The organism is Brevundimonas sp. (assembly GCF_013912065.1).
Lineage (GTDB): Bacteria > Pseudomonadota > Alphaproteobacteria > Caulobacterales > Caulobacteraceae > Brevundimonas.
Genome location: NZ_JACESA010000005.1, coordinates 110936 through 219655 on the forward strand (window position 1 = coordinate 110936; position 108720 = coordinate 219655).

A 108720-nucleotide genomic window follows, 5' to 3' on the forward strand; every position below is an offset into this window, starting at 1 on the left:
ATGCGCCGCACCTGCCCGTCCAGATCTTCGACCACGTCCTCGTACTGCACCCTCAACACCCGCCCCGGCAGCACCATATCCCAGTGCCGCATCATCCCCAGATAGGCGCGGTAGTAGCGGGCCATGTGGTCGACGTCATAGACGAACTCCTGATTGGTCGTCCCGAACAACTGCTTCAGATTGCTGAAGCAACAGGCGACGGGCTCGCGTTTCACATCGATGATCCGCGCCTTCGGCAGGATCAGATGAATCAGGCCGATGTGCCAGAAATTGTTCGGCATCTTGTCGATGAAGAAGGGCCGACCGTCGCGGCGATAGATGCGGGTCTCGGCCAGAAAACGCTCGCCCACGGCGCGGACCTCCGCCGCCGACAGCCGATGGGCCGCCTCGGGCTGAACAGGCAGGCCGCACGCCGGATCGCGCCCGAACAGTTCGCCGGCGTAACGGCCGATCTCGGTCAGCTCCTGCGTCCCCTCCACCTGGGAATGCGAGGCCAGGATTTGTTCGATCAGGGTCGAACCCGAACGCGGCAGCCCCAGGACGAAGATCGGATCGGCCTCCGCCAAGCCCCATCCCTCGCGCGCGGCGAAGAAGTCGGCGGTGAAGGCCTGGACGGTCGCCAGGGCGCAGGCCTCCGCCGCCTCGGGACTGTGCCGACTGGCCCGACGCCGCACCCCGTTGCCCTGCTCGTACCAGCGCCAGGAGGCCTCGTATTCGGCGCGGTCCTCCATCGCCTTGCCCAGGGCGAAGGCCAGATAGACCCGGTCCATCTCCTGCAGATCCGGCCTTGCCGCCGCGGCCTTCATCCGCCCGATGTCGTCGTCGGTGAAACCATGGGTCTTCAGATTGGCCAGGCTGAACCAGGCCACGCCATAGTCGGGCCGGGCGGCCAGGGCGGCGCGATAATCGGCCACCGCCTCCTCGGTCCGCCCCGTGATCTTCAGGGCGTTGGCGCGCCACAGCCGCAGTTCGGCGACCTCAGTCGCCGACGACGTCGGGCCGTCCAGCAAGCGCTGATACAGGTCGATCACCGGCTCATGGTCGCCCAGGGCGACACAGGCCGCGCCATAGAGTTTAAGATCGTCGCGATTGACCGGCGCATGGGCCAGCAGCCGTTCGGCCTGCTCCCGCGCCTGCCGGGGCTTCTGCCGCTGCAGCAAGACCATGGCGTAGTCCCGGCGGGCGGCGTGATAGTCGGGGGAGCGATCCAGCACGCCTTCCAGCAGGGTCTCAGCCTCGTCCAGCGCGCCGGCCGCCATGCGGATACGGGCCAGCAGACGCAGGGCGCCCGTATTGTCTTCGTGCCGCTGCAGGAAGTCGCGGATCACCGCCTCGGCCGGCGCCAGATCGCCGTCGGCGAACAGACTGTCGGCCATCACCACCTCAGGAGGCAGCGACCGCAGCGTGGCCAGCCTCTGGGCCGCCAGCCCCGCCCGGTCGCCGTCGCCCCCCATCCGGTACAGCTGCTCCAGCATGTCCCAACTGGCGGGCAGGCTCGGGTTCAACCGAACGGCCTCATGCAGGGCCTCGACCGCAGCGGGCGCGTTCCCGAGCAGAACCTGGCAATGGCCGCGCTCCTGATGAAGCCGGCTGAAGCGCGGATGCTCGGCCTGCACGCGCGCCAGAACCGCCAGGGCCGCCGGAACACGTCCCGCCGCCCGGTGCGCCCTCGCCTCCTGCATCAGGCGGTCGCGCTCGGTCGAGACGGCGTCGATCCCGGCCGGCGCGTTCATCGGGCCGCACCGGCCGTCAGCAGCGGCGCCAGCCAGCCCGGTTCGGGCTGATCCGCGTCGTAATACTCGAAGATCAGATGGATACGGTCCGTGTCGCCGCCATTGCGCACCCAATGGGGCCCCAGGTTGTTGACCTCGACCGCCTCGCCCGCCGGGAAATGGTGCGTCTGCTCGCCGAAGAAGGACGTCACCTGCGGGTTGGTCGTGATCGGCACATGGATCTTGTGCGGCCATTTGGCCGCCGGATTGGCGTCGATGTGCGGGTGGATCACGCCGCCGGCCGGCATCCGGGCCAGCATCACCCGGGGAAAGACGCCGCGCGCATACCCATACTCCCGCACCGCCTGGGTCAGCACCGGCTCGACCAGACCGCGCCATTCCGCCCAGGCCGGCCGATCATGCGATCCCCGCCAGTCGCGCGGACTGTCGATGAAGCGGAACACGACATGTCGGGTCTGGCCCAGAGCCTCGAACTTGTTCGGCTTGCTCCTGTTTTCAGTATCCCAGACGGCCTCGGGCATGGCCAGCACGGCGGCGCTCAGAGCGCCGATATCGACCGGGCCCAGCTGGCGAACCGTTGCGGTCTTGCGCGGATTGCCCACTGGCGCAACGTTCATGGGATCACCGCACCCCTTCGAAGGTGTAGCCGAACAGTTCGATGTCCTGAGCATAGCGCGCGGCGACGCCGTCGATCAGGTCCTGTTCGTAATAGGCGCGATAATCGTCGCGTCGGCTGCTGTTCACCCGGTCCAGCGGGCGCGAGGGAATGCCGATCCGGGCGCAGATATCGTCGTAAGAGGCCTGCATCTCCTCGACCCGCCCGAAGGCGTCGGTCAGCAGCGTCTTGCCATCCTCGTCCACCAGCAGCGAGGCCTGGGGCTGAAACAGGATGTGGTGCTCCGGCGGCTGCTGGAACAGGAAGTGGCGCATCACGTCACGCGGCCGTTGCTGGAACACGTCGCCGTCGCGGAGCATGAAGGCGCAGTAGGAGACGAAACGGTCGAACGGGTTCCGCACGAACGCGAACTTGAAATAGCCGGCAAAGGCCTCCTCGCCGACATAGGGCCGGACCTGCTGCAGAGACAGGTGGCCATGGCGGATCGCCGCCAGATCCTCCCAGGGGAAGCGCTTGTCGATGAACAGTCCCACCTGTTCGACGTCTTCATCGCCCAGCTGTTCGCGCAGAGCCTGCCGAACCGAATGGGTTCCGGTCTTGGGCACGGCGGCGAATATGAACCGGTGACGATGGGAAACGATCATACTTCCGGACATCCAGAAAAGGGCGCCCCACTCCTCGAAAGGAACGGGGCGCCCAGCCTAGTCTAAGCTTGGTCTCAGAACTTGTAGGTCAGTCCGGCCATATAGGTCGTGCCGCTCTGGTTCTGATTGTACAGGTACTCGTTCTGACCCCAGAACTGGGTGTCCTTCTCGTTCGTCAGATTGACGGCGTCCAGCGTGAGCTGCAACTCGTCAGTGATGTTGAAGAAGGCTGCGGCGTCGATATAGGTGCCGCCCTCGAAGCCGCGCGTGCTGGCGCTCATGAGGCTGTCACTGCGACCGCTATACCATTTGTCACGGTGGTTCAGCGAGGCGCGCGCGCCCCAACGGTTCGTCTCGTAATAGACTGTGGCGTTGTAGCTGGTCTCGGATATCCCGGTCAGGACGTCGTCCGCATCGACATAGGTGTAGTTGGCCACTACGCCCAGGTTGTCGAACGGCGCCGGCAAGAAGGAGAGCTGGCTTTGCGCCGCCAGTTCCAGACCCGTCAGCTGGTGGTTGCCTTCGACGTTGATCGGCATCGAGAACTCGGTGACGATCGTGGAAGCCGTCGCGCCCGGTATCGTGGAGAAGGGCACGCCGGTCTCGCTGAAGGGAATGTTTTCCAGCGTCTGTGAGCCGATGAAGTTCTTGATGTCCTTGTGGAACACGCTGGCGGACATCAGTCCGACGTCGCCGAAATAGTACTCGACAGCGAAGTCCAAGGTCGTGTCCTTGTAAGGCTCCAGATTGGGGTTGCCGCGCGACGCGGTGATCTCGCCGGTGTCCGGATCCTGGAAGGCGCTGCCTTCGGCCGCCATCGAGCCGAGGCCCGGACGGTTCAGGTTTTGCGTCGCCGAGAAGCGGACCAGGACGTCCGGCGTGACTTCCAGCACCGAGTTCATCGCCGGCAGAACGCCATCATAGCCGCCCTCGACGTCGGTCGTGCCGAGATAGGCGTAGCTGTCGCCCTGGATCCAGCCGGTGCTGTGGGTGTCGGTGCTATAGCCGCGCAGACCGATGTTGCCGCGGAAACGCCGGCCGCCGAGGTCGCTGTCCCAATCCGCCTGGATGAAGCCGGACAGGGTCTCTTCGGTGGTTTCGTAAACGTTCTCGATATCCTGCAGCGCGCCGCCGGTTCCGTCCTTGTTGGTCTCCAGCCGGTGGTATTCGTTGTATTTGGCGAAGGCCTTGTCGTAGTCCCCCACCAACCATGATCCGAAGGCGTTGGTGAAGACCGAGGTCACATCATTTACAGCCGTCCCGCGCATCTTCGACCGGGTGCCGTTGACGTTGTCGTCGTAGAAGAGGTCGATGCCTTCCTGACGGAACTTGTGATAGGCGACGCCGGCGCGCAGGGTCCAGACATCGGTCATCTCGAACCGCGCGTTCAGTTCGCCCTCGTGCAGCTCGGATTCGTTGCTGAAGGCGCGATAGTAGAACGAGTCCATCGCATAGTTGGCGGGGTTGGTCGGATCCCAGTTCGGATATTCGAACGAAACCGAGCGGCCGTCCGCGCCGTAGTCGGCGACCAGATTTCCCTTGGCGCGCATGTACAGCTTGTCGTCGTAGGGTGTGTCGTAGGTCGACTTTTCCCAACCGACGTGACCGTCGATCTTCAGGCGATCCGACATCTCCCATTCACCGGTCAGCACGACCTGATTGAACTCGTTCTCGTTCAGCGACCGGCGATGTTCGCTGCCGAAGGTCGTGCCGGTGACATCGGTCATGGTGACGTAGTTGTCGCTGTCCCAGGCGATGTCGTTGATCACCGACGGCGACTGGAATATCGCCGGCCAGACGCTGCTCGCAGCCGTGTCGAAGGCGACAGAGCCGGTCGAGGACAGCGGACGCGTGGCGAGATGGTATTCATTGCGGCGCGTCGTGAACTCGCCGTGCAGAACGTCGAGGGTCAGTTCCATGCCATCCATCGGACGCCACTGAGCCGCCGCCGTGAGGCCCAGCCGTTCCTGTTCGGCGTTCCACGACGAGATACGGTTGCCGTCGGCGAAATACAGATCGCCGGACAGGAACTTGGCCTGCTGGGCGGACGACAGGTTCGAGATGTCCAGGCCACGGCCGACCAGGGTCTGAAGCGTGGAGGCGCTAGGCTTGGAGTAGTTGTAGGTGTTGTGGCCCTGCTCCGTCGTCTCGCGCTTACTGTAGGCGGCCGAGAAGGAGACGCCGAAGACGTTGTCCCAGTTCTGGGTGAACAGGGCGGCGACGCGCGGCTGGGTGTCTTCAGTATATTCGTTGGTGCCGACCTTGACCGAAATGGCGCCGTCGGCGCCGACGCCATAGTCGAACGGCTTGCCGGTGAACAGGCCGACGGTGCCGGCCATGCCCCCTTCCTTCTGCGCGGCTTCGAAGGTCTTCTCGACCTCGACCCGTGAGAACAGTTCAGACGCGAAGATGTTGAAATCGAAGGCGCGGTCACGCGAGCGCTGACCCCGGCTGTCCTGGGCGGAGTCGACATTGCCCAGCACTTCCATGCCGTTCAGCTGAACGCGGGCGAAGTCCGGGCCCAGGCCGCGCAGCGAGATGCGACGACCTTCGCCGGCTTCACGGTTGATCTGCACGCCGGGCAGGCGCTGCAGCGATTCAGCGAGGTTGAGGTCCGGGAACTTGGCCATGTCCTCGGCGACGATGGCGTCGACCTGGATGACCGAGTCCTGCTTGATCGCGCGCGCGTCGCTCAGCGACTTGCGGAAACCGGTGACGATGACCTCATCCACCTCGGCGGAGGGCGCCTCCTGGGCGAAGGCGCCCGTCGCGCCGGCGCCGGCGACGACCGCCGACACCGAGACCAGAAGAAACTTCTTGAGGTTCGGACCCATGACCCGAACGGGATATCGCTTCGACATTCTATGTCCCCCGACAAACTGGTGTGAACCAAGTTGCGCGATCCGGCGCACGACATCCGTGACACCGCCATCAACAGCGACACTCAGTAGGGTCGCCGGATTGCAATCGTGTGACGGTTTGAGGGATTTATGTTGAATTTTGTGGTTATGTGTGGGAATCCCACATAGGCGATGGCTCGGCAGTACCTATGAATTATTAGAGCCTTACCGAGGAAACTCTCCTTCTGGACCGATATAAGCGGATATCGGATGATTTTCAGGCTCATTCCTAAACTGTGGGATATGAAGCAGTTAGGTGTCTATATGTGGTTGTGTGTGGGATTTGGCTTTGATAGGGAGCAATCATGAACCGCCCCAGCGCCAAAGAATCGAGAAGCATGAGCCAGGGCGCTCGTCTGGCGGAGATCCTCCAACTGCTCGAGGACAAGCTGTTCTGGACCGTGGGCGAGCTCGCCGAACGCTTCGACGTCTCGGAGGAGACGATCCGGCGAGACGCGCGTCAGCTCGAGCGCAGCGGCGTCGTTCAGAAGGTGCACGGCGGTCTCTCGGCGACCAATAATCTGATCGAAGCCCCTTATCGTATCCGCCTGCGCGAGAATGCGGAGGCGAAGCAGAAGATCGCCCAGAAGGCGGCGTCCCTGGTCAGCGAAGGCATGACCCTTCTGCTCGATTCGGGCACGACCTGCCACTGGCTCGCGCGCAGTCTCGCCTCCGTCCGCAACCTCACAATCGTGACCAACAGCGTGGAAATCGCTCACGAAGTGCTGGGCAATCCCGGTCAGCGGCTGCTGCTCGCCGGCGGCCAGATCAACACCGTCCACCACGCCGCCTTCGGGCCGGAAGCCAAGTCCTTCTGCCGGCGCTTCGCCCCCGACCTGACCATTCTCTCGATGGGCGCCGTGGACGCGGATCGGGGATTCCTCGATTTCGACGCCGACGAGGCGTCGTTCAAGCAAAGCCTGCTCGAGCAGGCGCGGCGCGTCGTCGTGCTGGCGGATCACACGAAATTCGCCAAGTCTGGCTTTATCCAGGTCGCCGCCTTCCGCGACGTCCAGGACCTAGTGACGGACCTGCCGCCCCCCAACACGACACTCAGGGCAGCCGCCCAGTGGGAAACCAGGCTCCATGTCGTGGAAAGCACGGCCGGCGCGCCCTATAGAAACGGCGCAGACCGGGCGGTCTAGGCGGCCTCAGCGGACACGAGTGTCGACGCTGATCCGAACCGCATCGTGACGCCAATATTCCTGATCGAACTCGACGACACGGCCCTGGCCGTCATGACTGGTGCGCTGGACCGACAGGCCCGGCAGACCGGTCTTCACCCGTAAGGCCTCGGCCTCGTATCCCGTCAGGGCGCAGGGCTGCATGGTGACCTGGTTGCGCGCCACCGAGAGCCCGTAGGCGCTCTTCAATATGTCGGTCAGCGACTGATCGAACGAAAATCGCAGCAGGTCCGGGGTCAGGGCGGCGTCCACGATGATCCGTTCGACGAGGACGGCGCGACCGTCCACGTAGCGCCGCCGCAAGATTTTGTGCAGCGGAGCGCCCGTCGGTCGCCCGAAGACCTCGGCCAGCAGAGGATCGGCCAGAATGGTTTCGGCCGAGATCGTCTCGGTCGCCGGAACCCGTCCCTGCGCCTCCACATAGGAGATGAACCCCTCCCATCGCGTCGGATCATAGACCACGGGAGGGGGCGAGACATACCAGCCGCTGCGATCGCGCCGATAGATCAGCCCCTCGGCTTCCAGCTGAAACAGACCCTCGCGGATCGTGCCGCGCGCGACCCCCAGTTCCCCCTGCAGCCGGCGTTCGGACGGCAGTTTGTCGCCGGCCCTCAGTTCGCCCGAGGCGATGCGACCGGCCATATGGTCGCGCATGCCCAGATAATGCAGGCCCTCCAGCTTCTGGTCGGGAGTGGGGTTCGCCATTCAAATCCTGAGGTTAGCCGGACGCCTTGATCCGACTCCGGCCGGGCCGCGTCAAGCCGCGACCGACCGTGCCCTCTTTTCACGAAAGCTTCGCCAAAGCCTGTATCAGATTTGGTATGTACCAGATCGATTTGTACGAGGCCCATCCTCGCCCTGCCGCCCGCTGAGCGCCTGCCCGTCCGACGGACGAACCGCCTTCGCCCTCTTCATCCTGGGAGCCTTCCATGAACACCCCCATTCGGCGCATGACCCTGCTGGCCGCAGCGCTCGCCGTTCTCGCCGCCCCGAACGGCGCCGTCGCCGAAACGGCCCGCAAGGCCGGCCATGTGATCATCATCGGCGTGGACGGCATGAGCCCCGACGGGGTGAGGAACGCCGAGACGCCGATCATGCATGACATGATGGCGCGCGGCAGCTGGAGCCTGCACGCTCGCGGCGTGATGCCGACCACCAGCGGCGCCAACTGGGCTTCGATCATCGATGGCGCGGGCCCCGAACAGCACGGCGTAACCAGCAATGACTGGCAGGTGGGCGAGTTCAACTTCCCAACCTCGGTGACGGGCTCGGGCGGCTATTTTCCTTCCATCTTCCAGGTGCTGACCGATCAGCATCCCGAGTGGGAGATCGGCTCGATCTATCACTGGGAGGGCTTCGGCAACCTCTACGACCACCGCTTTGTCGACTACGACATCCACGGCCCGACGGAAGACGAGACCGCCGCCCTGGCCGAGGCCTATATCAAGGCGAAGAAGCCCCAGTTTCTGTTCGTGCATCTCGATCTCGTCGACCATGCCGGGCACGAATACGGATGGGGCACGCCGCAGTACAATCAGGCGGTGGCCAAGGCCGACACCCTGATCGGCCAGATCCGACAGGCGACCGTCGAGGCCGGCATCGCCGATGACACCGTCATCCTGATCACCTCCGATCACGGCGGCGTCGGCAAGGGGCACGGCGGCGAAACCATGGCCGAGCTGGAAATCCCCTGGATCGTCTCCGGCAAGGCCATCAAGCCTGGCGTCGAGCTGGATTTGCCGATCAATACCTTCGACACCGCCGCCACGGCGGCCTGGCTGCTGGGCGCCGACATCCCCTACGCCTGGATCGGCCGGCCGGTGCGCCCGATCGAACGCGGCGAGGCGATGCCGGTGCAGGCCTATCGCTCCAGCAGCTTCTACGCCTCGCCCGTGATCCTGCCGGAAGGCGACGGCAATGCGCCCTCGGGAGGTCTGTTCATCGATCGGACCGCGCAGATGAGCATCCGCAACCCCAACGATGTGGGCGAGGTTCGCTACACCCTCGACAGCAGCGTCCCGACCGCCCAGTCGCCGCTGTTCACCGCTCCGGTCGCGATCACGCGCAACACCATCGTCCGCGCCAGCCTGTTTATCGACGGCGTGGCGGCCAGCCCGCCGGCGACCGGCCAGTTCCGTATCGTCGACACCCATGGCCAGGCGCGGGGCGTGCGCTACAGCGTCTATCTGCTGCCGGAATCGCCGGTGCGTCTGCCCGACTTCGCCCGGATCGAGCCGGCGGCCACGGGGACGACCTATGAGATGGCCCTCGACGGCGTGACCTTGCCGCGCGAGGACGCCGTCGCCGTGGTGTTCGAAGGCGAGCTGGAGATCACCACCGCCGGCGCCTACACCTTCTCCCTCGCTTCGGACGACGGCAGCAAGCTGTACGTCGACGGCAAGACAGTGGTGGACAACGACGGCGACCACGGCGTGATCACCAAGGCAGGGAGCGTCGAACTGCAACCCGGCAAGCACCCCATCCGCGTCGAATGGTTCAACGGCGGCGGCGGCGCCTGGCTGGGCGCCTATTACGAAGGCCCTGGCGTTCCGCGCCAGTTCATCGACCCGAACCGTCTGTCGCCGCGTTGAGATCGAGACCGGCCGGACGGAGGCTCCGTCCGGTCGAACATGCCTGTACGGCCAGTAGCGACATCTGGTATAGTCCAGATAGTCGCTAATGGAGACGCTCATGACCCGCCCCCAATCCGCCGAAGATTTCGTAGCCACCATCTTCGACCTGTTCGATCGCATGGGCGGGGACCACTACGGCGAGGCGGTGACCCAGCTGGATCACGCGCTGCAGACGGCCCATCACGCCCGCGAAGCCGGCGAACCGGATGCTCTGGTGGCCGCCGCCCTGCTGCATGACATTGGCCATCTGCTGCAGAAACACGGCGAGGACGCCGCCGATCGCGGTATCGACACCCTGCACGAACGGATCGGCGCCGCCTGGCTGGCCCAGGCCTTCGGCCCTGACGTCTCGGAACCGGTGCGGCTGCATGTGGAGGCCAAACGCTATCTGGCCACCCGTGCTCCAGGCTATGTCGAGGGCCTCAGCGCCGCCTCTCTCCAAAGCCTGCAATTGCAGGGCGGCCCAATGGGCGAAGCCGAAGCGGCGGCGTTCGAGACCGTCGCCCATTTCGACCCGGCCGTACGCCTGCGTCGCTATGACGAACTGGGCAAGGCGGAGAAGGTCCAGATCGCCCCCCTCGCCGCCTATCGCGACCTGCTGACCGCACTTGCCCGCCAAAACGCCGCGACCTGAACTGGCCCGGCGATCAGCCCCGTCGAGCGGCCTCGGCTTTCAGGCCCGGCATCAGATCGGCGACCGTGTCGATGACGAGGTCGGCGCCGGCCGCATACAGCCGCTCGGCGGCCTGCGCCAGCAGATCCGCGCGCTCGCCAGGGTCCAGATCGTTCAGGGCCTGGGCCGTCAGGCCGACCATATTGCCTGACGCGGCGACACCTACGGTGAAACAGCCGGCGTTGCGGCCTTCCGCCATCCCGACCTCGGCGTCATCGACCTTGACCACCCGCGACAGCGGCCAGACGTCCAGATCCAGACAGGCCTTGTAGATCATCTGCGGCGACGGCCGCCCCTGCGGCGTCTCGTGGGCGCAGATCACCGTGTCGGGCGCATAATCCTGGTCCGCAGCACGGGGCAGGACGGCCTGCATCATCTCGCGCGTATAGCCGGTGCAGGAGGCGATCTTCAGACCCTCGGCCCGGAGTTCCGCGACCACTTCGGCCGCCCCCGGTATCAGGGTGGCGGTTTCCCGCGCCAGCCGGATCATCGGCGCCTGAAGGGCCGCCATGACCCGGTCGACGGCGGCCTGATCGGGATCGGCGCCCTGGGCCTTACGCCAGGCCAGGGCGACCGCCGGCTGTTCGAACAGGGCGCGGACATGGTCGGCCTTGGCCCGGCCCATGTCGCGGCGCGCCTCCGCCTCGTCGACCGTAACGCCGAGGGCCGCGAAGGCCTCGACCAGGGCCAGGACCGGAGCCCGGCTGCCGAAGTCGATCATGGTGCCGGCCCAGTCGAACACCACCATGTCGAAACAGTCGTTAATTCGGGTCATGGTTCGATAGTCTCCTCGAAAAGATCGGCGATCACTTCCTCGCCGAAGGCGAAGGCGGTGGAGGCGCCATTGCCGGCGGTGACGAGCGCCAGACGGACGCGGGGGTGGGGCGCGGCGATCACACTGCCCTCCGCCCCCTTGGCGTAGGTTCCGACCCAACGATCGACGACCGGGGGCGCGTCCCGCCCGGTGGCGGCGCGCCATTCGTCCAGGATCAGACGTTCGACGGCCGCGCTGGCGAAGGGATTCGGAGTGGCGGCGTCGTGGTGGCTGTCGCCGACCACCAGGGCGCCGTCGACGTCCTGCACCGCGATCAGGTGAACCCCGTTGGCCAGGGCCTCGCCCTGCTCAGCCTCCAACCGTGCCCGCAGGGCGGCCGCCTGGGGCAGGTCGGCATAGCCGCCGTAGCGGACGAGGCCGAGGTCCGACATCACCGGAGCGGCCAGAACGAACCCGGGCGACGCCAGCCGCATCATCTGCAACTTGCAACGGGTCAGACCCGCGTCGGCCAGATGTTCGGGATAGAGGCCGTTCAGGTCGTCGCCCGGACAGACCACCACCGCCTCCGCCTCCACCACGCCGCGCCCGGTGACGACGCGCGGCGGCTCGATCGTATGGACGGCGCTCTGCCGGTGAAAGACGACGCCGAACTTGTCGGTCAGCCAGGTCGCCAGACGCGGTATGGCGCTGCGTGAATCGACCCTCAGCTCGTGCGGGCTCCACAGGGCGGCGACGGTTTCGGGACCGGTGACCTCCGGCGCCCGCGCCCACGCCTCGTCTGCGGACAGAAGTCGGCATCCCTCGGCCATCTCGGTCGCCATGAAAGCGTCAAGCACAGCCTCGGCCTCCGGGCGTCGCACCGGCAGCCACAACCCACGTTGCAGGACCGCGATCCCGGCTTCGGCGGCGACCTCTTCCCAGACCTCGCGGCTGCGACGGGCGCGGCGCCAGATCGCCCCTCGGGGCTGGCCCGTGATGGTGACAAAGCCGAAATTGCGGATCGAGGCGCCGTTGGCCTGGGCGTCGCGGTCGATCACCACCACCGAAAGGCCACGCCGGGCGGCGGCCAGGGCGGCGGCCAGGCCGACGATCCCCGCCCCAACGACCGCCACGTCATATCGCGCCTTCATGCCTCGCCGTCCCGTCATTCATCTGTCGCAGCACTGGTCTAGACCACGATGACGCAACAGGAGCAAGACAGTGATCGAACGCCTCCGTCTCTGGCTGGCGCGGGCCAATCCCGTGGCCTTCGTCCTGTTCGCCGGTCTCGCCGGCTTCTGCGCCTATTTCTCGATGTACGCCTTCCGCAAGCCCTTCACGGCGGCGACCTTCGATCTCGTGCCGGGCTGGGATTTCGCGCTCGATTACAAGGTGGCCCTGGTCATCGCCCAGGTCGCCGGCTACGCCTTGTCGAAACTGGCGGGCGTCAAGCTGATCGCCGAAATGCAGCCCGAAAGGCGCGCGGCGGCCATCGTGGTGCTGATCGGTTTTTCCTGGATCGCCCTGGTGTTGTTCGCCGTCGTCCCGGCGCCCTGGAACGTCGCCGCCCTGTTCCTGAACGGCCTGCCGCTGGGCCTGATCTGGGGCCTGGTCTTCGGCTTCATGGAGGGACGGCGCACCAGCGAGGTGCTGGGCGCGATCCTGTGCGCCAGCTTCATCCTGTCTTCCGGCGTGGTGAAATCGGTCGGCAAGGCGCTGATGGATTCAGCCCAGGTCAGTGCCTTCTGGATGCCCGCCGCGACCGGGGTCATCTTCATGCCCCTGCTGGCGATCTCGGTGCTGGCCCTCGCCGCCCTGCCCCCGCCCAGTCCCGCCGATGAGGCCGAACGGGTGGCGCGTCGACCGATGATGGCCAAGGAAAGATCCGCCTTCCTGTCCGCCCACTGGCCGGCCCTGCTGCTGCTGGTCGCCGCCTATGTGCTGCTGACCGCCTTCCGCGACCTGCGCGATAATTTCGCCGCCGAAATCTGGCGCGCCCTGGGCTATGGCGACGCCGCCGCCGTCTTCACCGCCAGCGAAGGGCCGGTGGCGGCCCTGTCGCTGGTGTCGATGGGCGTGCTGATCTTGGTCAAGAACAACGGCCGGGCCCTGTTGCTGATGCACGGGGTCATACTGGCGGGCTTCGCCGTCCTGGGGCTTTCGACCCTGGCCTTCCAGAACCATCTGCTGTCGCCGATCGCCTGGATGATCGCCAGCGGCGCGGGGCTTTACCTGGCCTATACGCCGTTCAACGCCATGCTGTTCGACCGGATGATCGCCTATACGGGCACGGTGGCGACGGCGGGTTTCCTGATCTATGTCGCCGACGCCTCGGGCTATATGGGTAGCGTGGTCCTGCTGCTGGTCCGCAACTTCGCCGCCATCGACCTGCCCTGGCTGCCCTTCTTCGTCACCGCCGCCTATGGCGCCAGCCTGGCCGGCGCGGCCCTAGTGGCCGCCGCGGCGGTGCTTTTCCTGCGAGAGCGAAAGAGAACCTCCGTGCCGGCCTTGCAATAGGCCGGCACCGAGCCAACTAGGGCCGCAGCCTCAGTCTGCCTTCAACACCTCGGCCGGCAGGTTCGGGACGTAGGTTGCTATGACTTCACGTGTCTCGTTGTTGATGCCGTAGAGCACGCGGGGTTCTGTTCGGTCCCACGCCCAACCCTGCCCGGGGATGGGAACCCTGAAGGTCGCGACGTGGACGAGCATCGATCCTGCGTCCGGCAGGCGAAGAACATAAAGCTCCGGGGCGTCGTGGCCGGTCATATAGATAAGACCGTCATCGCCGAAACCGCCGCCTGACGTGGATGTCGGCGCCAGGCGCTCCAACACCGAAGCCGGAAAAGTCCAACTCTGGGTGCGCCGCCACTGATCGTCGAAGCGCACCAGTTGACTGTACGAATGATCCCGTCCCGGCTCGCCGCCGCGGCCGTCATAGTTGGCGAAGGCGGCCCACCAGGCGCCGTCCCGACGATCGACCCAGGTAAGCGACCCGATCTGTTCGCCCAGTGCGACCGAGCGGCGATGTTCTAGCGTGCGGGGATCGAAGAATTCCACCGAGCTTGTCATGGGAACATGCGGAAAGTTGGAATGGGCGCAGACCAGATCGTCTTCCAACACCAGACAGGCGTTCAAGTGGACGAACTGCGTCCGGTCTCCCTGCCATTCCGCCAGTTTGCGGCCGTCGGCCTTGGCGTAGCGGCCTATGCGCGTGTTGACGACGGCATAGAAATCATCGCCGCTCGCGGCCGCCCCCTGGCCGGCCTCGGCGGCCGGGTAACGCCGCAGTTCGATGGCCTGATAGACCGGCGCTGGGGGGGGCGCAGGGATCGGCCTCTCTTCGCGCTTAGGAAAATTACGCAGCACAGGCGGCTCAAGCGGAGCGGCTTCCTGCGCTACGGGCGTCCGTGCTCCGAGCTCGGTCGGGGCCGGCGTTTGAGCGGCGGCGGACTGAGCCGCCATGCCGATCATGGCTGCGGTGCAGAGGAGAAGGCGCTTCATGGTTGGACATCCGATCTGACGGCATCGCGTCGAGCGAGATAGGTGGAGAGAGCTTGCGGCGCATCGGTCTGGATCATGCTGGCGCCGAGGTCGATCAGTCGCCCCCAATGCGCCTCGGGCGCCGCGACGGCGTCGACATCCAGGTGACCCGCCGAGTGATTCGGGCTGAGAGTGTTGACCCAGGCCCGTCGGCCGACCGCGTGGAGAGCGCGAGCGCTGTGCGCAAAATAGGCTTCATCTCGAAAGAGCACCTCGACGGCCACGGGGGACAGGGGCTCGAAGACGGCGGCCGCCCGCATCAACTCTCCCTGAGATTCATCGATGATGGGCATGAAAAGGGCCTTGCGGAACAGCTCGGGAAAGGCGTCGCTTCCTGACGGTGCGTTCCCGGTCTTCATCAGCACATGGTCCGCGAGGTCCATACGATCGAGGAGGATCTGCACGTCCTCGAACACATCGGCCTTGGCGTCGATATTGACCAGAACACCGCCTCGCGCGGCCTCCATCGCCTCTTCCAGCGTTGGCGGGCGGCGAAGGGTCAGAGCAGCATTCGTCCCGCCGGCTCCGGCACGCAGTCTGAGGGCCTGAACCTGAGCCAGCGTCAGGTCCGCCACGGCGCCTTGGCCATCGGTGGTGCGATCCACCGTAGGATCGTGCATCAGGACGAGATAGCCGTCGCGCGTGCGGCGCACGTCGAGTTCGACCATGGCGACGCCCAGTCGCCTGCACGCGGCGATGGCGTCCAGGGAATTCTCGGAGGTCTCGGTCCAGCAGCCGCGGTGGGCGATGACCAGAACGGGTCCGTCGGGATCACGCACCTGCGCGCGCAGGGTTGAAATCCGGTCTGGGGACTGGACGGCCGGATCCCTGGTCTCGGCCAAAGCCGCGAACGGCGTAGCCAGCATGCACAGGGAAAGCGCCAGAAGGGCTGATCGCGCTGATGCGAAACGCATGGACGCCTCTATTCAAAAAATCATGGTCAGAGCGGCCGGGGCGCCCATCGGCGCCCCGGCCAGGGGATCAGAAGCGCATTGCGACGCCGGCCCAGAGCTGACGCCCATAGAAGCTGACGTCGGTAGCCAGCTCATAGTTGCGACCGCCCGACTCGACGTTGCGGTAGGTGACCTTCTCGTCATCGATCAGGTTGCGCACCTCGCCGATGATCTCGACGCGGTCATTGATGGCATAGCGCGCCTGCAGATCGACCTGATGCGACGCTTTCAGCACTCGATCGGTCGCCGGGGTTACACCGACCGACGTATAGGCGTCATCGACATAGGCGTAGCTGATCCGGCCGCGGAAACCGTCACGTTCGTAGAAGATCGCGGCATTGCCGAGGAAGTCGGACTGGCCGGGCAGGAAGTCGATGTCACGGCTCACGCCGTTGGAGCCGAGGACCGAAGTCTCGGCGTTCAGCCAGGTGGCGTTGGCGGAGACGCCGAAATCGCTGAGGATGCCCGGAAGGAAGTCCAGATTGTTGCGGATAAAGTTGAGCTCAAGCCCGCTGACCTCGGCTTCGGCGGCGTTCTGGGGCTGGGAGACATCCACCTCGGTCCCGTCGATGACTTCCCGAGTCAGCAGCGTGTAGATCTCGTTATCGATCTTCTTGTGGAAGACGCCAATCGACATCAGCCCGTTGTTGCCCGGCAGATAATACTCCAGCGACGCATCGTAGGACTTGCCGTCCCGGGCCTGCAGGTCCGCGTTGCCGCGCGAGATGCTGCCGTCGTTGTTGAGGACTTCCGCGCTCCCCAGTTGGCTGGGGTTCGGGCGGCCGACACCCTCCGAATAAGCGAGACGAAGCTTGATCGCGTCGGTGAGGTCGTAAGACAGGGTCGCCGACGGCAGGAAGTTGTCGTATTCGGCCGACGCGGAAACGGGGGTGAAGTCGGCAAGACTGGCTCCCGTGCCTTGACGCCGCATCCGGTCGATGTCCGTTTCCGTCTGCTCCCAGCGGCCGCCGAAGATGAAGCGATGCCGCTCACCGCGATGCTCGGCCAGGGCATAGAGCGCAAGCACGTCCTCCGTCACCACCCAGTCGGAGCCTATCGTATTGATATTGGTGCTGGCCTGATTGACGGTGAAGCTGGCGCGGTTGGCTTGGAAGAAGTCGTTGAAGGCGTCGAAGTCGATGATGAGCTGATTGAACGACGCATAGAGGGGCGTGTAGCTCGCGCCTGTGTCGAAGGCGTCCAGCGTCAGGGGCGTTGCGCCGGTGTAGGCGCTATAGACCGTCTGGGTGCGTTCGTTGTCACGCTCCGTCTGGCGCAGCTTGACACCGGCCTGGAAGCCCCACCCCAGGCTGTAAGCCTCACGGTTGTAGGCATAGTCCAGCTGGACCTCCGAAACCATGTCCTCGGAATCGTCGGTATAGGGCGAATAGCTCTGGAACCGGTATTGGGTCGGGTCCGTGAAGCGTGCGGAGATGTCCGTCGCGTAGGGCGTGCCGTCGCGAACCGCGACGTTGAAGGTGGGAGCGGCGCCCGTCAGGTTGAACTGAACCTGATTGGAATTTTCCAGGAAGGTCGCTTCCGAATACGACGCTCGTCCCGTGATCCGGTGCAGTTCGGCGGGGCTCCAGTCGAAGCCGGTATTGACGATGGTCAGCGGCTTTTCGAGCGGGAAGTCATTAAACCGCACGAAGCTGCTGCCGGCCGTGTTTTGCAGCTGATGCGACAGGCGCAGTTCGTTGTCGTCCTGCTGATAGTGGGAAGCTGTCAGGAAGCTGTAGAAGGAGTCACTGGGCTTGAACTCCAGCTTCAGGGTGGCGCCATAGCGATCCACGGTGTTCGGATAGCCCTGGTAGAGGAAAGCGGCGCCCGGTGCGGCGGGGGCCGGCGTCTCATTGGTCATCGTGTGGTTGGGGCTGAAACGTTCCTGGTCCCGGCGTTTGACGCTGTAGTTGGCGCTCAACAGGACGCCGAACTGATCCTGATCGCCAAAGGTCGTCGAGATCGCGCCGTCGAAGCGGTAGTTCAGACCGTCGTCGCCATCGCGATTATAGCCTTCACCCGGAACGGCCGTAGAGTTGGAGCCTCCGACGAAGGCGTTGGCGACGGCGTAGAGGCCGCGCTGGTCGAAGGCCGAACGCGTACGCAAGTTCACCGTCCCGCCGATCGCATTGCCGTCAACGTCCGGCGTCCGCGACTTGATAACATCCAGTCCGCCGACCGCCGTGGACGGAATGGCCTCCATGTTGAGCTGGCGACCGCCGCGCTCGGCCGTAGCCATGGTCGCGCCGTCGAAACTGCCCAGCGTATAGCTCGGGTTCAGACCCCGCACCGAGACGTAGCGGCCCTCGTCCTCATCGAAAACGGTCTGAACGCCTGGCACGCGGCGGAAGCTGTCGGCGATATTGTAGTCAGGCTGTTGGCCGATGTCGTCGCTGGTGAGAAATTCGGCGATGCGCGGATCTTCGCGCTTGGTCGCCACGGAGCGTTGGTTCTGAGCGCGGTAGCCGAGCACGACGATTTCGTCGATCCCGCCGGCCTGGGTCCCCACCTCCTGCGCCAGGACCGGCGAAGCCACGGCGCCTAGAACCGCGGCGCTGACAGTGGCGAGCAGATAGTTCGCCGTTTTCGATGTTGCACTAAAAGACATGACCGATCCCCATAGTTACGGTGGCCTGCCCATTAGTTATCGCTCATGAAGCTTTTACGTCTGACTCAAACATCAACCATGAATAAAAACGTCTCTGTCAATTTTATTGAAACAACACGATTTTGTCTGGATTTGTTCATACTTAAATTTACCAGCCAGCGGCATTGACACCATTAGAATATCTAGTCTTTTCTGATGATTACCACGGCAATGTGGCAGCGTTCAGCGTCAGGAGCGGAACCATGCACCCGCACAAATACTGTGCCCGTAAGGGAGCCTTCGCCCTCTCTCTCGCAGCGGCGCTACTCGTTTGCGGGTCTGCTTCGCAGGCTCTGACATCGTCCCAAACTCCCCCCTCTGCGACTGCGGCTGCGTCGATCCAGCCTGGGCCGGACCTCTCCTACCGCCCCCTTTCGAGCAACTCTCCGCTGCAGGATCTGAACTTCTACCTGCTCACCTTGCTGGAAGGGACGCCCGAGGCGCGGGCCGCGCTGCTGGTCGATCCGGACCTGCGGGCCATACGCCAGGACGCCGCCAGACGGGCCGTGGGAGCCGCCCGGGCTTGCGAGGCGGCAATCGAGGCTGCCGGACAGAACCGCGCGGCGGAAGGTTCGAACGCCTGCACGCCCGAGGCGCTACGCTGGACCGATGCGGAACGCGCGCGGGCGGCCGAGGCGATCGGACGGATTTACGACCGTTCTCCCGCCGTGCGTCGCCTCGTCGCCGAGCACATGCGGCCGTCCGGCCGTTTCCAGCGCGACGCATCGCTCGGCGATCGGGCGCTGACGATCCTGGCCTGGAGCGAAGCCCAGAACAACCTGGACCGGATAATCCGCGTCTATGCTTTGGGCGAACAACCCCGATACGCTGACATCGACTCGGTCATCTATCCGGTCGAAGGCCGATACTATCAGGGCTTTCTCGGCCAACTGATCCGCGAGGTCGCTCGCCGGGCGAATGAGGATCAGCCGGCTTATGATCTCGCCAGGGCCTTCGCGCTGGAGCTGATGGACGCCAATCGTCGGGACGACGCGGTGCGTCAGACCGCCCTACAGGAGCGCGAGAACGCCGCCACCTTGTCCAGGTTGTCCGCGATCCGCTGGAGCGATTTCCCCTACGCCGCCATTCTCGTGCCCGGATATTCACCCGAGATCGCCTATGAGCCGCTGAACCCGGCGGCGAAATTGCGCCTGCGACGTGGAGTGGATCTGTACCGGGCAGGCAAGGCTCCGGTGATAATCGTTTCAGGTGGAACGCTTCGCCCCATCGGAACGGGCTTCAACGAGTCCCTGGAGATGAAGCGCTTTCTCGTCGCCCATTACGGCGTTCCGGCAGAGGCCATACTGATTGATCCGGTGGCGCGGCATACCACGACCAATATGCGCAACGCCGCACGCCTGATTTTCCGCATCGGCGCGCCGGCCGAGATGAAGTCGCTGGTCACAGGCCAGGTGTCATACATCGGCAGCGAGGTGTTCTCCGCGCGTTGCCGACGCGACTTCGGCTATGTACCCTATGTTCTGCACGATCGACTGGATTTCGACACCTTCGAATTTACGCCGGTTCTCGCCTCGCTTCACCGCGAGGCGACGGACCCCATGGATCCGTGAATGCGCCATGACGCCAAGACGGCGCCGGACGAAGAGGTCTCGATGGATGTCGTAGAATGGCTATCCCTCGAAATCCTTCCGCATGAGGCAGAGGCGAGAACATTTATACGCGCCGCGGCGCTCAACCCTGCCGAGGAAGACGACATCGTTCAGGAGGTCTATTGTCGGCTGCTTGAAATCGGCTCGGCCGCGCGGCCTCGTGACGGACGCGGCCTCCTTCTGCAGACCGTTCAGGACGCGATCCAGGACTACCTTCATCAGAGCACGGTCGTGCGGATAGACATCTCCAGCATCGTCCACAGCGTCGCCGCCCCTGAAGCGATTAACTCGCCCGAGTTCATCGCCCACGACCGACGCCTCCTGGCCGAGGTGCGGGAGGCGATGACGGCCCTGCCCCACCGCTGCCGGGAAGTTTTCGAGTTGCGAAAACTATGGGGACTGACACAGAAGGATGTCTCCCGGCGGTTGAACCTGTCGGAAAAGACGGTTGAAAAAGAAACGACTCGTGGGCTTAGGCTCATCATGCTGGCGATGGCGGACCGAACCCCGTCGCCGCGAACGCGAAGGATAAATGGCGCAATCCCACTCCCTCGGCGTGATCGACGCGGAGGCCGCCGAATGGGCGGTCAAGGTCGACGCAGCCCCTTTAAGCTCGACTGAAGAGCTCAGGTTGGAGGCTTGGCTGGCCGCCGATCGGCGCCACCAAGGCGCCTATGCCCGCGCGCGCGCCATCTCGCGCGCGGCTGAACGCCTGTCGCCCGAAACGTCCGCCATCCGACGTCCGGTGCAGGTCGATCGCCGCGCCCTGTTCGTAGGCGGCGGCGCCGCCCTGGCCGCCTCGGTCGTCGGCGGCCTGATGGTCTGGAACGGGCGGGGCTCCATGACCATGGCGACAGGCCTTGGCGAGACCCGTCGCATCACCCTGTCCGACGGCACGACAGCGGAGTTGGACAGTGCTTCCGCAGTACGCGCGACGATGCGAGACCCTCGTCAGGTGGAACTTAGGGGCGGCGAAGCCTGGATGTCGGTCGTGGCCAATACCAGCGGCCCCTTCCTGCTCACCATTGGAGGACTCCGCGCCAGCGTGCCGGCGGCGGCGGAAATCGTGTTGCGGCTACGCGACGACCAGGCGCGGCTGACACTGCTGCAGGGCGCGGCGCACGTCTGGAGCAGCGATGCGGGAGAAACCAGTAGTCGTCTGCTGGACGCGGGGATGGAGGCCAGTCTTCCCCATTCCGGAGCACTGCGCGCGGTGCGCCTTCCGGCGGCTGTTCTTACGCGGCGCGTGGGATGGCGAGAGGGGCTTCTCATACTGGACGGAGAGACGCTCGCCGAGGCGGCGCGAGAGTTCAATCATTACAATACGCACCAGATTGAGGTCTCTGGCGCGCCCGCCGCTATCCGCGTGGTCGGCGCGTTCCGCAACACGGATCCCCAGGCGTTCGTCGAGACGGTGGGAAATTTGTTCGATGTCCGCATCCACCAATCAACAAATCTGACGCGCATAGATTGAACTTCGCGCATGTCGCGAAACGGTCGCTGAAATACATCAAGCCGAACGGCGACGCTGTCGCACAAGGGAGTTTGCGGTGAGGCGTGTGGCGGACGCTTTACAAATGCTTGCGATGGCCAACCTGGTCGTCGCGGTCTGCGCGTCCGTGGCGCTGGCCGATGCGCCCGTCGCCTCGGCCTTCAATATTCCGACCCAGCCGCTTCGCGGCGCCCTGGCCGAGTTCGCACGCCAGTCGGGGGTGCAGGTCATGGTGTCGGAAGCAGATGTCGCCGGCCGCCGGTCCCCAGGCGTCCGCGGTCGCATGACGCCGGAAACAGCCCTCGAACGCCTTCTTTCGGGATCTGGTCTTGCCGCGCGCCGTGTCAATGACCGTGCCATGGTGGTCGCTCGAGCCTCGCCTCCGCCCGTGCGAAGCGCGCCTCCTCCGTCCCCACCGGCGGCGCTCATGCCGACAGCTCGGATCGACGAGGTGGTCGTGACGGGCTATCGTGACCAGCAAACGGACGCTGTCGAGGCCAAGCGCCGGGCGATCCAACTGATCGAAGCGCGCACCAGCGACAGCATTGGCCAGCAGCCGGACTACAATGTCGCCGACAGCCTGCGCCGTCTGCCCGGGGTGCAGACCGTCTTCGACGAGGATGAAGGCCGCTACGTCTCCATTCGCGGCCTAAATCCCAACTATACGATCGGCTCGCTCGATGGAGCGGGCATGGCGACGGCGGAAAGGAACAACCGCCAACTCAATATGGAGGCCCTCCCCTCCTCCGCGGCGACCGCGCTCGAGGTGATCAAGACCCGAACGCCCGATATCGACGGCAACGCCATAGGCGGGGCCATTAATCTGCGTATTCGTTCGCCGCTTCGAGAACCGGGATTGACGGCGGTCGGCAGTTTTGTCGGCGGTCTTTCGGATTCAACCAATGGTCCGGGTCGCGGATATGGCCGTCCTTTCGACGACGGCGAAAATTTTCGTTTCGACGGTTTCGTCTCAACGACCTTTGGGACCGAAGACCAGGTGGGCCTGCTGCTCAGCGCCAACTATAGCCGTCGCAGCCGGGACCAGGAGCGGTTCAGCGCAGGCGGCCACGCGGTGACGTCGTCGGACTTCACGCCGGCTCCTCGGGGCGCCTTCATAAACTCACGGGTCTACCCAAACACCATCAACCGATATGGCGCGCTGGCGAAGATCGAAGCGCGCCTGACCGACGACGTGAAGTTGGGGTTCTTGGCGTCGCGTTTCCAACAAGACGACAACGAACTTCGACTGGGCCACAACCTCGTCAACGGCTCGCCTGGCCTGGTCCAATTCAATAGTTTTCAGATCGAAAAACCGATCACGACCCTGCAGACCAGCCTGGACTGGCGGCCGGACGGCGGTGGCCAACTTTCACTGCGGGCTTCACGGTCCCGCGCGCGCTTCTACGAGCCTTCGCCGGAACTCACCTTCTCCTCCTCCGCCACGGCCCGTTTTGATATCGCGCTTCGAAACGGCGTCACAGTGACGTCAGGCGCGGACGCCAGCCTGTTCGACCCTGCCCAATACGCTTTCAGCCGATATTCACCCTATGTTGATGACTCGCGCGAAAGCGTCGACGAGTTTCAGGCGGACTATGCCGTCAACCGAGGCGCCGGCGCCAGCGGCTGGGGCCTGCAGATCGGCGCCAAGCACCGCGATATGACACGCGAGTTCGATCGCTCGCAGACTGTCTACGTCCGTTACGCGCCGGGTCGTCTCGGTCTCACGGACTACCTCACCCCTGACCAATACAAGCCGCTGTATGCGGACTTCGAACTGCCGGTCATCGATTATGACGCATTCCTACGCTTCTTCGAGACTCACGCCGACAGCTTCGTGGTGGACGAGGCGGCAAGCGCCGCCAGCGTCGCCAGCACGGACTATAGGGTCAGCGAACGCGTCACCGCCACCTACGCCCTGGCCGAACACCGCGGCGAACGCCATGCTCTGATCCTGGGAGGGCGCTGGGAGATGACGTCGACGGGCGTGATCTCCGTGCGCTACGACGCCGGATCCACGACCGTGACCCCGGTCAGCTATGCCGCCAGCTTCACGGATTTTCTTCCGTCCGCTTCGCTTCTCTATGATTTCAGTCCGGACCTTCGCCTCCGCCTGAGCTTCTCCGAAGGCCTTGGAAGGCCCAGCCCCGGCGACCTCGGGGCGACGGAACGGATAGCCGACAATGGCGGCCTGGTGGGCGGGAACCCCGCCCTTCGCCCCCGGCGGGGCCGTAGCTACGACCTGTCGATCGAGCGCTATTTCGACAATCGCCGCAGCCTTGTGGCCGTCAACCTGTTCCACAAGACTGTGCGCGGGGAAATCTATCGCTACGCCAGCCAGGAAGTCATCGATGGGACCCCCATCACCGTGCAGCGTCCGCGAAACTCCGGCAACGCCAGCATCGACGGTGCTGAGTTCAGCATCTCCCGAAGAAGCCTCCCCCATCTTCCTGACATGGGACTGGCGGCGAACCTGACCTGGATGCGTGGACACGCCCTGGCGATCGGCGCAGATGGCGCGCCTCGTCGCCTCGACTACCTGCCGCAGCAGTCCGACTGGCTGTTCAATCTCATGCTGTTCTACGAGAAAGGCCCCGTGGGGGCCTACCTCAGTCACGCCTATGTCGGGGACGCGCGTACGGTTGTCGGCGCGACGCCCGATCTCGACGAGGTCCTGCTGGCCAGCAACCAAGTCGATCTGCAGTTCCGGTATCGTCTGCGCCCCAACCTGCGTTTGATGGGCGAAATCCGCAACCTGACCGGCCAGGACAAACGAACCATGACCGGCCCCGACGCCGTCATTCTCCGCGATCTCAACATGTACGGCCGTCAGCTCTGGTTCGGCATGAGCATAAAGCGGTGAAGCCGGATCCAGCCTCGGCGCCGCACTATCGTGTGCGCCGGATTCGGATGGGGTCTCCCATCATGACCCGTGCACGACGCAGCCGGCGGCCGACGGGCTCGGCCCCCGGAGCCCAACGGAACTCTTCATGAACTGCTGCACACTCGCGCAACATAGTCAGCGTGCGACGGCATGATACCCACGCATTGACCGATCACCTTCTCCACGTCGTGGAGGAAACGATGAATCTCTTCCTCTGGCGTCACATCGACCAGAGGATCGTAGCCTGTCGGGATGATCCCTTGCCCCAGCAGGACCTGGATCCAGCTCTCCTCGGCGAACAACTCGTCGTCCTCGCGGAAGATGCGACCGTTGGCGCGGAACAGGTCCACCTTGCGTTCCAGCGTGTCAGGCACATCCATGTCGCGGCAATACCGCCAGAACGGCGTGTCATCCCGTTCCGTCGCCTTGTAGTGCAGGATGATGAAGTCGCGGATGCGCTCGTATTCGAAATCGGTCTGGCGATTGAACTCGGCGATGGTCGCGGGATCGAAGCCGGCGTCCGGCATCATCCGCACCAGCCGGATCAAGACCGACTGGATCAGGTGAAGGCTGGTGGATTCCAGGGGCTCCAGAAAGCCGGAAGCGAGACCCGCCGCAACGCAGTTTCGGTTCCAGATCTTGCGCCGCTTGCCGGTGACGAAACGGATGCGGTTGGGCTCGGCCAGTTGTTCGCCGTCCAGGTTCGAAACCAGGATCTGTTCCGCCTCCTCGTCGTCCATGTAGCGGCTGGAATAGACGTGGCCGTTGCCCGTCCGGTGCTGCAGGGGAATACGCCACTGCCAACCGGCCGGGCGGGCGGTCGCGCGGGTATAGGGAGTGAACGGCTCCGTCCTCGCGCAAGGGACGGCCATGGCTCGATCACACGGAAGCCAGTGGGTCCAGTCCTCATAGCCGGTGTGCATCGCCTGTTCGATGATTAGGCCGCGAAAGCCCGAACAGTCGACGAACAGGTCGGCGGAAACCACCTCTCCATCCTCCAGGGTGACCGATTCGACGAAGCCGTCGTCGGGCCTCAACTGGACCGAGGCGACCTTGCCTTCGCGCCGCCGCACGCCGGCCGCCTCCGACATGGTCCGCAGGTATTTGGCGTAGAGGCCGGCATCGAAATGGAAGGCATGGGCGATGTGGCCCAGGGGCGAGGTCGGTCTCTTCGGATCCGCGCGCATGAAGCGGTTTTCGAGGGCGGCCGCCGTATTAATCGAATAGGCAGCGAGATCCGACGCCTTGCCGGCCTGACGCATCTTCAACCAGTATTGGTGACAGCGCAGCCATTCCAAGTCGCGGCCGATGACGCCGAAGCCATGGATATAGCTCGATCCGACCCTGTCCCAATCCACGAACTGGATACCCAGTTTGAAGCTGGCTTGGGTGCGCCGCATGAAGTCGTTTTCATCCAGGCCGATGAGATCGTTGAACGTCTTGATCGCCGGGATCGTCGCCTCGCCCACCCCGATCGTGCCGATTGCCTCGGACTCGATCAGGGTGATTTCATAGAGGCCCTTGAACAGTTTGGAGAAGAGGGCCGCCGCCATCCAGCCGGCGGAGCCCCCGCCGACGATCAGGATTTTCTTGAGCTGACGCAACGCCGTCGCCTCCCAGATTGTCAGTCGACAGGGTCGCAGGCGCCTGGCGTCGTCGGCAAGGGGAGATTGCCGGTGGTCGACGGTCGCGCATAGCTCAGACCGAAGCCCCGTGCGAACTGCACCACATCGCCGGCGTGTTCCCCGGTGCTGCAGGCCGATCCGGGCCAGGCGAAGGACAGCCGGCCGGTGAAGTCGTAACGGCCGCCCAGCAGCACGTCCGCCAGGCCCTCGCCCTCTGTGCCCGGCAGGAAGGCGGCGACGAAGGCGTCGGACAGGTTGATCAGGTCGTTGGCATAGGCCGGACGCCCGGAATAGAGCACCGACACGACCGGCACGCCCTTGCCCGAGACCGCATGCAGCAGGGCTAGGTCGTTGGGGCGACGGTGGCTGTACTGGATCGGGGCGGGGAAGCGGACGTCGCCGTGGTATTCGGCGTAGGGCGTCTCGCCCAGCACCACGACCACCTTGGCGAACTGGGTCACATCCACGCCTACGGCGTCGCGGGAATAGACGACATTGTCCGCGCCCAACTGCGTCTTCAGCGCCTCCAGCAGGGTGCTGCCAGTCGCGAAGTCGCCATTGACGTTCTCGGTCCCCTGCCACGTCAGCGACCAGCCGCCGGTCTGGTTGGACAGGCTGTCGGCGCTGTCGCCTACGACCAGCACCTTCTGACCCCGCGCGAGCGGCAGGGCGCCGTCGTCATTCTTCAACAGGACGACAGACTTGCGGACGGCCTCACGCGCCAGATCGGTGGCCACCACGGCGTCCGCCCGGCCATTGTAGCGGCTCTCCGACGGCGCGCGGTCGAACAGGCCCGACCGCATCTTTACACGCAGGATGCGGGTCACGGCGTCGTCGATGCGCGACATGGGAATCCGCCCGGCTTCCACATCGGCGATGGTGTTCTGAATGAAGGCCTTCCAGTCTTCGGGGACCATGATCATGTCGATCCCGGCGTTGACGGCCTGCGGGCATTGGGCCTTGGTGCAGCCCGACACCTGTTCGATGGCGTTCCAGTCGGACACCACCAGGCCGTCGAAGCCCAGACGCGCCTTCAGCACGTCCGTCAGTAACTCGCGGCTGCCGTGAATCTTGCCGTAGTCATGGCCGGCGGCGACGTCGTTCCAACTGCTGTAGGAGGCCATGACCGTCTGCACACCGGCCTCGATGGCGGTGTAGTAGCCCGCGCCGTGACGGGTGATCATCTGGGCGCGGGTCGAGCGCGTCTCGCCCTGGTCCTGGCCATTGAAGGTGCCGCCGTCGCCCATGAAATGCTTGGCCGTGGCGACCACGTCGCCGTCGCCGGTCAGATCGCCCTGAAGACCCCGCACCAGGGCCTCGCTGTATTCGGCGACCAGTCGGGAATCGCTGGAATAGCTTTCATAGGTCCGACCCCAGCGACGGTTCTCGCCGACCGCCAGCGTGGGCGCGAAGACCCAGGTGATGCCGGTGGCGCGCACCTGACGGGCCGTCGCCCGACCGATCCGCTCGATCAGTTCGGGATCGTGCGCCGCCCCCAGTCCGATATTGTGAGGAAACAGGGTCGCGCCCGACACATTATTGTGGCCGTGGACGGCGTCGGTCCCCCAGATCAACGGGATCTGCACCGCCATGTCGGTGCGCATCGCAGCGTCGTGATAGCGGTCCGACAGCGCCGCCCATTCGGCCACGTTGGCGTGCTTGTTCATGTCCGGCCAGGCGCCGCCGCCGTTCAGGACCGAGCCGATATAATACTGGGCCACCTCGTCCGCCGTGATGTAGCGCACATCCGGCTGGGTCATCTGCCCGATCTTCTGGGCCAACGTCATGCCGGCCACGATCCGAGCAATGCGGGCCTCCATGGCGGCGTCCGGTGCATACGGCTGCTGCAGGGTCGGCCAGTTCGACCCGTCCAGAGCCGCCGCCGGGGTCATCGGCGCCACGGCGCATCCGGCCAGCAGCAGCAGCGGGAGAAGCTTCGTCTTGCGGAAGGTCATGCGCCGTCTCTCGGTTACGCGTATCGATCAAAAAATAGGGCGAGACGGCGTGGCCGCCTCGCCCCAGAGGCTAAGGGCTAGGAGAGGACGCCCTAGAAGCGATAGTTGACGCCGAACAGGAACTGTCGGCCGTATTCCTCATAGGTTTCCGGCAGGGAGCCGCCGTCCGCAGTGGTCGTGCCGCCACTGTCGAGGCCAAGGCGCGTCCGATAGGGCGAGTTGGTCAGATTGTTCACCTGGAACAACACCCCAAGCCCTTCCAGAGGCCCTTGCTCGAAGGTGTAGCCGATCTGGGCGTCGATCTGCTCGTCATCGAGGATTTCAGTGTAACCGCGCGTCGCGAACAGTTGCACCACTTCGCCCTTGAAGGCTTCGCGGAACCGCTTGCTGATCCGCGCCTGGAAACCGCCGCGCTCGTAGTAGCCGGTGATGTTGTAGACGGTTCCCGAGAGACCGGCGATGCGGACCTCCTGGCCATCCGGCGCCGGATTCAGGTCCGACTCGGTGAAGGAGATGCTGCCCAGCATGCCCAATCCGTCCAGCGGAGCCCAGACCGTGCCGAAGTTCAGCGCGCCGCTGACCTCCAGCCCCTGCACCGTGCCGCCGTCGCCATTGGCCGGCAAGCTGATCTGGCCGATCGGGCTAATGGTCACGTCTGACGGGATCGACGAGGCCGTCGAAGGCAAAGGAATACCGCTGAAATCGAAGGTTCCGTTCTGGACGTAGATGTAGGTTTCCAGATCCTTGTAGAAGCCCGCGATCGACAGGTACGTGGTGGAGTCGACGTACCACTCATAGGCCAGGTCGAAGGCGTTGGCCCGCCACGGCTCCAGCTCTGGATTGCCGCCCGAGGCCGACCATGGATTGACGGTCGATCCCGGAGGACAGGGCTGGCCCGAACAGACCAGGGAGTTGAAGCCCGGCGTGACGTTCGCCCTCATCTCGTCCATGCGCGGCCGCGCCATGGTGCGCGAGGCGGCGAAGCGAAGCCGGTGACCGCCGCCCAGATCATAGATCAGATTGAGGCTGGGCAGGATGTCGAGATAATCCGCTCCTTTGGTGACCGAGATCGGATCGATGGGTGCACCCGGTTCGGTCCCGTTGATGACGACGCCGGTCGATTGCTGATCCTGGACGACGGCCTGCATGCCGACGTTGCCGCGCCAGTTTCCGCCCTCGAAGTCGAGCTTGACGAAGGCCGTGGTGACCTGTTCCTCGATGTCCCAGTTCTTGTCGAAATAGTTGGCGTCCAGGATCGGCGCACGATCGTAATAAACGTCCAGCGCGCGGCTCATGTCGACAGCCAGCACGTCGCCGAAGCCCGCCCAGGCCAACGACACCGGCGTCTCCAGATACTGCGGGTCGACATAGACCTGCTGGCGGCCGTTCTTCAGGAACAGGTCGTAGTCATCGACGCGCTTGGACTTCTCGCGCTTGGCGTGGTTCACGCCGGCGGTGAAAGTATTGAAGAAGCCGTCCATGTCGCGCTGGATCTTCAGATCCGCCGAGGTGATGCTCTCCTCCACGTCTGGGAAACGGATGGCGCCGTCGTGGCCCCAGCCGCCCCAGGGCGCGCGGTCGCCCAGCGAGACCTGCGAGGCGTCGGCATAGTCGAGGCCTTCCGAATAGGTCGGATAGCCGTCGTCGTTGACCGTGAAACCGATGACGTCAGTGGTGCGGCCGATGTTCGGCGTCCCCGGCGTCACGCCCCCCACGCCCAGCCCATAGCCTGCGTAGGTTTCCAGAATGGTCTCGCGACGCCGGTTGTTCGAATAGGACAGGTCCGCGACGATCCGCGTCCGGTCGTTGATCTCATATTCGGTATTCAGCCCAATCGAAAAGATCTCATCTTCACGAGTATTGTAGTCGTTACGCAGGATAGGCACCGCGTTGTTGATCGTGCCGCTGCGGCCGAACAGCGAACCGCCTCGTTCTTCGGTGACCACATCAGTGAAATAGGCGTCGTCGGCATAGGGATTGGAGAACCACTGCGCGCCGCGCGTAGTCTCTTCCTGTTCGAACTTGGAATAGTAAACGTCCAGGGTCGAATGAAGTTGATCGGTTGGACGCCATTCCAGGATGCCGATGACGGCGTCGCGCTGGTTCAGGCGCGATGTCGCGAACACCTCCTGGCCGTTGAGGAGCAGCGCGGTGTCGGCGCTATCGGGTTGAACAGAGTCAATAGTGCAGGTCGCGCCGGGTGCGCTCGGTTCGCACGCGCCGCCGAAAGCCTCGTAGCCATAGGCCTTGTAGTGCTTGTTCTGCGAGGGCGAATCCAGGTGGGCATAGCCCAACGCCACGCCCAATGTCCCGTCGGCCAACTGGTCGATATAGCTGATCGAGAAGCGGCCGCCGTAGTTGCGGACATCGTCGTTCAGCGCATCGTCTTCGATCATCTCGCCGCGCATGTTCACCGCCACAGCGCGGGTGCCGAACGCCAGCGGGCGGACGGTGCGCAGGTCGGCGGTGCCTGACAGACCCATGCCGGATACTTCAGCGTCCGGCGTCTTGTAGATCACCACGCCGGACAGAAGTTCAGACGGATACTGATCGAATTCGACTGCACGGTTATCGCCCGAGCTGGCCTGCTGCCGGCCGTTCAACAGCGTGGTGGTGAAGTCCGGGGCCAGACCGCGGATCGAGATCACCTGGGCCCGGCCGTTGACCCGCTGGGCGGCGAGACCGGGCAGACGTGCGATCGACTCGGCGATGGACACGTCGGGAAGCTTGCCGATGTCCTCGGCCGAGACCGCCTCGACGATCGAGGTCTCCCGGCGTTTCGTGGCGATCGAATCGGCAAGACCGCGTCGCAGGCCAGTCACGACGATTTCGTCGACCTCGGTCCCTTGACCCTCGTCCGTCACGGACGTGGTCGCGCTCTGTGCGACGGCCGCGCCCGGTATGGCCATGGCCAACACCAGGGCTGACGCCGTCAGGCGAAGACGGCTGCTGATTGGACGAATGGAATTGGACCCAGCAGATATGCTGCGCATGTGATCTCCCCTCACGTTTCCCTCGGCGTGGATCCAATAGACCGCACGTCATTATTTTGCGCGCGACACATTGGAAGCGCTTCCAACATATTATCGCCTCATCTGGTTTGCGCAACACAAGATTATCGAGGGCGGCTCCAAACGTAGGTTGCGGCGCTGTTTGAGGGCAGAATCGCCGGCGAACTGCGGCCAAATTCGCCGACTTCGAACGCGGCTTCCGAATCTGTTCCGTTCAGGACGATCACTACGCGGCTTCCGTCAGGATTGATGAAGCCGACCGCGTCCAGGCCGGACGGCGTCGTGACGGCGACACGGCGCGCGCCCTGTCGCACAAACCGGCTGGCATGACCGAAGGCGTAATATTCCTGGTTTCTTTCGACCGCGCCGGTGCGGCTGTCGATCGTCACCACTCCACGGCAGTCGCTGCATCCGCCAGCATGCGGCCCATGATTCTCATCCAGGGCGATGTTCCACATCAGCACCCCGCGCGCCTGGTTTTGGACCGCCCCGACGATTAGATTCTTCATCGTCCAGACGAAGCTGTCCTTGAAGTCAGCGGCCCACGCTCCTCCGGAGCATTCCGTGAAAAAGACGTCCTTGTCCGGATAGGCGTCATGGACTTGCGTCTGGGCGACGACGTCCCCCGCATAGCAGTGCCAGGCCACCCCGGAGACGTAGCGCCGGGCCATGGGATCGTTCAGCACGCCCAACGGTTGCTCCGGCTGATCCCAGTTGTGATCCCAGTCGAGAATTTTCGTCTGGAGCCCTTCCCGCTCCAGTCGTGGCCCCAGTTCGCGGCCAATGAAGCGCGCCCGCCCTTCCGCTCCCCAGCGCATGCCGGGATAGCTGTCCGGTTCGAAGTCCGGCTCATTTTGAATACTGATATAGTCCGTCGGCACGCCTTCAGCCGCCGCCGCCGCGATATAGAGCATCAAATAATCGGCGTAGGTCGAGTAGTACTCCGGCTTCAGCTGGCCCTGGATCATGGATCCGGTCGTCTTCATCCAGCCCGGCGCGCTCCACGGCGTGGCCATGACCTTCAGGTCGGGATTGATCGCCAAGGCCTGACGCACGGTCGGGAAGACATAGGTCTCCATCGGCGCCGTCGAGAAGGTCGAAAGCGTCGGATCTGGGGTCTCCGCAAGACTGTAGTGGCTCAGCGAAAAGTCCGACGCGCCGATCGTCACTCTTGTGAAGTCGAACCCCAGACCCTCGCCTTCCCGGCCGAACAATTCGCGGAGCAAGGCCTCGCGCTGAGCCTCGGACATCCGCGCCTGAACGAGATAGGCCGTCGCGTCCGTCACCGCGGCGCCGAAGCCGACCATGGTCTGAAGCGGCTGGTTCGGGTCAAGGATGATGGCTGGGCCTGATACGCTGACACCGTCACGCATCAGGAGCGGTTCGGATGCAAGCAACCGCGACCGGTCGCCCGTGGTGACCCATGCGCCGCCTTGAGACGAGGCGCATCCCGTCAACAGCGCCGCCAGTCCCAGAGCGAAAGTCGCCTTCCGCAAACCATTCTGCCTTGTCATCCCGGATCCTCCCTATGGACGCATCGAGGCGCCTCGTGGCTATTGGAAGCGCTTCCATCATGACGCAGTTGAGTGGGTCGTCAAGTCGTGCTGGTCGTCGTTTCCTGTGCCTGACCGGCGGATTCACGCACAACGACCGTATGGGGCAAGGTTCGGAAAAAGCATTCGCCCTGTGCTCCGCCGATCCGGCTCGACACCAACCGGACCGCCTCGCCGCCCATGGCCTTCAGGGGTTGGTGGACAGTGGTGAGAGGGGGCCAGACGATGGCGGACACCGGCGTGTCGTCGAAGCCCGCGATCGACAGGTCAGCCGGCACCTGCAGTCCGCGCGCATGCGCCACCGACAGCGCCCCCGCCGCCATGTCGTCATTGGCGCAGATCAGGGCGGTCGGCCGCGGCGACCGATCCAGCATCCGGGATGTGATCAATCCCCCGGACCGGAAGGTGAAATCCCCCCGCTCGACCACCAGCGTCTCGCCACTAAGCCCGGTTTCGCGCATGGCGCGCCTTACTCCTTCCAGCCGTCGTTCGGCGGACAGGTGCCCTGCGATGCCCCCTAGGTAGCCGATCCGACGATGCCCCAGATTCAGCAGGTGGCGCGCGATATCATGCCCCCCCGCTTCGTCATCTATGCCTACGCCGTCCACGATCCGGAGCCCGTCGCCGCCCGGAGAGATGGCCGCCAGATGAACGCCCCGCGCCCGTAGCCCCTCGATCAGTTCGGCATTGTCCGAAAAAGGCGGGGTCAGGATGGCGCCTTGGCAGCGCTGACTGGACACTGTCTCCACGATCTGCCGGATCGCAGCCGGATCATCCTGCGGCACATGGCGCGTGATCAGTTGATAGCCGGACTGAAGACACTCCCGAACGGCGCCTAGCTCCAGCGCCGAGGCGTAAAAGGAGTTGGGTTCGGCATCCAGATCCGAGGCGAGCACCAGGGCCAGGACGCGGCTCCCTCCTCCCGCCAGTGACCGCGCCTGCGGATTGACCCTGTAGTCGAGCGCCGCCACCGCAGCCAACACCTTGCGCCGCACCGGCTCTCGCACGTTCGGCCCGTCGTTGAGAACACGCGACACCGTCGTGCGGCCGACGCCCGACAGGCGCGCCACATCATCGATGGTGGGCTTCCTGGTCGACATCACCCCTCCGGCACAGACTTCATCTCTCGATGGAGCAGGACCGCGACCGCTGCAAGACCGCGTGCGGCACACGGTGTCAGCGGGGTTCGCGAGCAGCCTCAGTTTTCCACGACATCGTCGCTGCGCGTTGAACCGGGAATCTCGCCCAGCGGCAATGTTCGCCGGGGTTGGATCGTTGTAGCCGACGCTTGTTGAGCGGACAGCGATCATACGCCACGGCCTACATGATTGCGGCGCGCAACAGCCCACCCCGGAGCCAGAAAGGTTCGGAATGGGCTGTCGCCGCTTGCCCTCACCGAAGCGAATTGCCTCGGCAACGGCAAGTTTGTCGGCGGAACAGGGAGAAGCCCCGGCTCCGTCTATTCGTCTCAGTTCGGCAACGGCTCCTGCCTCGGCACGCCATCCTGCCCCTTGGAGAGACGGAATCCGTCGAGCAGACGTCCCGTGGCCGTAAACGCCCGATAGAGGATCGCGTCCTGGGACACGTCGAGCGTCTGGAAGGTCTGGGTCCGCTCGGCGGTGCGCTCCGCCCAGGTCAGTTCAGCCATCGGATACATCTTCGGTCCGGCGACCGAAACGACATAGGTCGAGCCGTGATCCGACCTGTGGCCTGGTCCCGCATTGCCCATCACGCCCTCGCCTATGGCGCCGCGCGCATAGCCGTGGTCGTGCGCCTGGAGCACCAGATCCACGCCATACTTGTCGATCAGCGGCTTAAGCGCATCGCGGACCCGCGCATTGTCCCGGTCGGGGTCGATCGAGAACAGGGGGAAATGCAGGAACAACACCGTCCAACGGTTGGGGTTTTCGGCCAGCAAACCATCGAGCCAACGGACCATTTCGCCCCGCATCGCTTCGTCGCCGTGAAACAGCGGTGCATCGATCGAGATCAGGCGCATGCCCTGATAGTCGACGGTCCAGGCGGTTTCCTTCAGGCGCTCCACGCCCGCCGGACCAGTTTCCGGCAGGGTGAACTGGCGACGCCATTGAGGGTTCAGGATCGGTCCACGACCGTATTCATGATTGCCCGGCGTGGGCATCTGCGGCGTCTGACCGTAGAGGAAGCCGCCCGAAGCGAACCATTCGCCCCATTCGTTGTCGCTGTCGTGCCGGTTGATCAGGTCGCCGGCATGGATGACGAAGGCGGCGTCGCCGGCCTTGCGGAAACCCATCCTCAGCGTACGGGACGCTTCGCTCAGGACGTTGTTCTGCATGTCCCCCATGTAGAGGAAGGTGAAGGGTTCGGGCGTCTCCGCCGCTGTCCGGAACTGCAGCCATTCCGACCAGTTCTGGCCCGACCCCACACGATAGACATAGACCGTCGCCGGTTTCAGCCCGGTTAACACCGCCGAATGATAGGCGGCCCGGAACTCGGCCGACTCGCGCACAGCCAGGGTCGCATCGTCGGTCGTCGCCGTCACGCGGACGGCCCTTGCGATGAAGTCTGGCCCGTCCTGAGCTTCCGCGAACTCCACCTGCCCACCCACGCCGGACGCCGTTCGCCAGGTGACGGCCATTTCGTGGGCCGGATTCGCCGTCAGGTTCAGGACGATCCGTTCGGGTTGCACAGTCGCCGGGGCGATCGGACGGTCGGAAGCCTGGACCGGCGCCGGCTCGGGACGCTGCTCGACCTGAGCCAAAACCTGCCCCCCGCTCAGAGCCGCGAACGCGGCTCCGAGCATCAATGCGGTCATGGACTTAGAAGACATAGGTCAGGCTCGTCGTGATCGAACGCCCATTCTTGATATAGGCGCGACTGGAGCCCGTGTTGGATCCTGCCGTGTTCCAGTAGGTATGGTTGTCGAAGAGGTTTTGCACCTGAAGCGAAGCCGTCGCGCCGCCCCACAGCTTGCGCCGCACGTTCAGGTCCACAAACTCATAGTCCTGCTCGTACGGATTGTTGCCGAAGTCCTGGATGCCTTCCAGGAATTCCGACTGATAGCTATAGGCCGCATAAGCCTCCCAGCCCGAGTACTGCCAAAACAGCTGTACGTTGGCGATCGCCTCAGGCGTCTCCATCAGCGGCAGGGTGTAGCCGTCCGGATGCCAGGAGATTCCCGTCTCGGCTTCCGATTTCTGCACCGTCAGGTTTACGCTCGTGCCCAGGCCGGACAGAGCGCCGGGCAGCCAGTGGAATATCTGCTGAGCGCTCATCTCGACGCCATACACCGTGGCCCATTTGCCGTTGTTCGGCATGGAAATGGTGACGCCGTTGGGGCTGACGTTCAGACCCGCCGTCCCGTCGCGGATGTTGCTGGACGAGGAGCGGAACAGGAAGTTCTGGATATCCTTGTAGAACAGGCCAACCGAATAGGCGCCGGTCTTTCCGTTGTAGCGTTCGATCGACAGGTCGTAGTTGATCGCCCGCATCGGCTTCAGGTCCGGGTTCCCCTGTTCAATGGCGACCAGCAGCCATTCCGAGGTGGGGTTTGTCTTACCATCGCCGTCGGGATCGACATCGTAGCTATACTCCCGCGAAGAGGACATGCGGGCGATGTCGGGGCGCGCGAAACTGGTCCAGATCGCGGCACGGATCATCGTGCTGCGATCAAGCGCATAGTTCAGATGGATCGACGGCAGGACGTTGACGAAGTCGCTCTTGTCGGTGGTGAAGCCCGCACCCTGCACCCGGTCCAGCGCATAGGCCGAGATGTCGTTGCGGGTGCTTTCGACCCGAAGGCCGCCGAGGATCTGGGCGTTGCCGAACCGCGCCGTACCCATCAGATAGGCGGCCAGGATGTCTTCCTTGAACTCGAAGCTGTCCTCGCCGTTCAACTCAGCCTGCGAAGGGTCGGTGGCGAAGCCTTCGAAGAAATCGCTGTCGCCGTTCATGGCGCGCTGCAGCTCAGCCAGCATGGCCTGATTGTCGATCACCGTGCCCAAGCGGTAGAGACCGGTGTATTCCCCATCGAACAGATCGGTGACCTCCTTGCCGAAGAAGGGCGAGAAGTCGGCCAGGGTGCCTTCGGCGTCCAGGTCCAGGAACTCGCCATTATAGGTCGAGCGTTTGGACGAATAGAATTTCGCGCCGCCCTTGACCGAGTCCAACCAGGCGGAAGCCGGCTTCCATTCGACGTTGAACTGGCCCTGCCACAGTTCTTCTTCGGCACCTCCGACCTCGCCGGACAATCCGGCGTAGTTGTATTGGGCCGGGTCCTGCACCGCCGCCATGCCGGCGTCGTTCAGAACCCATTTGGGGAAGCGGCTGTCGCCGAAGTTGACGACGTCGACGCCCTTGTTGCCTAGCCAGCCGTACTTGTCGCTGCGGAACTCCATCTCGTAGCTGTCGTCGGTATTGTCCTCGGACTTGGCGTAGGACAGGTCGTAGTCGGTCTTGAAATCTCCGAAGCGGCTGACGCCGCCGAGGTTCAGCGACATCACGGTGCCGGTCTCGCGCGAGCCTTCCCAGAAGCGACGCAGGCGGAAGCCCTGCGGGTCCCAAGTCCCGGAAGCGCCGTTCAAAGTATAGTAGGAACGGGTCGAGCGGTCGGCGTCGGTGATGATTCCGTCGCGGTCACGGTCGACGATCTGGGCGGTCGTATAGGAGTAGATATTGCCCCGGACGGGGTCAGACCCGATGATGGAGTCGTAAGGATTGGCCAAACCCGTGACGCTGGTGTCCACCTGCGACAGGCGCGCCGAGTTCCGACCGGTGTCGTTGCGGAAGTTCAGGCGGTTGCCGAATTCATCCTTGGTGTATTCGTTGTAGTTGCCGCGAAAATGGAAGTCGTGGTCGCTGCCACGATAGTCGAGACTGGCGTTCAGGCCCTTGCGTTCGACCTCGGTCTCACCGAAGCCCAGGTTCATGCCGCGTAGCACGAAGCTGTCAGTGTCCCAGCCCAGGCTTTCGCTGTTGGCGTACCAGACGGGCGGCTGGTTATCGCCATCGACGCCGTTCTGTTCGAACTGCGACTTGCGGCGCGACCAGCTCGCGGTGACGAAGACGCCCCAGTTGTCGTTGAACTGTTGGCCGAACGACCCGGAGATCTCGCCCGAGGTCTTGTCGTCGAACTTGTCGAGCATGCCGGCCGAAGCCGACAGAACGCCATAGGTCTTGTCGTGATCAAAGGCCGTCGGCGTACGGATGTCGATGGAGCCGCCCAGGGCGTCGCCGTCGCGATCTGGCGTCAGGCTCTTGATCACCGTTATGGAGTCGATGCCTTCCGGCGGCAGGAAGCTGAGGCGAACGCCGCGATAGAAGTTGTCGTTGGGCGAACCGGCGCCGCCGATACGGACGCCGTTCATGGTGTAGTTGTTCAGCTCGGTCGACAGGCCACGTATCGTGATCCGGTCCCCCTCGCCCGTCGTGTGATTGCGCACAGCATTGACGCCCGGCAGGCGTGACAGTGATTCTGCGATATTGTTGGCCGGCAGGTTCCCCATGTCGTCGGCGCTGATCACGTCGGAGATGAAGTCGGCGTCGCGCTTGGCGTCCAGCGAGCGCAGCATGCCGGCGGCGTAGCCGATCACCTCCACCTCCTCGACCACGGCGGCGCCGCTCGGGGTCGAGATATCCGCCGATTGCCGCACCAGGGTGATCACGCCACGAATCTCACGCGCCTCCACGCCTGAGCTGGCGATCATGCGACGCAGCGCTTCGCGCGGCGCCATCGACCCCGAAACCGGCCGAGAATTCAAGCCCCGGGTGACACTGGGGTCGTGGACGATCTGCAGCCCGGTCTGCCGCGAAAGGGCGCGCAGGGCCTGATCCAGGTCCTGCGCAGGCAGATTGATGCTGACCCGCGCCTCGGCGCTCGGCGTGACCTGCCAAGCTTGCGCCGGCGCCGCTGCGGATGCGAGAACGGCCGCGGCCGCTGCGGCGAGCAGCGCGGTTTTGCGATACGACATAGAAACATTCCCCCGAGGCCGAAAGTGACCGCTACAGGGGAAGACGACGCCGTCCGCGAACCTGACAGCCGTCGCAAAAACTTGCTCTTATCGTCACCTAAGCTTCTGACAGAACGTAGTGATCCGCCCCTCGACGGGTCAGCTTGTAGCCGTGTAGGCGCGCGATCGCGGCCAAGGCGTTTTCAGGCTGGCCATAGGCGAAACGCCCGCTGACCAGCGCATCTCCCATCCCGTTCCTGGCCAGTTCGACCTTGACGCCCGTGGCGCGGTGCAGATCGTCGATCACGCTAAGCAGGCTCGCTTCGTCGAGTTCCAGCCATCCCGCCGTCCAAGCGGGCAGAGCGGTTTCACTGTCGGGTTGGTCGAGTACGGCGTGCTGGACGGCGCCCTTGAGAACCCGCACCCTCTCACCGGCCTTGGCCCGTGTGACCGCCCCCTTATTCGAGACCACCTCTACGACCCCTTCGAGCACCACCACCTCGACCAGGGCGCCTTTCGGCGTATCGTGCTGCTCGACATTAAAACGCGTGCCGACGGCGGTGACACGGACGCCGCCGGCATCGACGGTGAACGGGCGACGACTGTCCGGGGCCACCTCGAAAAATCCTTCGCCCTTGAGGCGCAGGTCGCGCGCATCCCGGCGTAGATCGGCCCGAACCTCGCTGGCGCCGTTCAGGCGAACGATGGACCCATCGCCCAGGGTGATGGCCTCGACGTGGCCCCGCTCGCCACGGATCCGCTCGCCTCGCGGCATTGTGTCGATCAGCACCACACACGCCAGGCTGGCCGCGACCAGGCCCGACGCGGTCGCCCAGGGAAACATCGCCCATCGCCGAGCCGGGAGGTCGACCGCGCCCTGTCGCGACACGCGCTTGGCGGCCAGCAGCATGGCGGGATCCGCGAGCAGCAGTTCATGGCGCGCAAGCAGGGCCTGACGATCCGGTCGGCCGGCCAGCCAGGCCTCCAACTCCGCCTGTCGCGACGGCGCCAGGCCGCCACCCAGAAGTTCGTCCGCCCACAGCGCAGCCGTGCGGTCATCCGTCGGATTAGTCCGTTCAGTCGGCATGTCAGCCCTCCACCGCTTGCCGCAACATCAGCGCGGCTCGGCTGTAGTGCTTCTGGACCGCTTCGGTCGATAACTTCAGGTCTCGTGCAATGACATCATAGGCTTGCTCCTCGACCCTGCGTCGAATGAATACTTCCCGGCGAAGGCGGGGCATGGCCTCCAGCGCCGCCTGGAAGAGTTGCAGGCGCTCGGTCATGTCCAGGGCCTCCAAAGGCGTCGCGGCCGCGTCGATGGGCGTGTCCACGCCCTCCAGATCGTCCAGAGAAACCGGCGGGCGCGTTGCGCGTCCGTTGTCGATCAGGATGTTTCTCGCGGTCCGCATCGCATAGGAAAGCGGATCCGCGATAAGCGAGCCCCGCGCGCGCGACAGCACCCTGGCCATTGCTTCCTGAACGACATCTTCCGCATCGGCGGCGGAGCGCAGGCGTCGGCGCACATAGGCCAGAAGTGTTCGGTTATGCAGGACAAGCGCACGTCCGACCTCCTGCTCATGACTCGACACGCCCGCGTCCCCCCCGAAATCAACGCCCCGCTCTAGAAGCGTTGCGTTACGAGAACCGCGAACTTTCGTGTCAGTTTGAATGCGAAACTAAAAACGTCACTCGAGAGATCCTGACCAACAAGAAACCCTCGACGCCTTCGGGAAGGTCGTCCATTTCCTCATCGGCGACGTGGATCGTGTCGAACACAGGTCGATGTTCGGGCTTCGACCTTCAATATCGCAAGCCTTCACCGTGCCAAACCCGCCCAATGACACGCCTGGCGCGGCTGGATTTGGCCAAATGGCCGCAACTTACTGATTTCATTGAAAAAATGGCGGAGACGGAGGGATTCGAACCCTCGGTACCCCTTACAGGGTACGACGATTTAGCAAACCGTTGCCTTCAGCCACTCGGCCACGTCTCCAGCGAAGGGCTCGATAGCCGAGCCTGCGGCGTCGTGCAATCCGGTTCGGCGCAAAGTCCTGTTGTTAACGCGACATAGAGGCGGGGCGTGCAGGATGGCGGCCATTCTGAAATCACGGATCGCCATGCCTGATTGCGCCTCTCCCCTCGCCGCGACCGAAGTTGCGACGTCGATCGATCGCGCCGCCGGCGCGCGTGGACCGTTCCGGCCCGAAGCCTGGCTGAACGCCCGACAGCGGTCGGCGGTGCGGCTCGCCGTCTATGGGTTCCGCGCGGCGGATATCGCAGCGGTGGTCGGACTGGCTGTTCTGGCTCTGTGGTCGCTGGGCTCCGTCGATCCCAGGACGGTGACGGTGGCCGCCGTACTGCCGATGGCGGTGGGGACGGTTACAGCCCTGAGTCTTCTCCGGGGCCTGGGCCTATACCGGTTCGGCCGGGACGGAGCGCCCCTGATCCACCTCGGCTGCGTGGTCGCGACGGGCTTGCTCGCCACCGGAGCGGCGGGCGTGGTCGGACTGTTGTTTCAGGATCATGGCCTGGGCGCCGTGATACCCTGGGGTGTGGCGACGACGGCGGCCCTGATGGGATTGCACGGCCTGTGGCTGGGATTGACGACACGCTGGCGGCGACAGGGCATCCTGTCGCCCAATATCGTGATCGTCGGCGCCGGCCGCAGCGCCGAGGCCCTGATCGAGCGGGCGCTGGAACGGCGCGATCTGAATGTGCTGGGCGTATTCGATGACCGTCTGTCGCGCACGCCCGACCACCTGGCCGGGGTGCCGGTTCTGGGTCCGGCCGACGCCCTGCCGAACCACCGGATACTGCCCTATGTCGATCGGGTCGTCCTGGCCATCGACGCCGAGGCCGGACCGCGCGTTCGCGAACTGACGCGTCGGCTGGAGACCCTGCCCAATCCCTTGACCGTCCTGGTCGGGGCAGAAGCTGGTCGCGAAGCGGCCATGGCCCGTCTGGCCGAGGCGCCCCTGGCGACGATCGGCGACGGCGGAGCGGCGGACCGGCGCGCCTTTGCCAAACGGATGCAGGATCTGCTCATCGGCGGCCTGGCCCTGGTCCTCGCCGCCCCGGTCATGGCGGTCATCGCCGTGGCCATCCGACTGGACAGCCCCGGCCCGATCTTCTTCCGCCAGCGCCGCCACGGGTTCAATCAGGAGGCCGTGGTGGTGTGGAAATTCCGCTCGATGCGCCACGCCGCCGCCGACGCCACCGCCAGCCGCCAGATCACCGCCAACGACGACCGTGTCACCCGTGTCGGCCGCTTCATCCGCGCCACCAGCCTGGACGAGCTGCCCCAGATCTTCAATGTCCTGACGGGTGAGATGTCCCTGGTCGGCCCCCGCCCCCACGCCATCGGCATGAAGACCGGCGAGACGGAATCCGCCCTTCTGGTCGCCGAATACGCCCATCGCCACCGGATCAAACCGGGCATGACCGGTTGGGCCGCCATCAAGGGATCCCGCGGCCCCGTCGCGACAGAGGCGGAGGTGCGCCGCCGCGTCGCGCTCGACATCGACTATATCCAGCGCCAGTCCTTCTGGCTGGATCTGTGGATCATCCTGATCACGGTCCCCGTCCTGCTGGGCGATCGGGCGGCGGTCAGGTGAGCGAGAAACACATGTTCTGGCGGGGCGTCTGGGGCTATCTGCCGGCCCAGATCGTCCAGGGCGTGGTCGGCTTCCTGACCATCGTCGTCTTCACCCGCCTGCTCAGCCCTGAGGATTTCGGCCGCTACGCCCTGGCCTTCTCCGTGACTACCCTGGCCCACACGGCGACCTTCAGCTGGCTGGAGGCGTCGATGGCGCGCTTCTGGGCGGCCGAGCGCACTCCCGAAGGCCTGGCGACCCATTTCGCCAGCCTCTATCGCACCTCCTTCGCCCTCATCGCCGTCTTCGTCCCCGTCGCCGCCGTCGCGGTCTGGCTGCTGCCGCTGACCCCAGCCCTGAAGCTGGCGGTCGGCTTCGGCCTGGCCGGAGCGCCGATCCGCAATCTGGCCAAGCTGGCGCAGGAGCGTTATCGCGCCGCCGGCGAGGTGTCCAAAGCCGCTTGGGTGGACATGGCCGTGGCCCTGCTGGGTTTCGGCGTCGGCGCCGGATTCGCCCTGGCCGGCGGCGGCGCGGCCTCGCCGATGCTGGGCCTCATGCTCGCCCCGCTGTTCGTCCTGCCCTTCATCCTTCCCGGCGAACTGCGACGTTCGACCGGCGGTGCCTTGGATCGCCAGAGGTTGAAGGCCTATGCCGCCTATGGTTATCCGATCGCGGCCTCGCTGACCCTGGCCCTGGTCCTGGCCTCGACCGATCGCTTCCTGCTGGCGGCCTTCATGGATACGGGGGCTGTCGGCGCCTATCACGCGGCCTACACTCTGGCGAACCGAACCCTGGACATCCTGTTCATCTGGCTAGGCGCGGCCGGAGCGCCGGCCATGGTGATGGCGCTGGAGCGCGGCGGGCGCGAGGCTTTGAGAAGAGCGGCGCTGGAGCAGGGCGAGATTCTCATCCTCGTCGGCCTGCCGGCAGCGGTCGGACTGTCTCTGGTCGCTCGCCCCCTTGCCGAACTGATGATCGGCCTTGATCTGCGCGCCGCCGCGGTCATGGTGACGCCCTGGATCGCCGCCTCGGCCCTGATGTCCGGCCTGATCGCCTATTATTTCGGGCTGGGCTTCACCCTGGCCCGCAGGACAGGGCTACTCCTGGTCACCATGGCCATTCCGGCGGTCTGCAACATCTTGCTGAACCTGCTCCTGATCCCGCGGCTGGGAGTGCAGGGCGCCGCCATATCGACGGCTCTCAGCTTCCTGATCGGCTTGATCGCCTGTTTGGTGATCAGCCGTCGCGCCATCGCCCTGCCCATCCCTTGTGAGGCGCTGATCCGCTGCGGGATCGCCGCAGCCGGCATGACCGGGGTGGTGTCAGCCCTGCCGCCGCTGGGCGGGCTAATCGAACTGGCGCTGGATGCAAGCGTCGGAGGGATGGTCTATGCGGCGCTGGCCGTGACGCTTAACGCAGCCGGGGTGCGCGACCTGCTGCGCCGCCTGATCCAGGCTCGACGGAGCGCCCCGGCATGAGTTCCTCGCGCGCCGACATTCACGACAATATTGGCTGGGCCGATGCCCGGCCCGTCGTCTCCGTCCTCATCCCCTTCCTGCGCGACGACCCAGAACCCCTGTTGCGCCAACTGGATACCGAGGCCGCCGCGCTGGCGGGCCGAGTGGAACTGGTCCTGCTGGACGACGGCACGGGCGACGCCGCCCTGACCGCCCGGTTGAAGGCGGTGATCGACGCCCTGGCCCTGCCGGCCCGGCTCGTCACCCTGTCCGACAACGAAGGCCGAGCGCGAGGCCGCAACCGCCTGACCATCGCCGCACGCGGTCACGCCTGGCTGTTTCTCGACAGCGACATGAAGCCGGACGATCCCCGCTTCCTGCAGATTTGGGTCGATCTGGCTGGGCGCGACAATCCGGCCGTGGCCTTCGGCGGCTTCTCGCTGAAACAGGCGCCGCGCGACCGCCGCTTCGCCGTTCACCGCGCCCTGTCTGGCGCCAGCGAATGCGTGCGCGCCGCCCAGCGCGCCAGGACGCCCGAGAAATACGTCTACACCTCCAACCTTCTGGTCCGGCGCGACGTCTTCGGCTTCGAATCCTTCGACCCCGGCTTCACCGGCTGGGGTTGGGAGGATGTCGAATGGGCCATGCGGGTGTCGCGCCGTTTCGCCGTGGTCCATATCGACAATCCAGCCACCCACATGGGCTTGGACACGGTGACGGACCTGGCGCGCAAGTTCGACCAGGGCGCCGCCAACTTCGCCCGCGTCGTCGCCCTTCACCCCCAGATCGTCCAGACCTATCCCAGCTACAAGGCCGCCCGCGCCCTCAAACGCCTGCCCGCCCTGCCGATGGCCCGCCGCCTGATGAAGGACGCCGCCCTGTCGCCGCTGTTGCCGACGCGAGTTCGCGCCTTCGCCCTGCGAATGTATCGGGCGGCCGTCTATGCGGACGCGATCTGATGCGGGATGTGGCCGTCGTCATCCCGACCCTGCGCCGCCCGGTCATGCTGGAGCGGGCCCTGCGGTCGGTCTTCGCCCAGGTCGGGTCGCTGGACCGGGTCGCCGCCGTGGTCGTCGCCGATAACGACCCCGACGGATCGGCCGCCGCCCTGGTCGAACGGCTTCGCGCAGAGGCCCCGGTTTCCCTGATCTACGCCCCCGCCCCCGTCCCCGGCGTGGCCACGGCGCGCAACATCGGCCTCGCCGCGACGGCCGCCCCGTTGATCGCCTTCCTCGACGACGACGAAGCGGCGTCGCCGGGCTGGCTGGCGGCCCTGTTGCAAGCCCAGGCCCAGACCGGAGCCGACGTCGTGTTCGGGCCGATCCGGGGCCGCGTGCCCGACGGTACGGGCTGGACCACCGCCTATCTCGAACGCTTCTTCGGCCGCGACGGACCGGCCGAGACCGGTCTGACCGACGAGATCCACGGCTGCGGCAACAGTCTGATGGTGCGCGCGACCGCCCTGCCCGGCCCGGCCCCGTTCGACACCGCCATGAATGAGACGGGCGGCGAGGACGACCGCCTGTTCACGGCCCTGCGGGCGCGCGGCGGGCGTTTCGGCTGGGCCGCCGAGGCCTGGGTCGACGAGTTCGCGCCGCCGCACCGCGCCACCCTGAGCTACGCCCTGCTGCGCGCCTTCGCCTATGGCCAGAGCCCCAGCCAGATGGCCGCCGACCGTCGCGACTGGCTCGGGGTCGTGCGCTGGATGTTGATCGGCGCCGCACAAGCCGGGGTCTGGGGCCTGGTCTCGTTGGGTTTGACCGTCCTGCACCGCCCCGCCCGTGCGGAAACCCTGGACCGTATGGCGCGGGGCCTGGGCAAGCTGTTCTGGACCAAGGGGTTCGAGCCGAAACTCTATGGCGCGGCGATGCTCCGCAAGCAGGCTTAACCCGCCAATCGACCTAGAAAACTGGGCGGACGATAGGTCGAACGGTTCATAACCACGCCGGCTATTCGTCCGCCGACGGCCTCGATTTCATCGCGCAGGATCACCGGCTCATGCGCGGCCGTGCTGCCCGCCGCCACGACCAGGACCGTCACGTCCACGAAGGGCGCCAGGATGATGGCCATGTCGTTGCGGTCGGCCGCCGGGCTGTCGATGACGATGGTGTCCGCGTGCGGCCGCAGGGCGTCCCAGTAACGCGGCTCGCCCACCGCCTCGACCCGATGGCCGGAGCGCAGGGCCTCCATATGGAACCGCGTGGTCCATAGACGCCCGCCCAGGCAGGGTCGGGCCGTCAACAGACGCGCGGGCAGGATCGGCTTGCCGTCCTTGCCGGTCGGCGCGGGCGTGACGGCGAAGAAGCTGGAGCCGTCGGGCGAGGCCTGGGCCGGCTTGCCCAACTGACCGAAACGGTCGGGTTCGGCCGCTATGGCCTCCAGTTGCCCTTGCTGGGCCAGGTCGCCGTCGACCAGCCAGACAGGCTTGCGGGCGCGCACGGCGGCCAGACGCGAAAACTCCCGCGCGACGGTCGAAACGCCTTCGCCGGTCGCGGCGGAGGCGAACTGGACCACGCGGGCGCGATAGGCCGGCGCCGGTCCCAGCGCCGCCCAGAGGCCGGCCATTTCGGACGTCAGATCGACCATCGAATCGCTACGCGCGCTCCACCACGACCCAGCCTATCACGCGCATGGACCTAGTGCGCCTTCGCCGGGGCCACGGCCAGAACCGGCATGTCCAGCGTTCGCCGCACCGAGTCCGGCGTCGAGAAGCCGCGCCGTGTGAAAATTCGCAGCAGGCCGATGCACAGGGCGGTGAAGGCCGCGAACAGGAAGACGGCGGCCAGGGCCGGCGCCTTCAGGCTCTTGCCGGTTGACGGCGGCTGGGCCCGTTCGATGACGGTGACATTGTCGGCGCCGGCGGCCACCAGGGCGTTGTCCGCCCGGCTCTGGCTCTCGCGCTGCTGGAACTCGCGGATGTTGGCGGTCAGGACCTCGCGGTTGCCGGCCAGGGTCGCGTTCTCGGACTCAAGAGCCGTCAATCGGGCCTGTCGCGTCCGAATGTCCGTCAACTGACGATCCAGCGCCGACAGCCGTGCAGCCAGAGAATCGCGGTCCGCCTGGGTGTTGATCCGGGTGGTCTCCAGCTCGGTCCAGACGGGGTTGGGCCCGGTGCGGACCTCCTTGGCCCCGACGGCGGTGCCGGTCGAGACATAGGACTGCAGCCGCGCGATCCGCGCCTCTATGTCCTTCACCGGCTGGGCGTCGGCCTGATAGCGCGACAGCAACTGTTCGCGCTCGGTGCGGAGTTGCAGGATCTGGTCCTGGGCGGAAATGTTCAGATCTTGCTGGAGGGCCACTTCGGCGGGCGTGCCGGCCTGTTGCGCCACCAGGGTGTTCAGTCTCTGGCTGGTCTGGTTCAGCTGGCTCTGCGTCGACATCCTGTCGGTGAAGACCGTCTGATAGGTCGCCGCCAGGGTCGCCTTGGCGGCGGCGAAATCGCCGATGTCGTTGGTGGTCAGGAACTGCTCATAGGCGCGATCGGCCTCCTGCAGGTCCCCTTCAAAGGCCAGCCTCTGGGTGGCGATGGCCGGGGTCTTGTCCTGGAAGACCTCGCGGCGATAGGCCAGATACTGCTCGATCACGGTGTTCAGTATCCGCGCCGCCCGCTCGGGATCGTCCGCCTCGTAGCTCAGGCGAATGACCGCGCTGCCCGGCGCCGTCCCGACGCCCAGACTGCCGCCGATCAGCTTGCGCGCCGCCGCCTCGGCTCTCTCTTTCGAACCGCTCGGCTGTTTGCCCAGAATGGCCGCCGGTCCCAGCGCGTCCACCACCCGCTGGCGCACCTGGCCCGAGCTCAGGATCGCGGCTTCCGAATTGGCGACCTCGTCCCCCTGGGGCGCCTGCCCCCGCTCGGCCGTGCCGACCCGCGGCTGATAGACATATTCCTGTCCCACCCCGGCGAAGACCGCGCCCTGGGCCGTATAGGTCTTCTTCAGGGTGAAGGCGGCCGCCGCTCCCAGCGCGAAGATGATCAGAAACACGATGATCATCAGCACCAGTTCGCGGAATAGCAGCCCGACGACATCCAGCACGCCGTAACGCGGTCGGGTCGTGACATAGGCCGTCGAACGCATGGGCGGGGCGAATCCTGAAACTCTTGCTGGAATCCACCCTTGGCCCACCGGCGTTAACCAGCAGTTACCCATAAGGGGCGAGGCTGGCCCTCAACGCCCTTTTCGTCGGACAGACCGATTCCATGACCCCAGATCGCCGACTGTTCCTGCTGGCCCTCGGATCGGCCTCAGCCGCCCTGGCAGCGTGCGGCGGCGGCAACGCCGCCCGGATGCCGCGCCCCTCGGCCGGGGTGCAAAGGGTCGAGACGGCCGGTCGCGGCGACTTCCCGACCATCCCTTTCGCCGACTGGACGGACGAGGAGCCGGATTATCTGCTGTATCCGGGCGACGAGATCGAGGTGGCGACGCCCACGGCCACGGAACTGACGCGCACTCTGAAGGTCGGTCCCGACGGTCGCATCGCCCTGCCCCTGATCGGTCAGGTCATGGCGGCGGATCGCAGTCTGCCGGAGCTGGAGCAAGAGGTTTCCGCGGCCTACGCCTCGCAACTGGTGCGGCCGGTGGTCGAGGTGACGCTGCGCCAGGCCGGCCCCATCCGGGTCTGGGTCGACGGCGAGGTGCGCACGCCCGGCGTGATCGAGATGACCGGCGACCTCGACGCTCATCAGGCGATCGTTCAGGCGGGCGGTCTGCTGCCGTCCGGCAAGCCCGAACGCGTTGCGCTGATCCGTCGCGGTCCCGGCGGGTCGCGCATGCTTCGGGTGGTCGATCTTCGTCCGCGACGCGGCGAGGTCGTGGCCTTGCGTCGGGGCGACATCATCTTCGTGCCGCGCTCGACCTTGGGCGAACTCGCCGCCTTCTTCACCCAGGTGCGCGCCGCTCTGCCCATCGGCTTCAGCTATTCGATCAACGGATCGAACGGCAACGGCTACGCGACCTTCTGAAATCAGGCGGCCAGACGGACCACGCCCATGTCGATGTAACGACGGGCGGCCTTCTGGGCCTCGGCGATTTCTTCCCGTTCCATCTCCTGGCTCATCTCGCGGCGATAGACGCGCGCCTCGATCGAGCCCTTCATGGCGGCCAGGTTGAAGATCATATGGGCCGAGACGCGGTCCATCGGGCACCCGCCCGAGCCGGCCGAATACATCATGCCCAGCTTGAACAGGTCATCGCCCGACATGTCGGTCGTCGGCAGCGGCAGGGTCTCGGCGTCCGAGGCGGCCTGCGGGTCGTGCGCCATTTCTTGCGCGTTCATCACCGTATCTCCTGAACGGATGCCGTTCTGGCCCCGTCTCTGATACCGCATCAAATACCGCCGGTTTGAAGTTAAAGTTAACGGCGAAGCGCGTCACAAAAGTTTTCAGTAAAGCAGAAATGAATACTCCGGCGTTGATTCAGCATTCTGAAATCTCTCGGAAATCTCTTGTTTACGCCTTGAGCGCGCGCTGACCGAACAACAGCCTGCGCGCCGCCTCGGCGTCCTTGCCCGAACCGCCCGCGTTTCCTCGCCTTTCCTCCAGCAAGACGCGGCCTGCCTTGACCGCCGGGCGCGCGCCGACCCGTTCGACCCAGGCCGCCAGATGGGGGAAATCGGCGAGGTTCTGACCCTGCAGCGCCGGCAGGATCCAGGGCCAGGCGGCCATGTCCGCAATGGAATAATCGCCGGCCAGATAGTCGCGATCCTTCAGGCGGCGATCCATCACCCCATACAGCCGGTGGGTCTCGTTGGTGTAGCGCTGGACGCCATAGGCGATCTGGCGCTGGTCGCGGATCATGGCGGGCGCATACTGGCGGAAATGATGGGTCTGGCCCGCCATCGGACCCAGTCCGCCCACCTGCCAGAACAGCCACTGATCGACCTCGACCCGCGCCCGCCTGTCGCTGGGATAGAAGCGGCCCGACTTGTCGCCCAGATATTGCAGGATCGCCCCGGATTCGAAGATCGAGATGGGCTGCCCGTCCGGCCCGTCCGGATCGACGATGGCGGGCATCCGGCCGTTCGGGCTGATGGCCTGGAAAGCCGGCTCGAACTGTTCGCCTGTGCCGATGTTCACCGGTTTGACCTCATAGGCCAGGCCCATCTCCTCCAGGGCGATGGAGACCTTCCACCCGTTCGGCGTCGGCCAGTACCAGAGCTGGATCGGTGCGGTCATGGAGAAGGCTTCCTGAGCGGGACAGCCTTACATCTGGGGCCCCGTCCGCGCGACCGCAACGCCCATTTCAATCCTGACACGGTCGTTCAGGAGGCGTTCAGACGGGGAGGACGACCTTCAACGTCATTAACGGGCCAGTTCGTCGTTTCCGTCGGCGGCCCAGAATGGAGCACGCTGATGAACCGCCTCACCAAGGCCGCCGTCGTCGCCCTCGCCCTGTCCACCACGGCCGTCCCCATGCTGGCCGAGGCCCAGAGCCGCGACCGCCGGGAATACCGCCAGGACCGCCGTGACGACCGGAGGGACTATAACTCGGAACGCCGTGACGACCGTCGCGACTGGCGCGAGGCTCGTCGGGATGACCGACGCGACTATCGTGATGACCGCCGCGACGACCGACGCGATTACCGTAATGACCGCTGGGACCGCAACAATCGGGACTGGTGGCGCGGGCGGTCGGACTTCCGGGGCTATAACGGGCCGCGGTCCGGCTACTGGTATGCGCCGAACTATGGCTACTACCGGGTCGCGCCGCGCTACTCGAGCTATCGCTGGCGGACGGGCGGCTATCTGCCGGCCCAGTATCGCAGCTATTACGTGAGCGACCCCTATTTCTACGGCCTGCGTCCGGCCCCGCGCGGCTATCGATACGTCCACGCCGGTAGCGACATCGTGCTCATCGCCGTCGCCACGGGTCTGATCGCAAGCGTCCTGTCCAACGTCTATTGAAACGCCCGCCTTTGACCCAGAAGGCCCCGCGACGTGCGTTCGCGGGGCCCTACCGGAGAACTGCCAACTGAAGCCCTGTTCGCCAGGGCTCATCCTCGAGACTGAGAAAACACCCGAGCCGGCGGAGAACCGGCGTCCAGGAACAGAAGACCATGAAACGCCTCTTGATGGCTTTCACCGCCATCGCCGCCGTGGCCGGCCCGCTCTCCGCGCCGCTCTCGGCACTCGCCCAGGACCGTCGGCCCGATCGCGAACACCGCGACGCCGACCGTCCGCAACGCCCCCAGACCTCGCGCGGCGAGCGTCCGACGCCGAACCGGCCGATGCAATCCCGCCCGGAAACCTCGTCGCCGCCTGATCAATCCAGCGGACAGAGGCAGGAACGATCCAGATCAGACGATGCGCGTCCAGACCGTCCGGCGCGTTCAGAGCGTTCGGAAGGCCGCTCAAACCGCCAGGACCGTTCCGACCGGCGAGATCGCGCCGAACGCCCGGACGGCGGCTGGAATCAGCAGGATCGGCCCCGTACCGATGACAGGCGTTCGGATCGACCCCGCGACGACAGCGCTCGGCCCGGCCGTTCCGAAAACGACCGGAACCGCTCCGATCGCCGTAACAACGACCAGACGCGGTACGGAGAGTCCCACCGCTCAAACTCCGATTGGAACAGGAATCGGAACCGCGACCGCCACGACGACTTCCGTCGACGTTTCAACAGCGAACAGTGGCGGCGCGACTTCTATCGCAATCACAGGTCCGACTGGTGGCGCAACGACAGACGGTTCCGGGGTTACAGCGGCGTCCGTATCGGCTTCTACTTCGCGCCGGGCTGGGGCTACTACAGCGTCCCTCGCTCGTATTGGGGCCGCTATTGGTCCGTCGGTCAGTACCTGCCCGATACCTTCTGGCGTTATCGGTTGGACGACTGGCGGACCTATGGCCTCGGCTATCCGCCGGAAGGAACCCGCTGGGTGCTGGTCGACAACACCATCTATCTGATCGACGAACACGACGGCTATATCATCGACGTCATCCGCGACGCCTGGAACTGGTAGCCATGAGGAAGGGCCCGGAGATCGCTCTCCGGGCCCTTTGTTTCACCTAAAGCCCCAGCTTGGCCTTCAGGATGTCGTTGACCGCCGCCGGATTGGCCTTGCCGCCGGTGGCCTTCATGACCTGACCGACGAACCAGCCGAGCGCCTGGGGCTTTTCAGCCACCGCCGCCGCCTTGTCGGGGTTGGCGGCGATGATGTCGTCGACCGCCTTTTCGATGGCGCCGGTGTCGGTGACCTGTTTCAGGCCATGTTTCTCGACCACCTCGGCCGGGCTGCCCTCGCCGTTCCAGACGTGGTCGAAGACTTCCTTGGCGATCTTGGACGAGATGACATTGGTCTCGATCAGTTCAACCAGTTGCGCGACGTGCGCCGCCGGCAGCGGGTTCTCGCTGAAGTCCTTGCCGTCCGCCGCCAGGCGCGCCGAGACCTCGTTCGTGACCCAGTTGGACACCAGTTTGGCGTCGCGCCCTTTCGCGGCGGCCTCGAAATAATCGGCCTTGGCCTGTTCGGAGATCAGCACCACCGCGTCGTATTGCGACAGACCGTATTCGGCCATCAGCCGCTTGCGCTTGTCGTCCGGCAGCTCGGGCAGAGAGGCCTTGATCTCGGCGATCCAGGCTTCTTCCAGGTCCAGAGGCAGCAGGTCCGGATCGGGGAAATAGCGATAGTCCTGCGCCTCTTCCTTGGACCGCATCGAGCGGGTCTCGCCCTTGGTCGGATCGAACAGCCGCGTCTCCTGGGTGATCGAACCGCCGTCCTCCAGGATCTCTATCTGGCGGCGCGCCTCATACTGGATCGCCTGGGAAATGAAGCGGAAGCTGTTGACGTTCTTGATCTCGCAGCGGGTGCCCAGATAGCCGAAGTCGCCGGTCTCCTTGAACTTGTCGTAGTTTCCGGCGCGGCAGACCGAGACGTTCACGTCCGCCCGCAGATTGCCCTTCTCCATGTCGCCGTCGCAGGTGCCCAGATAGACCAGGATGGTGCGGATCTTCTTGACGTAGGCGACCGCCTCTTCCGGACTGCGCAGATCGGGACGCGAGACGATCTCCATCAGGGCCGTGCCCGCGCGGTTCAGATCGACATAGGATTCCGTCGGCGACAGGTCGTGGATCAGCTTGCCCGCATCCTGCTCCAGGTGCAGCCGCTCGATGCCGACGTTGAAGAAGCTGCCGTCCTCGGCCTCCACCTCGACCACGCCCTCTCCGACGATCGGATAATAGAGCTGGCTGATTTGATAGCCGGTCGGCAGGTCGGGATAGAAATAGTTCTTGCGATCGAACTGGCTGCGCCGGTTGATCTGGGCCTGCAGCCCCAGGCCGGTCTTCACCGCCTGTTCGACGCAGTGCTTGTTCAGGGTCGGCAGCATGCCGGGGAAGCCCGCGTCCACCAGCGACACCTGCTCGTTCGGCCCCGCGCCGAAGCCGACGGCGGCGCCGGAGAACAGTTTGGCTTTCGACGCCACCTGGGCGTGGATCTCCAGCCCCATGACGATTTCCCAGGCGCCGGTCCGGCCCTGGATCAGTTTCGAGTTCGTAGCGGTGTCGATCATGGCTTCGTCCTAGCGCCGTCGTCGGCGGCGAGAAAGGGGGTGTCTTGAGGCTGTCGCGAAATCGCGCTCAACATTGGTCGCCTCAATGGAGAATCCCATGTCCAAGACCCTGTTCGCCGCTGCTGCGGCTTCCCTGCTTCTGGTCGGCGCCGCCTCGGCCCAGACCGCGCCGGCTCCTGCTGAAGATCACGCCCATGACGAAAATCATGCCGAACATCCGACCATCGAGAGCCCGATCGAGGCCCTGGTGGCCGATCCGGCGACCAAGGCGGTGCTGGAGAAGCACCTGCCCGGCATGGACAAGCATCCTGCCTACGGCCAGTTCAAGGGCATGAGCCTGCGTCAGGTCGCGCCCTATTCCCAGGGGGCCATCACCGATGAGAAGCTCGCGGCGATCGAAGCCGACCTGAAAGCGCTTCCGGCGGCCTGAACAACGAGGGGCCAGCGAGATAGCGGGCCCCTCCCTCTCCCGGCGGGAAAGGGAAAGGCAGGTCAGAAGACCTTCCTGCCGCCCACCCAGGTTCCGACCACCTTGCCCTGGAGCCTGCGCCCGTCGAACGGCGAGTTCTTCGACTTCGAGTGCAGCGCATCCGCATCGACGATGATCGGGGCGCCGGGGTCGAACAGGATCAGGTCGGCGGGGGCGCCCTCGGCCAGGACGCCGGCGTCGAGGCCCAGCAGGGCGGCGGGGCCCTGGGTCAGGGGGCGCAGCACGTCCAGTAGGTCCAGACCGTCCTCATGATACAGGGTCAGGGCGGCGGGCAGCAGGGTCTCAAGCCCCACGGCCCCGGGCGCGGCCTCGGCGAAGGGACGGCGCTTGTCCTCGGCGGGGGCTGGGGCGTGGGCGGAGGTGATGACGTCGATCAGGCCTTCGCGCACGGCCTCGATCAGGGCTTGCCGGTCGGCTTCCGACCGCAACGGCGGGTCCAGCCGGTAGAAGGTGCGATAGTCGCCGATGTCCACCTCGTTGAAACACAGGTGGTTGATCGAGACGCTGACGGCGACTTCCAGCCCCTTGGCGCGGGCGCGGGCCAGGGTCTCGAGCGCGCCCTCGGTCGAGATCTGATCCACCAGGAAGCGGGCGCCGGTCTGTTCGACCAGGGCCAGGTCGCGCTCCAGCCCGATGCGTTCGGCGATGGCCGGGCTGCCGGACAGGCCCAGCCGGGTCGCCAGCTCGCCCGAGGCGGCGACCGAACCCTCGGTCAGCCAGGGGTCGGACGGACGGCAGGCGATCAGGGCGTTGAAGGCGGCGGCGTAGCTCATCACCCGCTGCAGGGTGCGGCTGTTGACGATCACCTTGTCCACATCGGTGAAATAGAGGGCGCCGGCCTCGTCCATCAGACCGATCTCGGCCATCCGCTCGCCGCCCAGGCCCTGGGTGGCGGCGCCGGCGGCGCGGACATTGACCAGGTTCAGAGCCGCGCCGCGCCGCTGGACGAAGTCGATCATCGCCGGGTCGTCGACGGCGGGATCGGTGTCGGGCTGGACGACGATGGTGGTCACGCCGCCGGCGGCGGCGGCCAGGCTGGCGGACTTCAGCGTCTCTTTCGGTTCAGCGCCCGGTTCGCCGGTCTTGACCCGAATGTCGATCAGGCCGGGCGCCAGGCACAGGCCGTCGGCGTCGATCACCTGATCGGCGTCGAGGGCCGCCGCGCCGTGGACGACGCGAACGATGCGGCCGTCTTCGATCAAGACGCCGCCCGGACCGTCATAGTCGGTCGCGGGGTCCAGCAGGCGGGCGTTGACGATGGCCAGGGTGTTCATCGGGCGTCTCCCCAGCGGGCGGAGAGGGAGGCCAGCACGGCCATGCGGGCGGCGACGCCCATCTCGACCTGATCCTGGATCAGGGAAACGTCCAGGTCGTCGGCGACGTCGGAATCAATCTCGACGCCCCGGTTCATCGGGCCGGGGTGCATGACCTTGGCGCCCGGCTTGGCCCAGGCCAGTTTCTCGCGGTCCAAGCCCCAGAAGCGGAAATACTCGCGGGTCGAGGGCACCAGGGCGCCGGCCATCCGCTCCAGCTGAAGCCGCAGCATCATCACCACGTCGCAGCCCGCCAACCCCTCGCGCATATCGTGGAAGACCTCGCAGCCCCAGCGGTCGGCGTCGCCGGGCACCAAGGTCGGCGGGCCGATCAGGCGGACGCGCGCGCCCATCATCTGCAGCAGGGCGACGTTCGATCGCGCCACCCGGCTGTGGGTGATGTCGCCGCAGATGGCGACGGTCAGGCTGGTCACGTCGCCAAACGCGCGGCGCATCGACAGCAGGTCCAGCAGGGCCTGGGTCGGGTGTTCGTGCCGGCCGTCCCCGGCGTTGACGACGGCGCAGCCGACCTTCTGGCTCAGCAGTTCCGCCGCGCCCGAGGCCGAATGGCGGATGACCAGAATGTCCGGCTTCATCGCGTTCAGCGTCACCGCCGTGTCGATCAGGGTCTCGCCCTTCTTCACCGACGACGAACCGACCGGCATGGTGACCACGTCGGCGCCGAGACGCTTGGCCGCGATCTCGAACGAGGAACTGGTGCGGGTCGAGTTCTCGAAAAACAGGTTCACGACCGTGCGGCCGTGCAGAACCTCAAGCGCCTTGGACGACTGGCGATTGAAGTCGACGAAGGCGTCGCCCAGATCCAGCAGCTGCGGGGTGACGAAGGGGTTCAGATCCGACGCGGCGAGGAAATGTTCCTTCGGAAACGGGATCAACCGCTCGAGGATGGTCTGATCGGTGACTGGCCGGGTATGGGGGGAGGGCTGGGTCATCGAGACGCGGCTATAGGCGCGGTTCACGCCAAATGGAACAGGGCCAGAAACAGGGGCATGGTTATCGCGCCGCCGACCGTGGTCAGGGCGATGACCCCGGCCATCAGGGGCGCGTCGCCGCCCATCTGCCGCGCCAGCATATAGGAGGCCGCCGCCCCGGGCGTCGCGCCGCACAACATGGCCAGGGCCTGGGCCAGCTGATCGCCGCCCAGCGCCCGACAGACGCTCCACATCAGCAGGGGCATGACCAGCAGCTTGACGATCGAGACGCCCGCGACGGTGATCCGGCGACGCGCCACCTCGGCGAAGCTGAGTCCCGCCCCGGCGACGATCAGGCCCAGCGGCAGGGCGGCCCCGCCGATCAGCGCCAGAATGCGCGACAGGACCGGAAAATCCGGGGCGCCGACGAAATTCAGCGCCAGACCGATCAGACAGGCCATCAGGATCGGGTTCTTCAGCATGGCCACAAACAGCGCGCGGGGAGAAACGCCGCGCTGATCGGCGCCCCAGCGGGCCAGCACGGCGACGCAGGCGATATTGGTCACCGGAATGATACAGGCGATCATGACGGCGGCGACGGCCAGACCCTCCGCCCCGAAGGCGGCCTGGACCACGGGCAGGAAGACGAAACTGTTCCACCGGATCACGCCCTGGAAGACGCTGGTATAGGCCGGGCCGTCGAGGCGGATCATCGGCTTGGCCGCCAGGGTCAGCAGACCGATGACGATCACCGAGATCACCGCCGCGCCCCCCGCCGGCCCGGCGCTGTCGCCCGACAGATCGGCGTGCCAGATGGCGGGGATCAGAAAGCCCGGATAGAGCAGATTGATCGACAGTTTCTCGATCGGCCGCCAGGCTTCGTCCGGCAGGAAGCCCGACTTGCGTAGCCCATAGCCGATGGCGATCAGAACAAAGACCGGCGCGATGCCGAGGACCAGCCCGCCCATCAGACCCCCGTCAAACCCAGGTCGCCTGATCCCGCACCCGGTCCAGCGCCCCTTGCAGGATCCAGGCGGCGGCGGTGCGGTCCACGACCTGGGCGCGGCGCTTGCGATTCAGGTCCAGGTCCTCGATCAGGAACCGTTCGACCGCGCTGGTCGACAGCCGCTCGTCCCAGAAGGCGATATTGATGGGCCGCAGCCGCTCCAGATTGCGGGCGAAGGCGCGGCACGACTGGGCCCGCGGCCCCTCGGTTCCGTCCATGTTCGCGGGCAGGCCGATGACCAGGGCCGAGACCTTGCGATGGGCCATCAGCTTGAACAGCTGTTCCGCTTCATGCGTAAACTTGGATTTGCGGATCAGCTCTAGCGGCGAGGCGATCAGACGCGTCGCGTCCGACACGGCGACGCCAATGGTCTTCTCGCCCAGATCCAGCCCCATCCACGGCGTGTCGGGCGGGCAGGCGGCGGGCAGGTCGAGGAGGTCGAGAACGGGCACGGCCTGCGGTTAGGACCGGCGCGGGGCGAAGTCAAAGGCGATGAGTTGAGGAAGCGGCGTCAGTCGGACCCCAAGATTGGCAGTCGCCACGTGCCAGATGCAAACGCCGATCATCAGACGCCCGCGTTAAAGCGGCGTCCTCAGACCATCAAAATTTATGTATCGCCCGCTCCATACGGCGTCTGCGCAAGGGTTTGAGGCCGATTTTGCGCCCCCAACCCATCGGTCCCTCAGGCGCGGTTATAGTGTCGGGTCGTAAACGCGGGAGGCGGGCTGTGAAGTGGATTTGGCAGGTTTGGCGCCTTTGGCGCCTTGTCACCCTGTTTTCGTGCCAACCGCCATGCGCCACCGGGGTTGAAGGCGAACACGGCCTCGTTCTTGTGAATCCCCGCCTGTGCCGCTAATCCCGCCCCCTAGACCCCATTATCGACGTGCATTGGAGGGCCGCATGGCCATCGACGCCGCGACGGTGCGCAAGGTTGCGCATCTCGCCCGCATCAAGACCCCTGAGGATCGGCTGGAGCCGCTGGCCCAGGAGCTGAACGGCATCCTGCAGTGGATCGAACAGCTGAACGAGGTCGATGTCGAAGGCGTCGAGCCCATGACCTCGAACGTCGCCCAGCCTCTGCGCCTGCGCGACGACGTGGTCACCGACGGCGGCAAGATCGACGCCGTCCTGTCCAACGCCCCGAAGTCGGCCGACGGCTTCTTCGTCGTGCCCAAGGTGGTCGAATAGTCATGAGCGACCTGACCAAACTGACCCTGAAGGGCGCCGTCGACGGCCTGAAGGCCAAGGAATTCACTTCGGCCGAAATCACCCAGGCCTTCCTGACCAATATCGAGGCCGCCAACCCGACCCTGAACGCCTATGTCGAGGTGACGGCGGACAAGGCCATGGACATGGCCCGCGCCTCCGACGCCCGCATCGCCTCGGGCGAGGGCGGGGTGCTGGAAGGCGCGCCGCTGGGGATCAAGGACCTGTTCTGCACCGAGGGCGTGCAGACCACGGCCGGCTCCAACATGCTGCGCGGCTTCGTCCCGCCGTATGAATCCACTGTCACCGCCAATCTCTGGCGTGACGGGGCTGTCATGCTGGGCAAGCTGAACATGGACGAGTTCGCCATGGGCTCGTCCAACGAGACCTCGGCCTTTGGTCCCGTCAAGAATCCGTGGAAGTCCACCGGCTCCAACGCCGATTTGACGCCGGGCGGCTCCTCGGGCGGTTCGGCCTCGGCCGTCGCCGCCGACCTGTGCCTGGCCGCCACCGCGTCCGACACCGGCGGGTCGATCCGCCAGCCCGCCGCCTTCACCGGCACGGTCGGGATCAAGCCCACCTATGGCCGCGCCAGCCGCTTCGGCATGGTGGCCTTTGCCTCCTCGCTGGATCAGGCCGGCCCGATCACCAAGACGGTCGAGGACGCGGCCCTGCTGCTGCAATCCATGTGCTCGTTCGACGCCAAGGATTCCACCAGCCTGGACGTCCCAACGCCGGACTGGACCCAGTCCGTCGGCAAGTCGGTCAAGGGGCTGCGTATCGGCGTGCCGCGCGAATATGTCGTGGACGGCATGCCGGCCGAGATCCAGGCCCTGTGGGACCAGGGCGTGGCCTGGCTGAAGGACGCCGGCTGCGAGATCGTCGACATCAGCCTGCCGCACACCAAATACGCCCTGCCCACCTATTATATCGTGGCGCCGGCCGAGGCCTCGTCGAACCTGGCCCGCTATGACGGCATGCGGTTCGGCCACCGGGCGGAAGAGTTCAAGTCGCTGGACGACCTCTACGCCACCTCGCGCGCCGAGGGCTTCGGCAAGGAGGTTCAGCGTCGCCTGACCATCGGCGCCTATGTGCTTTCGGCCGGTTTCTATGACGCCTATTACGTCCGCGCCCTGAAGGTGCGTCGCCGCATCGCGGAGGATTTCGACAATGTCTGGGGCCAGGTCGACGCCATCCTGACCCCCTCGACCCCGTCGGCCGCCTTCGCCATCGGCGACAAGCAGATCGACCCCCTGACCATGTATCTGAACGACGTCTTCACGGTCACGACCAACCTGGCCGGCCTGCCGGGCATCTCGGTCCCCGCCGGCGTCGATTCCGGCGGCCTGCCCCTGGGCCTCCAGGTCATCGGCAAGGCCCTGGACGAAGCCACCGTCTTCCAGGTCGGCGCCGCCCTCGAACGCGCGGCAGGCTTCACGGCCAAGCCCGGGCAGTGGTGGTGAGATAAAACTCCCCTCTCCCGATGGGATAAGGCTAGAACGCTAAACAACTAGAAAAACACAACATTTTTTGCTATGATATCGCTACACGATGTCTGCACGTCACGGTAGATCAATGACTTAGCGCCGCGATGTGCACGAAATCTGCACGACGATGGAGGCTGTCATGGCGTTTGTCACGGACAAGGAAGAACTGAAACCCGGACTGGTCATCTTCCGGCGTGGTGATTTGCAGACGCGGGATTGGTACTGCCGTGTGAGGCTGCCGAAGGCGACGCGCTACAAGACCATCGCCTTGAAGACGCCGGACATCACGACGGCGCGCACCCTGGCATACGACCACGAAAGCGAAATCCGCTTCTCGTTGAAGCGCAATCTGCCGGTGTTCAACCGCCCGTTTGCGACGGTAGCGAAGGACTATATCGCAGAGCAGAGACTGCGCGCGCAGCGAGGCGAGATCACTCTCGGCCGGGTCAAGCTCATCGAGTCGGTCGTGAAAAACCAACTCAACCCCTATGTCGGCAAGACCCAGATTGACCTGATCGCGCTGGATCGCTGGCAGAACTATCCGTCTTGGCGACGGTCGCTCGGTCAAGGGCGGATGACACGCCACGGTAACGTGCGCCCGATGACGGAGGTCGAACGCTCTGCCGCCAAAGAGGTGGCCGAAGGCAAGGCCAAGGAAAAGCTTCGTCGGGACGGCAAGCCGCCCGAGACGAACCCCAAGGCGGAGCAAACGGAATGGATCATCGTCAGCGACGCCACCATCCGTTTCGAGATGAAGATCTACCGCGCCATCATCAATGACGCGGTTTCAAAACAGGAGGCCCCGCCCCATCACCGCATCGAGGGGATGCCGTCGCTGGAGAAGCAGCGCCGCGATGCCTTCACGCTGGAGGAATACCGCCGCCTTCACACCTACGCCCGCACCAAATGGGTCGGGGCCGCAAAGACCAAAACCGCCCGCTGGTATCGGGAGATGGTTTATCAGTTCGTCCTCATCATGTGCAACACGGGCATGCGGCCCTCAGAGGCGCGTAACCTGCGTTGGCGCGACGTGATGGAGGCGACCGACAAGAACGGCAAGCCGGTCACGGTGTTGTCCGTGCGGGGCAAGGCCAAGTCCCGCCAACTTGTCGCTCCGAGTAGCAACGTCGGGAAATATCTGGACCGCATCCGCGCCATTGCGGTGAGCACCGCTCCAGAGACGCCAGTGTTCAGCAACGCTACCGGCAAGGAAGAACCCACCCTCTATAAGGCTTTCATCGCCGACTTGCTGGACGACGCGAACCTGCGTGTTGGCCCCTCCGGCATTCTTCGCTCGACCTATTCGTTCCGGCATACCTACGCCACCATCCGGTTGACCGAAGGCGTTAGCGAGTTGCTGCTGGCCGAGCAGATGGGAACTTCGGTGCAGATGATCCAGGAGCATTACGGCCATGTGGACACCATCAAACATGCCGACCTCGTGTTGCAGGGCATGAGCGATTGGGAGCCGCAGGAGTCGGTGGCCACGACTGAGGAAAAACAAAGCGTTCAGATCAAACGCGCCGCGCGGGCCAAGCGAACGACAGAACCGCGCAAACCCCATTGATGTCCTGCCGTCGCCGCCGAGGAGCCACGCACCGAGTTCGGTGCGCCGCTGATGGCGAAGGGCTGGTCTGAACCTCTGCCATACGTCCGATGCGCAGCCTGCGCCCTTGATCGGCCGGTTGGCGAAGCAGGCCGGTGGAGTGAGCCGTGTCGAGATCGATGCGGCCCGCAGGCCTGCGTCTTCCGCCGCTTCGTCCCGCGCGCCGTGGCGCTCTTGGAGGGGCGATAGCAAGGCCTCATACTTCGGATTACTGCTAACGTCAGTGTATTGAGGTCACTCTAAAGACGTGCTCGTGGGCCGCAAGCGCAGTAGCGGCATGCTCATCGATCTGCTCGTCCTTTGACGGTCTCCCCCGCTGATGATCGCCGGTCCACGGTTTGCGCGCGGCCTCGCGGATAGCCGGATCAGAAAACGGGCAGTCTAGGCCGCTGTAGCTCCAGCGCCGAACAGATCGTCCAGCTTGGTTTGATCAGTGTGGCCCAAGTTGGCGACAATGAGGGTATCCTGGGCTCTGGAGCAACACACATAGAATAGGTTTCGGGTCCGCCTCAGCCGGTCATTGCTCTTGTCTGCCCCAGCGAGGAGATTTCCAAAGGAGTACTGGTTCCAGTTGGCTCCAGCGTCGTCGAGTACAACCAGCACGTTTTTGAACTGGTCGCCTTTGACACCGTGCTTGGTCGAGTACGGAAGATTGGATTCCAATACGGCCCGGTAAATAGCGACCTCCTGGTAAGGGATATCCATAAGTGTCGTCAGAAGGATCTGATTTTTCGCGGCGGAGCTACCCTCCTCGACGGCTTCAAACTTTCCAGCCGCCGCGATGTCCAAGTCATCAAGCAACGGCAGTAGCTGGGCCACCTGAATGTGGCGCAGCACGTCCCCGATAGTTGCTCCGCTGTCTGCCAAAGAGACAAGCGTGTCTAGGGCCTTTTTGACCTTCGCCTTTTCGCCCTGCGAGGCGATTGGTTTCTTCCTGCTGCTGATAAATGAAATGGCCCGGCCGACCTTCCCGCCCCGCCAGGCCTCGACTACTGGATCCACATTTTTGGTCAAGAAAGCCGCGATCTGATCTTCCCCGGCTTGGAAGGCGTCCTTGGCGAAGCCGCCGCGATCGTTATAGGCCGTCCAGAGAGCCTCGTAGCCCGCCTTACGGGCAATGAGTCGGTGCGTCAGAAAAAGGACTTTGACCTCGCCCTTAGTCTCGATGCCAAGTTCGTCCTTGGCCTTCGCGAGCGCAGCGCTTGTCACGTCACTCTCGGGATCGAGGCCCACTAACCCAACGTAAACTGCAGCGCCCTCGACGTTTTCTCCCGAAGGCACCTGCTTGATGTCGGTCCGCACCTTGTTGAGAACATCAATCACCGCTTTTGAACAGCGGTAGTTTTCTTCTTTCTGGATGATTTCTAGAGCGCCCTGATGCTCAAGGGAAAGCTCGCCTACCCCGTCTGGATAGATGCTCTGAACTTTGTCTCCGAAGAACCCGATCAGAGGCGGTCTATCGGCCTTGATGAGGTGATCCATAAGGATTGAAATCACACACTCATGAGTGTCTTGGTACTCGTCCACAAAAATGAACGGAAACCCTCGTCCAAAGCGCCGACGCGCAAGGCGCCCGGCGGATGTCCTCAAGACAGCGATGCTACGTTTGCCAATCAACCTGCGGGACGTGTTCGTTCTCCATCGCTTCGGCGGCCTGAACTACGATGAGATCCGATTACATCTCGGAATGACGCCGGAAGCTGTGCAGGCGGCGCTCGCCGCCGCGCTGGCACGGCTCGTGCGGGCGGTCAGGATTACCGAGCGGTGAGAGCGGCCTACATCGGAGATGCTTGAAACAGCGAGTCATGGCCGTGGGCGATCCGCATGAAGGCGCGGCGGGCTTTAGACTTCGCCCTGAGCTTCCGGCTGCGCCGGTGATCTCAGCCCATTCGGGCGACAATCCCTATCGCAAGAACTTGGGGCCTTGCCCCTGGCGCGCTTCAAAGCGCCTTCCGCCCAGCTTCTCTTGCCTTGCTCGTTGCAGCCGGTTCCCCGCGAAGGCGCTCCTGCGCTTGCACCCCCATTCTCGCCGAAGGGCAAGGGTTCAGACGAACCCAAATCCCCGAGGAAGAGATGACCCGCGACTACACGATCAGCCGCAGCCATTGGAACGGCATTGAGATCGAAATCAGGTGGAACCCGGACTACGTCGTCTATGAGGACAAGACCCGGATGGCCCATTTGGAGGTGGAGAGCATCTCACCGAAGAGAGCGCCCCTGCCGATCACCGAGACGGGATACAGGTCACACTTCACACCCGTGTCCGCCGTCCAGATCTATGTGACGCCGGAAGATTTTGTGGAGGCGTGGCTCGATCAGGCGTCGCGGTCGTCGCAATGGCGAGCCTTCGATCAGGCGAACAGGCAGTTGTCACTGTTCTAGGCGGAGTGAACGTTCAAGCGGTTGGCGCCAACGACCGATGTCCACATCACGCCTTGGGCTGGCGCGGTTTGCGCGCTTTGGGCGCAGCTTCCACGGCGGCTTTCGCCTGACGCCCCTTCGAACCCAGACCGATGGCGCGGGCCAGTTCCGATCGCTGGGCGCTGTAGGTCGGATGGACCATCGGATAGTCGGACGGCAGACCCCATTTGGTTCGGTAGTCCTCAGGCGTCATACCGCGCGTCCCGAGGTGGCGTTTCAGGCTCTTGTATGGTTTGCCGTCCTCGAAGCTGATCAGGGCGGTGTCGCCAATCGACTTCTTGATTTCCGCCTTGGATTTACGATCCGGCGCGGGCGTTTCCGGCTCGACGACTGTCGGCGATGCATCGAGGCTCGAAAGGGTGGCGAAGGTTTCGCGGATCAGGGCCTGAAACTCTTCAGCCGTCAAACGCGTGTTGGTATTCGAGACGTAGGCGCTCACCAGTTCGATGGTGCCATCCCGCGCGTCGGATGCAGCGGTATATGTTTCATCAGCCATGAGTGGTCCTTATCCAGAGCAGACACTGCTTAGGACGGTCTTCGGCGTCTTGCCAACCTGGTCCTGTCCCACCGGTGATATGAACTGACATCTCGGAGGCATTGGACGCTGCCGCCGATTCAGGCCATCTTTTCGGGGAACGTGAAGAACAATCTACACGAGTTCTGCACGACATTTTACCGCATAGAAATCGTTTTAGTTTACAATCGGCTATGCGGACGACAGGTGCCTATCTTTCTCCCGCCGGGAGAAGGAAGAATCGATCAAGCCGTCAGCATCCGCTTCACCACGGCCTTGAACGGCGCCGTCGCCTGTCCGGCTCTCAGCGCCGCGCCGCGCGCCAGGCGCGCCGGGGGCGTCTCGTCAGTGAACAGCCGCACCAGGGCGTTGGTGCCTCGGTACAGAGGCCAGCTCGCCAGGCGGTGCTCGCGCTCATAGCGGGCGAGCAGCCGGCCCGAACAGATGTCGCCGCTTTTCGCCGACCGGATCACCTTGGCCAGGGTCTCCTGTCCGCGAAGACCCAGGTTGAAGCCGTGGGCCGTGACAGGATGCATGCCCACGGCCGCATCGCCGATCAGGGCGAACCCCTCGCCGGCGAACCGACGGCTCCAGGTCGTGGCCAGCGGATAGGCGTGGCGTGTTCCGACCAGTTCCAGCCCGGTCAGCCGGCCCTTCAACCGCCGCTCCATCTCGTCTGCAAAAGCTTGGGGCGACAGGCCCATCAGCCCGGCGATGGCCGGCGCCGCCAGGGTCAGAACCACCGACGACACCCTTTCCTCGGCGTCGGCGACCGGCAGCAGGGCGACGGTCTGGCCATGGTCGAACCATTCGGTCGCCACATGGCCGTGCGGCTGGTCGTGCCGCATCCGGCAGACCATCATCGACCGCCCCAGCCGATCCATCTCGACCCCGACGCCCAGTTGGTCGCGCACGCCTGAAAAGCGCGAATCCGCCGCCACGAGCAGCCGGGCCCGGATGGTCGTCCCGTCGTCCAGGTCCAGCCAGGCGCGTCTTTCACCCTCGCCGACGCCGCAGGCCGTCACCCGCCGCCCGGCCATCAGGGCGATACCCGCCTGACCTTGGACAGTCTCGAACAGGGCGCGCCGGATCAAATGGTTGGGAATCAGCACGCCCAGACGGTCCGCCCCGTCCGCGCCGAAGGTCAGGGCGAAGGCCGAACCGCCGTCCAGAACCCGCGCCTCGCGCAGATCCGAAATCTCGGCCGCGGGAATCCGGTCCCAGACGCCCAGGCTTTTCAGCAGCCGCATCGAATGATGGGTCAGGGCGATCTCCCGCCCGTCGAAGGCCGGGTCGCGCAGGGCGGCCTCGTGCTGCCCCTCGATCAGGGCCACGCTCAGGCCCGCACCGGCCAGGGATCGGGTGAAGGCCAGACCCGCCGGTCCGGCCCCGACAACGACCACATCGAACATCAGATCATCGCTCATGGTCGTTCCTCGCCCGATCGCGATCCCATCGCCTTGATGCAGCGCAATCCTCAGCCCGGCCGGCGGCAGGTCGCGGCCTTGGCGACCTCGGCGCCCAGCACCGATTGAACCGCCAGCGGCGTGTCGGTGGCGATAACGGTCACGCCCTGACGGAACAGGTCGCGATATTCCGACACGTCGCCGTCGGCGGCGTAGCGGTCGTCAAGGCGACGTCCTGCGGCGCCCAGGGTGCCGAACTGGACCTCGACGCCGGCCTGACGCAGGGCCGACCACATCTCCGGCCTCTCCTCGCGCGTCCCGGTCCAGGCCAGGATTTGGGCCGAGTTCAAGCCTGCCAGACCATCGACCCCGCTCAAGCCCGCCGAAATCATCATCTCCGGCGCCAGGGCCGCCACGGCGCGGGCGTCGGCGTCGTTGTAGGTGATCAGGATGACCCGGTCCGCCGCGCCTGACCGGCGCACCTGGTCGATCACAGCTCGCGCCAGGTCCACCGTCGTTCCACCCTCGGCTGGCTTCAGGTCCAGGCTGGCGATGGCGCCCACGCGTCCTGCGGCGTCCAGCGCCTCGGCCAGGGTCGGGGGCGCGGCGTCGGTCAGGGCGCCGTTGGACGCCTTCAGCCGCGCAGCCTTGACCTGGACCAGGGTCAGGTCGGCGACGCGTCCGTGGCCGGTCGTGGTCCGGTCCAGGGTCTCGTCGTGCATCAGCACCAGATGACCGTCCTTGGTCAGGACGGCGTCCAGTTCCAGGATGGCGCCCGGAATGGCCTGGCCCGTCGCCTCTATGGCGGCGATGGAATTTTCCGGCTGGTCGGGCGCCGACACGGCGCGGTGGGCCGAGATCGCCACGCCGCCATCGCGGACACAGTCGAAATAGGTCGCCATGGCGGGAGCGCCGGCCGCCGGCGCTCCCGAGGCGCCGACGGACGAGGCAGCGTCGACGCAACCGCTCGCGGAGAGCAGGACGACAAGGGCGGCGGCGGTCGTGAAGGGGCGCATCGGACTCTCCAGGAAATGGCGCGAGACCTGACGCGCCCCAATCTTCGGGTCAAGAGGTCGGATCGTCCTTGCTCCGGGCCGCGCGGCGACGCATTTTGCCGCCACAACTCGTGGGGAGCGAATCAAGGTGCAGGATCTGGCAGGCCCCGTGCTCGGGACCTTGGCGCTGGTCGCGCTGGGCGGTTATCTGCTCGGCTCGATTCCGTTCGGCGTCGTGATCACCCGCGCCGCCGGCGCCGGGGATGTGCGCAACATCGGGTCCGGCAATATCGGCGCGACCAATGTGCTGCGCACCGGACGCAAGGACCTGGCCCTGGCCACCCTGCTGCTGGACGCCGGCAAGGGCGCCGCCGCCCTGCTGATCGCCCGCGCCTTGTTCGACAGCGAGGCGGCCGGCGCCATCGCCGGCGGCGCGGCCTTCGTGGGCCACCTGTTTCCCGTCTGGCTGAAGTTCAAGGGCGGCAAGGGGGTCGCCACCTTCTACGGCCTGCTGATCGCCGCCGCCTGGCCCCTGGGCCTGATGGCCGGGGCGGTCTGGCTGATCAGCGCCTTCGTCTTCCGCTATTCGTCGCTGGCGGCCCTGATCTCCTCGGCGACCGCGCCCCTGCTGGCCCTGCTGCCGCTGGCCGCCGTCGGCCTGCCCGTGCCCATGCCGATCCTGACCCTGACCGTCTTCGCCGCCGTGCTGATCTGGATCCGGCACCACCAGAACATCGCCCGGCTGCTGAAGGGCGAGGAACCGCGTATCGGGGCCAAGAAGACGTGAGCCTGTCGGCGGACGAACGATTCGCCCGTCTGCGGCTCGCCCGCACCGACCGCATCGGTCCCGTCGCCTTTTCCCAGCTTCTGTCCCGCCACGGCTCGGCCGTTCGCGTGCTCGACATCCTGCCCGATCTGGTGCGCAAGTCCGGCGCCGCCTCCGTTCCCCCGCCCGTCGCACGGGTCGAGCGTGAACTGACCGACGGCGACCGGATCGGCGCCCGGCTGCTGGTGCTGGGCGACGCCGACTATCCCCAGATGTTGGCCGCCCTCGATCCGCCACCGCCGATTCTGTGGGTCCGAGGCCGCGCCGAACTGCTGAATGCCCCCAGCGTCGCCGTCGTCGGCGCCCGCATCGCCTCGGCGGGCGGCCAGCGGATCGCGCGCGGCCTGGCGCAGCAACTGGGCCAGGCCGGTCATGTCGTCGTCTCGGGCATGGCGCGCGGCATCGACGCCGCAGCCCACGAAGGCGCCCTGCCCACCGGCACGGTCGCGGTGCTGGGGGGCGGGGTGGACGACGTCTATCCGCCCGAACACGCCGACCTCTACGCCCGCCTGACGGACCAGGGCTGCGTCGTCTCCGAAAGCCCCGTCGGCGCCCGCGCCCAGGCGCGCGACTTTCCCCGCCGCAACCGCATCATCTCGGGCCTGTCGCGGGGCGTCGTGGTGGTCGAGGCCGAGATCAAGTCGGGCTCCCTGATCACCGCCCGCCTCGCCGCCGAACAGGGGCGCGACGTCTTCGCCGTGCCGGGCTCCCCCCTCGACCCGCGCGCCCGTGGTCCGAACGAGCTTCTGCGCCAGGGTGCGATCCTGTGCGAAGGGATCGAGGACATCGAACGCGCCTTCCATACCCTGCGCACCCTGCGCGAGCCGCCGTCCGATCCAATAGACTATGGCGACGTCGATGACGCCTTCCTGGACCGCGTCTCCGCCCTGCTCTCGCCCACTCCGACGCCTCGCGACGAGATCGCCCGCGCCCTGAACGCCCCGATGGGTCAGGTCGCGGCCGCCCTGCTGGAGCTGAGTCTGGCCGGTCGCGCCGAACTCCTGCCGGGAGGCCTCGCCTCGATATAGCGAAGTCTCTTCCGGATTCTCGCTCAATCCGTGATAGTCAGCCGCTATTCCCACCCAAGTTTACGGACGTCCGGCGGCCGGTGCATTGACACACGGCTCCGCTCCAACCACGTTCGCGCCCTTCCCGAGACCGGACACGCATGAACCTCGTCATCGTCGAGAGCCCCGCAAAGGCCAAGACCATCAATAAGTATCTAGGCTCGGACTATGAGGTCCTGGCCTCGTACGGCCACGTCCGCGACCTGCCGTCCAAGGACGGGTCGGTCCTGCCGGACGACGACTTCTCCATGCACTGGGAAGCCGACGCCAAGGGCGCCAAGCGCCTGTCCGAGATCGCAGAGGCCGCCAAGCGCGCCGACCGCGTCATTCTCGCGACCGATCCCGACCGCGAAGGCGAGGCCATCAGCTGGCACGTGCTCGAGGTGCTGAACAAGAAGAAGGCGCTGAAGGACACGCACGTCGAACGCGTCACCTTCAACGCCATCACCAAGTCCGCCGTCCTCGAGGCCATGGCCAATCCGCGCCAGCTCGACATGGAGCTGGTCGAGGCCTATCTGGCCCGCCGCGCCCTGGACTACCTCGTCGGCTTCACCCTCTCGCCGGTCCTGTGGCGCAAGCTGCCGGGCGCCCGTTCGGCCGGTCGCGTCCAGTCGGTCGCCCTGCGTATCGTCGTCGATCGCGAGATGGAGATCGAGAAGTTCAAGGCGCAGGAATACTGGTCCATCGAGGCCGACCTGAACGCAGACAGCCCGCCCTTCACCGCCCGTCTGGTCAAGCATGAGGGCAAGCGGGTCCAGCGTCTGGACATCAAGGACGAGGCGACCGCCAGCGCCGCGCGCGCGGCCATCGACGCCGGCGACTTCACCATCAACTCGGTCGAGAAGAAGCCCGTCCGCCGCAACCCGGCGCCGCCCTTCACCACCTCGACCCTTCAGCAGGAAGCCGCGCGGAAACTGGGCTTCAGCGCCCAGCGCACCATGCAGGCGGCGCAGAAACTGTATGAGGGAGTCGACGAGACCGGCGGCCTGATCACCTATATGCGGACCGACGGCGTCCAGACCACGCCCGAGGGCATCGCCCAGGCGCGCGAGGTCATCGGCAAGGAGTTTGGTCCGGCCTTCGTTCCGCAAGAGCCCCGCTATTACAAGACCAAGGCCAAGAATGCTCAGGAAGCGCACGAAGCGATCCGGCCGACCAACATCGCCCGTCATCCCGACAGCCTGCGCCTCGATTCCGATCTCCAGCGCCTGTACGAGCTGATCTGGAAACGGATGGTCGCCTCGCAGATGGAGGCCGCCCGCCTGGACCGCACCACGGTCGAGATCGAAACCCCGGACGGCCTGACCGGCCTGCGCGCCACCGGCCAGGTGGTCACCTTCGACGGCTTCCTGGCCGTCTATGAGGAAGGCCGCGACGAGAAGCAGAAGGGCGCCGAAGGCGACGACGAAGGTGACGACACCAGCCGCCTGCCCGCCCTGAAGGAGGGCGCCAAGGCTAAGGTCGACGCCATCCGCACCGACCAGCATTTCACCGAACCACCCCCGCGCTATTCGGAAGCCACCCTGGTCAAGAAGCTGGAAGAGCTCGGCATCGGCCGCCCCTCGACCTACGCCTCGACCCTGTCGACCCTGCGCGACCGCGAATACGTCCGCGTCGACAAGAACCGCTTCTATCCCGAGGACAAGGGACGGCTGGTCACGGCCTTCCTGGAGCAGTTCTTCAGGAAATGGGTCGAATACGACTTCACCGCCGCGCTGGAGACCCAGCTGGACGAGGTGTCGGCCGGTCAACTGGACTGGAAGGTGCTGCTGCGCCAGTTCTGGCAGGATTTCCACGCCGCGACCCAGGCCGCCGGCGAGCTGCGCACCACGGCCATTCTCGACGCCCTGAACGAAAGCCTCGGCGCCCATATCTTCCCGGCCAAAGAAGACGGGTCGGACCCGCGCGAATGCCCCCTGTGCCACCAGGGCCAGCTCAGCCTGAAGACCAGCCGCTTCGGCGCCTTCATCGGCTGTTCGCGCTATCCCGACTGCAAATACACCCGTCCGGTGGCCAGCCCCTCGGCCGAGGACGGATCGGCCGAGAGCGGCGACCGCGAACTGGGGATCGACCCGGCGACCGGTCAGCCGGTGCAGTTGAAGATCGGCCGTTTCGGACCCTATGTCGAAATCACGCCGCCGGAGGGCGACAAGCCCAAACGCTCGTCCCTGCCCAAGGGCTGGTCGCCCGCGTCCCTGACCCTGGACCAGGCCCTGCGCCTGTTGGCCCTGCCGCGCGAGGTCGGGGTTCACCCCGAGGACGGCAAGATGATCACGGCGGGCCTGGGCCGTTACGGACCCTTCGTCCTGCACGCCGGCACCTACGCCAATGTCTCGGACATCGACGAGGTGTTCGAGGTCGGCCTGAACCGCGCCGTAGCCCTGCTGGCCGAAAAACGCGCCGGTCGTCCGGGTCGCGGCGCCGCCACGGCCCCGCTGAAGGACTTGGGCGCCCACCCGGAAACGGGCGAGCCGATCCACGTCATGGCCGGCCGCTTCGGGCCCTACGTCAAGTCGGGCAAGATCAACGCCACCCTGCCGAAGGGCACGGCGCCGGAAGACCTGACCCTGGAAGCCGCCCTGCCCCTCCTCGCCGCCAAGGCCGGCGCCGCGCCGAAGAAGAAGGCTCCGGCCAAGAAGGCGGCCGCGCCGAAGAAGGCTGCGGCTGCGAAGAAGCCGGCCGCGAAGAAGGCTCCAGCCAAGAAGGCCAAAGCCAAGACGGAAGAATAGACCCTCTCCCGCTGGGAGAGGGCTTGAGCGCCCGAGAGCGTAGCGATCGATCTTGTGCGAAAGGGTGAGGGGCGCGGTGGTGCGAGTTGGCCCACCGCCGGTCCCTCATCCGGCCCTGCGGGCCACCTTCTCCCCATGGGAGAAGGATCAGTTGAGGGTGATCCGCCGCGCGCCCGCCGGTATCACCAGCTCATCGCCGGTCCACCGCGCCGCCCGCCCATCGATCCGCACCGTGTCCGGCCGCCCCTCACCGGCCGGCCATTGCAGCACATACCCCCCCGGCGGCGTCGCCGCTCCGCCCAGGGTTAGCACATACCCCGCCCCCTGTTTGCGATAGGCATAGGTCAGCGGGCCATAGGCCGTGCGCAGGTCGCGCACCCCTACGCCCTCAGCCGTATCCAGCCACGCCTCCGGCACGCCCGCAGCCAGAACCAGGGCGTGATCCCGGTCCCGCTCATAGGCGAATAGGTCGAGAGCCGAACGGATATAGTCGGAGCTGATCCAGGCGTGCGGCATGTCGCCGATGAAGCGCGGCTCGCGCTTGTCGCGCCCCACCACCTCGGCCCAGCCGTTCCAGGCCTCGGGCCGGCGGTCGGCCATCAGGAAGTTGAGAACCGCCAGAGCGCGGTCCTTCTGGCCCAGCCGAACATAGGCGCCGACCAGCCGCCACTCATAGGGGGTGTAGTCCTTCCACGCCGTGCGATTGTTCAACCGGTTCTGGAAGTTTTCCCAATACAGATCGAAGGTTCGCGCCAACAGCTCAGGCGGCAAATCATCCTTCTGCCCCGCCGGCGACAGGGCGATGGTGGTCGAGGTGGCGTCGAAATCGCCCCGGTCGGCGGCGCCGGCGATCCAGTCGATGTCGTGGTGGTCGGCCGTCGCGACGATGGAGGCGCGGATGTCGGCGGCGAATTGATCGCGCGCTGCAGCGAACCGGGCGGCGGCCTCGGTCTCCCCCAGAGTCTCGGCGATGAAGACCGCGTCCTTGTAGCCCAGCAGGCCCCAGAAATCGTCCCAGTAGGAATAGGCCGCCTTGTCCGAGTAACCCTCATGGCTGATCGTCGGGGGCAGCAGGCCGTACAGATGGCGCTGGTCGGCGGTTTGGAAGGCTGCGGTACGGGTCGAGGCCCGCAGGTCGTCCATATAGGCGATGGCCTTCTGCACCTGGGGCCAGACCTGACGCAGCAGGGCCTGGTCGCCGGTGTAGCGATAGGTCTCGGCGGCCAGGAAGACGAACTCCCCGTGGCTGTCGTTCTCGGGCACCGGATCGGCGCCGCGGGCGTCGACGCAACACGGGACCTTGCCGTTGTCGAACACATAGGGGGCGTACCAGCGCAGATAGTCGGCGGAATGATCGGCCATGCCCAGCCGGTTCAGCCCCTCGGCCATCATGGCCCCGTCGCGGATCCAGGAGCGGTTGTAGCTGCGGGTGCCGGGCTGGAGGATCGGGCCCTGACGCGACATCAGCATATGGGCCAGGGACGACTTCAGCGCGTCCTCGATCCGCTGGGCGGCGGGCGGCAGGGTCAGGTCCACCCGGTCCAGTTTCTCGCGCCATTCGGCGGCCAGGGCCTGCTCGGCCCGGTCCAGGGCGGCGACATCCTGCCCGGTCTGCGGCGTCTCGCCGGCCAGCGGCGACAGGAAGCCGAAGGTGCGCGTCTCGCCGGGCTGAAGCGTCACTTCATACAGCAGGGCGCCGGCCGGCAGGTCTGTGGCGTCGGACACCACGACCGGTGCGCCGGCTGGGCGTCGTGCCGACGGCAAAATCAATGATTGAGGATCCGCGCCAGAATCGAAGCTGGAGGCCGCCACGGCGTCCGGCGGGGTCAGGGCGTGGATGTGGACATCGTCGTTCAGCGTCAGGCTCGCGCCGTCCCAGGCGATCCGCTCGACCGGCGCGACGCCGCCTGGAATGGCCAGGAACTGGACCGGGCCGTTGACCTGGAATGGTCGCGCCGTCAGGGCCAGGGTCAGGCTGCGCGACCGGTTCGAAGTGTTGGTCAGGTCATAACGGCCCCACAGCCGGGCCTGGTCCGGCGTCCCGTCGGCGAAGGCCGTGATCTTCAGCGTCCAGTCGTCGGCTGTCCAGGTCACCGACGGGATCGGCAAGTCGCCGTCCTCCAGCCCCTGCTCAATATTGACGTCAGCCCAGGTGATCAGCCGGCCGTTGTCGACGACAAAGGGTTCGATGCTGGGGCCAGCGCGGCGCAGTTCGATGGCGCCGTCCTCGCCGATCAGGCCGCTCTCGCCGCCGCCGTCCACGCCGACCAGGGTCCAGTAGGGCTGTTCGCCAAAGAAGCCGCGCGGATAGAGGCCGCGCCGGTTTTCTTTCGCCACGGCCTCGACGAAGGCCGTGGCGTCCTCGCCGAAGGCCAGGGGTTCAACCTCGATCTCGTTCAGGGCGTAGGCGGTCGCCTGCCCCGCCCCCAGTCGCTGGCCGGCGCCGGAGGAGCCGACCACGTCCGAGGCGGGGACCGGCCTCAGCGGCTCCAGCCGCAGCCAGCGCGCGGTCGTCTCGGGCGTGCGCAGCCAATCGACGCCGCCGTTTCCGCCCTGCACGGACGTCAGTTCGCGCCAGTCCCGCCCGTCTATAGACGCCGAAATCCGATAGTCGGCCGCCGCGCCCCGCTCGCCCCAGCGCAGGGTCAGGCCGCCGAACTCGCGTTCGTATCCCAGGTCCAGCGTCAGGGCCGAGGCTTCGCTCACCAGCGGGGTCCAGGCGGTCTTGGGGTCCAGATCGACGGCGTTGGCGGCGGTCGTCTGCGGTCGGCTGTCGGCGGCGACCGGCTGCGGCGGCACGGCGGGATCGACCGGCAAGGCGCGCAGGCTCAGTTGGTCGATCTCGACCGCCCCCTTGCCGCCTTCCACCGCGACCACGACGAACTCGACCCGCTCGGCGCGACGCAGCACCGTCTCGGGGCTTGGCCCCCAGGCCTTGGAGACCTGGCGGCGCTTGATGACGAACTTGGTCCAGCCGTCGGGGAAGTCGTAGCGCGCCGTCTGTTTCCACCAGACGTTTTCGGCCGAGGCGTCGGTCAACTTGACCTCGAAGGTGTTGATCGGCCCGGCGCCGCGCACCCAGAAGCTGATCTCGTAATTATCGGGCAGGTCGAACGGCAGGGGCCGGCTGAGCACCGCATAGCCCGCCTTGCCGTCGAAGTCGTAGTCGAGCCGGACCGCGCGACCGTCGTGTCCCGCCACGGCGCTGACGGCGGCGTGAACGTCGGTGGAGGCGCTGGCCTGCCATCGCGCGGCGTCGTCCATGGCGTCGAGGACGCGCGTGTCCTGCGCGACGGCGGGGGCGGCCATCAGGGCGGCGCTGAGCGCGAGGGCGGAGGTCAGGATACGCATTCGGAGTACTCCAGCTAACTCCCCCAACCCGTCATCCTCGGGCTTGTCCCGAGGATCCATAGACTCCGTCGAGGACGGGACGCACGCCTTGGACACCGGGCGTATGGATCCTAGGCACAAGGCCTAGGATGACGGTTTTGGAGGGGTGGGTATGGGAACAGACATCACCCCTTCACGCTGCCCGCGAGCATGCCGCGGATGTAGTAGCGTTGCAGGGCGAGGAAGAGGATCAGCACGGGCGCGACGGTGACGACGGCGCCGGCCATCATCAGTTCGACGTCCTGCACATGTTCGCGCGACAGGGCGGCCAGGGCCACCGGCAGGGTGTAGTTCGACTGGTCCGTCAGGACGATCAACGGCCACAAGAAGTCGTTCCAGCTGCCCAGGAAGACGAACAGGCCCAGGGTGACGATGATCGGCTGCAGCGTCGGCAGGACGATACGGCGGAAGATCTGGCCCTCGCCGGCGCCGTCGATCCGGGCGGCCTCCAGCATCTCGTCGGGAATGCTCAGCGCATACTGGCGCACCAGGAACAGGCCGAAGATCGAGGCCAGCCACGGCACCAGGGCCCCGGCGTATGTGTTCACCAGCCCCATCCCCTTCAGCATCAGGAACAGCGGCAGGGTGCCGATCTGGGCCGGCACCACCAGGGCGGCGACCAGCAGCTGGAACAGCCGCTCGCGCCCGGCGAACTTCAGCTTGGCGAAGGCGTAGCCGGCCGGGACGGTGAAGCTCAGGGCCAGGATCGTCGCCAGGGTGGCCAGGGCGAAGCTGTTCCACAGATACCGCCCCATGCCCTGATTCAGGAACAGGTCGCGATAATGCTCCAGCGTCCAGCGCGACGGGACCAGGGGCGGCGGGAAGGTCGCGGCCTCGCCCGTGGGCATGAAGCTGACCAAGGTCATCCAGACCAGCGGGAACAGGACGATGAGGGCGATCAGGGCCACGGCGAGGTTGAGGAACAGGCTTTTGATTTTCATCGCCTCACCCCCGTTCCCGTCGCTGTCGCCGTGCCTGTCGTCCTGCTTCTCGCCTTCCCAATCGCCGTCATCCTAGGGCTTGTCCCTAGGATCCATACTCCCGGTCTAGGAGTGGGGGCACGATCCAGCCACCTGGCGTATGGATCCTCGCCACAAGGGCGAGGATGACGGGTGTGTAGGACACGAGAACGGGCGACCATCACTGATACGCCCCCACCCTTTTCGCCACCGCCAACTGCACCAGGGTAATCGCCAGAATGCACAGGAACAGCACGAAGGCGACCGCGCTGGCGGAGCCCAGGTTCCACCATTTGAAGCCCTCCTCGTACATGAAATACAGCACCGTCACCGTGCTCTGGGCCGGGCCGCCCTGCGTCATCACATAAGGTTCGGCGAACAGTTGGAAGAAGCTGGCGACCGAGATGATCGAGACCAGCAGCGTCGTCGGCGCGATGGCCGGCAGGGTGACATGGCGGAACTGTTTCCACGGCCCGGCGCCGTCGATGCGGGCGGCCTCGTACAGGTCGTCCGGCACGGTCTGAAGCACGGCCAGAAAGATCAGCATATTGTAGCCGAAGATCTTCCAGACCACGAACATCAGGATGGCGGGGATCGAGGTCGAGGGCTGGCCCAGCCAGTCCACCGCCGGCAGGCCGATGCTCTCAAGCCCCCAGTTGATGACGCCGTAGCGGGTGTGCAGCAGATAGCGCCACACCACGGCCGTCGCGACCAGGGTGGTGACATAGGGGGCGAAGAACATCACGCGCCAGATCGGCCGCCACTTCACCACCCGCGCATTCAGCACGACGGCGGCGGCCAGCGATGCGGCGATGGACAGGGGCACGCCCAGGACGGCGAAGGTCAGGGTGTTCTTCATCGCCCCCCAGAACAGCGGATTGGTCATCAGCCGTTCGTAATTCTGCCAGCCGACGAACCGCAAATTGTCCAGATCGGCCAGGGCGTAGATGTCAAAGTCGGTCAGGCTGAGCAGCAGGGCCGCGACGACCGGAATGGCGAAGAACAGGCCGATGGCGATCATGGCAGGGGCGACGAAAACCCAGGCCGCGCGCTCGCGGGCGCCGGGTCCGCGCGACGGCTTGGCCCGCGCCAATGTGGGATCGGCGACGGTCATACGGCCCTGCCCTGTCCCATCATCCAGCGGCGCTTCTCCAGCAACCGGTCGGCGCGGCGGTCGATCTCCGCCGCGGCGGTTTCAGGCGCATATTCGCCGCGCACCATACGCTCGGCGACGATCTGCATTTCAGTGACGATCCGCTCCCACTCCGGCACCTTGGGCACGGCCTTGGCCCGCTCCAACTGCCCGCGGAAGGGCGCCAGCATCGGGTCGCGCTCGATCGCCGCGATCTCCCACGCGCTCTTGCGGGCCGGCAGGTCGCCGACGATGGTGTTGAACCGGGCCTGGACGATGGGCTCGGACAGATAGCGGACCAGGGCCCAGGCGGCCTCCTGGTGCGGCGACGACTTGAACACCGCCAGGCTGGATCCGCCCGGCGCCGAGGCGCCCAGACCGTTCGGCCCCGGAACCCCCGCCGTGGCCCAGTTCGGCTGGAACGACGCCGGCAGACGGCTGCGGAAATCCCCCACGCTCCACGGACCGGAGAAGTAGAAGCTGAAATAGCCGCGCGCGAACTCGGTCCAGACGTTCGAGATCTGCGCCGCCGAGGCCAGGGGCGCCAGCCCCTCGGCGAACAGGCTGCGATAGAAGGCCAGGGCCGCGATGAAGCCTGGGTTGGAGAAATTGCCCCGCGTATTCTCGTCTCGCAGCAGCGGCTCGTCGCTCTGCAATCCGAAGGTCAGCAGTTGCTCGAACTCGTTCAGCGGCAGCAGGATGGCGAAATTCCCCTGCCCCGCCACCCGCTTGACCCCGTGCATGGCCCGCTTCCACTCGGCCCAGTCGCGCGGCGGCGCCTCGAAGCCGGCGCGGCGCATCAGGTCGGTGCGATAGAACAGCAGACGCGTGTCCACATACCAGGGGGTGGTCATGGCCCGGCCGGCGACCTGATTGGTCTCCAGCACCGCTTCGAACTGGTCGGTCAGCAGGTCGGCGGCGGCGGGGGGCGTCGGCGACAGGGCGCCGATGGCGGTCAGTTCCGACACCCAGGTATTGCCGATCTGGCTGACGTCCGGCAGCGACGACCCGGCATAGGCCGTCAGCAGTTTCTCGTGCGCCGCCGTCCACGGCAGGGGCTGGACCGAGACGCGGACGCCCGGATTGCGCCGTTCGAACTCGGGCATCAGTTCGCCCACCGTCCCGCCCTCGTTGCCCATGGCCCAGAAGCGCAGCACGGTCTCGCCCGCACGAGGCGGCGTGCAGGCGGCGGCGGCCCCGCCCGCAAGCAAAGCAAGAGCGCCTCGCCTATGCGGGCCTGATCTCATGCGCTCAACCAGCCGCCGGTGAAGCCGGCTGTCTCCAGCGCCTTTCGGATATGCGGTTCGTCGCGCATGTAGCGCCAGATGAAGTCCGAGCGGTGGTTCTCGGTCATGCCGACGATCGGCCCCTGGTCGATGCCCAGATAATCGTCCGCCACCCAGCCGACGCCGTCCACGATCTTGCCGTGCAGCAGCGGCCCGTCGCGGAACGTCAGGGTCGGGTTGAAGCTGTCGAGGAAGCCCCACTCGGTATAGATCCCCGCGCCGAACCGGCTCTTCATCGCCTTGACGCAGGGCACGACGATCTCGGGCGCGAAGGCGATGGAGCTGGCCGCCGCCGTCGGCGCGATGGTGCCGTCGTCGCGGTCACCGGGGCCGCGCGCGGAATAGCTGAAGAACTCGCGCTCGACGCCGTTGATGACCTGTTTGAAATCCCCCGGCCCGTCGCAGGCCGTCAGACCCCAGGTCTCGGACGAATAGCCGACCCACTGTCCCGGATTGTCGTGGCCGTACTTCTGCTGGGCGTAGACCGCGCGACGGCTGTTCTCGAAATAGTCCAGATATTCGCCCAACTGGGCCGATTGCCCTCGCATCCAGGCGTCCTGGATGCCGCGGAAATCGACGTACATATGGCTGTACTGGTGGCCGAAGATCGGCGCGAAATTCAGGTGCCAGCTGCCCCAGCGGTCGGTCCAGCTCTCGTCATAGCTGGCGGCCCATTCGTGCCAGACATTGACCGAGACCGGATGGGTCGGGCTGCCGATGGCCAGCAGCAGGATCAGCATGCCCTCGTTATAGACATGCCAGTCGGACGGGATGAAGCCGGTCTCGGGATGCCAGCCCATGGTGATCCGGTTGACGCGCACCACGGCCCAGGGCCATTCGATCCGCTCGTACAGGGCCTGGACCACGCTGCGGATCTCGACCTCTTGCGGATGGTCGCCGTTGAAATAGCGGGCGGCGAACAGCATGCCGGCGATCAGCAGGGCCGTATCGACGGTCGACAGCTCGTTGGTCCGGTACCGAAGTCCCGTCTCCATATCGAGGAAATGATAGAAGAAGCCCTTGTGTCCCGCCGTCCCGGTCGGTTCCGGCCCCTGCGGCAGGCTCTGGAAATAGCGGACGGTGATCAGGGTGCGCTCGCGCGCCTCGTCCCGGCTCATCCAGCGACGCTCGACCCCGATAGGCCAGCAGGTCAGGGCAAAGCCGACGGCGGCGATGGAGCAGAAAGACTTGCTGGGCCAGCGGTCCGGCGTCAGGCCGGTCCGCCGGTCGGTGACCTTCTCGAACCAGCGGAAGGTGCGTTCCTGAAGCTCGTCGATCTCGCGGTCCAGCCGCAACGGCCGCCGCTGGGTCCCGTTGACCGCGCCGCTGCCGCGCTGCGCCGCATCCGCCTGCTGCGCCAAACCCGTCTGCTGCGCCATGGCCTGACTCGCAATAGCGCCGCCGACCGCCATGGCCGCCGCTCCAGCTGTGGTTCGCATCAGGAAGTTTCGACGGTTCATCGTCACGCTCACTGGGTCTGTATCTAAAAAAGAAGGCCGCCTCCCGCGCAAGCGGAAGACGGCCCAGGCTCAGGGGGAGTTAGAAGGAGTAGCGCGCGCCGACCTGGAAGGTCCGGGTCGGGAACAGCACGCTGCTCGGGTTGCCGAACCTCGCCGAGGTCGTGCTGCCGTCGAAGCCGCTGTAGTTCTTGAAGTCGAAGATGTTGATGGCGTCGACATAGAGCTGCAACTCGCCCGCGCCACCCATGTCCAGATTCTTGGTCAGACGCAGATCCAGATTGCGATAGGCGAAGGCGTTCGGAATGAAGAAGTTCTCCTTCTCCGGATAGGCGCCGTACGGGCGGAAGTAGAAGGTCGATTCCGAGCCGTCGAAGACGTTGAACGGCGTGCCCGACCCCAGGGTCAGGATGCCCGACAGCTGGAAGTCCAGCGGCAGGTCGACGATGCCGTTGGCGACGATCCTGTGCCGCTCGTTGTTGGCCGAGTTCCGCATGGGCGAGCTTTCGACCGAGAAACAATCGAAGCAGAAGTTGTCGTTGCCGCCATTCTGCTGGGAATCCGACAGGGTGTAGGCGATGTTCACGCCCCAGCCGGAGTCGCGCGTGTAGGGCTTGTCCAGCTTGACGTAGAGGGCGGTGAACTCCCGCTCCTTGTTGTGATCCGACACCAGGTAGGAGCGATATGGGTTTGCGGCGCCCGGCCCGCAGAAGCCGCCGTTGTCGCCGAAGCCGTCGCCGTCGTTACCGTAGTTGGGTTCGCGGCAACGGTTCAGATACTGCCAGGTGAACTCGTTCTCGGTCTTGCCATAGGCTAGGGTGAACTCGGTCTGCCAGTCGCCGATCCGTTGACGAACGCCCAGATTGAACTGGTCGGTGCGCGGCGGCTCATAGTCGTTCTTCAGCAGGAAGGCTTCGCCCTTGGCGGGAATGGTCGCCAGCAGCGCGTCCAGGCCTTCCGTGGTCATATAGGACGGATCCCACAGGAACGGATTGGCCGAGCTGCCGTCCTGCACAGCCCCGGGCGTGGTCGTGAAGAAGGCGTTCTTGGAGTTGTCGAACGGCTTGGCGATCTCGTCGAAGGCGAAGTTGAAGTTCACCCGGTCGTAGTAGCGGCCGGCGCCGCCAAAGATCACCGTCCCGCGATCGCCGAAGACGTCGTAGGAGAAGCCGATGCGCGGCTGGAAGGCGTTGGCGAACGGATCGCGGTTGTCGCCGGTCGAGATATAATCGTCGATGTTGAACCAGCTCGGCGCATAGCCGGCCGGCTTGCCGCCGTCGGTGGAGGCGATCCACTGGTTCAGTCCGTCGACGACCGACTGGGGCGTCACATAATCCGGGTTGCTGGCGTTGTCCTCATAGTCCCAGCGGATGCCGAGGTTCAGCTCCAGCTTGTCGGTGATCTGCCAGTCGTCCTGGATGTAGACGCCATAGACCTTGTTGGTCAGATCGACGGTCGGGAATGCATTGCCCAGCTGGACCCGATACGGCACCGAGGCGTCACCGCTGGCGCCCCCGTCGATGTCATAGAAGAACTCGGGATTGCGACCGAACTCCTTCTCGACGTGATAGTCCTGGTTGGAGAACTTCACGCCCATCTTGATGGTGTGGAAGCCGTTGAATTCGATGTCGGTGAAGGTCAGGTCGTTGCGGAAGGTGACAGCCTCGTCGGTGATGTCCTGACGCGTGCTGGCGCCACCGATGTTCAGGATCGCCGCGCCGCCGAACGGGTCGTACTCGTTGTCAAACACCCGATAACTGGCGCCCGGCGTATCGAAATTGGCCGCTGTCGGATTGTAGTTGTAGTTCCGGTAGTCGATGGCGAACTCGTTCAGGAAGCCCTGACCCTGCCACTGATAACGCAGGTTGGCGCTCTTGGTCGTCTGCTGCAGCCCCGTTGCGCGTTCAGCCGTGTTGGCGCCGCCCACATTGGTGACATCGCCCTCGTCCCGATAAGTGACGCTCAGATCGATGAGATGACCTTCGGCCGGTTGGAAGCTCAGCTTTCCGAAATAGAGATCTTCTTCAAACGGCGTTGCCACGGTGCCGAGGTATTGCGCGAATTGCTGCTGATATTCCGGATCTTGACGCCCCAGGTTGACCGTCGCCGCACGGTTCTCTTCTTTGTGCTCATAGCTGCCGAAGAAGTGCAGACGATCCTGAATGATCGGTCCGCCCAAGGCTGCGCCATACTGCTTGACCGTCAGATCGGCCTTCTCCTCGTTGCGCCTGTCGGCGAACACGTCCTGGGTCACCATGCTTTCATCACGATAGGTGCCGAACACCTCGCCATGGAACTCGTTCGTGCCTGACCGGGTCACGGCCGTAATGATTGCCGAAGACGCCTGCTCGTACTCCGCTTTGAAGTTCTGGCTGACGACGCGGAACTCCTGGATCGCAGCCTGCGGGAAGGGATTGCCGCGGCTATCGTCCTGACCGGCGATGCCGCCGGCGATGATGTTGGACTTCAGACTAGCCCCGTCGATGAAGGCATTGACCGATTCGGCGCGTTGACCGCCGGCCGAAATGGTGACTTCAGTTTCGTTCTGAGAGACCCGAACGCCAGGCGCCAGGGCGGCGAAGTTCAGGAAGTTGCGGTTGATCTGCGGCAGCGTCTGAATCTGCTGGGTCGTGATATTGGTGGCGCTCTCCGGGGTGCGGACTTCCGCCAAGCGGCGCCCGACGACGACGATTTCGCCCAACTCCGACGCGCCGGCTTCGGCGGTCGTCGGCGCCGCGACAACTAGATCGAGGCTGCCGACCTGACCCACACCCACAGACACTGTGTCCGTGGCCGTATCGCCGTCCGCCGTGGTCACCGTCACCACATAGGTGCCGGGACGAAGGCCGGACAGGGTGTAGCCCCCTTGGGAGTTCACCGTCGCGCGGTTGGTGAAGCCCGAGTTGACGTCGCGCGCGACGACGACGGCTCCGGCCTCAGCCTGGCCCCCATCGGTGACGCTGCCGCGAATGGTCGAGGTCGCGACCTGCGCCGAAGCGGCGCCGGCGAAAGCCGCGGTGATGGCGAATGCGGATACGGCCGCTAGGGCCGCGCTACGGGTATTGAACTTGATCATCCTGGTGTCCCCTCCTGATGGGCCCGATCTGTGACGGCGACGCCGTTCAATCGGGGTTTGACCCGGCGGTTGAAGCCGCCGCGGTGGATTGTCGTTCGACCAGAACCGGCCGGACGATTTCGCAAGCGGCGTCGGCGTCGGCGTTGGGGCCGGCCTGGACGAGGCCGATCAGGCGTTCGACGCCCCTTCGGCCCATCTCCGCGATATTCACTCTGAGCGTGGTCAGGGTCGGCCGCACCAGGGCGGCCAGGGGCACGTCGTCGAAGCCGACGACCGCCACATCCTCCGGACAGCGCAGCCCGGCCTCCTGGAAGGCCAGCAGGGCGCCCAGGGCCATCATGTCGTTGGCGGCGAACACGGCGTCCGGCCGCGGCTCCAGCGCCATCAGCCGGGTCGCCGCCCGGTGGCCCGCCGCCTGGGAGAAGTCGCCCTCGACGATGATCGGCTCCTGGTCGACCAGGGCGCTGGCGTAACCCTCGGCGCGAATCTGGGCTTCCAGGTTGCCGGCGGCGCCCCGGATATGGGCGATGCGGCGGCGGCCGGTGGCGATCAGATGCTGGACCGCGGTTACGGCGCCGCCGTGATTGTCGACGGCGATCGACGGCCGACCGGTCTCGTCCATCCCGCCGTTCATGACCAGAACGGGCGTCCGCCCCGCGACGTCGGCGGCCAGGTTGGCGGCGCGCACATGGGGGGACAGGACGATCATCCCGTCGACCCGTCCGCGCATCGAACGCAGGGCCGCCAGGGTCTCCTCGGTGTCGCCGTGCGAGCTGGAGACGATCAGGTGTTTGCCGTGGGCGCGGGCGGCCAGGTCCATGCCGCGTATCAGTTCGGAAAAGAACTCGCCGAACAGGTCGGGCAAGATGACGCCGATGGTGTCGGTCCGGCTGGTGGACAGGCTGCGCGCCCCCACGTGCGGCACGTAGTGCAGGAAATCGACCGCATCGAGCACGCGACGGCGCGTGGTTTCCGTGATGGCGTCGGACCCGTTCAGCACGCGCGACACCGACGCCACGGACACCTGGGCCCGTTCCGCGACGTCGCGGATCGTGGCGGCCTTGGCGACCGGCGAACGTCCGTTCGCGGATGATGGGGCGACGATATCCAAGGATTCCTCTCCAAACTCATCGTACCGGCCCTCTTATCGAAGGTCCGTCGATAAATAATGTAATCGGTTACATGACACAGGAGCAATGTGCCCCGCAAGCGCCACAATGTCGCTTTGTGTCGATTTGTGGCCCGGCCGCCGCAGCGCCGGGCCACGAAACGCCCCTCTTTCGCGGCCGGTCCGAAAGAAGGGGGGCGACCTTGGGCGGGACGATTCAGCCGTTGATAACTACTACATCTGGTGGCGCGCCCCACAGGAACGCCGTAATGTAGTCGGACGCCTTCGGGGAGACGCTGGCCCATGCGCTTTCAATCCGGCTTCGTCGCCCGCGCTCGGCGGGTCATGATGGAGACCCGCGCCATCGAGCGCGCCGCCACGATCCATGAGGTTCAGGCGCCGACGGCATGGTCGGACGCGCGGATCGAATCCTGGCTCGACTGGTGCGAAACCCTGTCGCTCGCCGCCTCGCCGACCGGCGACGTACTGAACGGCGGCGTGGACGCCTGGGCCGAACGCCTGGCCGCCAAGGGTCTGGCCGAAAATGTCTTCGCCGACCCGGCCGAGGCTGAGGCTTTCGCCGCCGAACTGGCGGCGACCGTCTGGCTGGGTCTCGCGGCTCCGGCCGGATCGACCGTCTCCGCCCAGATCGTCAACCTGTCCGATCCCGCCGCCCAGACGCGGCTGGCCGAACACAGGGCCGACCGCATGACCGCGCGACTGGCGCTTCAGTCGGCCGAGACCCTGGCGGACGCCTTGCGCGCCGTCGCCGACGCCGTGGATCGCTGTGAGGGACCGCACGGCGACTGCAGCGATCCCTCGCGCAATCCCGCCCTTGGTCGCGCGGCCGCCACCGCGCGCCGGCGCGGCGCGACCGACGCCGACATCCTGCGCGCCGTCGACGGCGAACGGCCCGCCCTGGCCCTGCGTCCCTTCGACGAGGGCGCGCCCCTGGTCGCCCTCGCGTCCAGGACCCAGATCGCCGCCGGCGCGCCCGAGGCCCTGCTGGCCGCCGAGGCCGCGTTGGACGGCGGCCTGATCCTGACCTTCGATCCGCGCGACGCCGAGGTCCTGGCCGAGCCGGCCTTCAGCGGCGCCGTGCTGGATCTGTCGGCCCTCGCCGCCCTGGAGAATATCGAGGGCATCGCCGGGACCTTCGACCTTCTGCCCGATCTGGTGCGGCTCTGGATCGTGGCCCTCGATCTCCAGGGATCCGGCGCCGTCGTCGCCCTGGGTCTCGAGGGTCTGGCTCCTGCTCTGGCCCCGGCTGACGGCGACCTCAGTGCGCGCGCCGAAGCGGTCGCGGCCCTGGTCGCCGCATCGGCGGCCCAGACCTCGGTCGAACTGGCGCGGCTGCGCGGCCCCTGCGCCGAATGGGACGGCCTGAAGAGCCAGTTGGCCGATGTCGACAAGGCCCGCCGCAACCGGCTGAAGACCAATGCCGATCCCCTCTCCGTTGTCGCCGCCAAGGCGTCCGTCAAGACCGCCGCCCCTCGCCGCCACGCCGCGATCGGCCTGTTCATCGACGACGCCGAGGCGCGGTTGCGCCTGGGCCTGGGCGCTCCCTCGGTTCTGGATGTCTTCCAGACCGCCGACGGCGAGATCGGCCGACGTCTGTCTCCCTGGCTGGCGCGGGTCCTGACCGGCGCGGGTGGAGACGTCCAGGCCGCCGAGCGGCGGCTTTTCGGACGCCGCACCCTGGTCGAGGCGCCCGGCGTCGACCATGCCGCCCTGCGCGCCTTCGGCTTCACCGACATCGAACTGGCGGCGGTCGAACAGGCGCTGGCCTGGGCCGACGGCTTCGACGCCGTCTTCGCCGCCCCCGTACTCGATCCCGGCTTCATTCGCGATGTGCTGGGGCTGGAGGACGGCGACGGCCCCCTGCTGAATCTGCTGGGCGTGCCCGAGGAGGCCGAGGCCGAGGCGGCGCGCTGGGTCTTCGGCTGCGGCGACCTGAAGGACTGGCCCGAGGCGCCGCCCGCCGTCGCCGCCCTGCTGGCTGAGCCCGCCTTGCTGGAAGCCGAGTTGCGCCTTGCGCTGGAGCCGTTCAGCGACGTCCCCGACACGAGCGCCGAGATCCTGGACTGGCGCGCGACCGCCGCCCAGGCCGCCCGCCGCCTCAGCCAGGCCGCCGGCGAGGGCCGACGCGCGATCCGCCTGCGCCGCGCGGCCCCGCCGCCCGGTCCCTTGCTGACTCTGCCCAAGACGGATTCGGCGCCGCGCTTCGACACGCCTCGTTCACCAGCCGTGGCGCAACCTGTCGCGCCGCCGACCGAACGGATCGTCGAACGCGTTATCGAACGCGAACGGGCGCGGCGCAAACTGCCGGACCGGCGCAAGGGCTATATCCAGAAGGCGGCCGTCGGCGGCCACAAGGTCTATATCCACACAGGCGAATACGAGGACGGCGAGCTCGGTGAGATCTTCATCGACATGCACAAGGAAGGCGCCGCCTTCCGCAGTCTGATGAACAATTTCGCCATCGCCATCTCCATCGGCCTGCAATACGGCGTGCCGCTGGACGAGTTTGTCGACGCCTTCGTCTTCACCCGGTTCGAGCCGGCTGGACGCGTCACCGGCAATGACTCCATCCGTTCGGCGACCTCGATCCTCGACTATATCTTCCGCGAACTGGGCGTCTCCTATCTGGACCGCGACGAACTGGCCAACGCCGGGCCCGAGACCCTGAATGCAGACGGGCTGGGCGATGGGAAACCCGACGAGGGCGAGGCCGTGCCGGCCGCCCGCTTCATCTCCAAGGGGTTCGCCCGCGGTTCCGCGCCGGACAATCTGGTCGTCCTGCCCTTCGGCAAGAAGGCCGAGCCCGACGCCAAGGTCGCGGCGGCCACCGAGGCGGTCGCCTGCCCCGCCTGTGGCGACTTCAGCCTGCAGCAACGCGGTCACGCCTGGGTCTGCGACACCTGTGGAGCGTCGCCGGCGCTTCAGGGCGGGGATCAGGGCTAAGTTAACGGCTGGGGCCTAGACTGTCTCGATGCGACGCCTTCGCTGGAGCGACCCGATGTCCCGCCTGACCGCCCTTTCCTTCGCCCTCGCCGTCCTCGCGACGGCCGCCACGCCCGTCCTGGCCCAGAACGCGGGTCAGATCGCCTCTGTGAAACGCGGCGCCTCCTGCCCGGGCTGCAATCTGTTCCAAGGCGACTTCTCGGGACTTGAGGCGCGCGGACTGAACCTTTCCGGCGCCCGCCTGCGTCAGGCGGATCTGAGCCTCAGCGTCATGAACCGCACCCGGTTCTCGAACGCCGACATGCGTGATGTCGAGGCCTATGGCGGCGTCTTCTCCAGCTCGAACTTCTCGGGGGCCGACCTGACCAACGCCGGCTTCGTCGGCGCCTATCTGCAGGGCGCGGCCTTCTCGGGCGCGAACCTGACGGGGACCAACCTCTCCGGCGCCAACCTGTCGCGCGCGACCGGCCTGACGCAGCCCCAACTGAACCGGGCATGCGGAGACAGCTCGACCGTCCTGCCGGGAAACCTACGTATTTCCGCCTGCTGACGGCCTGTCTTCTTGCTTGGTTTTAATGAAATTACCTCGATTTAAGTAGGTATGGCGGGGCTTTCGGGGCATTCAGACTGGGTGAAACAGATTGCTCGCCACACACCGTTCTCTCTTAAGGTCTCCCTGATCGCTACGGCTGGACTGCTGCTTGCCGGCCCCGCCTTCGCCGGGGTGGAGATGACGCTTCAGGATCGCGATGTCGCCCGTTCGGTCTCCCTGGGCGGATCCTGCAACCGCTGCGAACTGTCGGGCCGCAATCTGTCGGGCGCCACCTTCACAGGCGCCAGCTTCATCAACGCCACCCTGGTCGGCGCCAATCTGCGCGGCGCCGAGATGGTCGGCTCCAACTTCACCGGCAGCGATTTCAGCCGCGCCAATCTGGCGGGGGTCGAGATCGTCGGCGCCAACCTGACCTCGACCAATTTCACCTCTGCCGTCCTGACGGGGGCCGAGGCCCAGGGCTCGTCGTTCGTCCGCGCCAATCTGAGCCGCGCCGACCTGTCGGGCGCCGAACTCCACGGCGTGAACTTCAACGGCGCGACCTTGGCGGGCGCCGATTTCTCGGAGAGCGAACTGTTCGGCGCCACCCTGGCCAACGTCCATGCCGTCGGCGCCAACTTCAGCGATGCGGAGATCAACGCCTCCAACCTGTCGGGCGGCGACTTCTCCGGCGCCTCGTTCCGCGACGCCAGTCTGGACGGCGCCCGCCTGACCGGCGGAACCTTCGCCCGCGCCGACTTCAATGACGCGTCGCTGCGCCGCACCGACATCCGGGGCGCGGACCTGTCCAGCGCGCGCAACCTGACGCAGGACCAGATCAGCGAGGCGTGCGGCGACGGCTCCACCCGCCTGCCAGGCCGCCTGACGGCCCACGCCTGTCGCGGATCCATCCGGGTGATCCGCACCCCGCCCGCGCCCCCTGCGCCGCCCGCCCCGCCGCGCGTCCGCAACTTCGCCAGCGCCGAACACTGATCAGCAAAAAGGGGACGCCTCGCGGCGTCCCCTTCTTCGTTGTCTTGCGACTGGCGGGCGATCAGACCTTGATCGGCGGCGCCGTGCGGATGTGCAGTTCCTTCAGCTGACGCTCCTGCACATTGGCCGGGGCGCTCATCAGCAGGTCCTCGCCCTGCTGGTTCAGCGGGAAGGCGATCACCTCGCGGATGGCCTGCTGACCGGCCAGCAGCATGACGATCCGGTCGATGCCGGGGGCCAGGCCGCCGTGCGGCGGGGCGCCGAAGCGGAAGGCGTTCAGCATGCCGCCGAACTGCTCCTCGACCACCGAGGCGTCATAGCCGGCGATCTCGAAGGCCTTCAGCATGATCTCGGCCTTGTGGTTCCGGATCGCGCCCGAGCACAGCTCATAGCCGTTGCAGACGATGTCGTACTGATAGGCGCGGATGGTCAGCGGATCCTGGTTTTCCAGCGCCTCCAGCCCGCCCTGCGGCATCGAGAAGGGGTTGTGGCTGAAGTCGACCTTCTTCTCTTCTTCAGACCATTCGAACATCGGGAAGTCGACGATCCAGCAGAATTTGAACTGGTTCTCGTCGATCAGCTTCAGCTCCGTTCCCACGCGGGTGCGGGCCAGGCCGGCGAACTTGGCGAAGACCGAGGGCAGGCCGGCGACGAAGAAGGCGGCGTCGCCCTGGCCCAGACCCAACGAGGCCATCAGCGCCTCGGTCGGTTCCTGCCCCAGGTTCTTGGCGATCGGGCCGCCCCAGGCGCCCTGGTCCTCGGACCAGAATATATAGCCCAGGCCCGGCTGGCCCTCTCCCTGCGCCCACGAGTTCATGCGGTCACAGAAGGCGCGCGATCCGCCGGTCGGCGCCGGGATCGCCCAGACGGCGTTCTTCTCGTCGGCGCCCAGGATCTTGGCGAACAGGCCGAAGCCGCCGTCGCGGAAATGGTCCGACACCACCTGCATCTTGATCGGGTTGCGCAGGTCCGGCTTGTCCGAACCGTACCAGGCCATCGACTGGGCGTAGGTCAGGCGCTCGAACCCCTTGTGCTCGAAGGTCTCGCCGAAATCGTTGGTGAAGGTGTGGACGCCGTCGATGGGCGACACAGGCTTGCCCTCGCCGAACTCCTCGAACACGCCGTGCATGACGGGCTCGATGGCGGCGAAGACGTCTTCCTGGGTCACGAAGCTCATCTCGACGTCGAGCTGGTAGAATTCCAGCGACCGGTCGGCGCGCAGGTCTTCATCGCGGAAGCAGGGCGCGATCTGGAAATAGCGGTCAAAGCCCGACACCATCAGCAGCTGTTTGAACTGCTGCGGCGCCTGCGGCAGGGCGTAGAATTTCTCGGGATGCAGGCGCGACGGCACCAGGAAGTCGCGCGCGCCTTCCGGCGACGAGGCCGTCAGGATCGGCGTCTGATATTCCAGGAAGCCCTGGGCGAACATGTGGTTGCGGATCGACTGGATCACCCGCGAACGCAGCACGATATTCTTGTGCAGGGTCTCGCGGCGCAGGTCGAGATAGCGGTGCTTGAGGCGGATTTCCTCGGGATATTCCGGCTCGCCGAAGACCGGCAGCGGCAGTTCGGCGGCTTCCGACAGAACCTCGACGCCCTGGACGCGGACTTCGATCTCGCCGGTCGGCAAGTTGGGGTTCACCACGCCGGCTTCACGGGCGACCACTTCGCCGTCGATCTTGATCACGCTCTCGGCGCGCAGACGCTCCACTGCGGCGAAGCCGGGCGTCTCGGGGTGCAGCACCAGCTGCGTCAGGCCGTAGTGATCGCGCAGGTCGATGAACAGCAGGCCGCCGTGATCGCGCTTCCGATGCACCCAGCCGGACAGGCGGACGGCGGAACCGGCGTCGGAGGCGCGCAGGGCGCCGCAGGTATGGGAGCGGTAGGCGTGCATGAAGGGACCGTCTGGAGACTTTGGCGGTGGAATCTGACGCCGTCGGCGCCCGAAATCGAAGCGGCGTAGGGCGCATCATCGCCCCGGAAAGTCAAGGTTTCAGCCGTTGCAAAGGCGTCGGCGCCGCGCGATAGCCTTGGTTGGTTGAAACCGCGAGGCCGCCCATGTTCATCGTCACCATCACCTACACCCAGCCGATCGAGGCCATCGAGGCGAAGACGGTCGAACATCGCGCCTGGCTGGACCTGCATGTCGCCAGCGGCCTGATCCTCGCCGCCGGCCCCATGGTTCCGCGCACCGGCGGCATACTGGTCGTGCGTGGCGGCGGCACGAAGGAAGAGCTGGAAGCCCTGCTGAAGGCCGACCCGTTCCAGGTTCACGGTCTGGCCGATTACAGGATCACCGAGTTCAAGGCGGGCAAGCTGAACCCCGTCCTGGCCGATTTCGCCTGATTTCATCCACAGGGCGGGTCTTCCCTCCCCGCTACCAACAGGCCCCAGCGACGCAGCTGGCCTTCGCCTCTGCTATGACGGCCTCATGCCCGCCCAGCGCGCCTTGATCCGACCGACCGCCCAGCAGCTGCGTCTGCCGCTGGAACGCCACCTCGTGGGCGAGGCCTTCGTGACCTCGGACAGCAACGCCGAGGCCGTGCGCGTCCTGGCGGGCTGGCCTGACGGCGTCGGCTCGGTTCTGGCCCTGCACGGGCCGGCGGGGTCGGGCAAGAGCCGGCTGGCCGCCGACTGGGCCGAACGCGTCGGCGCCGTGCCGCTGAACGGCGCCGAGGCCGCCTTGGTCGATCCGCTGGAGCTGGAGGGCCGCCCGGTCCTGCTGGACCGCGCGCCGGACGCCGACGACGAGAGCCTGTTTCACCTGATCAATCTGGCCAACGCGGGCGGCGGCGCCCTGCTGCTGGTGTCGCGCTCTGCGCCGCGACGCTGGTCGGTGGCCCTGCCCGATCTGCGCTCGCGTCTGGACGCTGTCCGCACGGTCGAAATCGCGGCGCCCGATGATCTTGTCCTGTCCGCCATCCTGCGCGCCCGGTTCGCCGAACGCAGCATCACCCCGGCCGAGGATGTGATCGACTATCTGGTGCGACGTCTGGATCGCTCGGCCGACACGGCCGCCACCGTGGTCGAGCGCCTGGACGCCTTGCACCGCCCCGTCACCCGTATCCTGGCCCGCCAGGCTTTGGACCAGATGGCCGACCCGACCGGCGCCGACAACGACTGACCCGTCCAGCGTGGCGAAGACGTCAGATCTTGCGCCGCGGCCCGCGCACGAACCGACGCTTCAACCGCCGAAAAATCCGCTGAGGCGTCGGCTGTCCCGCCATGTCCCAGACGATGACGGTTGCAGCTACGCCCACAACCAACGTCCCAAACACGAAGACCACGACACCCTCTGCAATCTTTACCCAACGGGAAAACAACCTTAACCATAAATCAGGCCTGACGAACAGCCGCTCAGGAAAATGTCAAACCCCCGCTTGCGGACGTCACAGTCGCGGGCGAGAACCGGCCCATGACCGACGCCGCCATCCACGACGCTACCCGGGGCGAGGAAGTTCCCGCCTCCCGCGCGCCCCAACTCGCGCTCAACGAGGAATTGATCGCCTCGCCCACGCGGTTCTTCAACCGCGAGATCTCCTGGCTGGCCTTCAACGAGCGTGTGCTGGAAGAGGCGGCCAATCCGAACCACCCGCTGCTGGAACGGCTGCGGTTCGTCTCCATCTCGGCCAATAATCTCGACGAGTTCTTCATGACCCGCGTCGCCGGCCTGAAGGGCCAGTTGCGCGAGCGTGTCCGGGTTCTCTCGGCCGACGGTCTAACCCCGGCCGAACAGCTGGAGCGGATCAATATCTCGGCCGGCGAACTGATGGCCGAACAACAGGTGCGCTGGCGCCAGTTGAAGAAGGAACTGGTCACCGCCGGCATCGAGGTCGTCGATCGGAATCGTCTGACCAAGACTGAAAGGGAACGGCTGGAGCCCGAGTTCCTGAACCACCTCTTCGCCGTCCTGACCCCTCTTGCCATCGACCCGGCCCACCCCTTCCCCTTCCTGCCCAACCTGGGCTTCTCCCTGGCGCTGAAGCTGAAACGCAAGGGCGAGACCAAGACCTTCTACGCCCTGGTGCCGGTGCCGACCCAGGTGCGGCGCTTCTGGGAACTGCCCACCGACGGCCGTTCTGCGCCGGGCCGTAAGCGGTTCATCACGCTCGAAAACGTGCTGCTGCTGTTCATCGACCACCTCTTCCCGGGCTGCGAAGTTCTGGAAAAGGGTCTGCTACGCCTGATCCGGGACAGCGACATCGAGATCGAGGAAGAGGCCGAGGATCTGGTGCTCGAGTTCGAAGAGGCGCTGAAACAGCGGCGCCTGGGTTCGGTCGTCCGGGTCAAGATCGAGGCCTCGATGCCCGCCGATCTGCGCGACTTCATCGTCGGCGAACTGGAGGCGGCGCCCCAGGACGTGGTTCTGGTCGACGGCATGCTGGGCCTGGCCCAGCTTTCGGACCTGATCCCCGGCGGCCACCCGGACCTGAAGTTCAAGGGCTACGAGCCACGATATCCCGAGCGGGTCCGCGACAACGGCGGCGACGTCTTCGCGGCGATCCGCGAGAAGGACATGCTGATCCACCATCCGTTCGAGAGCTTCGACGTGGTGGTCCAGTTCCTGCGCCAGGCCGCTCGCGACCCCAATGTCCTGGCGATCAAACAGACCCTGTATCGCACCTCCAAGGACAGCCCGATCGTCGCCGCCCTGATCGAGGCGGCCGAAAACGGCAAGAACGTCACCGCCCTGGTCGAGCTGAAGGCCCGCTTCGACGAGGAGGCCAATCTGCGCTGGGCCCGGGCGATGGAACGGGCCGGGGTCCACGTCGTCTTCGGCTTCGTCGAATACAAGACCCACGCCAAGGTCAGCGTCGTGGTGCGCCGCGAGGGCGACGGTCTGAAGACCTACTGCCACTTCGGCACCGGCAACTATCACCCGATCACGGCCAAGATCTACACCGACCTGTCGCTGTTCTCGTGCGACCCGGTGCTCGGTCGCGACGCCAGCCGGGTGTTCAACTACATCACCGGCTACGCCACGCCGGACGAGCTCGAGGCCCTGGTGGTCTCGCCGCTCAACATGAAGTCGACCCTGATCGAACTGATCGGCAAGGAGATGTCGGCCGCCGCCATGGGCAAGCCGGCCGCCATCTGGGTCAAGCTGAACTCCCTGGTCGATCCCCAGATCATCGACGCCCTGTACCGGGCCAGCCAGTGGGGCGTGCGCATCGACCTGGTCGTGCGCGGCATCTGCTGCCTGCGTCCGGGCGTGACCGGCCTGTCCGAGAACATCCGCGTGAAATCGATCGTCGGCCGTTTCCTGGAACACAGCCGCATCGTCTGTTTCGCCAACGGCAAGGACCTGCCGCACGACAAGGCCAAGGTCTTCATCTCGTCCGCCGACTGGATGACGCGCAACCTGGACCGCCGGGTCGAGTTGATGACCCCCATCCGCAACGCCACCGTCCATGACCAGGTGCTGGACCAGATCATGGTCGCCAATCTGAAGGACGATGCGCAAAGCTGGGTTCTGGACGCCGAGGGCCGCTACACCCGCGTCATCCCCGCCGATCCTGAGCGGCCCTTCTCGGCTCACCAGTATTTCATGACCAACCCCAGCCTGTCGGGCCGCGGCCGCAAGGTGAAGACCCTGCCCGCCGTTCTCCGTTACGAGCGTCCCGGCCGCTGATGCCCGACATCCCGCTTACCGGCCGCGACGTCGCGGCCATCGACATCGGCTCGAACTCGGTCCGCCTGGTGCTCTATCGGCTGGAGGGCCGGGCGATCTGGACCGTCTTCAACGAAAAGGTCCTCGCCGGCCTCGGCCGCGACCTGCCGACGACCGGCAAGCTCTCGCCTGAAGGCGTGGTCATGGCCATGACCGCCCTGCGCCGCTTCGCCGCCGTTCTGGAGGGGGTCCGGCCCGACGCCACCCTGATCGCCGCCACCGCCGCCGTGCGGGAGGCTCTGGACGGACCTGAATTCTGCCAGCGGGTCGCCGCCGAGACCGGATTGCGGATCCGCGTCCTCTCGGGCGAGGAGGAGGCGAAATACGCCGCCACGGGCGTGTTGGCCGGCGCGCCTGACGCCCACGGCGTCTCGGCCGACATGGGGGGCGCCAGTCTGGAGCTGACCCGGCTGAACGCAGACGGCGTCGAGCATGGTCTTACCCTGCCGCTGGGCCCCTTCGCCCTGGCCGACGGCAAGGGGTTCGATGCGGACCGCATCAAGACCCGCATCGACCAGAAGCTGAAGCCCGTCGCGGACCGGTTCCAGACCGACCGGCTCTACGCCGTCGGCGGCGCCTGGCGCACCCTGGCCCAGGTCCATATGGCGCTGAAATCCTATCCGCTTAAGGTCGTACATCAGTACGAGATGGGGGCGGACGAGGCGCTGGAGACGGCCCGGCTGGTCGCGCAACAATCGGTCGCCAGCCTGATCAAATTGCCGGGCGTGTCCAGGAAGCGCGCCGAGACCCTGCCCTACGCCGGCCTGGTGCTGGAGGGTCTGATCAAGCATCTGAACCTCAAGCGGATCGAGATGTCCGCCTGGGGCGTGCGCGAAGGACTGCTGTTCGATACCCTGGACGAGGTCACCCGTTCGACCGATCCGTTGTTGGCCGGCTGTACGGCCCTGGGCGGGCGGCAGGGCATCGACCCCGCCCTTCCCGGCGCCCTGAACGGCTGGATCGCCGACGTCGTGGCGGCCCTGCCCCCGGCCTTCGGAGACACCCGCGACGCGGTGCTCGCCGCCGCCGCCTGCAGCCTGTCGGACCTGGGCGCGCGCCTGCATCCCGACCACCGTCTGGAACTGGTGTTCGACCAGGTGCTGCGCGCCCCGGTCGCCGGCGTCAGTCACGCCGAACGCGCCTTCCTGGCCAGCGCCCTGAACGCCCGCTACGGCGGCGGCCCGGCCACGCCCCAGCCCGAGATCATCACCCGCCTGCTGAACGACGACGCCGCCAAACGCGCCCGCGCCCTCGGCCTCGCCATCCGCCTGGCCTGCGACCTGTCGGGCCGGTCTCCGCAATTGCTGGCCAACGCCACGGCGACGGTGAAGGGCGGCGACCTCCAACTGACGGCGACCGACGGCTACGCCGACGTGCTGCTGGGCGAACAGACCCGGAAACGCGCCAAGGCCCTGGCCGAGGCCATGGGTCTGGGCCTGTCGATCTAGACAGGCGGACGAACAGGGTTCAGCCTCTTCCAAATTCAAGGGAGGCGATCATGCCCGTGACCGGAATCGGCGGCTTCTTCTTTCGTGCACAGGACCCGCAGGGTCTGGCGGCCTGGTACCTGACCCATCTCGGCGTCGGCGCACCGGAAGGGCAGTTCCTATGGGATCAGCAGGCGGGTCCGACCGTCTTCTCGCCCTTCAAGGAGACCACCGACTATTTCGCCGCCGACAAGCGCTGGATGCTGAACCTGCGGGTCGAGGGCCTGGACGACCTGCTCGCCTCGCTCAGGGCGGCGGGCGTGGACATCATCACCAAGGACGAGTGGGACGCCACGCCCGAGGTCGGTCGCTTCGCCCGCATCCACGATCCCGAGGGCAATCCCATCGAACTCTGGGAACCGCCCGCCACGACCGCCTGACGCCTCCCCGCTCCGCGGGGAGGAGACGGATCACCCCTCGATTTCGACCACCTCGACCCGGGCGCCGCTCAGCACCAGGGCGATCTCGCCGCGCTTCAGCTTCAGCGCGTCCTCGCCGAAGATCTGACGTCGCCAGCCCTTCAGCGCATCGACGTCGGCGTCGTCGGCGACGGCGATCTTCTCCAGGTCGGCGACGGTGGCGATCAGCTTGGAGGCCACCCCGGCGTTGTCGCTCTTGGCCTTCAGCAGCACTTTCAGCAGTTCTACCACCGACGGCGGCGCCGGCTGACGGTGCGCCGGGCGCTCCATCTCGGGAGCATGGGATTCGGGATCGGCCAGAACCCGCTTCAACTCCTCGGCCAACTCCAGACCCAGGCGCGACCCGCCGAAACCCTTGGGCACAGACCGCAGACGGTTGAAGGCTTCCGGATCGGTCGGCGTCTGCTGGGCGACCTCGTCTATGCCCTCGTCCTTCAGGATGCGGCCGCGCGGCTGGTCACGTTCCTGGGCGGCGCGTTCGCGCCAGACGGCCACGGCCTTGAAGGCCGCCAGGTATTTGGCCGAGAATTTCTTGGGCTTCAGCCGCTTCCAGGCGTTCTCCGGGTCGGTGTCATAGAGGGCCGGGTCGATCAGGCTCTCCATCTCCGACATCACCCAGTCCAGACGTCCTTCCTTCTTCAGCCGGTCGCGCAGCTTCGGATAGAGGGCCGCCAGATGGGTCACATCGCCCAGGGCGTAGACCAGTTGGCTGTCCGACAGCGGCCGCCGGCCCCAGTCGGTGAACCGGCTGCCCTTGTCCAGTTCAACGCGCAGCATCTGCCGCACCAGCGAATCATAGGCGACCTGTTCGCCGAACCCGGCGGCCATGGCGGCCACCTGAGTGTCGAACATCGGCTTGGGCATGGCGCCCAGCCGCACGAAAATCTCCACGTCCTGACGACAGGCGTGGAAGACCTTGATGATGTTCGGATCGCGCAGCAGGTCCAGGAAGGGCTCCAGGTCCAGGCCTTCCGCCATCGGGTCGATGATTCCGGCGTGGTCCGCGGAGGCGGCCTGGATCAGGCACAGCCGGGGCCAGTAGGTCGTTTCCCGCATGAACTCGGTGTCGACCGTGATGAACGGGGCGGTGGCGAGGCGGGCGCAGAAATCGGCCAGCGCCTCATTGGTGGTGATCGGCGTCATTCCGATGCTATAGCCCCCCGCAACCCACCTGTGGCAAGAGCCGCGCTGCATTTCCGCCCCGATTCCAGGCCTGATCACCATGAGCGACCCCCAAAAGCCTCTCGAAAACGGCCTGACCTACGCCGACGCCGGCGTGGACATCGACGCAGGCGAGATGCTGGTCGAACACATCAAGCCCCTGGCCAGGTCGACGGCGCGCCCCGGATCGGAGCCCTCGCTAGGCGGTTTCGGCGCCCTGTTCGACCTCAAGGCCGCCGGTTTCGAGGATCCGCTGATCGTCACCACCACCGACGGCGTCGGCACCAAGCTGAAGATCGCCATCGAGACCGGCCGTCATGATGGCGTCGGCGTCGATCTGGTCGCCATGTGCGTCAACGACCTTCTGGCCCAGGGCGCCGAGCCGCTGCTGTTCCTCGACTATTACGCCACCGGCCGGCTCGAAATCGACGCTGCCCGCCGCGTCGTCGCCGGCATCGCCGAGGGCTGCCGCCAGGCCGGCTGCGCCCTTGTGGGCGGCGAGACCGCCGAAATGCCGGGCATGTACACCGACGGCGACTACGACCTGGCCGGCTTCAGCCTCGGCGCCGTCGAGCGCGGCCACGCCCTGCCCTATCTGGACCGTCAGGCCGCCGGCGACATCATCATCGGCCTGGCCTCCACCGGCCCGCACTCGAACGGCTATTCGCTGGTGCGCAAGGTGGTCGAAAAGTCCGGCCTGGCCTGGGGCGACGACGCCCCCTTCGCCAAGGACCGTTCGCTGGCCCAGGCCCTGATGGAGCCGACCCGCATCTATGTGAAGCCGGTCCTGCCGCTGATGAAGGCGGGCCTGGTCAAGGGCGCGGCCCATATCACCGGCGGCGGCCTGATCGAAAACCCGCCCCGCTGCATCGCCGAGGGCCTGAAGGCTTCGTTCGACTGGAACGCATGGCCGATGCCTCAGGTCTTCCAGTGGCTGGCCGAAACCGGCGGCATCAGCGACCACGAAATGCGCCGCACCTTCAACTGCGGCGTCGGCTTCATCCTGATCGTCTCGCCCGAGAACGCCGAACCCGTCCTGGCGGCCCTGCTCAACGCCGGCGAGGTCGCCTTCGTCTGCGGACAGCTGGAAGCGGCCTGATCCCGTGAAGACGCGCGTCGCGGTCCTGATCTCCGGGACCGGCTCCAACATGGCGGCCCTGATCGACGCCGGTCGGGCCGCCGACAGCGGCTATGAGGTCGCCCTGGTCGTGTCGAACGTCGAGGGCGCGGGCGGTTTGGCCATCGCCGCAGCCAAGGGCGTGGACACGCTCGCCATCCCCCATGCGCCGTTCGGCAAGAACCGCGAGGCTCACGAACACGGGGTCGACGAAGCCCTGCGCGCCGCAGGGATCGAGGTCGTGGCCCTGGCCGGCTATATGCGTATCCTGACGCCCTGGCTGGTGCGCGCATGGGCCAGCCGGATGCTGAACATTCACCCCAGCCTGCTGCCCCTCTATCCGGGCCTCGACACCCACGCCCGCGCCATAACCGCCGGCGACGCCGAGGCCGGCTGCACCGTCCACCTGGTCACCGAGGGCGTGGACGAGGGCCCGATCCTGGGCCAGGCCCGCATTCCCATCCTGCCCGTCGACACGCCCGCCAGCCTGGCCGAACGGGTCAAGACGGCGGAACATGAGCTGTATCCGCGCGTGCTGAGCGATTTCTGCAAAGGCCTGTCGCAGACCTGACCTTCCCAAAGGAGCGCACGCGCGTTTGGCGCGACCTCTGGCTCCAGACGCAGAAAAGGCCCGGAGCAGACGCTCCGGGCCTTTTCCATGGGGCTAAGGCGACGCCTTACTTGGGCGTGGTCGCCGCACCCGCGACAGCGCCGATCGCGGCGCCGGCGACGGTCGAGCCGGTGTTGCCGCCAACCACCTGGCCGGCGACCGCTCCGCCCAGGGCGCCGGTGGCGGCGCGTTGTTCCATGGTCTGGCCACACGCGGCCAGCAGGGCCACGGCGCCGATGACGGGGGTCAGTTTCAGCAGGGTCTTCATGAGGTGTTCTCCAGGGACATCGGGGAAGCGTCGATGGAGACCAAACAAAAAGGCCCGCGTCCGGTTCCGGACGCGGGCCTCTATAGCGTTGTTATGCTCGGGACGCGGTCCCTTGCAACTTGAGCGCCTTAGCCGACGATCTGGTCTTCGGTGAAGAACTGCTCGATCTCGAGCTTGGCGTTGTCCTGGCTGTCCGAACCGTGGACCGAGTTCTCGCCGATCGAAAGGGCGAATTGCTTGCGGATAGTGCCTTCAGCGGCCTGTTCCGGGTTGGTGGCGCCCATGACTTCACGGTATTTGGCGACGGCGTTGTCGCCTTCCAGCACCTGAACGACGACCGGTTCGGCGGTCATCTGGTCGACCAGTTCGCCGTAGAACGGACGCTCGGCGTGAACTTCGTAGAATTTCTTGGCCTGGTCGGTCGACAGCTTGACGCGGCGCTGGGCCACAATGCGCAGGCCGGCGCCTTCGATCACGGCGTTGATCGCGCCGGTCAGGTTGCGGCGGGTCGCGTCGGGCTTGATGATCGAGAAGGTGCGTTCGGTCATGGGAATTGACTTCTTGTTAGGGAGAATAAGGTCGCGGGCTTATAGCGACGCCCCGCCCCCGCGCCAAGCCGTCTTTCAGCAGGCGATGGCGCGCACGTGACCGGCGGCGGCGTAGTCGAGAATGGCGCGGTCGCGGGTGGTCAAAGTCAGATCCCCTTGGCGGGCTTGTGCAACCAGCATCCGGTCGGCCGGATCCTTATGAAAGGGTTCAGGCAGATAGGATGCGGCGAGCGCCGCCTCACCGTCCAACGGCAGTTGAAGCACTCTGGTACGCTCTGTACTCCGCACCCACCATCCAATTGGATCGGGCCCCAAGCCAAGCGTCGGGCCCGTATGGGTCGAATCCGCTAGTAGTCCAATCTCCCACGCCGTCACGGCCGAGACCCAAAGACAACGATCGGCGGCGGCGCGCTCAATCGCATCCATCGCTTCTGAGCGGAGCTTTGCGCCAGTGACGATGCGGATGAAGGCGTTGGTATCGAGAAGGATTGCCGTCATGTGCCGTGTGTCAATCCACGAAGTGGATCGACCACACCGTGAAGCTCAGGATCATAGATCGGGCCATCAATGTCCAAATCGTCTGGCAGAGTGGTTTCATTCTTCATACAGCCAAAGATGCTGCGAGGATCCCAAGGCTCCGCCACCTCGCCCTTCGGCGTGATTAACAGGCCAACTTCCTTGCCGCGTTTGGTGATGCGAACCCTGCGAATCTCGCCCGAGTTCACGCGGTCCAGCAGGTCCAGGCACTTGGCCTTGAACTCCGTCGCCGTTATGACGACCTCGCCGCTTACAAGATCATACGTCATGACTGGTCATATAGAGATGACCAGTCAGAAAGTCCATTGCGCCTCCCATGCTCCAGATCACCGACCTGACCTTCAACGCCTGGGGCCGCAAATTCCTCGTCGACGCCTCCGTCAGCCTCCCGCCCGGTGCCAAGGTCGGTCTGGTCGGCCGCAACGGCATCGGCAAGTCGACCCTGTTCAAGCTGATCCTGGGCGAGCTTCACGCCGCCGGCGACGAGATCAGTCTGCCCAAGACCGCCCGCATCGGCTCGGTCGATCAGGAACACCCGGCCACGCCGGTCAGCGTCATCGACACCATTCTGGAAGCCGACGTCGAACGCCACACCCTGCTGGGCCGGCTGGAGACGGCGCCCCCCGAGGAGATGGGCGAGATCTGGTCCCGTCTGATCGAGATCGACGCCGACGCGGCCCCCGCCCGCGCCGCCGAAATCCTGGTCGGCCTCGGCTTCGACCAGGAGAACCAGGCCCGGCCGATGTCCGAGTTCTCGGGCGGCTGGCGCATGCGCGTCGCCCTGGCCGCCGCCCTGTTCGCCGAGCCGGACATGCTGCTGCTCGACGAGCCGACCAACTACCTCGACCTGGAAGGCGCCCTGTGGCTGGAGGCCCGCCTGAAGAAATACCCGCACACGGCCCTGATCATCTCCCACGACCGCGAGATGCTGAACGAGGTCTGCACCCATATCCTGCACCTCGCGAACCACACCCTGACCCTCTACACCGGCAATTACGACGCCTTCGAAAAGGCCCGCGCCGAAAAGGCCCGGCTGCAGCTGTCGGCCAAGGCGAAACAGGACGCCGAACGCGCCCACCTGCAGTCCTTCGTCGACCGCTTCAAGGCCAAGGCGTCCAAGGCCGCCCAGGCCCAGTCGCGGATGAAGCGGCTGGAGAAGATGCAGCCCGTGGCCACCACCATCGAGGAGCGCGTCGCCCCCTTCACCCTGCCCTCGCCGCCACGCCCCCTGGCGCCGCCGCTGATCCGGCTGGAGCGGGCCAATGTCGGCTATGACGTCGGCAAGCCGATCCTGCGCAATCTGAACCTGCGCATGGATCTGGACGACCGTATCGGCCTTCTGGGCGTCAACGGCGCCGGCAAGTCGACCTTCGCCAAGATGATCGCCGGCGCCCTGAACGTCTCCGAGGGCGAATTGCACCGCGACCGCAAGATGCGCGTCGGCTGGTTCCACCAGCACCAGATCGAGGCCATGGACCCGACCGACACGCCGCTGGAGATCATCCGCCGCGCCATGCCGGATGCGCCCGAAAGCGCCCGCCGCTCCAAACTGGCCCAGTTCGGCCTGGGCTATGAGAAGCAGGAGACCACGGTCGACAGCCTGTCGGGCGGCGAGCGCGCCCGCCTGCTGCTGAACATGGTGGCCATGGACGCGCCCCACGTCCTGATCCTCGACGAACCGACCAACCACCTGGACATCGACAGCCGCCGCGCCCTGCTGGACGCCCTGAACGACTATTCCGGCGCCGTCATCCTGGTCACCCACGACCGGTCACTGATGGAGATGGTGGCCGACCGCCTGTGGCTGGCCGCCGACGGCACGGTGAAGCCCTTCGACGGCGACATGGACGACTACGCCAAGTTCGTCCTCGACCGCGCCAAACAGGCCATCGCCAAGCCCAGCCAGATCAAGAAGGAAGAGGCGGCGGCTGCGCCGGTTCAGGACAACAAGAACCGAAAGAACGACAAGAGATCAGGGCCTTCGCCCTCGACCCTGCGTCACGCCGTCAAGAAGGCCGAGGAAAACATGGCCCGCCTGACCGCCGAGATCGCCCGTATCGACGACGACATGGCCACCGCCTCGGTCAATAATCCCAAGGCCCTGGAAGGTCTGACCCGCGCCCGCGCCAAGACCGAAGCCGACCTCGCCGCCGCCGAGGCCGCCTGGGTCGCCGCCGAGGAAGCGCTCGCCGAGGTCGCCTGATGATCAAGCCGATCGAATTCTCCAAGGAAGAACGCACCGCCGCCACGGCCAGACTGCGCGACTATTTCAGCCGCGAACTGGATCAGGATCTGGGCCAGCTCCCGGCCGAGATGCTGCTGGACTTCATCGGCAAGGAGATCGGCGGCGTCTTCTACAATCGCGGCGTCCACGACGCCCAGCAGCTGGTCCAGCAAAAGGCCGAAGACATCGTCGAGGCCCTCTACGGCCTGGAGCGCGCCACGCCCACGCGCTGAACTCGCCGACCTTCAGTTCGTCCGTTCGTTCAGGGACGCCAGGTGGTCGGCGCCGCGAACCTCGCGCCCCTGTTCCTTCCGCTCGCTGTAGCGATCCACCAGATGGTCCGCCTTGCCGCGCGTCAGCAGGGTGAACTTGACCAGTTCCTCCATCACGTCCACCAGCCGGTCGTAGTAAGGCGACGGCTTCATGCGGCCGTCGTCGTCGAATTCCTGATAGGCCTTGGCCACGCTGGACTGGTTGGGAATAGTGATCATTCGCATCCATCGGCCGAGAATACGCAGCGCGTTCACGGTGTTGAAACTCTGCGAGCCCGCGTTCACCTGCATCACCGCCAGGGTGCGGCCCTGGGTGGGCCGGATCCCACCCATGTTCAGCGGCAGGTGATCGATCTGGAGCTTCATGACGCCCGAGATCTGCCCGTGGCGTTCGGGGCTGCACCAGACCATGCCCTCCGACCACAGGGCGTGTTCACGCAGTTCATGGACGGCGGGGTGATCATCCCCCTCGATCAGATCCGTCAGGGGCAGATCGGACGGATCGAAGATGCGGGTTTCGCACCCCATCAGCCGCAGTAGCCGCGCCGCCTCCTCCACGCAAAGACGGGAATAGGACCGCGCCCGCAGCGAACCGTAGAGCAGCAGGATGCGCGGCGGATGATCCGCAGACCCCAGCCCCAGGGCCGGCGCATGCTCCAGGAAGGCCGGATCGAGCGCGGGAAATCGATCAGGCTCGGGCAAGACGCGAAGGCGGCTCATGCCCCCTCATCCGCCGGCGCGGTCGCCGGGAAATATCGGCGGCCCAGCCACAGCGCGACCGACACCAGCATCACCAGCACCGGCACCTCCACCAAGGGGCCGATCACCGTGGCGAAGGCCACCGGCGAGGCCAGGCCAAACGCCGCGATCGCCACCGCGATGGCCAGTTCGAAATTGTTCGAGGCGGCGGTGAAGGCCAGGGCGGTGGTGCGCGGATAGTCCACCTCGATCAGCCTGCCCATCAGGAAGCTGACCACGAACATGATGAGGAAATACAGCGCCAGCGGCACGGCGATGCGCAGGGCGTCCAGCGGCAGGGCCAGCACGTCGGCGCCCTTGAGGCTGAACATGGCGACGATGGTGAACAGCAGCGCGATCAGGGTGATCGGCGCGATCCGGTCCAGCACCCGCCGTTGATAGCCCTCCTCTCCCATGCGCGGGATCAGAATGCGTCGCGTCAGAAAACCGCCCAGAAACGGTAGACCCAGATAGATCAGCACGGCTCCGGCTATAGTCCAGAAGGACACGTCGATGACGCTGCCCTCCAGGCCGAACAGGGGCGGCAGGACGGTCAGGAACAGCCAGGCATAGACGCTGAAGAAGGCGATCTGGAATATCGAGTTGAAGGCCACCAGCCCCGCCACATACTGGCTGTCGCCCTTGGCCAGTTGGTTCCACACCAGCACCATGGCGATACAGCGCGCCAGACCGATCAGGATCAGCCCCGTCATATAGGCGGGCTCGTCGCGCAGGAAGATCACCGCCAGGCCGAACATCAGCACCGGCCCCAGGACCCAGTTCTGGAACAGGGACAGGGCCAGCACCCGCTTGTCCGCGAATACCCGGTGCAGTTCCTCGTATTTCACCCGCGCCAGCGGCGGATACATCATCAGGATCAGGCCGATGGCGATGGGAATGTTCGTCGTGCCGATCGACAGCCCGTCGAGGAATTGCGGCAGGCTCGGAACGGCCACTCCCAGGAAAACGCCCCCCGCCATAGCCGCGAAAATCCAGAGAGTCAGCCAGCGGTCGAGGAAGGAAAGACGGCGGCCGGGCGTGGCGCTCACTCGGGCCTCCGGCCGTCGGCGTCGATCACCACTTCGCCATCCTCTTTCGTGAACGCGCCCAGCGCCCCCTCCGGCAGCAGGTCCAGCACCGCTTCCGAAGGACGGCACAGTTTGACGCCCAGCGGCGACACCACCACCGGCCGGTTCATCAGGATCGGGTGCGCCGCGATGGCGTCCAGCAACTGATCGTCCGTCAAGGACGGATCGCCCAGCCCGAGTTCGGCAAAGGGCGTCCCCTTCTCGCGCAGCAGATCGCGCACAGCGACGCCCGCGCGCTGGGCCAGTTGCGCCACCATCGTCCGCGACGGCGGGGAGTTCAGATATTCGATCACATGCGGCTCGATCCCCGCATGGCGGATAAGCGCCAGCGTATTGCGCGAGGTGCCGCAGGCCGGGTTGTGATAGATGACGATGTCCATGGCGCGCCCTAGCAGCAGGTCAGTTCGGCGAGCAGCGGCTCGCACAATTCGGATCGGCCCTGGCAGCAGTCCTTCAACAGGAAGACGATCAAGCCCCGCATCCGCTCAAGATCGACCCGATAGATGATCGACCGGCTATGGCGTTCGGCCGTGATCAGCTTCGCCCGCGTAAGAACGCCGAGATGGGCCGACATGGTGTTGGCGGGCACAGCCAGCGCCTGCGCTATTTCCCCGGCGGGAAGACCATCCGGTTCGTGTCGCACCAGAAGCCGGAAAGCCTCCATCCGCGTCGACTGGGCAAGGGCGGCGAATGCGAGAATTGCTTCTTCGTTTTCCATATTTCCGAGATAATGGAATAAAACAGCGAAGCAAGCGCTTTCCCGCATCCGCCTACCCCCGTCAGGGCTTCATGCGAACATCAAAGCCGCCGCTTTCACCCGCCTCGATCCGCCTGACACACACGTCCCCCGTGGAGGGGAAGGGGCAGGCGAAACGGCTATCGTCGAAACTCAGTTCGACAGGGCCTTCAGCGGTCGCCTGATACTCGCACCGCCCGCTGACGATACTCCGTGAGGCGATGACTTCGAGACGGTCCCGCCGCCCCTCTATGTCGCGCTCCAGGGTGCGTCCATCCACACGCTGCAAAGTGCAGTGCGCCGTCCATCCTGCGGCTCCCTTGCCTCGCAGAGCAAAGAACGCCGCCTGTTGTGTTTGAGCGAACGCCGCCGTTGCGACGAGACCGAGCGCGAGCCCGGCAATGATCGTCCTCATGATGACCTCCCACCATTCACGGGCAGAAGCACCCGTATTTCCAGAATGGTGGAATCATTAATAATCTCGCCAGACGACAAATCGCCGACAGAAAAATGACAGCGGCGCGGGTTTCGTCGATGATAACACCCACCGGCTTGCCGGAGGATTTCCGGCAGCAGGGCCGCCTTCACCAAGGAGGACGGAGAACCTCCGCCGATTAACGCCGCCTTCGCCCTCACGCCGGGCAGCGCGTCTCCGTCTGGCTGGAGTCCAGCTTGATCTCCGACACCGACACCGTCAGCGTGCCGCTGGTCGCCATGTGGAACGGGACCTCGACTCGCGACAGGTCGCCGCCATCGGTGCGGAAACAGGTCAGGGGGATGCGAGCCTCGCGCCATTGACCGACCGGGGCCGACCGCAGCAGGCCGGTCAGGTCGGTTGCTCCGCCACCCAGCAGGAAGCGCACGGGCTCCGACGGCGCGGCGTCCACGCGATAGCGGAAGCCCAGCGCCACCGCCCCATTGGCCTGGCGCGTCAGATCGACGGGCGTGCCCCAGATCTCGACGCTGGCCGGCCCCTCGCCGGCGAAGACGAACTGCTGGCCGCTTTCCTGGGCCAGGTCGTCGATCGGGCGCGAGGCGACGCCGCCGCGCGGGCTGGACGAGACCTTGGCCGTGCCGGGCCGGGTCTGGCCTCCGGCGTCGTTCAGCAGCAGGCTCCACGGCGAGACGAACCGCCCGTCGACGAAATAGCGATCCAGATTGGTCGCCTCGGCCGAGACGCCGCTATCTTCCGACAGCATCCCGACCCGTGCCGGCGCGGCGTAGGTCAGGCCGTATCCATAGGCGAACTGGGGATCATAACCGGGCTGGCCGTGGTTCAGCGGCGTCCCGGTCGCATCCTTGGGCCAGCTGAACGACAGTTTGCCGTGGAAGTCGTTGCGCGGTTTGCCGTCGGGCCCGCCCACCAGGATGTCGGCGACCCCGCCGCCCTCGGTGCCCGGCAGCCAGGCGGCGACGAAGGCGTCCGACTGGTTGATCTCCGGGTTGGTCCACATCGGCCGCCCGGACAGGAAGACCGACACGGTCGGAATCCCCGCCGCCTTCAGCCGCTTCAGCGTCTCCAGCGGCGCATCGGGCACATAGTCCAGATTGTCCACATCGCCCTGGAACTCGGCATAGGGGGTCTCGCCGAAGACGACGATGGCCACGTCCGGCTTCTGGGTGAACGACCCGTCGGCGCTCAGGGTGGCGCTGCCGCCCCCGGCCTTCACCGCCTCCTCGATCCCGCCCCAGATCGACTGGCCCTGGGGGAAGTCGGCGTTGGAATTGCCCGTCCCCTGCCAGCTCAGGGTCCATCCGCCCGAGGCCTGACCGATATCGTCGGCCGCCGTTCCGGCCACCAGCACCCGGGCATCGGCCCGGACCGGCAGGACGCCGTCGTTCTTCAGCAGCACCAGCGACTTGCGCACCGCCTCGCGGGCCAGGGCGCGGTGGGCGGGCGAGGCCAGTTCCTCGAACCGGCCCTCCATCGGCCGCGCCGGTTCGAACAGGCCGGTCTTGACCTTGGCGACCAGGATGCGGCGTACCGCCTCGTTCACCCGCGCCATCGGGATTTCGCCCGACTTCGCCTGGGCCAGGGTCGAGGCGTACAGCGGCTTCCAGCTGTCGGGCGCCATCAGCATGTCGATGCCCGAATTCACCGCCAGGGCGCAGCTCTCATTGGTGCAGCCCGGCAGTTGCCCATGGGCGTTCCAGTCGGACACCACAAACCCCTTGAACCCCAGCGGCCCGCGCAGCACGTCGGTCAGCAGGGTCGGATTGCCCGAGTGTTTGACCCCGTTCCAGCCCGAGAAACTGGCCATGATCGACAGCACGCCCGCATCGATGGCCTGAACATAGCCGCCCAGATGGACGTCGATCAGCTCCTGCTCGGTCCCCCGGAAATCGCCCTGATCCTCGCCCTCGAAGGTGCCGCCGTCGGCCAGGAAATGTTTCGCCGATCCGGCGATATGGCCAGGCGCCAGCGGGCGGCCCGGTTGCAGTTCGCCCTGCAGCCCCAGGGTCATCGGCCCGGCGTAGGACCGCTGGACCTCCGGGTCCTCGGCATAGCCCTCATAGGCGCGGCCCCAGCGGTCGTCGCGCGGCACGGCCAGGGTCGGGCCGAAGGTCCATTCCGCCCCCGTGACCGCCACCTCCATCGCCGTCGCCGCCCCGATCCGCCGGATCAGGTCGGGATCGCGCGCGGCGCCCAGGCCGATATTGTGCGGGAAGATGGTCGCGCCGGGGACGTTGTTGTGCCCGTGCACGGCGTCGATGCCATAGATCAGCGGGATCACCGTTCCGCCGCGCGCTTCGTTGGCCGCGCGGAAGGCGCGGGCCAGGTCCAGCCACTTCTGCGCCGTCGCCTTGTCGTCGCCCCACGGACCCGAACTGCCGCCCGCCAGGATGGAGCCCAGCGGATAGGTCTTCAGATCGTCCGGCGTGATCGAGCCGATGTCGGCCTGGATCAGCTGACCGACCTTCTCCTCCAGCGTCATCTTGGCCATCAGTTCGGCGACGAAGGCCTCGGTCCGCGCGTCGCTGATCGCCGCCGGCGTCGCCGCCTGGGGCCAAAGCGCCGGGTTGGCGCGCGCCGCCTCGGGAACCTCGGCCGTCTGGGCCAGGGCTGGGGCGCCGCCGCTCACGGCCAGAGCCAGAACCATCAGGGAAACAGTCGCGCGCATCGGATTTCCTCGCAGGGTGAACCAGGAGGACGTGCGTCTTGAGGCTCGGGAAACACGCGGAAAGACGCGGGGGAACGGCGTCGTCCCGGCCCTGTCGCCCTGTGCGTCTGCTCCCGAACGATCGATCCGCCGCCCTTGGCGCGGATTAAGGAACGGGTCGCAGCGACCCGTCAAGCCATTTTTGAGAACGTTCTCATACTCGCCCCGCGCAAGTTGACGCAGGGCGACAGCGAACCGTCTTTACCGCCTGGGCGTCGCCAGCAGACGCCCGTCGCCATAAGCTCCGTCCAACCGCCCTGTCCGCGCCCAATCCAACACGGCCTGGTAATAGCCCGGCGCATAACCGATTGAGGTGCGCCGGCCGTCATCCGCCGTCTCGAACCTTACGATGCCGTGGTCGGTGTCAGGATACTCCAGCAGGGTGATCGGCCGCCCCAGGCCCGCCAGGTCAATCAGGCGTCGACGCGTGGCTTCGGGCGGCGCGCCGGTGTCGTCTTCCGCCTGGATCCACAGCATGGGCGCGTCCAGACGGCTCAGCACCGGCAGCGGATCGTAATCCCACGAAGTTCCGACATCGAGCACCGGGGCCATGGCGACGATCTGGTCGTTCGGCGTGTTCAGCAAAAGGCCGGTGAACTCGCCCCTGATGTCGGCGAACCAGGGCTGGGCCCGGTATTTGGCCCGCACGGCCTCCAGACCGTCAAAGCCGACCGCCCCGTGCGAGGCGATAAAGGCGCCGGTCACATCGGTGATCTCGCGCGCCTGTCCCAGCACATCATCGCCCCACCCCTTGGCCTTGAGATCCAGCATCACCTGGTCGCTGTCCTCCGCCAGCGCGCCATAGGCCAGGCCGAAGCCGACGATGACGAAGTCCGCCGGCGTCCGGCTGGCGGCCAGCGGCGCGATCCAGCCGCCCTGGCTCGCGCCATGCAGACCCACCC

Annotated in this window: 88 protein-coding genes and 1 tRNA gene (1 of these 89 running past the window's edge); 36 read left to right on the forward strand and 53 right to left on the reverse strand. The window is 65.9% G+C overall.

Translation table 11 applies throughout. From position 1 onward, the window contains the following. The 4 genes from H2037_RS06080 to H2037_RS06095 all read right to left on the reverse strand — a co-directional run. A protein-coding gene (locus tag H2037_RS06080) for a tetratricopeptide repeat-containing sulfotransferase family protein (protein ID WP_292119065.1) crosses the window boundary here: on the reverse strand, positions 1-1733 show its 5' portion. It extends 199 nt beyond the left edge of the window; the window shows 1733 of its 1932 coding nt (coding positions 1-1733); the start codon lies at positions 1731-1733; the stop codon falls past the left edge of the window. Then, a complete protein-coding gene (locus tag H2037_RS06085; protein ID WP_292119068.1) occupies positions 1730-2350 on the reverse strand; it encodes an aspartyl/asparaginyl beta-hydroxylase domain-containing protein in 621 nt (206 codons plus the stop codon). Before H2037_RS06085 ends, H2037_RS06080 begins: the two co-directional genes overlap by 4 nt. A 4-nt stretch (positions 2351-2354) precedes the next feature. Beyond that, positions 2355-2993, reverse strand: coding sequence for a sulfotransferase family 2 domain-containing protein (locus H2037_RS06090; protein ID WP_292119071.1), 639 nt, complete (start codon positions 2991-2993; stop codon positions 2355-2357). A gap of 74 nt (positions 2994-3067) precedes the next feature. Next, complete coding sequence (locus H2037_RS06095) at positions 3068-5854, reverse strand: TonB-dependent receptor (RefSeq protein ID WP_292119074.1); 2787 nt, start codon at positions 5852-5854, stop codon at positions 3068-3070. A 377-nt stretch (positions 5855-6231) separates the two neighbouring features. On the opposite strand from H2037_RS06095, the gene H2037_RS06100 reads away from it, so the two are divergent. Beyond that, positions 6232-7038 (forward strand): DeoR/GlpR family DNA-binding transcription regulator, encoded by an 807-nt coding sequence (locus tag H2037_RS06100; RefSeq protein ID WP_292119076.1) that lies wholly within the window; start codon positions 6232-6234, stop codon positions 7036-7038. A gap of 6 nt (positions 7039-7044) precedes the next feature. Here the strand turns inward: H2037_RS06100 and H2037_RS06105 are convergent, their stop codons facing one another. Beyond that, positions 7045-7782 carry a UTRA domain-containing protein gene (locus H2037_RS06105; protein ID WP_292119078.1) on the reverse strand — a complete coding sequence of 246 codons (738 nt, stop codon included), beginning with the start codon at positions 7780-7782 and terminating at the stop codon, positions 7045-7047. A gap of 224 nt (positions 7783-8006) precedes the next feature. Between H2037_RS06105 and H2037_RS06110 the strand changes: the two genes are divergently transcribed. Beyond that, positions 8007-9668 carry an alkaline phosphatase family protein gene (locus H2037_RS06110; protein ID WP_292119081.1) on the forward strand — a complete coding sequence of 554 codons (1662 nt, stop codon included), beginning with the start codon at positions 8007-8009 and terminating at the stop codon, positions 9666-9668. A 100-nt stretch (positions 9669-9768) separates the two neighbouring features. After that, positions 9769-10344, forward strand: coding sequence for a phosphonate degradation HD-domain oxygenase (locus tag H2037_RS06115; protein WP_292119083.1), 576 nt, complete (start codon positions 9769-9771; stop codon positions 10342-10344). 13 nt (positions 10345-10357) lie between these two features. On the opposite strand, the gene phnX is transcribed toward H2037_RS06115, so the two are convergent. Both phnX and H2037_RS06125 read right to left on the reverse strand, forming a co-directional pair. Then, positions 10358-11158, reverse strand: coding sequence for a phosphonoacetaldehyde hydrolase (gene phnX / locus H2037_RS06120; RefSeq protein ID WP_292119086.1), 801 nt, complete (start codon positions 11156-11158; stop codon positions 10358-10360). Next, positions 11155-12288 (reverse strand): TIGR03364 family FAD-dependent oxidoreductase, encoded by a 1134-nt coding sequence (locus H2037_RS06125; RefSeq protein ID WP_292119087.1) that lies wholly within the window; start codon positions 12286-12288, stop codon positions 11155-11157. Before H2037_RS06125 ends, phnX begins: the two co-directional genes overlap by 4 nt. A 70-nt stretch (positions 12289-12358) precedes the next feature. Between H2037_RS06125 and H2037_RS06130 the strand changes: the two genes are divergently transcribed. Next, a complete protein-coding gene (locus tag H2037_RS06130; protein WP_292119089.1) occupies positions 12359-13654 on the forward strand; it encodes a DUF5690 family protein in 1296 nt (431 codons plus the stop codon). Positions 13655-13684: 30 nt separating this feature from the next. Here the strand turns inward: H2037_RS06130 and H2037_RS06135 are convergent, their stop codons facing one another. The 3 genes from H2037_RS06135 to H2037_RS06145 all read right to left on the reverse strand — a co-directional run bounded on the left by H2037_RS06135 (position 13685) and on the right by H2037_RS06145 (position 18238). Next, positions 13685-14638 carry a hypothetical protein gene (locus tag H2037_RS06135; protein ID WP_292119092.1) on the reverse strand — a complete coding sequence of 318 codons (954 nt, stop codon included), beginning with the start codon at positions 14636-14638 and terminating at the stop codon, positions 13685-13687. Beyond that, complete coding sequence (locus tag H2037_RS06140; protein ID WP_292119095.1) at positions 14635-15591, reverse strand: glycerophosphodiester phosphodiesterase family protein; 957 nt, start codon at positions 15589-15591, stop codon at positions 14635-14637. The genes H2037_RS06135 and H2037_RS06140 overlap by 4 nt, the downstream gene beginning before the upstream one ends. A 67-nt stretch (positions 15592-15658) precedes the next feature. After that, a complete protein-coding gene (locus H2037_RS06145; RefSeq protein ID WP_292119098.1) occupies positions 15659-18238 on the reverse strand; it encodes a TonB-dependent receptor in 2580 nt (859 codons plus the stop codon). Between the two features lie 458 nt (positions 18239-18696). Between H2037_RS06145 and H2037_RS06150 the strand changes: the two genes are divergently transcribed. The 4 genes from H2037_RS06150 (at position 18697) to H2037_RS06165 (ending at position 24239) form a co-directional block, all read left to right on the forward strand. Next, positions 18697-19848, forward strand: coding sequence for a YdcF family protein (locus H2037_RS06150; protein WP_292119101.1), 1152 nt, complete (start codon positions 18697-18699; stop codon positions 19846-19848). Then, positions 19849-20508 (forward strand): sigma-70 family RNA polymerase sigma factor, encoded by a 660-nt coding sequence (locus tag H2037_RS06155; RefSeq protein ID WP_292119104.1) that lies wholly within the window; start codon positions 19849-19851, stop codon positions 20506-20508. Further along, positions 20420-21361 (forward strand): FecR domain-containing protein, encoded by a 942-nt coding sequence (locus H2037_RS06160; RefSeq protein WP_292119107.1) that lies wholly within the window; start codon positions 20420-20422, stop codon positions 21359-21361. Before H2037_RS06155 ends, H2037_RS06160 begins: the two co-directional genes overlap by 89 nt. Positions 21362-21464: 103 nt before the next feature. Next, the gene (locus H2037_RS06165) at positions 21465-24239 is read left to right on the forward strand and encodes a TonB-dependent receptor (RefSeq protein ID WP_292119110.1); all 2775 of its coding nucleotides are present in this window, start codon (positions 21465-21467) and stop codon (positions 24237-24239) included. Positions 24240-24364: 125 nt separating this feature from the next. Here the strand turns inward: H2037_RS06165 and H2037_RS06170 are convergent, their stop codons facing one another. The 10 genes from H2037_RS06170 to H2037_RS06215 form a co-directional block, all read right to left on the reverse strand. Then, positions 24365-25864, reverse strand: coding sequence for a tryptophan halogenase family protein (locus H2037_RS06170; protein WP_292119112.1), 1500 nt, complete (start codon positions 25862-25864; stop codon positions 24365-24367). Between the two features lie 20 nt (positions 25865-25884). Continuing rightward, a complete protein-coding gene (locus H2037_RS06175) occupies positions 25885-27840 on the reverse strand; it encodes a glycoside hydrolase family 3 protein (RefSeq protein ID WP_292119115.1) in 1956 nt (651 codons plus the stop codon). 92 nt (positions 27841-27932) lie between these two features. Then, a complete protein-coding gene (locus H2037_RS06180) occupies positions 27933-30833 on the reverse strand; it encodes a TonB-dependent receptor (RefSeq protein WP_292119118.1) in 2901 nt (966 codons plus the stop codon). Positions 30834-30955: 122 nt separating this feature from the next. After that, complete coding sequence (locus H2037_RS06185) at positions 30956-32224, reverse strand: glycoside hydrolase family 30 beta sandwich domain-containing protein (protein WP_292119122.1); 1269 nt, start codon at positions 32222-32224, stop codon at positions 30956-30958. Positions 32225-32445: 221 nt separating this feature from the next. Then, on the reverse strand, positions 32446-33504 hold the full coding sequence (locus H2037_RS06190; protein WP_292119125.1) for a LacI family DNA-binding transcriptional regulator: 1059 nt from the start codon (positions 33502-33504) through the stop codon (positions 32446-32448). A 368-nt stretch (positions 33505-33872) separates the two neighbouring features. Beyond that, entirely contained in the window at positions 33873-35186 is a 1314-nt protein-coding gene (locus tag H2037_RS06195) for a metallophosphoesterase family protein (protein ID WP_292119128.1), read from the reverse strand. Between the two features lie 16 nt (positions 35187-35202). Beyond that, a complete protein-coding gene (locus tag H2037_RS06200) occupies positions 35203-38352 on the reverse strand; it encodes a TonB-dependent receptor (RefSeq protein ID WP_292119131.1) in 3150 nt (1049 codons plus the stop codon). A gap of 97 nt (positions 38353-38449) precedes the next feature. Continuing rightward, the gene (locus H2037_RS06205) at positions 38450-39418 is read right to left on the reverse strand and encodes a FecR domain-containing protein (RefSeq protein ID WP_292119134.1); all 969 of its coding nucleotides are present in this window, start codon (positions 39416-39418) and stop codon (positions 38450-38452) included. A gap of 1 nt (position 39419) precedes the next feature. Further along, positions 39420-39920, reverse strand: coding sequence for a sigma-70 family RNA polymerase sigma factor (locus H2037_RS06210; protein ID WP_292119137.1), 501 nt, complete (start codon positions 39918-39920; stop codon positions 39420-39422). 312 nt (positions 39921-40232) lie between these two features. Further along, positions 40233-40324, reverse strand: a tRNA-Ser gene (locus tag H2037_RS06215). A 94-nt stretch (positions 40325-40418) separates the two neighbouring features. Between H2037_RS06215 and H2037_RS06220 the strand changes: the two genes are divergently transcribed. From H2037_RS06220 to H2037_RS06235, 4 genes are read left to right on the forward strand one after another with little or no spacing between them, the layout of a single operon-like run. Further along, positions 40419-41945 carry an exopolysaccharide biosynthesis polyprenyl glycosylphosphotransferase gene (locus H2037_RS06220; RefSeq protein WP_292119139.1) on the forward strand — a complete coding sequence of 509 codons (1527 nt, stop codon included), beginning with the start codon at positions 40419-40421 and terminating at the stop codon, positions 41943-41945. Then, positions 41942-43402, forward strand: coding sequence for a lipopolysaccharide biosynthesis protein (locus H2037_RS06225; protein ID WP_365833297.1), 1461 nt, complete (start codon positions 41942-41944; stop codon positions 43400-43402). Before H2037_RS06220 ends, H2037_RS06225 begins: the two co-directional genes overlap by 4 nt. Further along, positions 43399-44340, forward strand: a complete 942-nt coding sequence (locus H2037_RS06230; protein ID WP_292119141.1) for a glycosyltransferase — start codon at positions 43399-43401, stop codon at positions 44338-44340. Before H2037_RS06225 ends, H2037_RS06230 begins: the two co-directional genes overlap by 4 nt. Continuing rightward, positions 44340-45269: a glycosyltransferase family 2 protein gene (locus H2037_RS06235; RefSeq protein WP_292119144.1), complete on the forward strand. Its 930-nt coding sequence runs from the start codon at positions 44340-44342 to the stop codon at positions 45267-45269. Before H2037_RS06230 ends, H2037_RS06235 begins: the two co-directional genes overlap by 1 nt. Here the strand turns inward: H2037_RS06235 and H2037_RS06240 are convergent. Continuing rightward, a complete protein-coding gene (locus H2037_RS06240; RefSeq protein WP_292119147.1) occupies positions 45266-45967 on the reverse strand; it encodes a hfsB in 702 nt (233 codons plus the stop codon). The genes H2037_RS06235 and H2037_RS06240 overlap by 4 nt on opposite strands. Before the next feature lie 50 nt (positions 45968-46017). After that, complete coding sequence (locus H2037_RS06245) at positions 46018-47457, reverse strand: Wzz/FepE/Etk N-terminal domain-containing protein (RefSeq protein ID WP_292119150.1); 1440 nt, start codon at positions 47455-47457, stop codon at positions 46018-46020. A gap of 122 nt (positions 47458-47579) precedes the next feature. Here H2037_RS06245 and H2037_RS06250 point away from each other — a divergent pair, with 122 nt between their 5' ends. After that, positions 47580-48341 carry a polysaccharide biosynthesis/export family protein gene (locus H2037_RS06250; RefSeq protein ID WP_292119153.1) on the forward strand — a complete coding sequence of 254 codons (762 nt, stop codon included), beginning with the start codon at positions 47580-47582 and terminating at the stop codon, positions 48339-48341. A 2-nt stretch (positions 48342-48343) separates the two neighbouring features. Here H2037_RS06250 and H2037_RS06255 read toward each other — a convergent pair whose 3' ends face one another. Next, positions 48344-48655 (reverse strand): sel1 repeat family protein, encoded by a 312-nt coding sequence (locus tag H2037_RS06255; protein ID WP_292119155.1) that lies wholly within the window; start codon positions 48653-48655, stop codon positions 48344-48346. 172 nt (positions 48656-48827) lie between these two features. Beyond that, complete coding sequence (locus tag H2037_RS06260) at positions 48828-49553, reverse strand: glutathione S-transferase N-terminal domain-containing protein (protein WP_292119158.1); 726 nt, start codon at positions 49551-49553, stop codon at positions 48828-48830. A gap of 177 nt (positions 49554-49730) precedes the next feature. Here H2037_RS06260 and H2037_RS06265 point away from each other — a divergent pair, with 177 nt between their 5' ends. After that, a complete protein-coding gene (locus H2037_RS06265; protein ID WP_292119161.1) occupies positions 49731-50282 on the forward strand; it encodes an RcnB family protein in 552 nt (183 codons plus the stop codon). 152 nt (positions 50283-50434) lie between these two features. Beyond that, a complete protein-coding gene (locus H2037_RS06270) occupies positions 50435-51337 on the forward strand; it encodes an RcnB family protein (protein WP_292119164.1) in 903 nt (300 codons plus the stop codon). Positions 51338-51383: 46 nt separating this feature from the next. On the opposite strand, the gene gatB is transcribed toward H2037_RS06270, so the two are convergent. After that, positions 51384-52886: an Asp-tRNA(Asn)/Glu-tRNA(Gln) amidotransferase subunit GatB gene (gatB, locus tag H2037_RS06275; RefSeq protein ID WP_292119166.1), complete on the reverse strand. Its 1503-nt coding sequence runs from the start codon at positions 52884-52886 to the stop codon at positions 51384-51386. Positions 52887-52983: 97 nt separating this feature from the next. Between gatB and H2037_RS06280 the strand changes: the two genes are divergently transcribed. Next, on the forward strand, positions 52984-53316 hold the full coding sequence (locus tag H2037_RS06280) for a hypothetical protein (RefSeq protein WP_292119168.1): 333 nt from the start codon (positions 52984-52986) through the stop codon (positions 53314-53316). Between the two features lie 62 nt (positions 53317-53378). Here H2037_RS06280 and pyrC read toward each other — a convergent pair whose 3' ends face one another. Genes pyrC through ruvX form a run of 4 tightly spaced genes read right to left on the reverse strand, consistent with a single transcriptional unit; the run spans position 53379 to position 57079 of the window. Further along, the gene (pyrC, locus tag H2037_RS06285) at positions 53379-54650 is read right to left on the reverse strand and encodes a dihydroorotase (RefSeq protein WP_292119170.1); all 1272 of its coding nucleotides are present in this window, start codon (positions 54648-54650) and stop codon (positions 53379-53381) included. Continuing rightward, positions 54647-55642: an aspartate carbamoyltransferase catalytic subunit gene (locus H2037_RS06290; RefSeq protein ID WP_292119173.1), complete on the reverse strand. Its 996-nt coding sequence runs from the start codon at positions 55640-55642 to the stop codon at positions 54647-54649. Before H2037_RS06290 ends, pyrC begins: the two co-directional genes overlap by 4 nt. Before the next feature lie 23 nt (positions 55643-55665). Next, a complete protein-coding gene (locus H2037_RS06295; RefSeq protein ID WP_292119176.1) occupies positions 55666-56589 on the reverse strand; it encodes an AEC family transporter in 924 nt (307 codons plus the stop codon). A gap of 10 nt (positions 56590-56599) precedes the next feature. Then, positions 56600-57079, reverse strand: coding sequence for a Holliday junction resolvase RuvX (ruvX, locus tag H2037_RS06300; RefSeq protein WP_292119180.1), 480 nt, complete (start codon positions 57077-57079; stop codon positions 56600-56602). A 448-nt stretch (positions 57080-57527) separates the two neighbouring features. Here ruvX and gatC point away from each other — a divergent pair, with 448 nt between their 5' ends. From gatC to H2037_RS06315, 3 genes are all read left to right on the forward strand, one after another. Further along, entirely contained in the window at positions 57528-57815 is a 288-nt protein-coding gene (gene gatC / locus H2037_RS06305; protein WP_292119184.1) for an Asp-tRNA(Asn)/Glu-tRNA(Gln) amidotransferase subunit GatC, read from the forward strand. A 2-nt stretch (positions 57816-57817) separates the two neighbouring features. After that, entirely contained in the window at positions 57818-59296 is a 1479-nt protein-coding gene (gene gatA / locus H2037_RS06310; protein WP_292119187.1) for an Asp-tRNA(Asn)/Glu-tRNA(Gln) amidotransferase subunit GatA, read from the forward strand. A gap of 163 nt (positions 59297-59459) precedes the next feature. Then, positions 59460-60887 carry a site-specific integrase gene (locus tag H2037_RS06315; protein WP_292119190.1) on the forward strand — a complete coding sequence of 476 codons (1428 nt, stop codon included), beginning with the start codon at positions 59460-59462 and terminating at the stop codon, positions 60885-60887. 420 nt (positions 60888-61307) lie between these two features. Here H2037_RS06315 and H2037_RS06320 read toward each other — a convergent pair whose 3' ends face one another. Then, complete coding sequence (locus H2037_RS06320) at positions 61308-62543, reverse strand: UvrD-helicase domain-containing protein (RefSeq protein ID WP_365833310.1); 1236 nt, start codon at positions 62541-62543, stop codon at positions 61308-61310. Between H2037_RS06320 and H2037_RS06325 the strand changes: the two genes are divergently transcribed. After that, positions 62524-62694 carry a sigma factor-like helix-turn-helix DNA-binding protein gene (locus H2037_RS06325; RefSeq protein WP_292119195.1) on the forward strand — a complete coding sequence of 57 codons (171 nt, stop codon included), beginning with the start codon at positions 62524-62526 and terminating at the stop codon, positions 62692-62694. The two genes, H2037_RS06320 and H2037_RS06325, sit on opposite strands and share 20 nt — an antisense overlap. A 305-nt stretch (positions 62695-62999) precedes the next feature. Further along, positions 63000-63308 carry a hypothetical protein gene (locus H2037_RS06330; protein ID WP_292119198.1) on the forward strand — a complete coding sequence of 103 codons (309 nt, stop codon included), beginning with the start codon at positions 63000-63002 and terminating at the stop codon, positions 63306-63308. 46 nt (positions 63309-63354) lie between these two features. On the opposite strand, the gene H2037_RS06335 is transcribed toward H2037_RS06330, so the two are convergent. The 3 genes from H2037_RS06335 to H2037_RS06345 form a co-directional block, all read right to left on the reverse strand. Next, positions 63355-63843: a MucR family transcriptional regulator gene (locus tag H2037_RS06335; RefSeq protein WP_292119201.1), complete on the reverse strand. Its 489-nt coding sequence runs from the start codon at positions 63841-63843 to the stop codon at positions 63355-63357. A 263-nt stretch (positions 63844-64106) separates the two neighbouring features. Further along, positions 64107-65288: a 5-demethoxyubiquinol-8 5-hydroxylase UbiM gene (gene ubiM / locus H2037_RS06340; RefSeq protein WP_292119203.1), complete on the reverse strand. Its 1182-nt coding sequence runs from the start codon at positions 65286-65288 to the stop codon at positions 64107-64109. A gap of 50 nt (positions 65289-65338) precedes the next feature. Next, positions 65339-66283 carry a glycerophosphodiester phosphodiesterase family protein gene (locus H2037_RS06345; RefSeq protein ID WP_292119206.1) on the reverse strand — a complete coding sequence of 315 codons (945 nt, stop codon included), beginning with the start codon at positions 66281-66283 and terminating at the stop codon, positions 65339-65341. A gap of 127 nt (positions 66284-66410) precedes the next feature. Between H2037_RS06345 and plsY the strand changes: the two genes are divergently transcribed. From plsY to topA, 3 genes are all read left to right on the forward strand, one after another. Then, positions 66411-67049, forward strand: coding sequence for a glycerol-3-phosphate 1-O-acyltransferase PlsY (gene plsY / locus H2037_RS06350; protein WP_292119209.1), 639 nt, complete (start codon positions 66411-66413; stop codon positions 67047-67049). After that, positions 67046-68116 carry a DNA-processing protein DprA gene (gene dprA, locus H2037_RS06355; protein ID WP_292119212.1) on the forward strand — a complete coding sequence of 357 codons (1071 nt, stop codon included), beginning with the start codon at positions 67046-67048 and terminating at the stop codon, positions 68114-68116. Before plsY ends, dprA begins: the two co-directional genes overlap by 4 nt. Before the next feature lie 140 nt (positions 68117-68256). Beyond that, a complete protein-coding gene (topA, locus tag H2037_RS06360; protein ID WP_292119215.1) occupies positions 68257-70884 on the forward strand; it encodes a type I DNA topoisomerase in 2628 nt (875 codons plus the stop codon). Positions 70885-71031: 147 nt separating this feature from the next. On the opposite strand, the gene H2037_RS06365 is transcribed toward topA, so the two are convergent. The 7 genes from H2037_RS06365 to H2037_RS06395 all read right to left on the reverse strand — a co-directional run bounded on the left by H2037_RS06365 (position 71032) and on the right by H2037_RS06395 (position 83295). Then, a complete protein-coding gene (locus tag H2037_RS06365; RefSeq protein WP_292119218.1) occupies positions 71032-74235 on the reverse strand; it encodes a discoidin domain-containing protein in 3204 nt (1067 codons plus the stop codon). Between the two features lie 164 nt (positions 74236-74399). Next, positions 74400-75215, reverse strand: a complete 816-nt coding sequence (locus H2037_RS06370) for a carbohydrate ABC transporter permease (protein ID WP_292119220.1) — start codon at positions 75213-75215, stop codon at positions 74400-74402. 199 nt (positions 75216-75414) lie between these two features. Further along, positions 75415-76347: a sugar ABC transporter permease gene (locus H2037_RS06375; protein ID WP_292119223.1), complete on the reverse strand. Its 933-nt coding sequence runs from the start codon at positions 76345-76347 to the stop codon at positions 75415-75417. Continuing rightward, the gene (locus H2037_RS06380; protein WP_292119225.1) at positions 76344-77576 is read right to left on the reverse strand and encodes a sugar ABC transporter substrate-binding protein; all 1233 of its coding nucleotides are present in this window, start codon (positions 77574-77576) and stop codon (positions 76344-76346) included. Before H2037_RS06380 ends, H2037_RS06375 begins: the two co-directional genes overlap by 4 nt. 32 nt (positions 77577-77608) lie before the next feature. Beyond that, positions 77609-79111, reverse strand: coding sequence for a glucoamylase family protein (locus H2037_RS06385; RefSeq protein WP_292119228.1), 1503 nt, complete (start codon positions 79109-79111; stop codon positions 77609-77611). Between the two features lie 79 nt (positions 79112-79190). Then, positions 79191-82184: a TonB-dependent receptor gene (locus H2037_RS06390; RefSeq protein ID WP_292119231.1), complete on the reverse strand. Its 2994-nt coding sequence runs from the start codon at positions 82182-82184 to the stop codon at positions 79191-79193. A gap of 46 nt (positions 82185-82230) precedes the next feature. Next, on the reverse strand, positions 82231-83295 hold the full coding sequence (locus H2037_RS06395) for a LacI family DNA-binding transcriptional regulator (protein WP_292119233.1): 1065 nt from the start codon (positions 83293-83295) through the stop codon (positions 82231-82233). Positions 83296-83595: 300 nt separating this feature from the next. Here H2037_RS06395 and H2037_RS06400 point away from each other — a divergent pair, with 300 nt between their 5' ends. The 3 genes from H2037_RS06400 to H2037_RS06410 all read left to right on the forward strand — a co-directional run bounded on the left by H2037_RS06400 (position 83596) and on the right by H2037_RS06410 (position 87781). Further along, positions 83596-86256, forward strand: coding sequence for a TSCPD domain-containing protein (locus tag H2037_RS06400; protein ID WP_292119237.1), 2661 nt, complete (start codon positions 83596-83598; stop codon positions 86254-86256). A gap of 55 nt (positions 86257-86311) precedes the next feature. After that, positions 86312-86806, forward strand: coding sequence for a pentapeptide repeat-containing protein (locus H2037_RS06405; protein ID WP_292119239.1), 495 nt, complete (start codon positions 86312-86314; stop codon positions 86804-86806). Positions 86807-86887: 81 nt separating this feature from the next. Continuing rightward, entirely contained in the window at positions 86888-87781 is an 894-nt protein-coding gene (locus tag H2037_RS06410; RefSeq protein ID WP_292119242.1) for a pentapeptide repeat-containing protein, read from the forward strand. Positions 87782-87842: 61 nt separating this feature from the next. Here H2037_RS06410 and aspS read toward each other — a convergent pair whose 3' ends face one another. Next, a complete protein-coding gene (gene aspS / locus H2037_RS06415; protein WP_292119244.1) occupies positions 87843-89675 on the reverse strand; it encodes an aspartate--tRNA ligase in 1833 nt (610 codons plus the stop codon). A gap of 164 nt (positions 89676-89839) precedes the next feature. On the opposite strand from aspS, the gene H2037_RS06420 reads away from it, so the two are divergent. The 5 genes from H2037_RS06420 (at position 89840) to H2037_RS06440 (ending at position 95319) form a co-directional block, all read left to right on the forward strand. Beyond that, complete coding sequence (locus H2037_RS06420) at positions 89840-90127, forward strand: YciI family protein (protein ID WP_292119246.1); 288 nt, start codon at positions 89840-89842, stop codon at positions 90125-90127. Positions 90128-90212: 85 nt separating this feature from the next. Beyond that, positions 90213-90905 (forward strand): chromosomal replication initiator DnaA, encoded by a 693-nt coding sequence (locus tag H2037_RS06425; RefSeq protein WP_292119249.1) that lies wholly within the window; start codon positions 90213-90215, stop codon positions 90903-90905. A gap of 291 nt (positions 90906-91196) precedes the next feature. Further along, a complete protein-coding gene (locus H2037_RS06430; RefSeq protein WP_292119251.1) occupies positions 91197-93413 on the forward strand; it encodes an RNA degradosome polyphosphate kinase in 2217 nt (738 codons plus the stop codon). Then, a complete protein-coding gene (locus H2037_RS06435; protein ID WP_292119254.1) occupies positions 93413-94900 on the forward strand; it encodes a Ppx/GppA phosphatase family protein in 1488 nt (495 codons plus the stop codon). The genes H2037_RS06430 and H2037_RS06435 overlap by 1 nt, the downstream gene beginning before the upstream one ends. Before the next feature lie 50 nt (positions 94901-94950). Then, positions 94951-95319 (forward strand): VOC family protein, encoded by a 369-nt coding sequence (locus H2037_RS06440; RefSeq protein ID WP_292119257.1) that lies wholly within the window; start codon positions 94951-94953, stop codon positions 95317-95319. 30 nt (positions 95320-95349) lie between these two features. Here the strand turns inward: H2037_RS06440 and rnd are convergent, their stop codons facing one another. Further along, positions 95350-96501, reverse strand: a complete 1152-nt coding sequence (gene rnd, locus H2037_RS06445) for a ribonuclease D (RefSeq protein WP_292119260.1) — start codon at positions 96499-96501, stop codon at positions 95350-95352. 79 nt (positions 96502-96580) lie between these two features. Between rnd and purM the strand changes: the two genes are divergently transcribed. Continuing rightward, a complete protein-coding gene (gene purM / locus H2037_RS06450; protein WP_292119263.1) occupies positions 96581-97618 on the forward strand; it encodes a phosphoribosylformylglycinamidine cyclo-ligase in 1038 nt (345 codons plus the stop codon). A 4-nt stretch (positions 97619-97622) separates the two neighbouring features. Beyond that, positions 97623-98207, forward strand: coding sequence for a phosphoribosylglycinamide formyltransferase (gene purN / locus H2037_RS06455; RefSeq protein ID WP_292119266.1), 585 nt, complete (start codon positions 97623-97625; stop codon positions 98205-98207). Positions 98208-98313: 106 nt separating this feature from the next. Here the strand turns inward: purN and H2037_RS06460 are convergent, their stop codons facing one another. The 4 genes from H2037_RS06460 to H2037_RS06475 form a co-directional block, all read right to left on the reverse strand. Continuing rightward, complete coding sequence (locus H2037_RS06460; RefSeq protein WP_008260739.1) at positions 98314-98514, reverse strand: hypothetical protein; 201 nt, start codon at positions 98512-98514, stop codon at positions 98314-98316. Positions 98515-98642: 128 nt separating this feature from the next. Further along, positions 98643-99062 (reverse strand): nucleoside-diphosphate kinase, encoded by a 420-nt coding sequence (gene ndk / locus H2037_RS06465; RefSeq protein WP_292119269.1) that lies wholly within the window; start codon positions 99060-99062, stop codon positions 98643-98645. Between the two features lie 75 nt (positions 99063-99137). Further along, on the reverse strand, positions 99138-99560 hold the full coding sequence (locus tag H2037_RS06470; RefSeq protein WP_292119272.1) for a type II toxin-antitoxin system VapC family toxin: 423 nt from the start codon (positions 99558-99560) through the stop codon (positions 99138-99140). After that, on the reverse strand, positions 99557-99868 hold the full coding sequence (locus H2037_RS06475; RefSeq protein WP_292119274.1) for a type II toxin-antitoxin system prevent-host-death family antitoxin: 312 nt from the start codon (positions 99866-99868) through the stop codon (positions 99557-99559). The genes H2037_RS06470 and H2037_RS06475 overlap by 4 nt, the downstream gene beginning before the upstream one ends. Before the next feature lie 47 nt (positions 99869-99915). Between H2037_RS06475 and H2037_RS06480 the strand changes: the two genes are divergently transcribed. Both H2037_RS06480 and H2037_RS06485 read left to right on the forward strand, forming a co-directional pair. Continuing rightward, positions 99916-101802: an ABC-F family ATP-binding cassette domain-containing protein gene (locus tag H2037_RS06480; RefSeq protein ID WP_292119276.1), complete on the forward strand. Its 1887-nt coding sequence runs from the start codon at positions 99916-99918 to the stop codon at positions 101800-101802. Continuing rightward, positions 101802-102056: a DUF2164 domain-containing protein gene (locus H2037_RS06485; protein WP_292119279.1), complete on the forward strand. Its 255-nt coding sequence runs from the start codon at positions 101802-101804 to the stop codon at positions 102054-102056. The genes H2037_RS06480 and H2037_RS06485 overlap by 1 nt, the downstream gene beginning before the upstream one ends. Positions 102057-102068: 12 nt before the next feature. Here H2037_RS06485 and arsH read toward each other — a convergent pair whose 3' ends face one another. From arsH to H2037_RS06520, 7 genes are all read right to left on the reverse strand, one after another. After that, positions 102069-102815 (reverse strand): arsenical resistance protein ArsH, encoded by a 747-nt coding sequence (gene arsH, locus H2037_RS06490; protein WP_292119282.1) that lies wholly within the window; start codon positions 102813-102815, stop codon positions 102069-102071. After that, a complete protein-coding gene (gene arsB, locus H2037_RS06495; protein ID WP_292119283.1) occupies positions 102812-103882 on the reverse strand; it encodes an ACR3 family arsenite efflux transporter in 1071 nt (356 codons plus the stop codon). Before arsB ends, arsH begins: the two co-directional genes overlap by 4 nt. After that, positions 103879-104301, reverse strand: coding sequence for an arsenate reductase (glutaredoxin) (arsC, locus tag H2037_RS06500; RefSeq protein WP_292119286.1), 423 nt, complete (start codon positions 104299-104301; stop codon positions 103879-103881). The genes arsB and arsC overlap by 4 nt, the downstream gene beginning before the upstream one ends. Before the next feature lie 8 nt (positions 104302-104309). Then, positions 104310-104639 (reverse strand): metalloregulator ArsR/SmtB family transcription factor, encoded by a 330-nt coding sequence (locus H2037_RS06505; RefSeq protein ID WP_292119304.1) that lies wholly within the window; start codon positions 104637-104639, stop codon positions 104310-104312. A 61-nt stretch (positions 104640-104700) separates the two neighbouring features. Continuing rightward, on the reverse strand, positions 104701-105072 hold the full coding sequence (locus H2037_RS06510) for a hypothetical protein (protein WP_292119289.1): 372 nt from the start codon (positions 105070-105072) through the stop codon (positions 104701-104703). A 217-nt stretch (positions 105073-105289) separates the two neighbouring features. Next, complete coding sequence (locus tag H2037_RS06515) at positions 105290-107779, reverse strand: exo 1,3/1,4-beta-D-glucan glucohydrolase (protein WP_292119291.1); 2490 nt, start codon at positions 107777-107779, stop codon at positions 105290-105292. A gap of 240 nt (positions 107780-108019) precedes the next feature. Continuing rightward, the coding region (locus tag H2037_RS06520; RefSeq protein WP_292119294.1) for a hypothetical protein at positions 108020-108720 on the reverse strand (701 nt) is incomplete at its 5' end.

Bases quoted from the DNA above. Each gene is read 5' to 3' on its own strand.
- H2037_RS06085 (WP_292119068.1), bottom strand. From the start codon at position 2,350: ATGAACGTTGCGCCAGTGGGCAATCCGCGCAAGACCGCAACGGTTCGC.
- H2037_RS06090 (WP_292119071.1), bottom strand. From the start codon at position 2,993: ATGATCGTTTCCCATCGTCACCGGTTCATATTCGCCGCCGTGCCCAAG.
- H2037_RS06095 (WP_292119074.1), bottom strand. From the start codon at position 5,854: ATGTCGAAGCGATATCCCGTTCGGGTCATGGGTCCGAACCTCAAGAAG.
- H2037_RS06100 (WP_292119076.1), top strand. From the start codon at position 6,232: ATGAGCCAGGGCGCTCGTCTGGCGGAGATCCTCCAACTGCTCGAGGAC.
- H2037_RS06105 (WP_292119078.1), bottom strand. From the start codon at position 7,782: ATGGCGAACCCCACTCCCGACCAGAAGCTGGAGGGCCTGCATTATCTG.
- H2037_RS06110 (WP_292119081.1), top strand. From the start codon at position 8,007: ATGAACACCCCCATTCGGCGCATGACCCTGCTGGCCGCAGCGCTCGCC.
- H2037_RS06115 (WP_292119083.1), top strand. From the start codon at position 9,769: ATGACCCGCCCCCAATCCGCCGAAGATTTCGTAGCCACCATCTTCGAC.
- phnX (WP_292119086.1), bottom strand. From the start codon at position 11,158: ATGACCCGAATTAACGACTGTTTCGACATGGTGGTGTTCGACTGGGCC.
- H2037_RS06125 (WP_292119087.1), bottom strand. From the start codon at position 12,288: ATGAAGGCGCGATATGACGTGGCGGTCGTTGGGGCGGGGATCGTCGGC.
- H2037_RS06135 (WP_292119092.1), bottom strand. From the start codon at position 14,638: ATGAAGCGCCTTCTCCTCTGCACCGCAGCCATGATCGGCATGGCGGCT.
- H2037_RS06140 (WP_292119095.1), bottom strand. From the start codon at position 15,591: ATGCGTTTCGCATCAGCGCGATCAGCCCTTCTGGCGCTTTCCCTGTGC.
- H2037_RS06145 (WP_292119098.1), bottom strand. From the start codon at position 18,238: ATGTCTTTTAGTGCAACATCGAAAACGGCGAACTATCTGCTCGCCACT.
- H2037_RS06155 (WP_292119104.1), top strand. From the start codon at position 19,849: ATGCGCCATGACGCCAAGACGGCGCCGGACGAAGAGGTCTCGATGGAT.
- H2037_RS06160 (WP_292119107.1), top strand. From the start codon at position 20,420: ATGGCGCAATCCCACTCCCTCGGCGTGATCGACGCGGAGGCCGCCGAA.
- H2037_RS06165 (WP_292119110.1), top strand. From the start codon at position 21,465: ATGCTTGCGATGGCCAACCTGGTCGTCGCGGTCTGCGCGTCCGTGGCG.
- H2037_RS06175 (WP_292119115.1), bottom strand. From the start codon at position 27,840: ATGACCTTCCGCAAGACGAAGCTTCTCCCGCTGCTGCTGCTGGCCGGA.
- H2037_RS06180 (WP_292119118.1), bottom strand. From the start codon at position 30,833: ATGCGCAGCATATCTGCTGGGTCCAATTCCATTCGTCCAATCAGCAGC.
- H2037_RS06185 (WP_292119122.1), bottom strand. From the start codon at position 32,224: ATGCGTGACGGTGTCAGCGTATCAGGCCCAGCCATCATCCTTGACCCG.
- H2037_RS06190 (WP_292119125.1), bottom strand. From the start codon at position 33,504: ATGTCGACCAGGAAGCCCACCATCGATGATGTGGCGCGCCTGTCGGGC.
- H2037_RS06195 (WP_292119128.1), bottom strand. From the start codon at position 35,186: ATGCTCGGAGCCGCGTTCGCGGCTCTGAGCGGGGGGCAGGTTTTGGCT.
- H2037_RS06200 (WP_292119131.1), bottom strand. From the start codon at position 38,352: ATGTCGTATCGCAAAACCGCGCTGCTCGCCGCAGCGGCCGCGGCCGTT.
- H2037_RS06205 (WP_292119134.1), bottom strand. From the start codon at position 39,418: ATGCCGACTGAACGGACTAATCCGACGGATGACCGCACGGCTGCGCTG.
- H2037_RS06220 (WP_292119139.1), top strand. From the start codon at position 40,419: ATGGCGGCCATTCTGAAATCACGGATCGCCATGCCTGATTGCGCCTCT.
- H2037_RS06230 (WP_292119141.1), top strand. From the start codon at position 43,399: ATGAGTTCCTCGCGCGCCGACATTCACGACAATATTGGCTGGGCCGAT.
- H2037_RS06235 (WP_292119144.1), top strand. From the start codon at position 44,340: ATGCGGGATGTGGCCGTCGTCATCCCGACCCTGCGCCGCCCGGTCATG.
- H2037_RS06240 (WP_292119147.1), bottom strand. From the start codon at position 45,967: ATGGTCGATCTGACGTCCGAAATGGCCGGCCTCTGGGCGGCGCTGGGA.
- H2037_RS06245 (WP_292119150.1), bottom strand. From the start codon at position 47,457: ATGCGTTCGACGGCCTATGTCACGACCCGACCGCGTTACGGCGTGCTG.
- H2037_RS06250 (WP_292119153.1), top strand. From the start codon at position 47,580: ATGACCCCAGATCGCCGACTGTTCCTGCTGGCCCTCGGATCGGCCTCA.
- H2037_RS06255 (WP_292119155.1), bottom strand. From the start codon at position 48,655: ATGAACGCGCAAGAAATGGCGCACGACCCGCAGGCCGCCTCGGACGCC.
- H2037_RS06260 (WP_292119158.1), bottom strand. From the start codon at position 49,553: ATGACCGCACCGATCCAGCTCTGGTACTGGCCGACGCCGAACGGGTGG.
- H2037_RS06265 (WP_292119161.1), top strand. From the start codon at position 49,731: ATGAACCGCCTCACCAAGGCCGCCGTCGTCGCCCTCGCCCTGTCCACC.
- H2037_RS06270 (WP_292119164.1), top strand. From the start codon at position 50,435: ATGAAACGCCTCTTGATGGCTTTCACCGCCATCGCCGCCGTGGCCGGC.
- gatB (WP_292119166.1), bottom strand. From the start codon at position 52,886: ATGATCGACACCGCTACGAACTCGAAACTGATCCAGGGCCGGACCGGC.
- H2037_RS06280 (WP_292119168.1), top strand. From the start codon at position 52,984: ATGTCCAAGACCCTGTTCGCCGCTGCTGCGGCTTCCCTGCTTCTGGTC.
- pyrC (WP_292119170.1), bottom strand. From the start codon at position 54,650: ATGAACACCCTGGCCATCGTCAACGCCCGCCTGCTGGACCCCGCGACC.
- H2037_RS06290 (WP_292119173.1), bottom strand. From the start codon at position 55,642: ATGACCCAGCCCTCCCCCCATACCCGGCCAGTCACCGATCAGACCATC.
- H2037_RS06295 (WP_292119176.1), bottom strand. From the start codon at position 56,589: ATGGGCGGGCTGGTCCTCGGCATCGCGCCGGTCTTTGTTCTGATCGCC.
- gatC (WP_292119184.1), top strand. From the start codon at position 57,528: ATGGCCATCGACGCCGCGACGGTGCGCAAGGTTGCGCATCTCGCCCGC.
- gatA (WP_292119187.1), top strand. From the start codon at position 57,818: ATGAGCGACCTGACCAAACTGACCCTGAAGGGCGCCGTCGACGGCCTG.
- H2037_RS06315 (WP_292119190.1), top strand. From the start codon at position 59,460: ATGGCGTTTGTCACGGACAAGGAAGAACTGAAACCCGGACTGGTCATC.
- H2037_RS06325 (WP_292119195.1), top strand. From the start codon at position 62,524: ATGCTACGTTTGCCAATCAACCTGCGGGACGTGTTCGTTCTCCATCGC.
- H2037_RS06330 (WP_292119198.1), top strand. From the start codon at position 63,000: ATGACCCGCGACTACACGATCAGCCGCAGCCATTGGAACGGCATTGAG.
- H2037_RS06335 (WP_292119201.1), bottom strand. From the start codon at position 63,843: ATGGCTGATGAAACATATACCGCTGCATCCGACGCGCGGGATGGCACC.
- ubiM (WP_292119203.1), bottom strand. From the start codon at position 65,288: ATGAGCGATGATCTGATGTTCGATGTGGTCGTTGTCGGGGCCGGACCG.
- H2037_RS06345 (WP_292119206.1), bottom strand. From the start codon at position 66,283: ATGCGCCCCTTCACGACCGCCGCCGCCCTTGTCGTCCTGCTCTCCGCG.
- topA (WP_292119215.1), top strand. From the start codon at position 68,257: ATGAACCTCGTCATCGTCGAGAGCCCCGCAAAGGCCAAGACCATCAAT.
- H2037_RS06365 (WP_292119218.1), bottom strand. From the start codon at position 74,235: ATGCGTATCCTGACCTCCGCCCTCGCGCTCAGCGCCGCCCTGATGGCC.
- H2037_RS06370 (WP_292119220.1), bottom strand. From the start codon at position 75,215: ATGAAAATCAAAAGCCTGTTCCTCAACCTCGCCGTGGCCCTGATCGCC.
- H2037_RS06375 (WP_292119223.1), bottom strand. From the start codon at position 76,347: ATGACCGTCGCCGATCCCACATTGGCGCGGGCCAAGCCGTCGCGCGGA.
- H2037_RS06385 (WP_292119228.1), bottom strand. From the start codon at position 79,111: ATGAACCGTCGAAACTTCCTGATGCGAACCACAGCTGGAGCGGCGGCC.
- H2037_RS06390 (WP_292119231.1), bottom strand. From the start codon at position 82,184: ATGATCAAGTTCAATACCCGTAGCGCGGCCCTAGCGGCCGTATCCGCA.
- H2037_RS06400 (WP_292119237.1), top strand. From the start codon at position 83,596: ATGCGCTTTCAATCCGGCTTCGTCGCCCGCGCTCGGCGGGTCATGATG.
- H2037_RS06405 (WP_292119239.1), top strand. From the start codon at position 86,312: ATGTCCCGCCTGACCGCCCTTTCCTTCGCCCTCGCCGTCCTCGCGACG.
- aspS (WP_292119244.1), bottom strand. From the start codon at position 89,675: ATGCACGCCTACCGCTCCCATACCTGCGGCGCCCTGCGCGCCTCCGAC.
- H2037_RS06420 (WP_292119246.1), top strand. From the start codon at position 89,840: ATGTTCATCGTCACCATCACCTACACCCAGCCGATCGAGGCCATCGAG.
- H2037_RS06425 (WP_292119249.1), top strand. From the start codon at position 90,213: ATGCCCGCCCAGCGCGCCTTGATCCGACCGACCGCCCAGCAGCTGCGT.
- H2037_RS06430 (WP_292119251.1), top strand. From the start codon at position 91,197: ATGACCGACGCCGCCATCCACGACGCTACCCGGGGCGAGGAAGTTCCC.
- H2037_RS06435 (WP_292119254.1), top strand. From the start codon at position 93,413: ATGCCCGACATCCCGCTTACCGGCCGCGACGTCGCGGCCATCGACATC.
- H2037_RS06440 (WP_292119257.1), top strand. From the start codon at position 94,951: ATGCCCGTGACCGGAATCGGCGGCTTCTTCTTTCGTGCACAGGACCCG.
- rnd (WP_292119260.1), bottom strand. From the start codon at position 96,501: ATGACGCCGATCACCACCAATGAGGCGCTGGCCGATTTCTGCGCCCGC.
- purM (WP_292119263.1), top strand. From the start codon at position 96,581: ATGAGCGACCCCCAAAAGCCTCTCGAAAACGGCCTGACCTACGCCGAC.
- H2037_RS06460 (WP_008260739.1), bottom strand. From the start codon at position 98,514: ATGAAGACCCTGCTGAAACTGACCCCCGTCATCGGCGCCGTGGCCCTG.
- ndk (WP_292119269.1), bottom strand. From the start codon at position 99,062: ATGACCGAACGCACCTTCTCGATCATCAAGCCCGACGCGACCCGCCGC.
- H2037_RS06470 (WP_292119272.1), bottom strand. From the start codon at position 99,560: ATGACGGCAATCCTTCTCGATACCAACGCCTTCATCCGCATCGTCACT.
- H2037_RS06475 (WP_292119274.1), bottom strand. From the start codon at position 99,868: ATGACGTATGATCTTGTAAGCGGCGAGGTCGTCATAACGGCGACGGAG.
- H2037_RS06480 (WP_292119276.1), top strand. From the start codon at position 99,916: ATGCTCCAGATCACCGACCTGACCTTCAACGCCTGGGGCCGCAAATTC.
- H2037_RS06485 (WP_292119279.1), top strand. From the start codon at position 101,802: ATGATCAAGCCGATCGAATTCTCCAAGGAAGAACGCACCGCCGCCACG.
- arsH (WP_292119282.1), bottom strand. From the start codon at position 102,815: ATGAGCCGCCTTCGCGTCTTGCCCGAGCCTGATCGATTTCCCGCGCTC.
- arsC (WP_292119286.1), bottom strand. From the start codon at position 104,301: ATGGACATCGTCATCTATCACAACCCGGCCTGCGGCACCTCGCGCAAT.
- H2037_RS06505 (WP_292119304.1), bottom strand. From the start codon at position 104,639: ATGGAAAACGAAGAAGCAATTCTCGCATTCGCCGCCCTTGCCCAGTCG.
- H2037_RS06510 (WP_292119289.1), bottom strand. From the start codon at position 105,072: ATGAGGACGATCATTGCCGGGCTCGCGCTCGGTCTCGTCGCAACGGCG.
- H2037_RS06515 (WP_292119291.1), bottom strand. From the start codon at position 107,779: ATGCGCGCGACTGTTTCCCTGATGGTTCTGGCTCTGGCCGTGAGCGGC.